130 protein-coding genes, 1 tRNA gene and 5 pseudogenes (2 of these 136 only partly in view) are annotated in these 107,837 nt (G+C 63.0%); 62 read left to right on the top strand and 74 right to left on the bottom strand.

Features of this window, described 5'->3' with window-relative positions; genetic code table 11:
* From MY494_RS02995 to MY494_RS02930, 16 genes are all read left to right on the top strand, one after another.
* On the top strand, positions 1-784 hold the end of the coding sequence (locus MY494_RS02995; protein ID WP_247911270.1) for a DUF5801 repeats-in-toxin domain-containing protein. Its footprint begins 9,257 nt before the window's first position; 784 of the gene's 10,041 nt are visible here — the last part of the coding sequence; its start codon lies beyond the left edge, outside the window; the stop codon is at positions 782-784.
* On the top strand, positions 753-1,793 hold the full coding sequence (locus MY494_RS02990) for a DUF5801 repeats-in-toxin domain-containing protein (RefSeq protein WP_247911269.1): 1,041 nt from the start codon (positions 753-755) through the stop codon (positions 1,791-1,793). The genes MY494_RS02995 and MY494_RS02990 overlap by 32 nt, the downstream gene beginning before the upstream one ends.
* Complete coding sequence (locus MY494_RS02985) at positions 1,790-1,990, top strand: hypothetical protein (RefSeq protein ID WP_247911268.1); 201 nt, start codon at positions 1,790-1,792, stop codon at positions 1,988-1,990. Before MY494_RS02990 ends, MY494_RS02985 begins: the two co-directional genes overlap by 4 nt.
* 225 nt (positions 1,991-2,215) lie before the next feature.
* Complete coding sequence (locus MY494_RS02980) at positions 2,216-2,443, top strand: hypothetical protein (protein WP_247911267.1); 228 nt, start codon at positions 2,216-2,218, stop codon at positions 2,441-2,443.
* A 194-nt stretch (positions 2,444-2,637) separates the two neighbouring features.
* Positions 2,638-2,952 (top strand): hypothetical protein, encoded by a 315-nt coding sequence (locus tag MY494_RS02975; protein ID WP_247911266.1) that lies wholly within the window; start codon positions 2,638-2,640, stop codon positions 2,950-2,952.
* Entirely contained in the window at positions 2,936-3,304 is a 369-nt protein-coding gene (locus tag MY494_RS02970) for a DUF5801 repeats-in-toxin domain-containing protein (RefSeq protein WP_247911265.1), read from the top strand. The genes MY494_RS02975 and MY494_RS02970 overlap by 17 nt, the downstream gene beginning before the upstream one ends.
* 67 nt (positions 3,305-3,371) lie before the next feature.
* The gene (locus tag MY494_RS02965) at positions 3,372-3,578 is read left to right on the top strand and encodes a hypothetical protein (protein WP_247911264.1); all 207 of its coding nucleotides are present in this window, start codon (positions 3,372-3,374) and stop codon (positions 3,576-3,578) included.
* Positions 3,553-3,774 (top strand): DUF5801 repeats-in-toxin domain-containing protein, encoded by a 222-nt coding sequence (locus MY494_RS02960; RefSeq protein WP_247911263.1) that lies wholly within the window; start codon positions 3,553-3,555, stop codon positions 3,772-3,774. Before MY494_RS02965 ends, MY494_RS02960 begins: the two co-directional genes overlap by 26 nt.
* A gap of 196 nt (positions 3,775-3,970) precedes the next feature.
* Entirely contained in the window at positions 3,971-4,345 is a 375-nt protein-coding gene (locus MY494_RS02955) for a DUF5801 repeats-in-toxin domain-containing protein (protein ID WP_247911262.1), read from the top strand.
* 218 nt (positions 4,346-4,563) lie between these two features.
* On the top strand, positions 4,564-4,791 hold the full coding sequence (locus MY494_RS02950; RefSeq protein WP_247911261.1) for a hypothetical protein: 228 nt from the start codon (positions 4,564-4,566) through the stop codon (positions 4,789-4,791).
* 85 nt (positions 4,792-4,876) lie between these two features.
* On the top strand, positions 4,877-5,131 hold the full coding sequence (locus MY494_RS02945) for a hypothetical protein (protein ID WP_247911260.1): 255 nt from the start codon (positions 4,877-4,879) through the stop codon (positions 5,129-5,131).
* Positions 5,077-5,367, top strand: coding sequence for a DUF5801 repeats-in-toxin domain-containing protein (locus tag MY494_RS02940; protein WP_247911259.1), 291 nt, complete (start codon positions 5,077-5,079; stop codon positions 5,365-5,367). The genes MY494_RS02945 and MY494_RS02940 overlap by 55 nt, the downstream gene beginning before the upstream one ends.
* Positions 5,368-5,482: 115 nt before the next feature.
* The gene (locus tag MY494_RS13185) at positions 5,483-5,617 is read left to right on the top strand and encodes a hypothetical protein (RefSeq protein ID WP_256463423.1); all 135 of its coding nucleotides are present in this window, start codon (positions 5,483-5,485) and stop codon (positions 5,615-5,617) included.
* Positions 5,618-5,753: 136 nt separating this feature from the next.
* Entirely contained in the window at positions 5,754-6,050 is a 297-nt protein-coding gene (locus MY494_RS13180; RefSeq protein ID WP_256463422.1) for a DUF5801 repeats-in-toxin domain-containing protein, read from the top strand.
* Complete coding sequence (locus tag MY494_RS13175) at positions 6,043-6,147, top strand: hypothetical protein (protein WP_256463421.1); 105 nt, start codon at positions 6,043-6,045, stop codon at positions 6,145-6,147. Before MY494_RS13180 ends, MY494_RS13175 begins: the two co-directional genes overlap by 8 nt.
* Before the next feature lie 55 nt (positions 6,148-6,202).
* Positions 6,203-8,821, top strand: coding sequence for a DUF5801 repeats-in-toxin domain-containing protein (locus MY494_RS02930; protein WP_247911258.1), 2,619 nt, complete (start codon positions 6,203-6,205; stop codon positions 8,819-8,821).
* A 7-nt stretch (positions 8,822-8,828) separates the two neighbouring features.
* Here the strand turns inward: MY494_RS02930 and MY494_RS02925 are convergent, their stop codons facing one another.
* A complete protein-coding gene (locus tag MY494_RS02925) occupies positions 8,829-9,101 on the bottom strand; it encodes a Nif11-like leader peptide family natural product precursor (protein WP_247911257.1) in 273 nt (90 codons plus the stop codon).
* Between the two features lie 88 nt (positions 9,102-9,189).
* Positions 9,190-12,330, bottom strand: coding sequence for a magnesium chelatase subunit H (locus MY494_RS02920; RefSeq protein WP_247911256.1), 3,141 nt, complete (start codon positions 12,328-12,330; stop codon positions 9,190-9,192).
* Here MY494_RS02920 and MY494_RS02915 point away from each other — a divergent pair.
* The 5 genes and pseudogenes from MY494_RS02915 to MY494_RS02895 form a co-directional block, all read left to right on the top strand.
* Positions 12,272-12,505 (top strand): annotated as a pseudogene (locus tag MY494_RS02915) (dihydrodipicolinate reductase C-terminal domain-containing protein); the annotation flags it as partial. The gene MY494_RS02920 and the pseudogene MY494_RS02915 sit on opposite strands and share 59 nt — an antisense overlap.
* Positions 12,506-12,531: 26 nt before the next feature.
* Positions 12,532-13,179: a hypothetical protein gene (locus MY494_RS02910; protein ID WP_247911255.1), complete on the top strand. Its 648-nt coding sequence runs from the start codon at positions 12,532-12,534 to the stop codon at positions 13,177-13,179.
* Positions 13,180-13,253: 74 nt separating this feature from the next.
* Complete coding sequence (locus MY494_RS02905; RefSeq protein ID WP_247911253.1) at positions 13,254-13,508, top strand: high light inducible protein; 255 nt, start codon at positions 13,254-13,256, stop codon at positions 13,506-13,508.
* A gap of 70 nt (positions 13,509-13,578) precedes the next feature.
* The gene (locus tag MY494_RS02900) at positions 13,579-14,739 is read left to right on the top strand and encodes an FAD-dependent monooxygenase (protein WP_247911251.1); all 1,161 of its coding nucleotides are present in this window, start codon (positions 13,579-13,581) and stop codon (positions 14,737-14,739) included.
* Between the two features lie 13 nt (positions 14,740-14,752).
* Entirely contained in the window at positions 14,753-14,965 is a 213-nt protein-coding gene (locus MY494_RS02895; protein ID WP_247911250.1) for a DUF2949 domain-containing protein, read from the top strand.
* Between the two features lie 10 nt (positions 14,966-14,975).
* Here the strand turns inward: MY494_RS02895 and MY494_RS02890 are convergent.
* A pseudogene (locus MY494_RS02890) lies at positions 14,976-15,499 on the bottom strand (adenine phosphoribosyltransferase).
* Between the two features lie 39 nt (positions 15,500-15,538).
* Here MY494_RS02890 and MY494_RS02885 point away from each other — a divergent pair.
* From MY494_RS02885 to MY494_RS02875, 3 genes are read left to right on the top strand one after another with little or no spacing between them, the layout of a single operon-like run.
* Complete coding sequence (locus MY494_RS02885; protein WP_247911249.1) at positions 15,539-16,060, top strand: DUF3038 domain-containing protein; 522 nt, start codon at positions 15,539-15,541, stop codon at positions 16,058-16,060.
* Complete coding sequence (locus MY494_RS02880; RefSeq protein ID WP_247911248.1) at positions 16,026-16,352, top strand: DUF3038 domain-containing protein; 327 nt, start codon at positions 16,026-16,028, stop codon at positions 16,350-16,352. The genes MY494_RS02885 and MY494_RS02880 overlap by 35 nt, the downstream gene beginning before the upstream one ends.
* Before the next feature lies 1 nt (position 16,353).
* Positions 16,354-16,524 carry a DUF2949 domain-containing protein gene (locus MY494_RS02875; protein WP_247911247.1) on the top strand — a complete coding sequence of 57 codons (171 nt, stop codon included), beginning with the start codon at positions 16,354-16,356 and terminating at the stop codon, positions 16,522-16,524.
* A 10-nt stretch (positions 16,525-16,534) separates the two neighbouring features.
* Here MY494_RS02875 and MY494_RS02870 read toward each other — a convergent pair.
* Positions 16,535-17,058 (bottom strand): annotated as a pseudogene (locus MY494_RS02870) (adenine phosphoribosyltransferase).
* Between the two features lie 39 nt (positions 17,059-17,097).
* Between MY494_RS02870 and MY494_RS02865 the strand changes: the two are divergent.
* From MY494_RS02865 to MY494_RS02840, 6 genes and pseudogenes are all read left to right on the top strand, one after another.
* Positions 17,098-17,358 (top strand): annotated as a pseudogene (locus MY494_RS02865) (DUF3038 domain-containing protein); the annotation flags it as partial.
* Between the two features lie 160 nt (positions 17,359-17,518).
* Positions 17,519-17,767, top strand: a complete 249-nt coding sequence (locus MY494_RS13270) for a DUF3038 domain-containing protein (protein ID WP_371820661.1) — start codon at positions 17,519-17,521, stop codon at positions 17,765-17,767.
* Between the two features lie 8 nt (positions 17,768-17,775).
* The gene (locus MY494_RS02855; protein ID WP_247911246.1) at positions 17,776-18,372 is read left to right on the top strand and encodes a DUF4335 domain-containing protein; all 597 of its coding nucleotides are present in this window, start codon (positions 17,776-17,778) and stop codon (positions 18,370-18,372) included.
* Positions 18,373-18,408: 36 nt separating this feature from the next.
* Positions 18,409-18,657, top strand: coding sequence for a hypothetical protein (locus MY494_RS02850; protein WP_247911244.1), 249 nt, complete (start codon positions 18,409-18,411; stop codon positions 18,655-18,657).
* Complete coding sequence (locus MY494_RS02845; protein ID WP_247911242.1) at positions 18,654-19,049, top strand: hypothetical protein; 396 nt, start codon at positions 18,654-18,656, stop codon at positions 19,047-19,049. Before MY494_RS02850 ends, MY494_RS02845 begins: the two co-directional genes overlap by 4 nt.
* A gap of 47 nt (positions 19,050-19,096) precedes the next feature.
* A complete protein-coding gene (locus MY494_RS02840) occupies positions 19,097-19,672 on the top strand; it encodes a linear amide C-N hydrolase (protein WP_247911240.1) in 576 nt (191 codons plus the stop codon).
* Positions 19,673-19,811: 139 nt separating this feature from the next.
* Here MY494_RS02840 and MY494_RS02835 read toward each other — a convergent pair whose 3' ends face one another.
* From MY494_RS02835 to MY494_RS02825, 3 genes are all read right to left on the bottom strand, one after another.
* A complete protein-coding gene (locus tag MY494_RS02835) occupies positions 19,812-20,159 on the bottom strand; it encodes a hypothetical protein (protein ID WP_247911239.1) in 348 nt (115 codons plus the stop codon).
* Positions 20,160-20,201: 42 nt separating this feature from the next.
* Positions 20,202-20,393: a hypothetical protein gene (locus MY494_RS02830; RefSeq protein ID WP_247911237.1), complete on the bottom strand. Its 192-nt coding sequence runs from the start codon at positions 20,391-20,393 to the stop codon at positions 20,202-20,204.
* A gap of 235 nt (positions 20,394-20,628) precedes the next feature.
* A tRNA-Ser gene (locus MY494_RS02825) sits at positions 20,629-20,713 on the bottom strand.
* 127 nt (positions 20,714-20,840) lie between these two features.
* Between MY494_RS02825 and MY494_RS02820 the strand changes: the two genes are divergently transcribed.
* Entirely contained in the window at positions 20,841-21,011 is a 171-nt protein-coding gene (locus MY494_RS02820; RefSeq protein ID WP_247911236.1) for a hypothetical protein, read from the top strand.
* Positions 21,012-21,014: 3 nt separating this feature from the next.
* Here the strand turns inward: MY494_RS02820 and MY494_RS02815 are convergent, their stop codons facing one another.
* Entirely contained in the window at positions 21,015-21,212 is a 198-nt protein-coding gene (locus MY494_RS02815) for a hypothetical protein (RefSeq protein ID WP_247911235.1), read from the bottom strand.
* A 98-nt stretch (positions 21,213-21,310) separates the two neighbouring features.
* Between MY494_RS02815 and MY494_RS02810 the strand changes: the two genes are divergently transcribed.
* The gene (locus tag MY494_RS02810) at positions 21,311-21,586 is read left to right on the top strand and encodes a hypothetical protein (protein ID WP_247911234.1); all 276 of its coding nucleotides are present in this window, start codon (positions 21,311-21,313) and stop codon (positions 21,584-21,586) included.
* Positions 21,587-21,619: 33 nt separating this feature from the next.
* On the opposite strand, the gene MY494_RS02805 is transcribed toward MY494_RS02810, so the two are convergent.
* From MY494_RS02805 to nrdJ, 3 genes are all read right to left on the bottom strand, one after another.
* Positions 21,620-21,823, bottom strand: a complete 204-nt coding sequence (locus tag MY494_RS02805; protein WP_247911233.1) for a hypothetical protein — start codon at positions 21,821-21,823, stop codon at positions 21,620-21,622.
* Positions 21,824-21,881: 58 nt separating this feature from the next.
* On the bottom strand, positions 21,882-22,148 hold the full coding sequence (locus MY494_RS02800) for a hypothetical protein (protein WP_247911232.1): 267 nt from the start codon (positions 22,146-22,148) through the stop codon (positions 21,882-21,884).
* A gap of 139 nt (positions 22,149-22,287) precedes the next feature.
* Complete coding sequence (nrdJ, locus tag MY494_RS02795; protein WP_247911231.1) at positions 22,288-24,636, bottom strand: ribonucleoside-triphosphate reductase, adenosylcobalamin-dependent; 2,349 nt, start codon at positions 24,634-24,636, stop codon at positions 22,288-22,290.
* A gap of 171 nt (positions 24,637-24,807) precedes the next feature.
* Here nrdJ and MY494_RS02790 point away from each other — a divergent pair, with 171 nt between their 5' ends.
* The 5 genes from MY494_RS02790 (at position 24,808) to MY494_RS02770 (ending at position 30,342) form a co-directional block, all read left to right on the top strand.
* Complete coding sequence (locus MY494_RS02790) at positions 24,808-26,997, top strand: mechanosensitive ion channel family protein (protein WP_247911230.1); 2,190 nt, start codon at positions 24,808-24,810, stop codon at positions 26,995-26,997.
* The gene (locus tag MY494_RS02785; protein WP_247911228.1) at positions 26,981-27,643 is read left to right on the top strand and encodes a class I SAM-dependent methyltransferase; all 663 of its coding nucleotides are present in this window, start codon (positions 26,981-26,983) and stop codon (positions 27,641-27,643) included. The genes MY494_RS02790 and MY494_RS02785 overlap by 17 nt, the downstream gene beginning before the upstream one ends.
* 22 nt (positions 27,644-27,665) lie before the next feature.
* Entirely contained in the window at positions 27,666-29,309 is a 1,644-nt protein-coding gene (locus MY494_RS02780; protein WP_247911227.1) for a peptide chain release factor 3, read from the top strand.
* Positions 29,310-29,387: 78 nt separating this feature from the next.
* Positions 29,388-29,612, top strand: a complete 225-nt coding sequence (locus tag MY494_RS02775; RefSeq protein WP_247911225.1) for a hypothetical protein — start codon at positions 29,388-29,390, stop codon at positions 29,610-29,612.
* 37 nt (positions 29,613-29,649) lie between these two features.
* Positions 29,650-30,342, top strand: a complete 693-nt coding sequence (locus MY494_RS02770) for a CPP1-like family protein (protein ID WP_247911224.1) — start codon at positions 29,650-29,652, stop codon at positions 30,340-30,342.
* Here MY494_RS02770 and MY494_RS02765 read toward each other — a convergent pair.
* From MY494_RS02765 to MY494_RS02755, 3 genes are all read right to left on the bottom strand, one after another.
* On the bottom strand, positions 30,339-30,497 hold the full coding sequence (locus MY494_RS02765) for a hypothetical protein (protein ID WP_247911223.1): 159 nt from the start codon (positions 30,495-30,497) through the stop codon (positions 30,339-30,341). The genes MY494_RS02770 and MY494_RS02765 overlap by 4 nt on opposite strands.
* 80 nt (positions 30,498-30,577) lie before the next feature.
* Complete coding sequence (gene hslO, locus MY494_RS02760) at positions 30,578-31,495, bottom strand: Hsp33 family molecular chaperone HslO (protein WP_247911932.1); 918 nt, start codon at positions 31,493-31,495, stop codon at positions 30,578-30,580.
* A 37-nt stretch (positions 31,496-31,532) separates the two neighbouring features.
* The gene (locus MY494_RS02755) at positions 31,533-32,177 is read right to left on the bottom strand and encodes an ABC transporter ATP-binding protein (RefSeq protein ID WP_247911221.1); all 645 of its coding nucleotides are present in this window, start codon (positions 32,175-32,177) and stop codon (positions 31,533-31,535) included.
* Positions 32,178-32,246: 69 nt separating this feature from the next.
* Between MY494_RS02755 and MY494_RS02750 the strand changes: the two genes are divergently transcribed.
* On the top strand, positions 32,247-32,705 hold the full coding sequence (locus tag MY494_RS02750; RefSeq protein WP_247911220.1) for a DUF3531 family protein: 459 nt from the start codon (positions 32,247-32,249) through the stop codon (positions 32,703-32,705).
* Positions 32,706-32,709: 4 nt separating this feature from the next.
* Positions 32,710-33,456 (top strand): 16S rRNA (uracil(1498)-N(3))-methyltransferase, encoded by a 747-nt coding sequence (locus MY494_RS02745; RefSeq protein WP_247911219.1) that lies wholly within the window; start codon positions 32,710-32,712, stop codon positions 33,454-33,456.
* Positions 33,457-33,462: 6 nt separating this feature from the next.
* Here MY494_RS02745 and MY494_RS02740 read toward each other — a convergent pair whose 3' ends face one another.
* Positions 33,463-33,858, bottom strand: a complete 396-nt coding sequence (locus tag MY494_RS02740; RefSeq protein ID WP_247911218.1) for a hypothetical protein — start codon at positions 33,856-33,858, stop codon at positions 33,463-33,465.
* A 126-nt stretch (positions 33,859-33,984) separates the two neighbouring features.
* On the opposite strand from MY494_RS02740, the gene MY494_RS02735 reads away from it, so the two are divergent.
* Positions 33,985-34,749 (top strand): DUF92 domain-containing protein, encoded by a 765-nt coding sequence (locus MY494_RS02735; protein WP_247911931.1) that lies wholly within the window; start codon positions 33,985-33,987, stop codon positions 34,747-34,749.
* On the opposite strand, the gene MY494_RS02730 is transcribed toward MY494_RS02735, so the two are convergent.
* The 7 genes from MY494_RS02730 to MY494_RS02700 all read right to left on the bottom strand — a co-directional run bounded on the left by MY494_RS02730 (position 34,746) and on the right by MY494_RS02700 (position 41,094).
* Positions 34,746-35,507, bottom strand: a complete 762-nt coding sequence (locus MY494_RS02730) for a sigma-70 family RNA polymerase sigma factor (RefSeq protein ID WP_247911217.1) — start codon at positions 35,505-35,507, stop codon at positions 34,746-34,748. The two genes, MY494_RS02735 and MY494_RS02730, sit on opposite strands and share 4 nt — an antisense overlap.
* 78 nt (positions 35,508-35,585) lie before the next feature.
* Entirely contained in the window at positions 35,586-36,263 is a 678-nt protein-coding gene (locus MY494_RS02725; RefSeq protein WP_247911216.1) for a GDSL-type esterase/lipase family protein, read from the bottom strand.
* Positions 36,264-36,272: 9 nt separating this feature from the next.
* Entirely contained in the window at positions 36,273-37,808 is a 1,536-nt protein-coding gene (locus MY494_RS02720) for a phosphonate ABC transporter (RefSeq protein ID WP_247911215.1), read from the bottom strand.
* Complete coding sequence (locus tag MY494_RS02715) at positions 37,805-38,554, bottom strand: phosphonate ABC transporter ATP-binding protein (protein ID WP_247911214.1); 750 nt, start codon at positions 38,552-38,554, stop codon at positions 37,805-37,807. Before MY494_RS02715 ends, MY494_RS02720 begins: the two co-directional genes overlap by 4 nt.
* Positions 38,555-38,645: 91 nt before the next feature.
* Positions 38,646-38,882 (bottom strand): hypothetical protein, encoded by a 237-nt coding sequence (locus MY494_RS02710; protein ID WP_247911213.1) that lies wholly within the window; start codon positions 38,880-38,882, stop codon positions 38,646-38,648.
* 39 nt (positions 38,883-38,921) lie between these two features.
* Positions 38,922-39,881, bottom strand: a complete 960-nt coding sequence (locus tag MY494_RS02705; RefSeq protein ID WP_247911211.1) for a putative selenate ABC transporter substrate-binding protein — start codon at positions 39,879-39,881, stop codon at positions 38,922-38,924.
* Between the two features lie 34 nt (positions 39,882-39,915).
* Positions 39,916-41,094: a pyridoxal phosphate-dependent aminotransferase gene (locus MY494_RS02700; RefSeq protein ID WP_247911207.1), complete on the bottom strand. Its 1,179-nt coding sequence runs from the start codon at positions 41,092-41,094 to the stop codon at positions 39,916-39,918.
* An 82-nt stretch (positions 41,095-41,176) separates the two neighbouring features.
* On the opposite strand from MY494_RS02700, the gene MY494_RS02695 reads away from it, so the two are divergent.
* From MY494_RS02695 to MY494_RS02680, 4 genes are all read left to right on the top strand, one after another.
* The gene (locus tag MY494_RS02695; RefSeq protein WP_247911206.1) at positions 41,177-41,566 is read left to right on the top strand and encodes a VOC family protein; all 390 of its coding nucleotides are present in this window, start codon (positions 41,177-41,179) and stop codon (positions 41,564-41,566) included.
* 10 nt (positions 41,567-41,576) lie between these two features.
* Positions 41,577-42,176: a uracil-DNA glycosylase family protein gene (locus MY494_RS02690; protein WP_247911205.1), complete on the top strand. Its 600-nt coding sequence runs from the start codon at positions 41,577-41,579 to the stop codon at positions 42,174-42,176.
* A 37-nt stretch (positions 42,177-42,213) separates the two neighbouring features.
* On the top strand, positions 42,214-43,437 hold the full coding sequence (gene ispG, locus MY494_RS02685) for a (E)-4-hydroxy-3-methylbut-2-enyl-diphosphate synthase (RefSeq protein ID WP_247911204.1): 1,224 nt from the start codon (positions 42,214-42,216) through the stop codon (positions 43,435-43,437).
* 100 nt (positions 43,438-43,537) lie between these two features.
* Positions 43,538-44,890, top strand: a complete 1,353-nt coding sequence (locus MY494_RS02680; protein WP_247911200.1) for a S41 family peptidase — start codon at positions 43,538-43,540, stop codon at positions 44,888-44,890.
* A gap of 78 nt (positions 44,891-44,968) precedes the next feature.
* On the opposite strand, the gene MY494_RS02675 is transcribed toward MY494_RS02680, so the two are convergent.
* Together MY494_RS02675 and mfd are read right to left on the bottom strand one after the other, a co-directional pair.
* On the bottom strand, positions 44,969-45,157 hold the full coding sequence (locus MY494_RS02675; protein ID WP_247911199.1) for a hypothetical protein: 189 nt from the start codon (positions 45,155-45,157) through the stop codon (positions 44,969-44,971).
* A 75-nt stretch (positions 45,158-45,232) separates the two neighbouring features.
* Positions 45,233-48,784, bottom strand: coding sequence for a transcription-repair coupling factor (mfd, locus tag MY494_RS02670; protein ID WP_247911198.1), 3,552 nt, complete (start codon positions 48,782-48,784; stop codon positions 45,233-45,235).
* A 92-nt stretch (positions 48,785-48,876) separates the two neighbouring features.
* Between mfd and MY494_RS02665 the strand changes: the two genes are divergently transcribed.
* A complete protein-coding gene (locus MY494_RS02665) occupies positions 48,877-49,602 on the top strand; it encodes a hypothetical protein (protein ID WP_247911197.1) in 726 nt (241 codons plus the stop codon).
* Here MY494_RS02665 and MY494_RS02660 read toward each other — a convergent pair.
* Positions 49,556-50,368: a hypothetical protein gene (locus tag MY494_RS02660; protein ID WP_247911196.1), complete on the bottom strand. Its 813-nt coding sequence runs from the start codon at positions 50,366-50,368 to the stop codon at positions 49,556-49,558. The genes MY494_RS02665 and MY494_RS02660 overlap by 47 nt on opposite strands.
* A gap of 62 nt (positions 50,369-50,430) precedes the next feature.
* Here MY494_RS02660 and MY494_RS02655 point away from each other — a divergent pair, with 62 nt between their 5' ends.
* From MY494_RS02655 to MY494_RS02635, 5 genes are all read left to right on the top strand, one after another.
* Entirely contained in the window at positions 50,431-51,174 is a 744-nt protein-coding gene (locus tag MY494_RS02655; RefSeq protein ID WP_247911195.1) for a DUF475 domain-containing protein, read from the top strand.
* A gap of 5 nt (positions 51,175-51,179) precedes the next feature.
* Complete coding sequence (locus MY494_RS02650) at positions 51,180-51,527, top strand: DUF6464 family protein (protein ID WP_247911194.1); 348 nt, start codon at positions 51,180-51,182, stop codon at positions 51,525-51,527.
* Positions 51,527-52,174, top strand: a complete 648-nt coding sequence (locus MY494_RS02645) for a hypothetical protein (RefSeq protein ID WP_247911193.1) — start codon at positions 51,527-51,529, stop codon at positions 52,172-52,174. The genes MY494_RS02650 and MY494_RS02645 overlap by 1 nt, the downstream gene beginning before the upstream one ends.
* Positions 52,175-52,382: 208 nt before the next feature.
* Complete coding sequence (locus tag MY494_RS02640; RefSeq protein WP_247911930.1) at positions 52,383-53,627, top strand: DEAD/DEAH box helicase; 1,245 nt, start codon at positions 52,383-52,385, stop codon at positions 53,625-53,627.
* A gap of 6 nt (positions 53,628-53,633) precedes the next feature.
* On the top strand, positions 53,634-54,419 hold the full coding sequence (locus tag MY494_RS02635) for a DnaJ domain-containing protein (RefSeq protein ID WP_247911192.1): 786 nt from the start codon (positions 53,634-53,636) through the stop codon (positions 54,417-54,419).
* Here MY494_RS02635 and fmt read toward each other — a convergent pair.
* The 11 genes from fmt to MY494_RS02580 all read right to left on the bottom strand — a co-directional run bounded on the left by fmt (position 54,416) and on the right by MY494_RS02580 (position 64,699).
* Entirely contained in the window at positions 54,416-55,447 is a 1,032-nt protein-coding gene (gene fmt / locus MY494_RS02630) for a methionyl-tRNA formyltransferase (RefSeq protein WP_247911188.1), read from the bottom strand. The genes MY494_RS02635 and fmt overlap by 4 nt on opposite strands.
* 9 nt (positions 55,448-55,456) lie before the next feature.
* On the bottom strand, positions 55,457-56,830 hold the full coding sequence (locus MY494_RS02625; RefSeq protein WP_247911177.1) for a TldD/PmbA family protein: 1,374 nt from the start codon (positions 56,828-56,830) through the stop codon (positions 55,457-55,459).
* 1 nt (position 56,831) lies between these two features.
* A complete protein-coding gene (locus MY494_RS02620; RefSeq protein ID WP_247911929.1) occupies positions 56,832-58,184 on the bottom strand; it encodes a TldD/PmbA family protein in 1,353 nt (450 codons plus the stop codon).
* 205 nt (positions 58,185-58,389) lie between these two features.
* Entirely contained in the window at positions 58,390-59,487 is a 1,098-nt protein-coding gene (acsF, locus tag MY494_RS02615) for a magnesium-protoporphyrin IX monomethyl ester (oxidative) cyclase (RefSeq protein WP_247911175.1), read from the bottom strand.
* Between the two features lie 78 nt (positions 59,488-59,565).
* Entirely contained in the window at positions 59,566-59,994 is a 429-nt protein-coding gene (locus tag MY494_RS02610) for a DUF2996 domain-containing protein (RefSeq protein WP_247911174.1), read from the bottom strand.
* A 44-nt stretch (positions 59,995-60,038) separates the two neighbouring features.
* The gene (locus MY494_RS02605; protein ID WP_247911173.1) at positions 60,039-60,542 is read right to left on the bottom strand and encodes a hypothetical protein; all 504 of its coding nucleotides are present in this window, start codon (positions 60,540-60,542) and stop codon (positions 60,039-60,041) included.
* A 20-nt stretch (positions 60,543-60,562) separates the two neighbouring features.
* Entirely contained in the window at positions 60,563-61,201 is a 639-nt protein-coding gene (locus MY494_RS02600) for a flavin prenyltransferase UbiX (RefSeq protein WP_247911172.1), read from the bottom strand.
* Positions 61,202-61,205: 4 nt separating this feature from the next.
* Entirely contained in the window at positions 61,206-63,503 is a 2,298-nt protein-coding gene (locus tag MY494_RS02595) for an RNB domain-containing ribonuclease (RefSeq protein WP_247911171.1), read from the bottom strand.
* Positions 63,504-63,645: 142 nt separating this feature from the next.
* Positions 63,646-63,960: a TMEM165/GDT1 family protein gene (locus MY494_RS02590; protein ID WP_247911170.1), complete on the bottom strand. Its 315-nt coding sequence runs from the start codon at positions 63,958-63,960 to the stop codon at positions 63,646-63,648.
* 5 nt (positions 63,961-63,965) lie between these two features.
* A complete protein-coding gene (locus MY494_RS02585) occupies positions 63,966-64,319 on the bottom strand; it encodes a TMEM165/GDT1 family protein (RefSeq protein ID WP_247911169.1) in 354 nt (117 codons plus the stop codon).
* The gene (locus tag MY494_RS02580) at positions 64,319-64,699 is read right to left on the bottom strand and encodes a YkgJ family cysteine cluster protein (protein ID WP_247911168.1); all 381 of its coding nucleotides are present in this window, start codon (positions 64,697-64,699) and stop codon (positions 64,319-64,321) included. The genes MY494_RS02585 and MY494_RS02580 overlap by 1 nt, the downstream gene beginning before the upstream one ends.
* A 116-nt stretch (positions 64,700-64,815) precedes the next feature.
* Between MY494_RS02580 and psb30 the strand changes: the two genes are divergently transcribed.
* Positions 64,816-64,923 carry a photosystem II reaction center protein Ycf12/Psb30 gene (gene psb30, locus MY494_RS02575; RefSeq protein WP_010317475.1) on the top strand — a complete coding sequence of 36 codons (108 nt, stop codon included), beginning with the start codon at positions 64,816-64,818 and terminating at the stop codon, positions 64,921-64,923.
* 74 nt (positions 64,924-64,997) lie between these two features.
* Here the strand turns inward: psb30 and recJ are convergent, their stop codons facing one another.
* Positions 64,998-66,938, bottom strand: a complete 1,941-nt coding sequence (gene recJ / locus MY494_RS02570; protein WP_247911167.1) for a single-stranded-DNA-specific exonuclease RecJ — start codon at positions 66,936-66,938, stop codon at positions 64,998-65,000.
* 101 nt (positions 66,939-67,039) lie between these two features.
* Here recJ and MY494_RS02565 point away from each other — a divergent pair, with 101 nt between their 5' ends.
* The gene (locus MY494_RS02565) at positions 67,040-67,801 is read left to right on the top strand and encodes an HAD-IA family hydrolase (RefSeq protein ID WP_247911166.1); all 762 of its coding nucleotides are present in this window, start codon (positions 67,040-67,042) and stop codon (positions 67,799-67,801) included.
* Positions 67,798-68,142, top strand: a complete 345-nt coding sequence (locus MY494_RS02560) for a DUF565 domain-containing protein (RefSeq protein WP_247911165.1) — start codon at positions 67,798-67,800, stop codon at positions 68,140-68,142. The genes MY494_RS02565 and MY494_RS02560 overlap by 4 nt, the downstream gene beginning before the upstream one ends.
* 72 nt (positions 68,143-68,214) lie before the next feature.
* Here MY494_RS02560 and rpmF read toward each other — a convergent pair whose 3' ends face one another.
* Positions 68,215-68,391: a 50S ribosomal protein L32 gene (rpmF, locus tag MY494_RS02555; protein WP_185187802.1), complete on the bottom strand. Its 177-nt coding sequence runs from the start codon at positions 68,389-68,391 to the stop codon at positions 68,215-68,217.
* 127 nt (positions 68,392-68,518) lie between these two features.
* On the opposite strand from rpmF, the gene ftsH reads away from it, so the two are divergent.
* Positions 68,519-70,333, top strand: coding sequence for an ATP-dependent zinc metalloprotease FtsH (ftsH, locus tag MY494_RS02550; protein ID WP_371820660.1), 1,815 nt, complete (start codon positions 68,519-68,521; stop codon positions 70,331-70,333).
* Here the strand turns inward: ftsH and MY494_RS02545 are convergent.
* The 3 genes from MY494_RS02545 to thrC all read right to left on the bottom strand — a co-directional run bounded on the left by MY494_RS02545 (position 70,330) and on the right by thrC (position 73,011).
* Positions 70,330-71,313 (bottom strand): cupin, encoded by a 984-nt coding sequence (locus tag MY494_RS02545; RefSeq protein WP_247911164.1) that lies wholly within the window; start codon positions 71,311-71,313, stop codon positions 70,330-70,332. The two genes, ftsH and MY494_RS02545, sit on opposite strands and share 4 nt — an antisense overlap.
* 106 nt (positions 71,314-71,419) lie before the next feature.
* Positions 71,420-71,695 carry a MoaD/ThiS family protein gene (locus tag MY494_RS02540; RefSeq protein ID WP_247911163.1) on the bottom strand — a complete coding sequence of 92 codons (276 nt, stop codon included), beginning with the start codon at positions 71,693-71,695 and terminating at the stop codon, positions 71,420-71,422.
* A gap of 35 nt (positions 71,696-71,730) precedes the next feature.
* Positions 71,731-73,011 (bottom strand): threonine synthase, encoded by a 1,281-nt coding sequence (gene thrC / locus MY494_RS02535; RefSeq protein WP_247911162.1) that lies wholly within the window; start codon positions 73,009-73,011, stop codon positions 71,731-71,733.
* 164 nt (positions 73,012-73,175) lie between these two features.
* On the opposite strand from thrC, the gene MY494_RS02530 reads away from it, so the two are divergent.
* Positions 73,176-76,028, top strand: a complete 2,853-nt coding sequence (locus MY494_RS02530) for a UPF0182 family protein (RefSeq protein ID WP_247911161.1) — start codon at positions 73,176-73,178, stop codon at positions 76,026-76,028.
* 82 nt (positions 76,029-76,110) lie between these two features.
* Here MY494_RS02530 and fba read toward each other — a convergent pair whose 3' ends face one another.
* The 15 genes from fba to MY494_RS02455 form a co-directional block, all read right to left on the bottom strand.
* Positions 76,111-77,184 carry a class II fructose-bisphosphate aldolase gene (gene fba, locus MY494_RS02525; protein ID WP_247911160.1) on the bottom strand — a complete coding sequence of 358 codons (1,074 nt, stop codon included), beginning with the start codon at positions 77,182-77,184 and terminating at the stop codon, positions 76,111-76,113.
* A gap of 49 nt (positions 77,185-77,233) precedes the next feature.
* Positions 77,234-78,343 (bottom strand): Gfo/Idh/MocA family protein, encoded by a 1,110-nt coding sequence (locus MY494_RS02520; protein ID WP_247911159.1) that lies wholly within the window; start codon positions 78,341-78,343, stop codon positions 77,234-77,236.
* A gap of 18 nt (positions 78,344-78,361) precedes the next feature.
* Positions 78,362-78,790, bottom strand: a complete 429-nt coding sequence (locus MY494_RS02515) for a hypothetical protein (protein WP_247911158.1) — start codon at positions 78,788-78,790, stop codon at positions 78,362-78,364.
* Positions 78,787-79,662 carry an acetyl-CoA carboxylase, carboxyltransferase subunit beta gene (gene accD / locus MY494_RS02510; protein ID WP_247911157.1) on the bottom strand — a complete coding sequence of 292 codons (876 nt, stop codon included), beginning with the start codon at positions 79,660-79,662 and terminating at the stop codon, positions 78,787-78,789. Before accD ends, MY494_RS02515 begins: the two co-directional genes overlap by 4 nt.
* 33 nt (positions 79,663-79,695) lie before the next feature.
* A complete protein-coding gene (locus MY494_RS02505; RefSeq protein WP_247911156.1) occupies positions 79,696-80,538 on the bottom strand; it encodes an A24 family peptidase in 843 nt (280 codons plus the stop codon).
* Positions 80,538-80,804 (bottom strand): hypothetical protein, encoded by a 267-nt coding sequence (locus MY494_RS02500; RefSeq protein WP_247911155.1) that lies wholly within the window; start codon positions 80,802-80,804, stop codon positions 80,538-80,540. The genes MY494_RS02505 and MY494_RS02500 overlap by 1 nt, the downstream gene beginning before the upstream one ends.
* Before the next feature lie 112 nt (positions 80,805-80,916).
* The gene (locus tag MY494_RS02495) at positions 80,917-81,819 is read right to left on the bottom strand and encodes a phosphoribulokinase (RefSeq protein WP_247911154.1); all 903 of its coding nucleotides are present in this window, start codon (positions 81,817-81,819) and stop codon (positions 80,917-80,919) included.
* 80 nt (positions 81,820-81,899) lie between these two features.
* Positions 81,900-82,982 carry a 3-isopropylmalate dehydrogenase gene (leuB, locus tag MY494_RS02490; RefSeq protein WP_247911153.1) on the bottom strand — a complete coding sequence of 361 codons (1,083 nt, stop codon included), beginning with the start codon at positions 82,980-82,982 and terminating at the stop codon, positions 81,900-81,902.
* A 34-nt stretch (positions 82,983-83,016) separates the two neighbouring features.
* On the bottom strand, positions 83,017-84,084 hold the full coding sequence (lpxD, locus tag MY494_RS02485; RefSeq protein ID WP_247911152.1) for a UDP-3-O-(3-hydroxymyristoyl)glucosamine N-acyltransferase: 1,068 nt from the start codon (positions 84,082-84,084) through the stop codon (positions 83,017-83,019).
* 47 nt (positions 84,085-84,131) lie between these two features.
* Entirely contained in the window at positions 84,132-85,205 is a 1,074-nt protein-coding gene (proB, locus tag MY494_RS02480) for a glutamate 5-kinase (RefSeq protein WP_247911151.1), read from the bottom strand.
* 2 nt (positions 85,206-85,207) lie between these two features.
* Positions 85,208-85,744 (bottom strand): YqeG family HAD IIIA-type phosphatase, encoded by a 537-nt coding sequence (locus MY494_RS02475; RefSeq protein WP_256463420.1) that lies wholly within the window; start codon positions 85,742-85,744, stop codon positions 85,208-85,210.
* Positions 85,734-86,303: a DUF3727 domain-containing protein gene (locus tag MY494_RS02470; protein ID WP_247911150.1), complete on the bottom strand. Its 570-nt coding sequence runs from the start codon at positions 86,301-86,303 to the stop codon at positions 85,734-85,736. The genes MY494_RS02475 and MY494_RS02470 overlap by 11 nt, the downstream gene beginning before the upstream one ends.
* Positions 86,304-86,323: 20 nt before the next feature.
* Positions 86,324-86,803: a Holliday junction resolvase RuvX gene (gene ruvX / locus MY494_RS02465; RefSeq protein WP_247911149.1), complete on the bottom strand. Its 480-nt coding sequence runs from the start codon at positions 86,801-86,803 to the stop codon at positions 86,324-86,326.
* Positions 86,803-87,834, bottom strand: coding sequence for a hypothetical protein (locus MY494_RS02460; RefSeq protein WP_247911148.1), 1,032 nt, complete (start codon positions 87,832-87,834; stop codon positions 86,803-86,805). The genes ruvX and MY494_RS02460 overlap by 1 nt, the downstream gene beginning before the upstream one ends.
* A 41-nt stretch (positions 87,835-87,875) precedes the next feature.
* On the bottom strand, positions 87,876-89,057 hold the full coding sequence (locus tag MY494_RS02455) for a F420-0:Gamma-glutamyl ligase (RefSeq protein ID WP_247911147.1): 1,182 nt from the start codon (positions 89,055-89,057) through the stop codon (positions 87,876-87,878).
* Positions 89,058-89,142: 85 nt separating this feature from the next.
* On the opposite strand from MY494_RS02455, the gene MY494_RS02450 reads away from it, so the two are divergent.
* A complete protein-coding gene (locus MY494_RS02450) occupies positions 89,143-90,555 on the top strand; it encodes a PhoH family protein (RefSeq protein WP_247911146.1) in 1,413 nt (470 codons plus the stop codon).
* Between the two features lie 4 nt (positions 90,556-90,559).
* On the opposite strand, the gene fumC is transcribed toward MY494_RS02450, so the two are convergent.
* The 7 genes and pseudogenes from fumC to MY494_RS02415 form a co-directional block, all read right to left on the bottom strand.
* Entirely contained in the window at positions 90,560-91,936 is a 1,377-nt protein-coding gene (gene fumC, locus MY494_RS02445) for a class II fumarate hydratase (protein ID WP_247911145.1), read from the bottom strand.
* Entirely contained in the window at positions 91,933-92,499 is a 567-nt protein-coding gene (locus MY494_RS02440) for a thylakoid membrane photosystem I accumulation factor (RefSeq protein WP_247911144.1), read from the bottom strand. The genes fumC and MY494_RS02440 overlap by 4 nt, the downstream gene beginning before the upstream one ends.
* 32 nt (positions 92,500-92,531) lie before the next feature.
* Positions 92,532-94,142, bottom strand: coding sequence for a DUF3685 domain-containing protein (locus MY494_RS02435; protein ID WP_247911143.1), 1,611 nt, complete (start codon positions 94,140-94,142; stop codon positions 92,532-92,534).
* A gap of 80 nt (positions 94,143-94,222) precedes the next feature.
* On the bottom strand, positions 94,223-94,582 hold the full coding sequence (locus tag MY494_RS02430; RefSeq protein WP_247911926.1) for a transcriptional repressor: 360 nt from the start codon (positions 94,580-94,582) through the stop codon (positions 94,223-94,225).
* A 103-nt stretch (positions 94,583-94,685) separates the two neighbouring features.
* Positions 94,686-95,459: a 1-(5-phosphoribosyl)-5-[(5-phosphoribosylamino)methylideneamino]imidazole-4-carboxamide isomerase gene (hisA, locus tag MY494_RS02425; protein WP_247911925.1), complete on the bottom strand. Its 774-nt coding sequence runs from the start codon at positions 95,457-95,459 to the stop codon at positions 94,686-94,688.
* Between the two features lie 33 nt (positions 95,460-95,492).
* Positions 95,493-95,681 (bottom strand): annotated as a pseudogene (locus MY494_RS02420) (TIGR02450 family Trp-rich protein); the annotation flags it as partial.
* Entirely contained in the window at positions 95,678-96,373 is a 696-nt protein-coding gene (locus MY494_RS02415; RefSeq protein WP_247911142.1) for a Coq4 family protein, read from the bottom strand. The gene MY494_RS02415 and the pseudogene MY494_RS02420, both read right to left, overlap by 4 nt.
* 87 nt (positions 96,374-96,460) lie before the next feature.
* On the opposite strand from MY494_RS02415, the gene MY494_RS02410 reads away from it, so the two are divergent.
* Complete coding sequence (locus tag MY494_RS02410) at positions 96,461-97,381, top strand: NAD-dependent epimerase/dehydratase family protein (protein WP_247911141.1); 921 nt, start codon at positions 96,461-96,463, stop codon at positions 97,379-97,381.
* Here the strand turns inward: MY494_RS02410 and MY494_RS02405 are convergent.
* Positions 97,350-97,886: a CDP-alcohol phosphatidyltransferase family protein gene (locus MY494_RS02405; RefSeq protein WP_247911140.1), complete on the bottom strand. Its 537-nt coding sequence runs from the start codon at positions 97,884-97,886 to the stop codon at positions 97,350-97,352. The genes MY494_RS02410 and MY494_RS02405 overlap by 32 nt on opposite strands.
* 76 nt (positions 97,887-97,962) lie before the next feature.
* On the opposite strand from MY494_RS02405, the gene MY494_RS02400 reads away from it, so the two are divergent.
* Complete coding sequence (locus tag MY494_RS02400) at positions 97,963-98,427, top strand: CBS domain-containing protein (protein ID WP_247911139.1); 465 nt, start codon at positions 97,963-97,965, stop codon at positions 98,425-98,427.
* Positions 98,428-98,431: 4 nt separating this feature from the next.
* Here the strand turns inward: MY494_RS02400 and MY494_RS02395 are convergent, their stop codons facing one another.
* The 6 genes from MY494_RS02395 to MY494_RS13170 form a co-directional block, all read right to left on the bottom strand.
* The gene (locus tag MY494_RS02395) at positions 98,432-99,766 is read right to left on the bottom strand and encodes a hypothetical protein (RefSeq protein WP_371820657.1); all 1,335 of its coding nucleotides are present in this window, start codon (positions 99,764-99,766) and stop codon (positions 98,432-98,434) included.
* A gap of 144 nt (positions 99,767-99,910) precedes the next feature.
* Entirely contained in the window at positions 99,911-100,555 is a 645-nt protein-coding gene (pdeM, locus tag MY494_RS02390; RefSeq protein WP_247911138.1) for a ligase-associated DNA damage response endonuclease PdeM, read from the bottom strand.
* Positions 100,552-101,130 carry a glutathione S-transferase family protein gene (locus MY494_RS02385; protein ID WP_247911137.1) on the bottom strand — a complete coding sequence of 193 codons (579 nt, stop codon included), beginning with the start codon at positions 101,128-101,130 and terminating at the stop codon, positions 100,552-100,554. The genes pdeM and MY494_RS02385 overlap by 4 nt, the downstream gene beginning before the upstream one ends.
* Before the next feature lie 38 nt (positions 101,131-101,168).
* Positions 101,169-101,615, bottom strand: a complete 447-nt coding sequence (locus tag MY494_RS02380; protein ID WP_247911136.1) for a gamma-glutamylcyclotransferase — start codon at positions 101,613-101,615, stop codon at positions 101,169-101,171.
* 90 nt (positions 101,616-101,705) lie between these two features.
* Positions 101,706-101,876 carry a hypothetical protein gene (locus MY494_RS02375; RefSeq protein WP_247911135.1) on the bottom strand — a complete coding sequence of 57 codons (171 nt, stop codon included), beginning with the start codon at positions 101,874-101,876 and terminating at the stop codon, positions 101,706-101,708.
* 67 nt (positions 101,877-101,943) lie between these two features.
* A complete protein-coding gene (locus MY494_RS13170) occupies positions 101,944-102,072 on the bottom strand; it encodes a hypothetical protein (protein ID WP_256463419.1) in 129 nt (42 codons plus the stop codon).
* Between the two features lie 89 nt (positions 102,073-102,161).
* On the opposite strand from MY494_RS13170, the gene MY494_RS02370 reads away from it, so the two are divergent.
* A complete protein-coding gene (locus MY494_RS02370; protein WP_247911134.1) occupies positions 102,162-102,392 on the top strand; it encodes a hypothetical protein in 231 nt (76 codons plus the stop codon).
* Here MY494_RS02370 and MY494_RS02365 read toward each other — a convergent pair.
* Together MY494_RS02365 and MY494_RS02360 are read right to left on the bottom strand one after the other, a co-directional pair.
* Positions 102,378-102,860: a nucleoside 2-deoxyribosyltransferase gene (locus MY494_RS02365; protein WP_247911133.1), complete on the bottom strand. Its 483-nt coding sequence runs from the start codon at positions 102,858-102,860 to the stop codon at positions 102,378-102,380. The two genes, MY494_RS02370 and MY494_RS02365, sit on opposite strands and share 15 nt — an antisense overlap.
* Positions 102,853-103,245 (bottom strand): phosphoribosyltransferase, encoded by a 393-nt coding sequence (locus tag MY494_RS02360; protein ID WP_247911132.1) that lies wholly within the window; start codon positions 103,243-103,245, stop codon positions 102,853-102,855. The genes MY494_RS02365 and MY494_RS02360 overlap by 8 nt, the downstream gene beginning before the upstream one ends.
* Before the next feature lie 206 nt (positions 103,246-103,451).
* Between MY494_RS02360 and MY494_RS02355 the strand changes: the two genes are divergently transcribed.
* The 3 genes from MY494_RS02355 to MY494_RS02345 all read left to right on the top strand — a co-directional run bounded on the left by MY494_RS02355 (position 103,452) and on the right by MY494_RS02345 (position 104,974).
* Positions 103,452-104,009 carry a hypothetical protein gene (locus MY494_RS02355; protein ID WP_247911131.1) on the top strand — a complete coding sequence of 186 codons (558 nt, stop codon included), beginning with the start codon at positions 103,452-103,454 and terminating at the stop codon, positions 104,007-104,009.
* A gap of 98 nt (positions 104,010-104,107) precedes the next feature.
* Positions 104,108-104,413 carry a DUF1651 domain-containing protein gene (locus MY494_RS02350; protein ID WP_247911130.1) on the top strand — a complete coding sequence of 102 codons (306 nt, stop codon included), beginning with the start codon at positions 104,108-104,110 and terminating at the stop codon, positions 104,411-104,413.
* A gap of 363 nt (positions 104,414-104,776) precedes the next feature.
* The gene (locus MY494_RS02345) at positions 104,777-104,974 is read left to right on the top strand and encodes a hypothetical protein (RefSeq protein ID WP_247911129.1); all 198 of its coding nucleotides are present in this window, start codon (positions 104,777-104,779) and stop codon (positions 104,972-104,974) included.
* Positions 104,975-104,982: 8 nt separating this feature from the next.
* Here MY494_RS02345 and MY494_RS02340 read toward each other — a convergent pair whose 3' ends face one another.
* Both MY494_RS02340 and MY494_RS02335 read right to left on the bottom strand, forming a co-directional pair.
* Positions 104,983-107,472, bottom strand: a complete 2,490-nt coding sequence (locus MY494_RS02340; RefSeq protein ID WP_247911128.1) for a ligase-associated DNA damage response DEXH box helicase — start codon at positions 107,470-107,472, stop codon at positions 104,983-104,985.
* Positions 107,469-107,837, bottom strand: the final stretch of a protein-coding gene (locus MY494_RS02335; protein WP_247911127.1) for an ATP-dependent DNA ligase. The gene runs 1,266 nt beyond the window's last position; only the last 369 of its 1,635 coding nucleotides appear in the window; its start codon lies off the right edge, out of view — the gene reads right to left on this strand; its stop codon occupies positions 107,469-107,471. The genes MY494_RS02340 and MY494_RS02335 overlap by 4 nt, the downstream gene beginning before the upstream one ends.

The raw sequence follows: 107,837 nt of genomic DNA, 5'->3' as shown, positions 1-107,837 counted from the left end.
GCAGTCGAAGGCGATCGACCATTTGCAGACGGATACGTATGACGGAGCGTATATAGAGGACTTGGCGTTATTAGGGAATGATCTGATTGAACTGAGGGCGACAGCGTCAGGGACGTTTGATTCAGAAGGAGATGTGTCGACGGAAGCGAGTGCGAGTTTGGATTTAGGAGGGAATATCCGATTTGGTGATGATGGCCCAGGTAACCCGACGTTGACGTTGAGTGGAACGGAGCCGATTGCGCTGACGTTTGATGGAGGTTTAAGCGGCGGAAACTTTGTTGGAGTGGAGGGAGCAGGGGATACGAATGGGAGCCCAGTGGTTGCGAGTGTGGATTTTTCAGGAGCGTTTGCGAGCGGAAATCTGAGTGACTACGGAGCGGACGGAGCGGGAACAGGTAGCGTTGTGACGTATGAGTTAATTCTGGATAGTGCGTACACGGAAGGAACGCCATCTGGATTGACGAGTGGAGGAGTGTCGATCCGTCTGTATGAGTCAGGCGGAGTGATCACGGGATCGACGTCATTGACGGAGGTCGGAGTGAATGCTGGGAACACGGCATTCACGATTGTTGTGAATAGCAGCAGCGGAGTGTTGACGCTGACGCAGTCGAAGGCGATCGACCATTTGCAGACGGATACGTATGACGGAGCGTATATAGAGGACTTGGCGTTATTAGGGAATGATCTGATTGAACTGAGGGCGACAGCGTCAGGGACGTTTGATTCAGAAGGAGATGTGTCGACGGAAGCGAGTGCGAGTTTGGATTTATATCCGATTTGGTGATGATGGCCCAGGTAACCCGACGTTGACGTTGAGTGGAACGGAGCCGATTGCGCTGACGTTTGATGGAGGTTTAAGCGGCGGAAACTTTGTTGGAGTGGAGGGAGCAGGGGATACGAATGGGAGCCCAGTGGTTGCGAGTGTGGATTTTTCAGGAGCGTTTGCGAGCGGAAATCTGAGTGACTACGGAGCGGACGGAGCGGGAACAGGTAGCGTTGTGACGTATGAGTTAATTCTGGATAGTGCGTACACGGAAGGAACGCCATCTGGATTGACGAGTGGAGGAGTGTCGATCCGTCTGTATGAGTCAGGCGGAGTGATCACGGGATCGACGTCATTGACGGAGGTCGGAGTGAATGCTGGGAACACGGCATTCACGATTGTTGTGAATAGCAGCAGCGGAGTGTTGACGCTGACGCAGTCGAAGGCGATCGACCATTTGCAGACGGATACGTATGACGGAGCGTATATAGAGGACTTGGCGTTATTAGGGAATGATCTGATTGAACTGAGGGCGACAGCGTCAGGGACGTTTGATTCAGAAGGAGATGTGTCGACGGAAGCGAGTGCGAGTTTGGATTTAGGAGGGAATATCCGATTTGGTGATGATGGCCCAGGTAACCCGACGTTGACGTTGAGTGGAACGGAGCCGATTGCGCTGACGTTTGATGGAGGTTTAAGCGGCGGAAACTTTGTTGGAGTGGAGGGAGCAGGGGATACGAATGGGAGCCCAGTGGTTGCGAGTGTGGATTTTTCAGGAGCGTTTGCGAGCGGAAATCTGAGTGACTACGGAGCGGACGGAGCGGGAACAGGTAGCGTTGTGACGTATGAGTTAATTCTGGATAGTGCGTACACGGAAGGAACGCCATCTGGATTGACGAGTGGAGGAGTGTCGATCCGTCTGTATGAGTCAGGCGGAGTGATCACGGGATCGACGTCATTGACGGAGGTCGGAGTGAATGCTGGGAACACGGCATTCACGATTGTTGTGAATAGCAGCAGCGAGTGTTGACGCTGACGCAGTCGAAGGCGATCGACCATTTGCAGACGGATACGTATGACGGAGCGTATATAGAGGACTTGGCGTTATTAGGGAATGATCTGATTGAACTGAGGGCGACAGCGTCAGGGACGTTTGATTCAGAAGGAGATGTGTCGACGGAAGCGAGTGCGAGTTTGATTTTAGGAGGGAATAGTCCGATTTGGTGATGATGGCCCAGGTAACCCCGACGTGACGTTGAGTGGAACGGAGCCGATTGCGCTGACTTTTGATGGAGGTTTAAGCGGCGGAAACTTGTTGGAGTGGGAGGGAGCAGGGATACGAATGGGAGCCCAGTGGTTCGCGAGTGTGGATTTTTTCAGGAGCGTTTGCGAGCGGAATCCAGTGGTTGCGAGTGTGGATTTTTCAGGAGCGTTTGCGAGCGGAAAAATTGAGTGACTACGGAGCGGACGGAGCGGGAACAGGTAGGCGTTGTGACGTATGAGTTAATTCTGGATAGTGCGTACACGGAAGGAACGCATGGATTGACGAGTGGAGGAGTGTCGATCCGTCTGTATGAGTCAGGCGGAGTGATCACGGGATCGACGTCATTGACGGAGGTCGGAGTGAATGCTGGGAACACGGCATTCACGATTGTTGTGAATAGCAGCAGGGAGTGTTGACGCTGACGCAGTCGAAGGCGATCGACCTTGCAGACGGATACGTATGACGGAGCGTATATAGAGGACTTGGCGTTATTAGGAATGATCTGATTGAACTGAGGGCGACAGCGTCAGGGACGTTTGATTCAGAAGGAGATGTGTCGACGGAAGCGAGTGCGAGTTTGATTAGGAGTGGAATATCCGATTTGGTGATGATGGCCCAGGTAAACCCGACGTTGACGTTGAGTGGAACGGAGCCGATTGCGCTGACGTTTGATGGAGGTTTTAAGCGGGGAAACTTTGTTGGAGTGGAGGGAGCAGGGGATACGAATGGGAGCCCAGTGGTTGCGAGTGTGGATTTTTTAGAGGCGTTTGCGAGCGGAAATCTGAGTGACTACGGAGCGGACGGAGCGGGAACAGGTAGCGTTGTGGAGTATGAGTTAATTTGGATAGAGTGCGTACAGGAAGGAACGCCATCTGGATTGACGAGTGGAGGAGTGTCGATCCGTCTGTATGAGTCAGGCGAGTGATACGGGGGTCGACGTCATTGACGGGAGGTCGGACGGAGTGATCACGGGATCGACGTCATTGACGGAGGTCGGAGTGAATGCTGGGAACACGGCATTCACGATTGTTGTGAATAGCAGCAGCGGAGTGTTGACGCTGACGCAGTCGAAGGCGATCGACCATTTGCAGACGGATACGTATGACGGAGCGTATATAGAGGACTTGGCGTTATTAGGGAATGATCTGATTGAACTGAGGGCGACAGCGTCAGGGACGTTTGATTCAGAAGGAGATGTGTCGACGGAAGCGAGTGCGAGTTTGGATTTAGGAGGGAATATCCGATTTGTGATGATGGCCCAGGTAACCCGACGTTGACGTTGAGTGGAACGGAGCCGATTGCGCTGACGTTTGATGGAGGTTAAGCGGCGGAAACTTTGTTGGAGTGGAGGGAGCAGGGGATACGAATGGGAGCCCAGTGGTTGCGAGTGTGGATTTTTCAGGAGCGTTTGCGAGCGGAAATCTGAGTGACTACGGAGCGGACGGAGCGGGAACAGGTAGCGTTGTGACGTATGAGTTAATTCTGGATAGTGCGTACACGGAAGGAACGCCATCTGGATTGACGAGTGGAGGAGTCGATCCGTCTGTATGAGTCAGGCGGAGTGATCACGGGATCGACGTCATTGACGGAGGTCGGAGTGAATGCTGGGAACACGGCATTCACGATTGTTGTGAATAGCAGCAGCGGAGTGTTGACGCTGACGCAGTCGAAGGCGATCGACCATTTGCAGACGGATACGTATGACGGAGCGTATATAGAGGACTTGGCGTTATTAGGAATGATCTGATTGAACTGAGGGCGACAGCGTCAGGGACGTTTGATTCAGAAGGAGATGTGTCGACGGAAGCGAGTGCGAGTTTGGATTTAGGAGGGAATATCCGATTTGGTGATGATGGCCCAGGTAACCCGACGTTGACGTTGAGTGAACGGAGCCGATTGCGCTGACGTTTGATGGAGGTTTAAGCGGCGGAAACTTTGTTGGAGTGGAGGGAGCAGGGGATACGAATGGGAGCCCAGTGGTTGCGAGTGTGGATTTTTTCAGGAGCGTTTGCGAGCGAAATCTGAGTGACTACGGAGCGGACGGAGCGGGAACAGGTAGCGTTGTGACGTATGAGTTAATTCTGGATAGTGCGTACACGGAAGGAACGCCATCTGGATTGACGAGTGGAGGAGTGTCGATCCGTCTGTATGAGTCAGGCGGAGTGATCACGGGATCGACGTCATTGACGGAGGTCGGAGTGAATGCTGGGAACACGGCATTCACGATTGTTGTGAATAGCAGCAGCGGAGTGTTGACGCTGACGCAGTCGAAGGCGATCGACCATTTGCAGACGGATACGTATGACGAGCGTATATAGAGGACTTGGCGTTATTAGGGAATGATCTGATTGAACTGAGGGCGACAGCGTCAGGGACGTTTGATTCAGAAGGAGATGTGTCGACGGAAGCGAGTGCGAGTTTGGATTTAGAGGGAATATCCGATTTGGTGATGATGGCCCAGGTAACCCGACGTTGACGTTGAGTGGAACGGAGCCGATTGCGCTGACGTTTGATGGAGGTTTAAGCGGCGGAAACTTTGTTGGAGTGGAGGGAGCAGGGATACGAATGGAGCCCAGTGGTTGCGAGTGTGGATTTTTCAGGAGCGTTTGCGAGCGGAAATCTGAGTGACTACGGAGCGGACGGAGCGGGAACAGGTAGCGTTGTGACGTATGAGTTAATTCTGGATAGTGCGTACACGGAAGGAACGCCATCTGGATTGACGAGTGGAGAGTGTCGATCCGTCTGTATGAGTCAGGCGGAGTGATCACGGGGATCGACGTCATTGACGAGGTCGGAGTGAATGCTGGGAACACGGCATTCACGATTGTTGTGATAGCAGCAGCGGAGTGTTGACGCTGACGCAGTCGAAGGCGATCGACCATTTGCAGACGGATACGTATGACGGAGCGTATATAGAGGACTTGGCGGCGAGCGGAAATCTGAGTGACTACGGAGCGGACGGAGCGGGAACAGGTAGCGTTGTGACGTATGAGTTAATTCTGGATAGTGCGTACACGGAAGGAACGCCATCTGGATTGACGATGGAGGAGTGTCGATCCGTCTGTATGAGTCAGGCGGAGTGTTCACGGGATCGACGTCATTGACGGAGGTCGGAGTGAATGCTGGGAACACGGCATTCACGATTGTTGTGAATAGCAGCAGCGGAGTGTTGACGCTGACGCAGTCGAAGGCGATCGACCATTTGCAGACGGATACGTATGACGGAGCGTATATAGAGGACTTGGCGTTATTAGGGAATGATCTGATTGAACTGAGGGCGACAGCGTCAGGGACGTTTGATTCAGAAGGAGATGTTCGACGGAAGCGAGTGCGAGTTTGATTTAGGAGGAATATCCGATTGTGATGAGGCCCAGGTAACCCGACGTTGACGTTGAGGGAACGGAGCCGATTGCGCTGACGTTTGATGGAGGTTTAAGCGCGGAAACTTTGTTGGAGTGGAGGGAGCAGGGGATACGAATGGGAGCCCAGTGGTTGCGAGTGTGGATTTTTCAGGAGCGTTTGCGAGCGGAAATCTGAGTGACTACGGAGCGGACGGAGCGGGAACAGGTAGCGTTGTGACTATGAGTTAATTCTGGATAGTGCGTACACGGAAGGAACGCCATCTGGATTGACGAGTGGAGGAGTGTCGATCCGTCTGTATGAGTCAGGCGGAGTGATCACGGGATCGACTTTGATGGAGGTTTAAGCGGCGGAAACTTTGTTGGAGTGGAGGGAGCAGGGGATACGAATGGGAGCCCAGTGGTTGCGAGTGTGGATTTTTCAGGAGCGTTTGCGAGCGGAAATCTGAGTGACTACGGAGCGGACGGAGCGGGAACAGGTAGCGTTGTGACGTATGAGTTAATTCTGGATAGTGCGTACACGGAAGGAACGCCATCTGGATTGACGAGTGGAGGAGTGTCGATCCGTCTGTATGAGTCAGGCGGAGTGATCACGGGATCGACGTCATTGACGGAGGTCGGAGTGAATGCTGGGAAACACGGCATTCACGATTGTTGTGAATAGCAGCAGCGGAGTGTTGACGCTGACGCAGTCGAAGGCGATCGACCATTTGCAGACGGATACGTATGACGGAGCGTATATAGAGGACTTGGCGTTATAAGGGAATGATCTGATTTGAACTGAGAGCGTCAGGGACGTTTGATTCAGAAGGAGATGTGTCGACGGAAGCGAGTGCGAGTTTGGATTTAGGAGGGAATATCCGATTTGGTGATGATGGCCCAGGTAACCCGACGTTGACGTTGAGTGGAACGGAGCCGATTGCGCTGACGTTTGATGGAGGTTTAAGCGGCGGAAACTTTGTTGGAGTGGAGGGAGCAGGGGATACGAATGGGAGCCCAGTGGTTGCGAGTGTGGATTTTTCAGGAGCGTTTGCGAGCGGAAATCTGAGTGACTACGGAGCGGACGGAGCGGGAACAGGTAGCGTTGTGACGTATGAGTTAATTCTGGATAGTGCGTACACGGAAGGAACGCCATCTGGATTGACGAGTGGAGGAGTGTCGATCCGTCTGTATGAGTCAGGCGGAGTGATCACGGGATCGACGTCATTGACGGAGGTCGGAGTGAATGCTGGGAACACGGCATTCACGATTGTTGTGAATAGCAGCAGCGGAGTGTTGACGCTGACGCAGTCGAAGGCGATCGACCATTTGCAGACGGATACGTATGACGGAGCGTATATAGAGGACTTGGCGTTATTAGGGAATGATCTGATTGAACTGAGGGCGACAGCGTCAGGGACGTTTGATTCAGAAGGAGATGTGTCGACGGAAGCGAGTGCGAGTTTGGATTTAGGAGGGAATATCCGATTTGGTGATGATGGCCCTTTGCTGAGTCCTCTTAGTGCTGTTACCTTAACCGCACCATACAACAGCTCTGCGACACCTGTTTTATGGGATGGGTATCAATTCTTCGACTGGAGTTATGGCGCTGATTTGGTCTCTTCCCTTTTGTCTGCTGCTTCAATTGATGTTTCTTTGACTAGTAGCACATCAACCGCTTTTTCTATCTCCAACATCGTCTATGGAGGCGACTACGATTTCTCCTTTGATGTCTACTATGACAATGGAATAGCTTCCTCGCTGGTTTCTTCTGTTTATTTGGATGCTGACAGCACCGATTCAATCCAGGTCTATTCGTTGCCTACTGAGAAGGTCTTGGTTGATGTTGACTCTCTGACGCCTGCTGCTGGTGGTCCCCAGCCTGCTTATGAATATCTTGACATCAACTCCGCCGGTTTGGACTTGGTCGTTACTGGTAGTGGCGATGTCAATAACAGTTCAAATGGTTGGGCTGTTGGAGGCAATCAAAACATTAATCCTGGTGAGTATATAGTCTTCAGCTATTATTCGGACTATGGGCTTGTTGATCCCGCAACCCCGGAATACGTCACTGACTTCGAGTTTCAAACCTCTAAATATACGGGAGGCATTTTCACTGCCACCCTCGCAGTAGAGGTATTCTATTCCGATGGATCTGTAGGGTTCTGGATCGTTTCTGGTGTCCTTGAGGGTGCCACGATCACCATTGACGATAGCGGTCTTGTTGCAGTCAACCCGAATCCGGGTGACCCATCTCCCACGGTTACGACAGGCGCAGGTCATACAGTCACTGATTACACCCTCCTGTACCGAGAAGTTGATATCCAATACATCGGTGACAAAGGGGGACTTAATCTGACTGATGCTGCATTCAATACTTATGAGCAGAATGCCGATGGTCTCACCTTTGCAGTCAACATTGCTCCTATCGATTCTGATAGTGACACTGCTGTAGAGACATTAACGGTTGTCCTCGAAGGTACCGCCGGTACATCCCACGTGCTGGATGTGTCTGTTGGCCCTGTTGTTCTTGATCTTGATCGTGATTCGTCGGTTGAGTATCTGCATCTTGAATACAATGCTCAACCTTTCTCCTTAAGCATCCTCCCGTTAGCTGCCTGGGTTTCCCCAGAAGACGGCCTTCTTGTCTACGACTACAACGCCGATGGCCTAATCGCAGAAGCCAAGGAATTCGTCTTCACGATGTGGGGTGATGACCCTGATGTCCTGACCGATATGCAGGCTCTTGCCGCTTACTTTGACAGCAATGGTGACGGCCTCTTGGATGCCAGTGATCACGCCTGGGAGTCCTTCGGGGTTTGGCAGGACCTGAATATTGACGGAATTCAGCAAGAGGGCGAGTTCTACCGCCTTGATCACTGGGCTATTGAATCCATTGCCCTGGAGTACGACGCCGATAGCGCTCCGTATACAGCCGCCGATGGTGATGTTCAGGTTTATGGCCAGATGACCGTGACCTATGACGATGGCAGCACAGGCCTGGCGGAAGACGTGGCCTTTGCTGTTGCTTCTGTTGATCAACCCGAAGCTTCGTTGGAGCCCATCGTCGTCGACTCGTCTGCTGTGAGCTCCGTTGAGGATCTGGTGAGCAGCTATCTCGAGAGCATGCATACCACCGGTGACCTCGACGGCAATGGCGATCTCTCGCAAGCGGAATTGGCCAGTGGCCTGGACCTGGCGGTCAGTGACTACCTCGATGCCAATGCCCTTTCCGCTGATCAGTACGGCGTGATCGAGCAAGAGGTCTTCAATGTGCTCGCCGAGCAGATCAACGATCGCGATCCCGATTCGCCTGTCGACATCCAGATTGATGATCAGGGCAATGCCGATGGTGCTGATCTGATCGCCGCCCTCGATCAGACCTTTGACGACCTCATGCTTCTTGATTCTCCCGAGGCCCTCGATCTTGTTCCAGTCGGCAGCGAGTACGGCTGATGTCCGTTTATCTCGCAGCCAAGTCGAGTTGTTTGACTTCCAGGCTGATCAAGAAGCGCTCGTGATACGGGGTTTCAAACCACCGTTCCAGTTCTTCATCGGTCAGGCACAGGGTGGTCTGGGCCTCGATGCGCAGTAAGTCAGCCTGCGTCAGTTTGATCCCCAGCTTTCTTGCCATCTCACAGATCGCTGCAGGGTTCTCGCACCGCTTTACCTCTTTTTGCAGCAGCGGATCATCCTTGAGGATGAATTTCAAACTCATGACGCCTGCAGAGCTCAAGTCCGTTGCCGCATTCTTTCAATCCAACGTATTCACAAAAAAGGCTGGTGGAGGCCACCAGCCATTGAGGGATCCCTTGGACGTTTGACTACTGGGTAACGCCTTCGATCCGATCTTCGATCTCCTGGTAGATCTCCTGGAGTTGCTCGATGTTCTCGTCGGAGGTCTCCCAGTAACCCCGGCCGTTCACCTCCAGCAGGGTGCCGACGATGCGGCGGAAGCTGTGGGGGTTGAGATCCATCAACCGCTTGCGCATCTCCGGATCGTTGATGAAGGTCTCGTTGGCTTCTTCGTAGACGAAGTTGTCAACGGAACCGCTGGTCGCGCTCCAGCCCAGGGTGAAGTTCAGGCGCTTGGCCACTTCACGCACACCCTCGTAGCCGGAGTCCAACATGCCCTCGTACCACTTGGGATTGAGCAGCTTGGTGCGCGAATCCAGGCGGATCGTCTCACTCAAGGAGCGGACCTGGGCATTGGCGGTCGTGGTGTCGGCGATGTAGCTCGAGGGAGCCTTGCCATCGTCCCGCAGCCCTTGGATCAGCTTGGTGGGGTCACTATCGAAGTAGTGGCTCACATCGGTCAGGGAGATCTCCGCTGAATCCAGATTCTGGAAGGTGACATCAGCGGTCTTCATGACCGACTCGAACACCTCACGCTTCTGGTTCATCTCGCCGGGGTTATCGGCGTTGAAGGCGAAGGTCTTACGGGAGAGGTACATCTCCTGCAGTTCGTTCTCCTCTTCCCAGGTGCTGTTCTCCACCGCAAGGTTGACGTTGGAGCTGTAGCTGCCGCTGGCATTCGAGAACACACGAGTGGCCGCATCCCGCAGGGAGATGCCTTCTTTTTCAGCTTGCTCCTGGGCGTGCTTGCGCACGAAGTTCATCTCCAGGGGCTCATCGGCCTCGGCGGCCATCTTCACGCCCTGGTCGATCAGGGCCATCTGGTTGATGAACAGGTCGCGGAAGACACCGCTGCAGTTCACCACCACATCCACCCGGGGACGACCCAGTTCTTCCAGGGGAATCAACTCGAGTTTGTTCACCCGGCCCAGGGAGTCGGGTACTGGACGGGCTCCGATGAACCAGAGGATCTGGGCCAGGGATTCGCCGTAGGTCTTGATGTTGTCGGTGCCCCAGAGCACGCAGGCGATGGTTTCGGGCCAGGTGCCTTGCTCCTCGCGCTGCCGCTCGATCAGGCGGTCCACTACAACCTTCGCAGCGGCAACGGCTGCTCGGGTCGGGATGGCCTGGGGATCCAGGGCATGGAGGTTCTTGCCGCTGGGCAGCACGTTGGGGTTGCGGATCGGGTCCCCACCAGGTCCGGGCAGCACGTACTCGCCATCGAGGGCCTTCAGCAGGCTCTCCATTTCCAGATCGGCGCAAACCTGCTCGAGGCAGAACTGCAGGTAACCGAACAGAGTTTCAAGCTCGGCTTGATCCACGTCGGGGAAGCCAGCTGCGTTGCAGGCACTCAGCCAGGGGCTTGGCAGCTTGAAACCGAAGCGCTCCAGCAGCTCAAAGAACCAACCGAAGTTGCGTCGCAGGGTCACCCGGCCATCGCTTCCGGTGACGGCCTTGACCATCGCACCAATGGCGACGCGGGAGGTCTCGGTGATGACGCGGTTGAGCTCGACATCGGCGAGGACTCCGTCGTCGTTGCCCTGGTAGACGTCGGCGATCGTGCGTCCTTTGCTCTCCGCCAGCAGAGCAGGCAGGGAGCGGATGCCCTCTTCCTCGCGCTCGAGGGCAGCAATGTTCACCAACGTGGCAATCGCCTCTTCAGCCGTGGGGGGCTTACCGATGGTGTGAAGACCGCAGGGCAGCAGACGGCTCTCGATCTCCATCAGTTGGCGATAGACCGCACCAACCACCCCATCGCGGCCATCGAGGTCCAGCTCGGAGGCATCGACCTCGGGCAGTTCGACGTCCTTGTCGAGGTTGCACTGGCGGGCTGTCTCGACGACGGCATTGACGATCTGGACGCCGCGGGAGCTTTCACGCAACTGCTGGTATGAACCCACCATCTCGCCCAGTTCCTTCAAGCCCTTGTAGAGACCAGCGTTCTCAGCGGGAGGGGTGAGGTAGCTAATGGTCTCGGCGTAGCCCCGCCGCTTGGCGATGGTCGCTTCTGAGGGGTTGTTGGCTGCGTAGTAGTAGAGGTTTGGCAGTGCGCCGATCAGGGAGTCGGGGTAGCAGGTCTCGCTCATCCCCATCTGCTTGCCAGGCATGAACTCCAGCGAGCCGTGGGTGCCGAAGTGCAGCACCGCATCGGCGCCCCAGACCTTCTCGAGGTAGGTGTAGTAGGCGGCAAAGCCGTGGTGGGGGCTGGCGCTGCGGGAGTACAGCAGCCGCATCGGGTCACCCTCGTAGCCAAAGGGGGGTTGAACGCCAACAAAGACGTTGCCGAAGTGGCGGCCGAAGATCAGCAGGTTGGTGCCGTCGCTGTTCAGGTTGCCCGGGGGCTTGCCCCAGTTCTCCTCCAGGCGCTCGGAGTACGGGGTCAGGCGCTCGTACTCCTCAACGCTCATGCGGTGTGCAATGGCCAGCTCTGGAGCACCCTCAAGGGCCTCGGGGTCCTGCAGCACCGCCTCCATCAGCTCCTTGGAGGTGCGGGGCAGGCCGCTGACGTCGTAACCCTTGGCGCGCATCTCCTCCATCACCCGATGGATGGAGCCAAAGACGTCGAGGTAAGCCGCTGTACCGACGTTGCCCTTATCGGGAGGGAAGCTGAAGACGGTGATCGCGAGCTTCTTCTCGGTGCGGGGCTTGATCCGCAGGGAGGCCCAACGGATCGCCCGCTCAGCAATGGCATCCACCCGGTCCTGCAGGGTGTGCGCCTTGCCGGTGGCGTCGTCGCGCCCGGAGAGCACGATCGGCTCGATGGCTCCATCGAGTTCGGGGATGGCGATCTGGAGGGCCACCTGAACAGGGTGCAAACCGAGATCGCTCTCCTCCCACTCCTGGGTGGTTTGGAAGACCAGGGGCAGGGCCACCATGTAAGGGCGGTTGAGTTTCTTCAGCACCTCAATCGCTTTGGGGTGGTCCTGGCGGGCCGGGCCGCCCACCAGGGCAAAACCGGTCAGGGAGACCACGCCATCGACCAGCGGTTGGTAGGGATTGATGGGGTCGTAGAAGAAGGCGTTGACCGGCTTGGTGAAGTCCAGTCCACCGGAAACCCTCGCCGGATGCCGGGGCGGCCAGCGGGAGAGTGGCCTCCGTCTGCATTCCATCCGCTTGCCCGGGCTGGTGGCCCATCAAGAGGTGATGTTCGGGGCTGCTGGCGAGACCTACACCCTGCGCCACGACACGATCGATCGTTCCGCCTACATGCCCGGTGTGTTGCTCACCGCCCGCAAGGTGCGCCAGATCGATGGCCTGGTCTATGGGCTTGAGCGCTTGCTCTAATCCTCACCGCAGCAGACACTGTCGCCATGCTCATCCCGCTTCGCCCAGGAGAGCTGCCGCGTCTGATCCCCGCGGTGGCCACTGGCCCTCAGTTCAATTTCTGCAGTGGCAGTCCCCAGAAGCTGCTGCAGCGGTCCTTTATCTCGATCATCGGCGGGGTGATCAGCCTGCTGATCAGCCAGGGGGTTGCGATCAACAGCCAGGCCTCCCCGATCCTGCTGATGGTCGGTGTGATCTTCCTTCTCTATCTGCTCTGGGGGCCGATCGTGGAGGCCAGTCGCAAGAACGCGACGCTGCGCCGCTACCCAGCCGCCGCCATCTTCGAAGGCGAAGTGGCTGACCTCTACACCAAGGAATTGGTGGAGGGCCGTCAGGAGACCACGGATAAGCAAGGTCGCCTGGAGACCGTCGAAAACCGGCGCACCTGGCTCTGCCTGGAGTTGGAGGACGAGGATGGGTACCTCGGCAGCATCCGCTTCCCGTACAACAAAAAGCACCAGCAAATTCGGCGTGGTGCAGTGATTCGCTGCTTTGTGCTGAGCGAGCGCAAGGACTTCTCTCGCGTTGGCGCCCTCAGTGATGCCTGGCTGCCCCAGATGAAGCTCTGGGTGGGCGAGTATCCGTTCCTCCTGCGTCCGGCCTTCGAGGAGCTCTGCCTGAAGCGGCTTCGCTGAACTCGGATCAAGGAGGCCTTGTTACATCGCGCAATATTGCGTTACAGTTCTGTTACGTACCGAAGAGACGCGTGATGACCCAAGCCAATCCCTCCGCCCCCGCAGTGATTCGCGGCGCCACCGTGACCGAAGAAGACGGCGGCCGTCTCAACGCTTTTGCCACCGAGCCCCGCATGGAAGTGGTGGACGTTGAGAGCGGCTGGGGCTTCCACGAGCGCGCTGAAAAGCTGAACGGCCGCATGGCCATGCTCGGCTTCATCGCCCTTCTCGCCACCGAGCTTGCTCTGGGTGGTGAGTCCTTCACCCACGGTCTGCTGGGTCTGGGCTGATTCCCTTCAACCCCGTTCACCAAGGCCGCAGCACAGAATCGTGCTGCGGTTTTTTTGTGCCGTTTCCCCTGTGCCCCTCACAAAGCGTTCAACCCTGCGCGCTCGGGTGAATGGCGCCGGGCCCACTGGGGCTCTAACGGCCCTGGCTTTGGCGGATGCGGGCTGGCAGGTGGACCTCTGCGATCCGCTCGAAGCCGCCGCGCTTCAAGGTCGGAATCGGGCCTATGCCCTGACCCATTCCAGCCGGGATCTGCTGCAACGGCTGGGGCTTTGGGATGAGCTGCTTCCAGCCCTGGCCCCGTTTCGGCGGCTGGAGCTCTGTGACCGGGCCACCCACCTTCAGGTCCCGTTTACGGCGAGTGATCTGTCCTGGCTGGGGGAGGGTGATCAGCCCGTGGGATGGATCCTGCAGCACCGCGCCTTGATGCAGGTCCTGCTGGCGGCGGTTCAACGCCAAGACTCCATTACCGATCGCCTGGGGATGCTCCCCGCGCCAGTCACCGCCGGTTTGGATCTGGTGGTGGCAGCGGATGGTCACCGCTCGGCCACCCGTCAGGCCGCGCGGATTGGGCACTGGGCCTGGCCCTATCGCCAGGGATGTCTGACGGTGCAGGTGCGACTGCGCGGCTCAGCCCCTGATCAGGCCTGGGAGCTGTTTCGTCCGGAAGGTCCCTTTGCGGTGCTCCCCCTGGGGGCGGACGCGTTCCAGTTGGTGTGGAGTGCACCGCTGCAGCGCTTGCGCCAGCTGGAGCAGCTCGATGCTGTGGCATTTCTCGATGCCCTCAGCGGCGCCTTGCCCGAGGAGCTGCAAGCGGAGGTCCTGCTGGATCAACCCAAGGCTTTCCCCGTGGCTCTGGAGTGGGCCTGGCCTTTGGCCCGCCGCTCGACCGTGGTCGTGGGTGAGGTGGCCCATCGCTGTCACCCCGTCGGCGGCCAGGGCCTGAACCTCTGCTGGCGTGATGTCGATGAGCTGCATTGCTTGGCCCGGCGCTGCGCGTCGGGGCGGCTGCGGCCTCGGGCACTGCCTGGCGCCTACGGCCGCTCGCGCGTTCTCGATATCGCCCTGGTGCTGCTGGCCACCGATGCCCTGGTGCGCCTGTTTTCCAACCGTTTTGCGCCGCTCCTGGTGCTGCGGCGCTTTGCCCTGCAGGCCCTGGGCCGTTGGGGATGGATGCGTCAGCTCAGCCTGCGGGCGATGAGCGAGGGGCCTTGCCGCCTCTGGCGGGGCTGAGCAGGATGGCGGCATGGTCATCTGCACCTCGCCGCAACCCGCTCCCCACCCTGAATTGCTGCGCTTTTTGCGCAGCAGCCTCGGGCTCAGCGAGAACGCCCTGGGATTGGGGCTCAAGCAGTCGCAGCTGGAGCAGGCCCCGCTGCCGGTGGTGCTCTGGCGTTTTGGTTTGATCAGCTTGGAGCAGCTTGATCAAGTCCTGCAGTGGCAGGACCTGCACCTTTAAAGCGCCGATCTCAGTAGACGATCAGGGAGTCCACGGGGACCCCGGCCGGAAGTTTGCCTTGGCCGCCGAGATCAGCCAGTTCCACCACAAACGAGAAGCCCACCAGTTGCCCGCCGACTTGTTGCACCAACTCGGCGCAAGCCGCGGCGGTGCCGCCCGTGGCCAGGAGGTCATCCACAATCAGCACCCGCGGGCTGTTCTCAAAGCCATCGGGCACGATTTCGAGCCGGTCGGTGCCGTATTCGAGGCTGTAGTCGACGCCGATCACCTGGCCGGGCAGTTTGCCGGGTTTGCGAACTGGGCTGAAACCAATGGTTTTTGCAGTGGCCAGGGCTGTGCCAACGATGAAGCCGCGGGATTCGATGCCGACGATCAGATCGGGCTGCAGCCGGTCACAGACCTCCCAAGCTGGCGCATCACCTCCTGCCAGGCGTCGGGCTGGCGCATCAGGGGGATGATGTCGCGAAAGAGGATCCCGGGCTGAGGGAAGTCGGGGATTTCCCGGACCAGGTGACGCAGATTGATAGAGCCCATGGTCGACGAATCAGCGCCAGTGCTGGCAGTATCGCAGCCATGGCCGAAGCCCCTGCGAGCGTGCAAACCCCCTTGTCCCGCCGCGGGATCGAGCGCCTGGATCTGATGCTTCTCTGCGCAGAAGCGTTGGATCTCAACGGTGGGGAGGCCATGGTCTGGCTGAGCGAAGAGATGGGTTTCACCGACCTCTTCCCCAACCGGGTTGAGCTCTGGAAGCGCCGTTGCAGCAACCCGCTCCGCCGCAACACCCGCCGGGCATCGCTCAAGCCGGAGGAGACGGATGCCTTAATCCGCATCCTGACGGCCCTCTCTGAGCGTCTCTATCCGATGCTGCGGACCCTGCTTTCTTCGGCGGAGCCCCCTGATCTCAATGAGCAGCGTTGGGATCTCTTCCGGTCGCGTCTGAGGGAGTTGGTGCTTGAGCGCCTGAACCCCAGGGCGGGCGGAGTCCAGCGTTTGCTCGATCCTTTGGAGGGACCTGCTCTGAGCCAACGGTGGGGAGGCCATGGTCTGGCTGAGCGAAGAGATGGGTTTCACCGACCTCTTCCCCAACCGGGTTGAGCTCTGGAAGCGCCGTTGCAGCAACCCGCTCCGCCGCAACACCCGCCGGGCATCGCTCAAGCCGGAGGAGACGGATGCCTTAATCCGCATCCTGACGGCCCTCTCTGAGCGTCTCTATCCGATGCTGCGGACCCTGCTTTCTTCGGCGGAGCCCCCTGATCTCAATGAGCAGCGTTGGGATCTCTTCCGGTCGCGTCTGAGGGAGTTGGTGCTTGAGCGCCTGAACCCCAGGCGGGGCGGAGTCCAGCGTTTGCTCGATCCTTTGGAGGGACCTGCCCGCTCCCCACCCTGAATTGCTGCGCTTTTTGCGCAGCAGCCTCGGGCTCAGCGAGAACGCCCTGGGATTGGGGCTCAAGCAGTCGCAGCTGGAGCAGGCCCCGCTGCCGGTGGTGCTCTGGCGTTTTGGTTTGATCAGCTTGGAGCAGCTTGATCAAGTCCTGCAGTGGCAGGACCTGCACCTTTAAAGCGCCGATCTCAGTAGACGATCAGGGAGTCCACGGGGACCCCGGCCGGAAGTTTGCCTTGGCCGCCGAGATCAGCCAGTTCCACCACAAACGAGAAGCCCACCAGTTGCCCGCCGACTTGTTGCACCAACTCGGCGCAAGCCGCGGCGGTGCCGCCCGTGGCCAGGAGGTCATCCACAATCAGCACCCGCGGGCTGTTCTCAAAGCCATCGGGCACGATTTCGAGCCGGTCGGTGCCGTATTCGAGGCTGTAGTCGACGCCGATCACCTGGCCGGGCAGTTTGCCGGGTTTGCGAACTGGGCTGAAACCAATGGTTTTTGCAGTGGCCAGGGCTGTGCCAACGATGAAGCCGCGGGATTCGATGCCGACGATCAGATCGGGCTGCAGCCGGTCACAGACCTCCCCAAGCTGGCGCATCACCTCCTGCCAGGCGTCGGGCTGGCGCATCAGGGGGATGATGTCGCGAAAGAGGATCCGGGCTGAGGGAAGTCGGGGATTTCCCGGACCAGGTGACGCAGATTGATAGAGCCCATGGTCGACGAATCAGCGCCAGTGCTGGCAGTATCGCAGCCATGGCCGAAGCCCCTGCGAGCGTGCAAACCCCCTTGTCCCGCCGCGGGATCGAGCGCCTGGATCTGATGCTTCTCTGCGCAGAAGCGTTGGATCTCAACGGTGGGGAGGCCATGGTCTGGCTGAGCGAAGAGATGGGTTTCACCGACCTCTTCCCCAACCGGGTTGAGCTCTGGAAGCGCCGTTGCAGCAACCCGCTCCGCCGCAACACCCGCCGGGCATCGCTCAAGCCGGAGGAGACGGATGCCTTAATCCGCATCCTGACGGCCCTCTCTGAGCGTCCTCTTCCCCAACCGGGTTGAGCTCTGGAAGCGCCGTTGCAGCAACCCGCTCCGCCGCAACACCCGCCGGGCATCGCTCAAGCCGGAGGAGACGGATGCCTTAATCCGCATCCTGACGGCCCTCTCTGAGCGTCTCTATCCGATGCTGCGGACCCTGCTTTCTTCGGCGGAGCCCCCTGATCTCAATGAGCAGCGTTGGGATCTCTTCCGGTCGCGTCTGAGGGAGTTGGTGCTTGAGCGCCTGAACCCCAGGCGGGGCGGAGTCCAGCGTTTGCTCGATCCTTTGGAGGGACCTGCTCTGAGCCGTGAACTGGTGCAGTCCATGGCGCTCTGCGCTGGTGAGGGCGGCTTTGAGCGCCTGCGCGCCAGCCTTCTTGATGCAGCTGTTTGATCACCGAGATGAAACTCACGACTCGCTACGAACAAACCAGCTGCCGTCTCATCGTCGAGGGCCTGCCGGATCTCTCCGCCGGACAGTCCTCGAGCACCATCGGCATCCTGACCGGCTTCACGATGGGCCTGGCGGGCCACACCGAACTGGAGGGCCAGCGGGAACACCTGCAGGCTTTGCTCTTCGCCGTGATCCCCTATGCCCGGCATCTTCTCAGCGGCGTTCCCAAGGCTTTCGGAGCCGCCGATGCACCGGTGGCCATTGCCCCAGGAGATGGCTGCCATCAGTTGGAGTTGCGCAGCAGCCAGCCGAATACGCCGCCCTTGACCCTGCGTCTTGATGACGCCGAACTCTCGGACTTGGTGCGCTGCCTCGATCAGCTCCGTTTGGATTCCCGGCTGGCCCTTCCCTTTGAGGCGCCACCGCTTCTGCCCCTGGCGCGCAAGGAACTGCGCCATCGCCAACCGTTGCTGCGACGGATCGCCGCTCCGCTGACCGGGGTCGTGGCAGTTGCGGTCAGTGCTGCCTTGATCGCGATGCTGCCGACGCCGAAGCCGGCGTCTGAGACTGTCCCCGAGCTGGCTCCCCCGGCCAAGGGCGGTTGACGTCCTTTTGAATCACCCCACACTTGCAGTACTGCGATGAGCGCATTGAGCTGGTCGGAATTGCGTCGTCGCGTCGCCCGTCTTGGTGCCAGCCTTGATGTGGTCGTGCGCAGCGATCCGGAAGTCTGTGGTCTAAGTGGTCCTGACTTTCACATCTCCTTGCACCACGGCGGCCAGGGGGATTGCACGGTTGGTGATCTGAGCCTGGTGGACTGCCCCAACGACTTGGTCCTGGTCGAATTTGAACGCTGGATGCGCGGAGCCGGACACCAGCTGGAGTCATGACACGGCAACGGCGTTTGCGGGTGGTGAGTAGCGGAGCGGGCGCGGCTGAGCGGCAGCGCCCCGTGTTTCGCAAGCGCAAACCCAAGAGGCGTTCAAGGCTGATCCTTGAGGCGGTCCTGATGATGGCCGGCGGCGTCGGTTTGCTGGTGTTGTTGCTCCAGCTCCCGCAGCTGATTGACCTCGACAGCCTGCTCTTGGTGAGCACCGCCTTGGCCCACCTGATCGGAGGCCTTTCTCAGCTGTTGATGGGTGTCCTGCAGCTGCTTGGCGTGCTGCTCTTGGGTGGCCTGGCCCTGTTGGCGCTGCTCTGTTTGCTGGGTGGCTTGGTGCGTTTTGTGCGAGCCGTGGTGGCCCCAGCCCCCAAAACGGCCCAGGCAAAACGTCGCCGCTGAGCAGCGTTCTGAGCATCCTGTGGAGAGCGCTTCGATCGCTCTTCCCCATGACGACACGCCGGCTTTGGCCCTTGGCTCTGGTTTTACTTGGAGTCCTCAGCCCTGCTGCTGTCCATGCCTGTAGCCGTGTGCTCTCCAACAGCAACGGTCAGTCGGTCGTGGTGGGACGCACGATGGACCTCTACCTCGATGACCAGGCTGCCCTGGTGCTGCGGCCCCGCGGCCTCGAGGCTGGCGGCTTGGTCAGCACCAGTGTTCCGAACGCCAAACGCTGGCGCGTGAAGCACGGCAGCGTTGGCGTGATGAGTGTGGGGACGGTGCTCGCCGATGGCCTCAATGAACGGGGCCTGAATGTCAACCTGCTCTATCTCTCTGGCAGTGATTACGGCTCAGCCAGCAGCGCTAAGCCCGTGATCTCAAACCTGCGGATGGCCGAGTTTGTGCTCGACAACTTCGCCAACGTCGATCAGGGCAGCTATGCCTTTCAGCTGGCCCGCAATCCCTATCCGATCTGGGTGGAGCTGAGCCGTTTGAATTTCAGGGCTGGTGGAGCCATGCGCCGGCTCAATGTTCAGTCCCCTGCGCTGACAGGCGATGTCTCGGAGCTGTTGGATCGCTCCTGAGTTAGCCGCCGTGGAGCTGCTGGAACCAGAAGCCTGCGAGCTGCCAGGAGCTCCACAGGAAGATCCCGAGGAACACCCAGTTCAACCAGGGCGGACGCTTGTCGTTCTCAAACACGGTTGCTCTTGGTGCGCAGGGGCATCATCGCCCCCGGAACCACTGCAGGACCAAGCCCTGTGCTTGAGGTCCTGGAACGGTAATGACGGCGAGGGTTTCGACTCCCCGCTGGTAGTCGTAGCGGCAAAAGCCCTGGCCTGTGCCTGAGCACGCACTCAAGCTTGGGAGTCGATTGCCAGCCAGCTGCCGGTCCATGGGCTCTGGCGCCAGTCCCTTGACGGGCTGCCAACCATCCCGCTGCAAACTGGCATCGGCCTGTTCGATGGGCTGCTGCGGGATCAAGGTCACCTCTTGGGCCGCGCTGACTCCGCTGATCCCACTCAGAAGGGTCAGCAGGATCAGCAGTCGGCTGGACGAGGAAACGGCTGCCATGGCAGCGGCCGAGGCGAAGGTCTACTTCGATTAGAGCAACGCTCAGGCAGGAACGGAACTGCGCTGTTCTCTCACTTGATCGTGCAGGGCCTCGAGCTGGGCGTGGACGGAGCGCAATTGCTCACGAACGGCCTCGGTGTTGTCCAGTTTGCTCAAGGTCAAGAGCATGGTTTCGATCTGGTCCTTGCTGTTGATCAAAACGCGGCATTCGCTGGTGCCAGGTTCGTAGCGCACGGAAGAGTGTTCGCTGGAACACCATCGAAGCGAGCCTGAGCGATCAAGAGTGTGGCGAATATTGCCGTTTTGGCAGTTGGACGGAGCGGCGACTGTGACGGACCGCGCAACTGAAATCTTGAGATTCTCTTGTCTCACTTGCAACCGGTAAGGGGCTCGGCAAGATGCTTAATGCGCTTGAGCCCTGAGCTAGCGGCTGTCAGCCCTGGACGCTCTGCTGGCCGGGTTGAAAAAGCGGAGGGGGTGGGATTCGAACCCACGGAAGCTTTCACTTCGCCGGTTTTCAAGACCGGAGCCATCAACCACTCGACCACCCCTCCAGGGACGACCTTGGGTCGGATTCATTGTTCCATGGGGCGGGACGCTTGCGCTGTCTCAGGGGAGAGACCAGTGAGACCAATTTGCAAGGTTGGTTTAGAGCGCAGCGATCGAGAGGTCGCGAGATCGATGGCCGTTCTTTCCACCAACCTGTTGGCCGTGCGCACCAGGGAGTTGGCCGACATGATTGAGACCCTGCCGGTCAGCCTCAGCCCTGATCATCAGTACGAGCGCTGTTGCGAGCTGCTCGAGCAGGTCGCCGTTGCCTTGGACCTGCTTTCCGCTACCGCTCCGGGTTGACGGCTAGGCGTCGAAACCAAAGCTTTGGCGCTTGCGAGAACCAATCAGCTGCTTGGTGACGTGCTTCTGGGCGTGCATCATCTCGGCCATCTGCTTGGCGAGGTGCTTGAGCAGCTCCAGATCATCCATGGCATCGATGGAGCGCTTGATGCGCTCGAGTTCAAAGTTGGATTCCAGTGAGAGGGAGCTGGGCTGGGCCACCGTGCGCACGCTTCTGTTAAGTAACGTTAAGCCTGCTGGGCTCGTCGGTGTGGCTGCTTGGGTCAGCAGACAGCGTCGTTTCGCCACTGAGGTCTTCGATGTCCCCGTCAGTTGAGAGTCAGCGAGGTGTTCGGGAGATGCTGAATGCCCATTTGTTCCCTGTCCTCGCCGGGGTGGGGGCGGTCTGTGCGGTCTCAGGCGCCCTGTCCTTGGCATCGCTCGGGCGACAGGCTGATCGTTGGAGCCGTTGTTATGACATCAGCCTCAGCTACCTCATCGAAAGCAGGCCGCAGCTCAGGCAGCACGCCGATGCCATTGCAGCCAATTTCTGCAATGGGGGTAGGCCGATTGGTCAAAAGTCAGGAGCTTCGTAAGCGGTTCGCTGGGGCGCGCTCCTGACTGGTTCGTTATCGATTTCCGTCTGGACCCTCGTAGGTGAACTCCAGCAACATTGCTGAGAAGAGGTTTTTGAGCTTGACGAGTTGCTCCTGCTCCCTCGGGTCAGGAGCACCGGCCCACTTCTCCAAATGGAAGCTCACGGACTTGTGCAGAAGCCTTGCGGCATTGATGTCAATCGATAGATCAATCGTTGGATTGTTCTCGTCTTGCATCTGAAGAAGAAGGGTTTGCCCCTGACGGTCCAGGCGAATGGATTGAGATGCTCTGATCTCAGCGGCCCGATGGCTTGCTCTCAAGGGCCTTGAGGAAGGCTGCGGGTCCGCTATTCACAGGCGGAAGCTCCAGCGTGGCTTCCCTCCCTTCGAGTGCGGCCTTGAGGGACGCAATCATCACGCTATTGCCGGAGTTCTCAACCGCTTTGAGCGCTTTGAGGAGTCGCGCTTCACGGGAGGCGCTGAGCGCTACGGATTCAGGCTGGGCGCTCTGAGCTCGAACACTCTCGAGTTGCTGAGCGAGGTTCTCCCAGAGCAAGCCCACGTCTGAATCCGCAAGGTCTGAGGACTTTCTCACAAAAAAAAGAGGTTGCAGCGTGATGGCAACCTCCCGTTGATTCCTTTGGTCACCACCGTCTTCACCCGAGTTGATCAAGACGGTGATGGAAGGATTTTTTCTGAGATCAGTTCTCAGGCTTGGCCAAGGGCAGCAGGCACTTGTCGGAGTCGCATCCAGCCGGACCGGCTTCCATGAGTTCACCACCGTCGTAGCGCTGCAGCGCTTCGAAGAAATCGTTGGTGCTGCGGCGGCCGACCACGGCGGCCTGGAGCTCTTCGTAGGTGGCCTGGTTGATCGGCTCAAACGGCAGGCGAGGGAAGGTGGCGTTGGCGTCAAAGCGAGCCAGCAGAGCCGCTGAGATGTAGCCCTGGCCGTTGTCGATCGCAGCGTGGATTGCGTCGGTGAGCGGTTCGATCTCGTGCTCGCGGAACTCCACCGTTGCCGAGGTGTTGTGGGCCGTGTAGTGCTGCTGCACCTGCATGTAGAAGTCGAACTGGGCCATCGCCGAGAAGTTGTTGATCTCAACGGCGTCCGCGCCGGGGAGGTTCGCCCAGCTCACCTCGGTCGGAATTTCCACCAGCCACTCGGTGCAGCGGGGATCAAAGGCGTCATCCAGCAGACGACCCTCTTCGTCCTTGTCGGACTGGGACGGCACGATTGAGTAGCCGTAGTCCATGCAGGCCAGGGCGACCGGATCGTTCTTGCGGAAGGTGATCCGGCGGATGAAGCGCTGGGCCTTGGGGGGGTGCCAGCCGGGGGAGGCACCGGTCAGCAGGCTCTTGGTGCCGGCAGGCTGAACGGTGGTGCAGCGGTTGGGCCGGCGCAGACCTTGGCGATCGCAGTAGTCCCAGACGGCCTTGTTGACGATCTCCTTCCAACGGCTGAGATAGTCCGCCTCCCTGGCTTTGAAGGCACGACCTTCTTCGCTGTCGGGACGACCGGCTTCCCACCAGGTCAGCCAGGGGGTGCCAAAGGCATGGACGAAGAAGTCGAATAGGCCGGTGAAGCTCACGCCAACGATGGGATCCCAGGCGCGGCTTTGGCGGTAGCGCTCGACTTCGAAGCGGTGGTTGAGCAGGCAGGCCACAGCCAGGCCGCCGGCTGTGAAGGCTTCCTCCTGGGCGACCAGATCGTCGGGGTCGATTCGGTTGAGGTGAATCTCGGCGAGGTTGCAGTGGAAGTCCGCGCCCAGGATCTCGCCGCAGGGGTTGAGGCCATAGCGGCCGAGGCGATGCTCCAGCTCCTCGGGGCTGATCTCGGGATGGTTGGTGGAGAGCCACTGACCGGCTTCTTCCCGCCCCTGGTCGCAGTAGACATCCATGAACTCCGTGCGCAGCTCAGGGGTGGAGAGCAGGTCTGCGTTGGAGCGGGCAATGGCTTCAGGGGCGAACTGAATCGCACCTTCACCGGAGTGGAACTGCTTGGTTACCGCTTCTAGAACGGTCTGGCGGTCAGGACGGCTGTGGAAGACCCGCGTGTGATTAGCCATGCGCAGGGCATCGCGCTCGGGATCGATGCGCCAGTTGCCGTCGCTGTCCTGCTGCCAGAGGTTGTCCTTGGCGGTGGAGGCCGCGGTGTCGTCAGCGGCGAACTGACGCATGCCGGCGCTGCGGCGAATGTTGCCCGCCACGATCGTGACGGCGGCCTCGTCGATCAGCAGGCAGCACTCCACGGAGGTGAGCCTGCGGCCTTGGGCCTTGTTCAGGATTTGCGCGACACGGCCATAAAGGTCCTTGAGCTTGACCGGGTTGGCCATGCCACCGAAGCCCTTCAGGGTTTCGCCGACGGGACGGACATCCGAGAGGTCAATGTTGACTTCGATCGGGGTGTTGGCGTCGAAGCGCTCGTCGCTGCAGAGCTCCAGCAGCAGCTGGTAACTATCCACCCAGCCGCGGCGGGTGTCGCCCACCTTCACCTGAACGGTTTGACCGTTGATCTGATGGGTGGTGGTCTCCTGACGCTGACCAGCAGGGGTCACACCGATGTCACTGACGCCCGTGACCTTGAGGGTGTTGCGGACGGCGGGGAGGCGATCGATCAGGTGCGGCTCAATGATGGCGCCGGTGCCGCAGCCCATCATCGCCAGGTCCATCATCAGACCGAAGGCTTCCCAATCCACCAGGTTGGTGGAGGTGCAGTTGTAGGAACCGGAGAAGTTCGCGTCCTGTTCGATCCAGGGGGTGCCGCCGATCCAGAGCCAGCGTCCCGAGGGAAGGGCCTTTTGCTCTTGCTGCATCCGGCGCAGCAAGGCCACTTCCTGGTCGTTGAGATTGCCGAGTTTGCGCAGGCCCGAGAGGTTGCGCTCAGCAACCTCGTTCCAGCTCTCGCGACCGTTCGGGGTTTTGCGGCTGTAGGTCCGATAAAAGACAGGATTGGCCGCAGGTGCAGTCGCTGGAAAGTCGGGTCTGGGGCTGTTCAGGGCGCTGGTGCTGCTTGCAGCACTGGCTCCAGGAACTGACACGGTCACGGGCATCGATCTCTAAGCGTGCCGGCACCCTAACGCCACTGGTGGGGTCTGCAAGTTGCCGTTGCCACTAGTGGCGGTGCGCGGCGCTCGATGCCGTTCTGTGGCCTTTCTGGGACAGGGGATATGGAAAATCTGGAATTTTCGTCAGATTGCAGGTTCACCGTCCTGATCTGGCCGATGCGTGGTCGTCGTCGCCTTCGCCGTTCGCCTTCGTGGTTGTCCCTGTTGGTGGGCCTGCTGGTGGGGCTGCAGGCGCTGCTTCCTGCATCAGCCGCCAGTGACCGTTCGCCGGCCCTGGTGTTTGAGCCCAACGCGCGCCTGATCCCGATTGAGCAGCAACCCTTCTATGGGCAGCTGGTGCGGGATGCCGGTGCCTGGTCGGATGTGGTGCTCGGCCAGGTCGTCGGCGACAGCCCCCGCGCCACGTTGCTCAACTTCTATGCGGTCATGGCCGAGGTGGGGGACCGCGCCGATCGCCTGGGCCGCTACGACTCCCTGCTGGCAGCCCGCACGCAAGGGCTCGACCGACAGGAGCAGATCGATGACACCGACCTGCTGTTTCGCCTGGGGGTGAAGGCGCTGGATGCCTCTGTTTTTCCGCAAAGTGTCCGGGTGGACATGGCCGAAGAGGCGGCCATTCAGCTGAAGCACGTTTTGGATTACGTCTTCACCCACAGCGTTAACCCGATCTCGATTCCCGATGCAGCGGGCATGAAAGCGCTGAATGATGAGCGCACAAAGCCCGTCGATGCCTGGCGAATCCCGGGGACGGCGATCACCTTGACCTCGGATTTGGTCGGCGATCCCGAGAACGATCAGTACGTCTTTTCAGCCGATACGGTTCAGCAAATCCACGTCATGTATGAGGAGATTCGGGAGTTCCCGGTCATCCCTCAGCCCTTCGCAACGCCGCTCTTCTATCACGACTTCATCCTCACCCCCGGCTACTTGGTGCCGCCGGATTGGTATCTCCGTTTCCCGAAAACTTGGCGGTCTGTCTTTGAGATTCCACTCTTCGATCAGACCCTTTTTCAGGTGGCCTGTGCGGTTCTGGTGATCAGCATCTATGCGGTTCTGGCCGCTTGGTTGATTCGACGTCTTCTGGGGAGTTATCGCGATCAGATGTCGAAAGAGTCGGCTTCGCATCCCTGGCTCCAGGACGGGATCGCGTGGCGCCGCTTCTTCACCATTCTTCCCCTGCTGCCGCTGACACGCCTCACTGAATATCTGATTGACGATGAGGTCAATTTCACCGGATTACCGCTGGTGATCGTGACCTATTCGACTTATGTGATTTGGTATGTCACCGCTGGCTTGGTGGTGTTTCTCTTTTTTGAAGCCATCGGTCGCAGCGGATCTGGCTTGTTGACGCGGTTGAGGGGTTCCGGCTCCGAGTGGCGTCGGCAGCGGGTCTCGAGTTTCTTGATGCCGCTGTGCCGCGCGCTCGGGGCATTGATCGCCGTCGTGATTTTTTATCGCCTTCTCATTCTGTTGGGCTTACCCGCGAGCACGGTGCTGGCCTTCTCGGCGGTCCCTGGTTTGGCGATTGGTCTGGGTGCCTCCAAGTTGCTTGGCAATTTGTTTGCAGGGCTCTCCATTCAGACCGATCGGCCCCTGCGGGTTGGTGAGTTCTGCCGGGTCGGCGACAACCTCGGCTACATCACCAAGATTGGTCTGCGCTCCCTGGAGTTGCAGACCCTGGAGAGCCGGGTCACGATCCCGAATTCCGTTGCCGATGAGGCCACGATCATCAATTACTCCAGGCGGAGTAATCGGCCCGATCAACAACCGATGCAGGGCCTCGATCTGAAGGTGCAGCTGGATGAGAGTTATTCACCCTTTCAATTGGAAGAACTGCTGCACCAAACCCGTCGATACTTCGAGGGGCGTCATGATCTGCATCAGCCCCTAGTGACCTTGGAGCGGCAGCCGGAGGGTTCCGCGGAAGCGCTCGTGGTGTTTGCGATGGTCGAACTGCACGGCTGGCAGTCGTACCTGAGCCTGCGGGAGCGCCTGCTACTGCACTTGGAGGAACTTGTCGAGCGTGCTGAGTTCTCGGAGATTGCCCTGGGCATTGCCTACGGCACCCCCGCAGAGCAGCTGAAACGGATCCCGGCCTTGATGAAGGCGGCGGTTGACCTGGATCCCGAGCTGCGTTTCCTGGCCTGCCGCATGGAGCGCATTGCGGCCTTCAGTTACGACCACGTCCTGGAGTTCAGCTCCAGCCATGGCAATCACGATGCCTTTGAAGACAGCGTCCATGCGTTGAACCGCCGCATTATTGAGACCCTGGCGGCCGAAGGGATCGAGATTCCCTTCCCCACGCAAACCTTGATGCTCAATCCCCCTGATGCAGCGAACCCCTGAACCGGAATTGATGGATGCCCCAGAGCAGGCATCCGCCTATGCCGCTGCCGATTTCAGCGCAGGCGATCAGGCCTTGGTGGACCGTATGGGCTTGCTGTTCCCCTCCGGATTGGGGCCTCGGGTGCTGGATCTGGGCTGCGGTCCCGGCAACATCAGCTTTCGTCTGGCCCAGGCCTATCCAGACGCTGAGGTGATCGGACTGGATGGTGCCGCGTCGATGCTGCAGCTCGCCGAGCGGCGCCTGGAGCAAGAACAAGACCTGGCTGAGCGTCTGTCCTTTGTTGGTGTCTGCCTGCCGTCGGCGGATCTGCCCAAGGGTTGCAGCGGCCTGGTCAGCAACAGCCTGCTGCACCATCTGCACGATCCGCTGGTGCTCTGGCTGGCGATCGCCCAAGCCGCTGCTCCTGGAGCGCGGGTCTATGTCAAGGATCTGCGTCGGCCCCCCAGTCCTGAAGCTGCCGAGCAGTTGCGGGAGCGCTACCTGGCCGATGCTCCGGCGGTGCTTCAGCACGATTACGTGGCCTCACTGCACGCCGCCTTCACCGCTGCTGAGGTGGAGCAGCAGTTGCAGGTTTCTGGCTTGGAGATGCTGCAGGTGGCTGAGGTGGACGACCGCTACCTGGAAATCTGGGGGCAACTGCCGTGAGCTCACCTGTCAGGCTGTCGCCATGACCAGCAGCAGCGTGAGCACGACCCCTGAGCTCGAGGCCTTGGCGGAGGCCGTCTCCCGCCGCCGCAACTTCGCGATCATTTCCCACCCCGACGCGGGTAAGACCACCCTTACAGAGAAGTTGCTCCTGTATGGGGGTGCGATCCAACAGGCCGGAGCCGTGAAGGCCAAGGGCGAGCAGCGCAAGGTCACGTCCGACTGGATGGAGCTGGAGAAACAGCGGGGCATTTCCATTACCTCCACGGTCCTGCAGTTCGACTACAGCGGCAGCACGATCAACCTGCTGGATACCCCGGGTCACCAGGATTTTTCCGAAGACACCTACCGGACCTTGGCGGCTGCGGACAACGCGGTGATGCTTGAGGACGCTGCGAAGGGCCTCGAGCCTCAGACCCGCAAGTTGTTTGAGGTCTGCCGGATGCGCCAGATCCCGATCTTCACCTTCATCAACAAGATGGATCGGCCTGGGCGTGAGCCGCTCGAGCTGCTGGATGAGATTGAACAGGATCTGGGGCTTGCTTGTTGGCCGGTGAACTGGCCAATCGGCAGCGGTGATCGCTTTCGGGGCGTGATCGATCGCCGCAGTCAGGAGGTGATCCTGTTTCAACGGGCCGAGCGGGGCCGGGCTTCTGAAGAGAAGGTGCTCAGCGTTGATGAAGCCCGGGGCACTGGAGCGGTTGAAGAGGAGTTGCTGGATGCGGCCCTCGAAGAATTGGAACTGTTGGAGGCCGCTGGCAACGAGCTCGACCTGGAGCTGGTCCATGCCGGAGAGCTGAGCCCGGTGTTCTTTGGTTCAGCCATGACCAACTTCGGGGTGCGGCCGTTCCTCGATGCCTTCTTGGAGTTGGCCCAGAAACCCACCCCCCGCTCCAGCAGTGCCGGCGAGATTGAACCGGTGCGGCCGGGCTTCAGCGGGTTCGTCTTCAAGCTGCAGGCCAACATGGATCCCCGCCACCGCGACCGGGTGGCCTTTGTGCGGGTTTGCAGCGGCAAGTTTGAGAAGGACATGACGGTGCAGCACGCCCGCACCGGCAAGACCATTCGTCTTTCCCGCCCGCAGAAACTCTTCGGTCAGGACCGGGCGGTGGTGGAGGACGCCTACCCCGGTGATGTCATCGGTCTGAACAACCCTGGGATGTTCGCCATTGGCGACACCCTCTACCTCGGCTCCAAGGTCGAATACGAAGGGATCCCTTGCTTCAGCCCGGAGATCTTCGCCTGGCTACGGAACCCGAACCCCTCGGCCTTCAAGAGCTTCCGTAAGGGCGTCAATGAGCTTCGGGAAGAGGGTGCGGTTCAGATCCTCTACGACACCGATCAGAGCAAGCGCGATCCGATCTTGGCGGCCGTGGGCCAACTGCAACTTGAGGTGGTCCAGTACCGCCTTGAGAGCGAGTACGGCGTGCAGACCCGCCTTGAACCGCTGGGGTTCTCTGTAGCCCGTTGGGTCGTGGGTGGCTGGAGTGAACTGGAGAAGGTCGGGCGGATCTTCAACTGCAAAACCGTTCGTGATGCCTGGGATCGTCCGGTTCTGCTGTTCAAGAACGACTGGAATCTCAACCAGTTGGCTGAGGATCATCCCGACCTCGAGCTCAGTGCTGTGGCCCCGGTGGTCAGTGGTGTGGAGCCCATTGCCCTTTAACGCTTCTGCTGGGCTCGCAGTTGCTTCCGTGATGGCGCCAGAATCAGCTGCAACGAAATATCACAGGCTGATTGGCTGATGCCTGGTTCTCTCTGGTTGGTTCGCCCCAGGACAGATGGGGGCAATGATTACGTCAATTTCGTCCGTGGGGGCACGGGCATTGAGATGCGGGAAGGCAGCCATTTGCCTCCCCAGATGCCCCTGCTGAAGCACCGCTGCTGGCTGCAGCTCGACGAGGAAGAGCGTCAGCGCATCCTGCTGTTGCGGCAGCAGGGCTTTCAGTCCAGTGAGCCCCTGTTCTGACTACGCTCAGTTATGAATTTCTCCGGCGCGCGGTGGCATGAACCAGGAGCCTGAATCCTCCTCGACCGGTTCCCAGCCCAGTCCCTACGAGCGCCTGGGCATTGAGACCACAGCGGGCTTTGAAGCGGTGCAGGCTGCCAAGCAGGCTCGCCTCGATGAGGTGGGTGAGAACCCCCAGGCTCGGGCCCAGATCGAGGCGGCCTACGACTCCGTTTTGATGGACCGGCTGAAGGAACGTCAGCAGGGAAAGGTCAGCACCGCCGCCCTGAATGCTTCGGCACGGGAGGCCAAGGCTCCAACCTCCGCTTCCCCCGCGCGCCCATCGCTTCCGTCTTTACCCAAGCTCCCGGCCCTGCCCAGGCCCTCGCTTCCCTCCAGTTCCTGGTCTCTTCCCAGGTTGGAGTTGGCCGAGGGACAGCAGCGTTGGCTGCCGGTTGGCGGTTTTGCCCTGTTGACGGTGCTGCTGCTGTTCACGCCGGCGTCCTCGGCTGAGCTGGTGCTGGCCCTCTCCACCCTGTTCAGCGTGGTGCTCTTGCAGCGCCGCAATCGGCGCTTCCTGCAGGCGGTTGGCTTCAGTGTTTTGTTGCTCAGCCTGGGCCTGGCCCTTGGGGCCCTGCTGCTTCAGGTCCTCGACCCGAGCCTGCCCCTGGGGCTTCCCCTTGATGCCCACCAGGTGCAGAGCCTTCCGGCCCTGCTCCTCTTGCTGCTGGGTGCTCTGCTGATTGCTTAATTCGGCTTCACTCCAGGCCGGATCCAGCTGTGGCAACGCAGGGTCCGAGCCGACCCTGCGGGGATGGTGATCGCCCAAAGCCGGCAACAGCCGCTTTGGTGGGAGTCATTGAGCCAGAAGTGCCTGCAGTTCAGGCAGTGGGGAAACCAGGTCATCGCCAGGGTCCTGCAGGGCCCCCCTGTTACAGCTCCGCTCTGCTCCCTCTAGTGATGGTTTGAGGACACTTTTTCAGGCGCTAGGCCGCGGGGGAGAGCTCGTCGATCAGCTCCTGCAGCTCTGCGGCCTGGATGTCATAGACCTCATTGCAGAAATGGCAGGTGAGTTCTGCCTTGCCGTCCTCGTTGAGCATCTCTGAGAGCTCATCGCGGCCCAGCAGCTTGAGGGCATTGACGCTGCGCTTGCGGCTGCAGGGGCAGTGGAAGGTGATGTCTTGGCTGGCCTCGGCGTCCTCCAGCAGTTGGGGATCGAGGTCGGGAAAGATGTCCTGGAGCAGCGCCTCGAGGTTGCCCTCGCAGGCGGCCAGCCGGTCGCTGAAGTGCTCAATCTCTCGGCAGCGCTCCTCCAACAGCGCGACCAGGGCTGGCTCACGGGCGGCCTTGGGGAGCACCTGGACCAGAACGCCACCGGCGTGCCTCAGGCCGCTGCTGTCGATGCGCTCGCCGACAAAAACCGCCGAGGGCGTTTGTTCGGAGTGCAAGAGGTAGGAGGCCACGTCATCGCCGATGCCGCCACTGACCAGCTCCACCGTCGAGCTGAAGGGTTCCCCCTCACCCAGGTCCCGAACCACATGGAGGTAGCCGGTGCCGGTGGCCTGCTTGAAGTCGAACTGATGGGCCCCATCGACCGTGTCCACCAGATCGAGTTCCAGCTCGGGCGCGCCGACGTAGCCGCGCACTGTCCCGTCCCTGCCGGCATCGACCATGAGTCCCTTCAGGGGGCCATCGGAGGAGATCCGTAGGTTCACCCGGCCATGGGCGACCTTCATGGAGCTGGCGAGTAGCAAGCCCGCCGTCATGGCCCGGCCCAGCAGGGCGGTGGTTAGAAACGAGAGGTTGTGGCGACGGCGGGCATAGCGGACCGTGGTGCTGGTGCTGACAGCAACCAGGCGGATCCCACCCCCTGCAGCTGTTGCTCGCACCAACCGATCTGACATGCCCAGGCCATTGCTCGAGGCACTGTATTCAGGCGCTTCAGCAGGGGATGAGCGCAGGCTGGAGTTGCCCATCGATCAGGGTCCAGCGCTGTCCTGGCTCGGTCAGCGGCTCGAACAGCTCCGGTTCGTGCGTGACGATCAGCACGATGCGATCACGGCTGAGCTGATCGATGAGGTCGATGATCTCCGCGCGCACGGACCAGTCCAGGCCAGCGGTGGGTTCATCCATCAAGAGCACCTTGGGGTCACGCAGCAGTTGGACTGCCATCGCCAGACGGCGCTGTTGACCGCCACTGAGCTCCTCGGGGGCCTGTTGGAAGGACAGACCACTGAGGCCGACCTGGTTCAAGACCGCCTCGGCCTTTTCGCTGGGCAAGCGCCGCTGGCCGAGACGCAGTTCCTGGCCGACGGTCAGTCCAAGGAAATGGCGCTCAGGGAATTGAAAGACCAAGCCACAGAGCCAACGGCGTTGGCGGGCATTGACCGCTTTGCCATGCCATCGGATTTCCCCTTTGCTGGGATCCGCCAGTCCGCAGATCAGCTCCAGCAGCGTGGACTTCCCGGAGCCACTGCGTCCGGCCACCAGTGCCAGACGTCCAGGCTCCAGCTGCAGGCTGGCGCCCCGCAACACCGGATCAGGAGCCGTTGCAGCGTGATAACAGAGCGCGTCGAGCTCAAGCATCGGTGGCCGATGGCCGTCAGGTGCCACCAGCATGTTTGATGGGAGCAAGCCCTGCTGCGCTGCGCTGCAATGGAGATTCGCTTTCGAGAATTTGACCCCTTCAATTGCTGGCTCTGGTTGCGTTTCAGTAATCCCCCGGGCCAAGGAGAGCGGGGATATATCGAAACCACCTTTGACAGCTGGTTTTTCCTGGGCAAGTTGGGCGGTTTTAACGCCGAGAACCTCCAGGTCCATGACGAGGGCGCCGAGGTCAGTTGGATGAGCTACGACGGCGAGGCCGCTGAGCGGGCCATGCCAGCCCTGATGCACAACATGGGTGAAATCGAGTATCAGGGCTCCTGGGCTCGCTGCTGGATGGATCTGGGCACCAGCGATGGTTTTGCCCTTGACGTCCTGATCAACACCCTGCGGCAGATCGACTCCGACGTGGTTCAGATCGAGGAGCTCCTGATCGGTGGTGCCAATGACGATTGGCCTGTGGAGGACCACCCCGAAAGCCTCTTCCCCGTAGGCGCCCCAGACGCTTAGCGCCATGGTCCGGGAGCTGCGTCGGCTGCTGATTGCTCCAGAGCGCTTGGCTCCGCTGGTCGCGTTGACCGGTGAGGAGGAGCGCTACTTGACCCGGGTGCTGCGCTTCTGCGTCGGGGACCGCTTTGCCGTGATCGATGGTCGGGGTTCCCTCTGGACTGCCGTGCTTGGGGAGTCCGCTTCAGCCCAGTTGGAGCAGAGCCTGGAGGCTCCCTTGGAGCGGCATATGCCGCCGACTCCGCACTTGGTCTTGGCCTCCGCTGTGGTGAAGCGCGACTTTGAAGTCGTCCTGCGCATGGCGGTGGAGCTGGGGGTCGATCGCTTGATTCCGCTTCTCTGCGATCGAACTGCTGTTCAAGGCAGCCTGCGCTTGGATCGATGGCGCAGCATCGCCGCGGAGGCGGCGGAGCAGTGCGAACGTCTCTGGTCTCCCCAGATTCAGGAGCCGATGACGGTTCATCAGCTTTTGGCTCTGAAGGATCAGCAGGATGCCGGGCTCTGGATGACCACCCGTCGAGATGGCCTGCCGCTGTTGGGTTCAGTCCTCGCGGATCTGCCCCTGGAGAACCTCCCCGGCCTCTGGCTGGCCTGCGGTCCTGAGGGGGGCTGGTCCCCGGACGAAGAACAGGCCGCTGAGGCGGCGGGATGGGAACCCGTGGATCTGGGCCCTCGCATCCTGCGCAGCTCAACGGCCTGCGTGAGTGGGTTGAGCAGCCTGAGCAGCACCCGCTTTGAGCGCTGCGGGGTTTAGCTCAGATCACTTCTTGCCAAACATGCCGCTGGCCATGCCGCGGAAGCCGGCGATGTTGGCACCAGCGCGGCGGCGGCGCATGGGCAGCGCGCCACCGGCAGTTACGCAGTCCGGAGCAAAGGTGGCGTCAGTTTTGGCCGGACGAGCGGCCTGTTCCTCGGCCAGCTCAGCGGCGATTGCTTCTGCGGTGGTTTGCGATGCGCCACTGGGGGCAGCGGCGGCTTCGCTCTGGACGGCTGCCGCAGGTGCGGCGGCGGCGGCCTTCACCTCAACCTTGGCTTCCGTTTTGGCGGCCTTCTCTTCCTTGGCGGGCTTCTCGGCGACGGGAGCCACAGTCACCGACTTCTCAGCGGCCTTTTCATCGAGCTCGAGGAAGAAGCTGCCCTTGCGGTTGAACACCATGGCGCCGGTTATTGACCGTTTGCAGGATTATCCGCTGCTGCCGGTGCATCTGAACAGCGGCCTTAGGGCTGTGCAACAGAAGTTTCAGCTGTTGTGTTCTTCTGGAGCCAGTCGCTGATTCCAGGGATGCTCGATCTGCTGATCTTGCTGAGCCCAGAGCGCTTGCAGCACTGGCTTGCAGCCCTGGCGATCAATGCTGTTCTGATTGCTGCAGCCCAGCGGCTTCCGCTGCTGACGCGTGCGGGCTGGGTGCATGCCGGCATCCTTGGCACCGTGTTGCTCGGCAGCCTGGATTGGCCGGGCTGGTGGGCAGTGGCGCTGTATCTGGCCTTGGGATCGCTGGTGACCCGTCTGGGGTACCGGCGCAAGCAGGAGCAGGGCCTGGCGGAGGGGCGAGGGGGCCGGCGCGGTCCCGAGAACGTCTGGGGATCGGCGGCAACGGGTGCTGCCCTGGCGCTGTTGAGTGTTTGGCCCATGGCGCCGGTGATCCTGCTCAAGATCGGCTTTGCCGCCAGCTTTGCCGCCAAGTTGGGCGATACCTGCGGCAGTGAGATCGGCAAGCGTTGGGGCCGCCACACCGTCTCGATCACAACCTTCAAGCCCGTTGCCCCTGGTACTGAAGGGGCCATCAGCCTGGAAGGAACCGCGGCCAGCGCCGGCGGTAGTGCCTTGATGGCCTTCTTGATGCTCCAGTTGGGCCTGATCCAGGGCGGTCAGACCTGGTTGTTGGTGGCGCTGGTGGGCTTGGCAGCGACCTTGATCGAAAGCCTGATTGGCGCCACGGTCCAGGACCGCTTCCCTTGGCTCAGCAATGAGCTGGTCAATGCCCTGCAGACCCTGATCGCAGCCCTGCTGGCCATGGGGCTGGCCGTGCGCTTGGCCTTCGCCTAGCTCGCCGTCACCAGCTGTTGACGCACCAGCGCGCAGGCCTGTTGGTAGCGCCGTTGGGCGGCCCTGGCGCTGACCCCCACCATCGCGCCCAGTTCCTGCCAGGTTCGCTGCTGCAGCACCCGGGCCAGCACGAGTCTCCGTTGACTGGCATTCAAGGTTTTCAGTCCCCTCCACAGCTGCCGGCGCAGCTCACAGCGCTCGAGCCAGCTGTACTGACCTGCCGCCTGGTGATCGCTGAGTTGCTCCACCAGAGGTGTTTCAGGATCTGAACCGCTCCCGGGTTGGTCCAGGCTGGCGATCCGCAAACAGGCCTGCAGGGCCTGGGCCTCTTGCCAGCGCTGCGGCGAGCAGCCCAAGGCCTGGGCAAGCGAGCTGTCGTCCAACGCGCTGGAACCTTGGAGCTGGCGGCGGCGTTGCAGGGCCGCTCCCCTCTGCAGCAACTCGATCACGCTGCGGGCTCCACTGAAGACGCGGCACCGGTCCCTGAGGTAGTGGCGCATCGCCCCTCGAATCCAGGGCACAGCCGCTGTGCTCAAGGTGTTTCCCCGGCTTGGTTCAAAGCGCTCGACTGCCTTGATCAGGCCACTGACGCCCTCTTGAACCAAATCTTCAAAGCTGTGGCCACTGCGTTCGCTTTCACGCCGGGCCACCTTCCAGACCAGGGGCAGGTTGGCGGCCACGACGGCGTTGCGGTGTTCGTTGTTCCGGCACTTGAGATAACGGGCCAAGAGCCATTGCTGCTGTTCATGCGTTGCCATAGCGGATGGGGTGCTCTGCTCTCACCCTCAACGCCTTCCCCCAATGTCTGAGTCACCCCCGGGGGGGTGTGATTTCCCTCAGTTGAGGGGGGTGCTGGCGCTGAGTGGTTGCAAGTCCGCCCAGCTCAGCAGCGGGCTCCATTGCCGCACCCGCTCATAGACCTGGCGATGCCCATCGCTGTTGAGGTGGATCCCGTCTGGAGAGAGCCATTGCAGCCAAGCAGGATCCGCCAGCAGTGATTCCAGTAGCGGTAGGAACGGAACATCGGCCTCCATGCAGGCCTCCTCGAGGAGGCCCTCGTACTGGCGGATCTGCTCATTGCTGTACCAGAGCAGATCGGCATAGGGCATGACGTGCTCATCCACCGGGGTCAGCCCCAGCACCAGCAGCGGTGCCGTTGCTTGCAGCTGTTTCAGCAGTTGCTGCAGACCGAACAAAAATGCTTCGGCATCGAGTTGGAGGCGACCGTCACGGCGACCCACCCGAGCGGTGTCGTTCAGTCCGACGGAGAGCAGGATGCCCTGGGGCTTTTGTCGCCTGAGTTCCCCCCGGCAACTGAACTCGCCTGCCCAGCGGGCCGCCACCCGCTCCAGTCCATCTCCGCGCACCCCGAGGGGATAGAGCACCGGTCCTCCGGGGAGTCCCATCCAGTGGCGCCGCAGGCGCTCGCACCAGCCCCCCTCTTCAGGATCCCCCCAGCCATAGACGCCGCTGTCCCCAATCACGATCAACTTGCGGGGAACGGCCAACACCATGGATCAGGGCTAGAGCAGGCGCCGTCTGGCGCGATCGCTCAGATCTTCACCCACCAGGGTGAGTGCCGCATAGACCACAAGCAACAGGGAGATTTGATCCCAGGCAAAGGAACTCAGGCTCTCCTGCAACTGCGTTCCCAAGCCGGTTCCAGCCATCATCCCCACCACCACGGTCTCCCGAAGGATCACATCGCTGCGATAGGCCCCATAGGCCAGATAGGAGCGGGCTAATGCGCTCAGACGCCCGTAGAGGAGGGCGATTCGAGGGCCCACACCTTGGCTATGCAGTGCATCCTCTGGGGCGCCGCTGCAGGTCTCCGTTCCCTCCAGCAACAACCGCCCCAGAATTCCGAGGTTGTGAAAGCCCAAGGCCAGGGCTGCTGTCCAGAGTCCCGGTTGAAAGACAAACAGGAGCAACAAAGCCGTCAGCGGCGGCGGCCAGAGCCGCCCTAGGGCCCAGAGCAGCCTGAGCAACTGCTGACCAAGGGGCCAGGGGGCCACCAGCACCAGCAGCAGGGGCGCGCCGCCGACCGCCAGGCAGGCCGAGAGGAGTGTCAGCCAAAGGGTGTTGCTGATCAACCGTCCCCAGGGGAGTGCCAAGGCGTCCTGCCAGTTGCTGCCATCCATCGGCGGTAGCGGTTGCCAGTGGAGAAGGGCCGCTGGATCGATCCCCAGGTTCTGGGCGATGGCGAGCAGCAGGGGAACGAGCAGCGCGAAGAGGATCAGAATTTCCTGGCCCCGACGGCCCACACCGGCCTGCCGCCGGCCAAAGCGGTTGGCCAATCCCCAGCGCTTGCGCAGGGTGCGGATCAGGCTCTCCAGGCTGAGCATCACCGCTAGCAGGAGCCACAGGCCACTCCAGAGTTCGTGAAATTCCAAGGACTGGAGGGTGAGCAGGAGTTCGTTGCCTAGGCCCCCCAGGCCAAAGACCCCCAGCAGGGTGGCGCTGCGTAGGGCGCACTCCAGCCGGTAACCCCCGTAGCTGATGACTCCGGGCAGCAGGGGCGGACCAATCGCCGTGATCAGGGCGGCCGGGCCGCCGCTGCCGCTGCTCAAGAGGGCCTTGAGCGGTTGATCGGGCAGGGCATCGAGCTGGTCGCTGATCACCCGGGCCACCAAGGCGCTGTAGGGGATCACGATCGCCAGCACCGCCACCGCCGGCTGCAGCCCCAGCACCTGCAGCAGGAGTAGGCCCCAGATCAGTTCATGGATCGATCGGGGCAGGGCCAGGAGTCGCCGCAGCAGCTCGGCTGGCAGCGCTCCTCCAATCAAGGTGGTCCAGACCAGCCGGGAGCTGGCGAGCCCAAGCACCAGTCCCAACAGCAGGCTCAGGGACCAGCTCAAGAGGGCCACCCCAACGGTCACCCCCAGTCCCTTGAGCAGGGACGCGAGCACGATCGGATCGAAGGAGGGCTGTAGAGCGGCGGCGGCAAAGGCTCCGATCAAGTCCCAGCCCCCGCCATGGCAGAGCCCTGGCAGCACCACGGCCAGAGGCAGGATCACCACTGCGGGGATCAGGACCTGTAGCGGCGCGGCGACTTTCAAGGTGCACTGCGACCGGCATAGAGGCGCTGCAACGCGTCCTCCTCGAGTTGCGTTGGCGAGCAATCGAACAGGATGCGCCCGTCCCGCAGACCCAGCACGCGGCTGAAGCCCGTCAGGAGATCGGGCCTGTGCAGGCTCATCACCAGTGCCCTCGGCGCTTCGGTTTGCTCCAGTAGCAGCGCCAGCAATTCGCTCGCTAGACGCGGATCGAGGCTGGCGAGGGGTTCATCTGCAAGCCAGAGCAAGGGGTCCTGCCGCAGCAGGCGCGCAATGGCGACCCTTTGGCGCTGGCCGCCGGAGAGCTCCGCCACCGACTGCTTCAGCAGGATGGGGTCCAGATCCAGTTGCCGTAGCGCAGCGCTGCAGGCTTCGGTCTCTAAAGGCAGCAGCAGGTTCAAGATCGCCCGAGGCCAGCCCCATTGGCCGAGCCGGCCGCAGTTGAGGTTTTGCTGAACGCTGAGCTCATCAATCAGGCGCAGGTCCTGCCACAGCGTGCCAATCCGCCGCTGTTGACGGCGTTTCAGCCAGGAGCGCCGAGCCATCGCTTCACCGGACCAGAACACCTCCCCCTGGTCGGCTTGGAGCAGGCCATTGGCGACGGCGAGCAGCGTGCTTTTGCCCGCACCACTGGGACCCAGTAGGGCCAGGCGCTCACCGGCCTGGACGCTGAGCTCAATCTGATCGAGCCTGGGTTGCTGGCGTCCCTTGACGCTGACCCCCCTCAACTCCAAGACGGGTGCGCTCATGGTGGGCCTTAGGTCTGGGTGAAGCGGAACACCATCAGGGCCAGGATCAGCCCCAGCAGGGTGAGTTCGAAGATGTCGGGGCCACGCGGGTTCATCCGCGACCCTCCCGTTTCTCCAATTTGGCCACCGACGGCAGGCCGAAGACCAGAACGAGCAGGGGGATTTCCAACCAGAGAACCCCATTGCTGAACAGGATCACCGCCAGATCAATGGCGGCGATGGAACGCAAAAACAGCACCCAGACCTCGTCCCCATCGCTGCAGCTGCGCTGCCAGAGCATCAGCCCAGCCACCAGCAGGAGCAGGTCAACCAGCAGGTTCGTGGGCAATGCGGGGACGAGTCCGGTCCCCGCATTCTGCTCCTGGAATCAGCGGATCTTGCCGATTTGACGGCCGACCTGCTCGATCTGGGCGTAATCGCTGGCCTTGGCCCCCGTGAACTGCTCGGCACCAAAGAGTTCGATGATCGCCTTCTGTTCAGGGTTGCTGGTGCGCCAGCTCAGGATGGCCTTGCGCAGCTTGTTGGTGAAGCCACCGCCGAAGCGTTGGTCCAGACCGGGTTGGGCGATCCAGTGGTAATCGGGATATCCCGGGGTGGTCCAAATCGCATAGACCTTGGCCTTGTTGGCTTTACCGCTGGCCAGGTTGGCTTCCCAGACCTGTTTGTTCAGTGCGCCCGCGTCATAGGCGCCGCTCTGTACGAGGGCCACGGTGGCGTCATGGCTGCCGCTGAAGCCAGGGGCCCCACCGGCGAACTGGCTGGGCTTCACCCCGGCCTGAGCCAGGAAGTACTGGGGCATCAGACGGCCCGAGGTGGAGCTCTGGGAGCCGAAGGTAAAGCGCTTGCCTTTGAGCTCCTTCAATCCATCGATCTTGGAGATGGGCTTGAGCTGGCTGCGGCGGTTGGCGATGAAGACCGATTGAAACTTGGCGTCGATGTCGCGCTGGGCGATCACTTGGGCGCCGGGTTTCTGCAGACGGGCCTGGACGCCGGTCAGGCCGCCAAACCAGACCAGATCCAAATTGCCGGTGCGGAAGGCACTGACCGCGGCGGCGTAGTTGGTGACGGGGACATAGTTGACCTCGACACCCAGCTGCTTGCTGAGTTCATTGGCCACCAATCCGTAGAGCCGGTTCAGCTTCTCGGGCTTCTGATCGGGGATGGCGCCGATGCGCAGCACAGGCTTGTTCGTCTGCGCCACCGCGGCGGGGGTAAGAGCACTGCTGAGCTGCGGCAGGGCCAAAGGAGTGGCCACCGGCAGCCATGCAAGCGAGACGCCTACGGCCGCGGCGGCCCAACGTTCTCGGCCGCTGAAACGGATGGTCATTGAAGGGAGTGCAGTGCAATCCCTGATTTTCCCCCTAGAGGGTCTCGATAAAACGCTGCAGCCTGGCCAGGCCGTCCTGGATGGTGGCGTCGGAGGCGGCGCAGGAGAGGCGAATGCAGTCGTTGTCGCCAAAGGCGCCACCAGGCACTACGGCCAAACCCTGCTCATCAAGCAGGCGCTCGCAGAAGGTCATCGAGTCCAGGCCTGTGCTGCTGATGTTCGGGAAGGCATAGAAGGCCCCCTGGGGCGGAAGCAGTTGGACGCCTTCGATGGCCTGGAGACCATCGCTGAGCAACTCCCGTCGATGGCTGAACTGGGCCGCCATGGTCTGGATGCACTCGCGGGAGCCCGTCACAGCAGCCAGAGCGCCGTATTGGGCAAAGGTGCAGACATTGCTCGTGCTCTGGCTTTGCAGAGCGCTAGCGGCCTTCAGGGCGGCGCTGTTGCCGGCGAGCCAACCAATCCTCCAACCCGTCATCGCCCAGCCCTTGGCAAAGCCATTGACCGTGAAGACCCGATCTGCCAGGTCCGGAGCGACGGCCGCGAAGCTGTGATGGCTGTGGCCGGGGGCCAAGAGAAATTCGTAGATCTCGTCGCAGACCACCGCGACTTGTGGATGGCGGCGCAGCACCTCGGCGATCGCCTCGAGGTCGCTGCGGCTGAGCACCATCCCCGTGGGATTGCCCGGGCTGTTGAGGACCAGCAACTTGCTGGCTGGTGTGATGGCCGCCTCCAGTCGCTCTGGGTCGAGTCGGAAACCTTCCGCTGCGGAGCTGGTGATGAATCGGACCGAGGCCCCAGCCAATCGGGCCATCTCTGGGTAGCTGAGCCAGTAGGGAGCCGGCAGGAGCAGCTCGTCTCCGGGCTCCAGCAGCACCTGAAAGAGGTTGTAGAGCGCCTGCTTACCGCCGTTGGTCACCAGCACGTCACCGGCGCTGGTGGGGACGTGGTTCTCCTTGGTCAACTTTTGGGCGATGGCCTCTCGCAGGGCCGGCTCGCCGGCGGCGGGACCGTAGCGGGTTAAACCACTCTCAAGGGCCTGGGCCGCGGCCTCCCGAATGAAAGCTGGGGTGTCAAAGTCCGGTTCGCCAGCGCTCAGGCTGCAGATATCGCGTCCTTCGGCCTTCAATGCCTTGGCGCGGGCGGCGATGGCCAGCGTCAACGAAGGCTGCAGCGCTTCGGCCCGGGCGGAGAGTTTCAACGGGCGCGGCATTCGAGCAGCGACGTCAGGGGGTAACGCCTTGCGGCTTACCGGTGATGCTGTGCATCCTGCCGCATGCTGGGCCCCTCATCCGATGTCTTCACAGCCACCCCCGTCCGTTGGCCTGGTGTTGGCGGCCGATGAGCCTGCATCCCTGGCCCGCTTCTACGGCGCCGTCAGCGGCGCTGGAGTGCAGCGGGGGTTGAGCCAGACCCATTGGAGGGTGCCGCTGCCTGGCTCAGGGTGGCTTGAGATCTATGCCCCGAGTCGCTCCAGGCCCCTGCCGCGGCAGCGCGGACGTCTGGCCTTGGCCATCCATCTTCTGGGCGGTGAGCTGGCACTGAGCACAGCGGTCGCCCGGGCTCAAGAGCATGGGGCCCAGTTGGTGGAGCCCACGCGCCAGGAGCCCTTTGGCTGGGAGGCCTGGTTGAACGATCCCGAAGGCAATGCCCTGCTGCTGATTGCTAGAGAGGCAGGCGAGTGATTGCATCGCCATGACTGCCACCTCCCTCGAGCAGGACTTGGCGGCCTTGGCGGAGACCTGTGACGGTTGCCGCCTGTGCAAGTTGGGCACAAGCCGTACCCAGGTGGTGGTGAGTCGCGGGAACCCCCAGGCGCGCCTGATGGTGATTGGTGAGGGTCCGGGTGCCCAGGAGGACGAGCAGGGTCAGCCGTTTGTCGGTCGCTCGGGCCAACTGCTGGATCGAATGCTCGAGAGCGTGGGCATCGACAGCAATCGCGATGCCTATGTCTGCAACATCGTGAAGTGCCGTCCACCGGAGAACCGCAAGCCCACGGCCCTCGAGATGGCGTCGTGTAAGCCCTGGTTAGACCGTCAGATCGCCCTTGTGGATCCGGCGGTGATCCTCTTGGCCGGGGCGACAGCCGTGGAGGGCCTCCTGGGAATTAAGGGCGGGATGACCAAGATCCGCGGTCAGTGGCGCCAGTGGGAAGGCCGCTGGTTGATGCCGGTCTTCCATCCCTCCTATTTGTTGCGGAATCCCTCAAAGGAGCGGGGGGCCCCCAAGTGGCTCACCTGGCAGGACCTGCAGGATGTGCAGCGCCGCTTGGCCCAATTGGACGCTCCGTTGTGACAGGCTTGGCCCACTCGGCCTGCCCAACGCTGCTGCCATGACTGCCTCCTCAATCGCAACGCCCGAGGCGGGGCAGCTGTCCTCCCGTTACGACACGGTCATCCGCCGCCGCAAGACCCGCAGCGTTCGCGTTGGTGACCTCTGGATCGGAAGCGAGCACCCCGTCGTGGTGCAGTCGATGATCAACGAGGACACGCTCGATATCGAGGGTGCAACCGCGGGCATTCGCCGCCTGCACGAAGCGGGCTGTGAAATCGTCCGCGTCACCGTGCCCTCCTTGGCCCATGCCAAGGCGATGGGCGAGATCCGCAAACGCCTGGAGGACAGCTATCAGCCGGTCCCCCTGGTGGCGGACGTCCACCACAACGGCATGAAGATCGCCCTGGAAGTGGCGAACCATGTCGACAAGGTTCGAATCAACCCGGGTTTGTTCGTTTTCGACAAGCCTGATCCGAATCGGACCGAATTCACACCTGACGAAATCGCTCAGATCGGTGATCGAATCACTGAGACCTTTGAGCCCCTGGTCAGCCTGCTGAAGGCACAGGACAAGGCGCTGCGCATCGGCGTGAACCATGGCTCCCTGGCGGAGCGGATGTTGTTCACCTACGGCGACACACCCCTTGGGATGGTGGAGAGCGCCCTGGAGTTCATCCGAATTTGTGATCGCCTCGACTACCACAACATCGTGGTGTCGATGAAGGCCTCACGGGCACCGGTGATGTTGGCCGCCTACCGGATGATGGCCGATCGGATGGATGCCGAAGGTTTCAACTACCCCTTGCACCTGGGCGTGACCGAGGCCGGAGATGGGGACTACGGCCGCATCAAGAGCACCGCCGGCATTGCCACCCTGCTGGCCGATGGCCTGGGGGACACGATTCGGGTGTCGCTGACCGAGGCCCCGGAGAAAGAGATTCCTGTCTGCTACTCGATTCTTCAGTCCCTGGGTCTGCGTAAGACCATGGTTGAGTACGTCAGCTGCCCCAGCTGCGGACGCACCCTGTTCAACCTGGAGGATGTGCTCAACAAGGTGCGGAACGCGACGGCACACCTCACGGGTCTGGACATTGCCGTGATGGGTTGCATCGTCAACGGTCCTGGTGAGATGGCTGATGCCGATTACGGCTATGTCGGCAAAACCCCAGGGGTGATTGCCCTGTATCGCGGCCGCGATGAGATTCGCCGCGTTTCGGAGGCTGAGGGCGTGGATGCCTTGATTGCCTTGATCAAGGAAGACGGCCGTTGGGTCGATCCTTAAGGGACCTCGGCTAACCCTCAGATTTCTCCGGTTTTCACGCCAACTGAGGTTGGGAAACTGGAGCTAATTTGAAGAAATCTCCCCTGTCAGGAGCGCATTGATGACCCAGCCACGCGGCCTCCGCACCCGTCATCGTGCCCTGCTTGTTCTGGCCGGTGCCGGTGCCGTTGGTGCCATCTCTTTGCCGCCGTTGTTGCTGCCCAGTGCGGCATCGCTGGTGAGCGATAGCCCGAAGGAAGTCATTGACCAGACCTGGCAGATCGTCTTTCGGGACTATCTCGATACCAACGGCAAATACACCTCGGATCGATGGAAAGACCTGCGTCGTCAGGTGCTCTCCAAGAGTTATGGCAGCACCAAGGAGAGCTACGAGGCGATCCGAGGGATGTTGGCCACCCTCGACGACCCCTACACGCGCTTCCTTGATCCGCGTGAGTTCAAGGAGATGCAGATCGATACCTCGGGGGAGCTCTCCGGGGTTGGGATCCAGCTGAGCCTTGACAAGGACACCAAAGAGCTGACGGTCGTCAGTCCGATTGAAGGGTCTCCGGCCTCCCGCGCCGGTGTGATGCCCAAGGACGTCATCACCGCCATCGATGGCAAGAGCACAAAGGGGATGACGACCGAGGATGCGGTCAAGCTGATTCGTGGCAAGGCGGGCAGCACCGTGACCTTGCAGCTGCGCCGCAACGGGAAGCTGCTGGACACCCCCCTTGTGCGGGCACGGATCGAGCTCCATGCGGTCGATACCCAGGTCAATACCAGTGCCGATGGCACCAAGATTGGTTACATCCGCCTGAAGCAGTTCAACGCCAATGCCGCCAAGGACATGGCGAAGGCGTTGAAGGATCTGGAGAAGCAGCAGGTCCAGGGGTATGTGCTGGATCTACGCAGCAACCCCGGCGGTCTGCTGGTGGCCAGCATCACGATCGCCCGTCAGTTGCTCAATGAAGGTGTGATCGTCTCCACCAAGACCCGAGACGGCATCCAAGACACCAAGCGGGCTGTTGGTCGTGCCTTGACCGAGCGTCCTCTGGTGGTGCTGGTCAATGAAGGCTCAGCCAGTGCCAGTGAAATCCTCTCCGGTGCCCTACAGGACAACCATCGAGCGGTCTTGGTGGGTGAGACAACCTTCGGTAAGGGCCTGGTGCAGTCGGTTCGCGGCCTGATTGATGGTTCGGGGATGACCGTCACCATCGCGAAGTACCTCACCCCAAGCGGCCGAGATATCCACAAGCATGGGATTGATCCTGATGTGCGCGCCAAGCTGAGCGCCCGCGAGATCCAATCCCTGCGGCTGGAGGATCTGGGAACGCAGAAGGACAGTCAGTACCGCGTGGCTGAGTCCACTCTCCTTAAGCAGGTGAAGGCCGCTAACACCCTGACCAAGTCGCGGACCTACAACCCCGCCAGTGCCAATGTGCCTGCGGCGCTGGCGGCGCCGGTTCACTAGGCGAGATCACTACAGGCGATCGCAAAAAAGCCCACGGCATGGGCCGCGGGCTGAAGAGAAGGCTCTAGGGCGTTGAGTTCAGGCGCCGCTTCCGACCGGTTGCATAAGTCCGCCACCAGGGGTGGAGTCGTCGTCGTCATTGCCGGTGTCCGACTGGAGCACGGCATAGACACCCAAGGCCACCATGCTGATGAGTCCGGAGATCAAGCTCAGGCCACCGCCGAAGCCGGTGCTGAGGTCGATGACTTCGCCGAGGCCGGGACCCATGAGTGTCCGTTACATTGCTTCACCGAATTGTAACGGACTTTTGCGCTGGGCGCTCATCTTTGGGGCCCAGTTGGCTTAGACCGCCAGCACCGCCTCGTTTTTGGCTTTGAGCTGCTCGGCTCGCTGGGCTTCCGTGAGGCCATCGGCACCAGGGATCTGCTCGACCATCTGCTTGAGCCAGTTCATGAGCTCCTCCACCTGCTTCTCCATGGGCAGGACCCCAAGGCCCCGGGCCAAGACCTTGGCTGTACTGCCCGAACCGGCCTGGTAGACCAGTCGGCCATGGAGGTGCTGGGGCAATCCCTGGCGCAGCAGGCGGAAGGCCGGCTCCTCCATGGGCGTTTCCAGCGCAATGTTGGGTTTCTCGGGCTTGATCCGCGAGAAGCCACAGCGCTTGGCCAGCAGCTTGAGCTCCATCAGCTGCAGCAGGGAGATGACCGGCGCGGGGATCGCGCCATAGCGATCCACCCAGTCGGCTGCGAGTTGCAGCAGCCCATCGGGGCTGCTGCAGTCGGCCGCGGCGCGATAGGCGGCCATCTTCTCGTCGTTGTCGCTGATCCAGTCGCCGGGGATGAAGGCGGTGAGCTGCAGGTCGATCTGCGTGTCATCCACCGCGGGGATGTCCTGGCCCTGGATTTCCGCCAGGGATTCCTGGAGCATCTCCATATAGAGGTCAAAACCGATGGTCTCCATCTGGCCGCTCTGCTCGACCCCCAGCAGGTTGCCCACCCCGCGGATCTCCATGTCGCGCATGGCCAGTTGGTAGCCGCTGCCCAGCTGCGCAAATTCCTGAATGGCGCGCAGGCGCTGCCGTGCCGCATCGCTGAGGGAGGCGTCCCCTGGATAGAAGAGCCAGGCGTGGGCCTGGATGCCGCTGCGGCCCACGCGACCCCGCAGCTGGTAGAGCTGGGCGAGGCCGAACTTGTGGGCGTCCTCAATCAGGATCGTGTTGACCCGAGGAATGTCCAGGCCGCTCTCCACGATCGTGGTGCAGAGCATCAGGTCCGCCTCGCCGGCGTTGAAGGCCACCATGGCGCTCTCCAGTTCGCCTTCCGCCATTTGACCGTGGGCGACCAGGAGCCGTAGGCCGGGGATCATCTGCCGCAGCCCTTCGGCCACCTCTTCGATGCCCTCCACCCGAGGGACCACATAGAAGATTTGACCGCCACGATCGAGTTCCTGGCGGATGGCACTGCGTACCGCTTCTTCATCCAGGGCCGCCAGGTGCGTCTTGATCGGACGGCGCAGCGGCGGGGGGGTGGTGATCAGGCTCATCTCGCGCACCCCCGAGAGGCTCATGTAGAGGGTTCGCGGGATCGGGGTTGCCGAGAGGGTCAGGACGTCGACGTCCTTGCGCAGGGCCTTGATCTTTTCCTTCTGGTTGACGCCAAAGCGCTGCTCTTCATCCACCACGAGCAGTCCCAGTTCCTTGAATTGGGTGCCCTTGCCCAGGAGTTGGTGGGTGCCGACGACCACGTCGACGGTGCCCTCGCCGAGCCCCTCTTGGATCACCTTGCGCTCACTGGTGGTGCGGAAGCGATTCAGCAAGCTGACCTTGATCGGATAGGGGGCAAAGCGCTCGGAGAGCGAACGCCAGTGCTGCTGCGCCAGAACGGTTGTCGGGGCGAGCATCGCCACCTGCTTACCGGCGGTCACGGCCTTGAAGATCGCCCGGATCGCCACCTCGGTTTTGCCGAAGCCCACATCGCCGCAGACCAGTCGGTCCATGGGCTGGGGTTGCTCCATGTCCCGTTTGACATCGGAAATGGCCTTGACCTGATCCGGTGTGGGCTCGTACGGGAAGGAATCCTCGAGTTCGTTCTGCCAGGGGCCATCGACCGGGAAGGCGAAGCCCGGAGCCTTGTGCCGTTCGGCGTAGAGCTTGACCAGATCGAGGGCCACCTTGCGCACGGCCTTGCGCGCACGCTCTTTGGCCTTGTTCCAGGCGGTCCCCCCCATCCGGTTGAGATCTGGGGGGTTGTCGCTGGTGGCCCGGTATCGACCGAGGCTGCCCAGCTGGTCCGCGGCGACCCGCAGTAGGCCATCGGCGTATTGAACGACGAGGTAATCGCGGGCCTCGTTGCCAATCGCCAGCTTCTCGAGCTTGAGGAATTTGCCGATGCCGTGGTTGCGGTGCACCACGAAATCCCCCGGACGCATCTTGTTGGGATCCACCGTCCGGCTGGCTGCCTTGCGCCGGCGGCGGACGTAGCCACTCGCCGCCAGGGAGTGTTGCCCGAAGAATTCCCGGTCGGTGATCAACGCCAACTTCCAGGCCGGCAATTGCAGACCCTCGAGTTCGGCGGTGCCCTTGGTCTTGAGGGCGACGGGGGTGTTCTGCTCGATCAGCCGATCGATCGCTGGGTGATCGGCCGGGTTCGGGACGAAGCGACTGATGCAGTCGTGTTCCTCGAGTAGGGCTACGGCGCGGCTGGGCTGGGCGGAGAGCAGCCAGACCCGGGCCTTGTCCTTCTGGAAGCCTTTGATCAGCTCGGCGAGCTTGCCGAATTGGTTGGGGTAGGCCGGAACGGGCCGGCTGGAGAGGTCGAAGTTGTTGGGGTGGTTGTCGCTTTCCTGGAGTTCCGCCAGGTCAAACCCTTGGAAGCCCTCAGCGGCGGCCAGGGCCTCCTCGGGGCTGCGGTGGAGCACGGCCGGCAGCTCGACGCCAAGCTCCGCGCTGACTTCAGCGTGATGCTCGATGGCATGGTCGAACCACTGCTGGCCGTGGGAGAGGCAATGGCGCCGCTCATCGATGGCGATCAGGGTTCCTTCGGGTAGGTAATCCAGCAGGGAAGCAGGCTCGCTCCAGGCCAGGCCCATCAGCCGTCGCATCCCCTCCGGTGTTCCCCCCTCCAGCAGTTGCTCGGTGGCCTCGGGGCTGAGCAGCTGATCGAGGCCCTCCGGCATTCCCTCGCGCAGGGCGTCGGCAATGAGGGGGCCGTAGCCGCTGGGGGTGAGCCGCACCACCTCGATGGGATCGAGGGAGCGTTGGCTGGCGGGGTCGAATTCCCGCAGTTTCTCCAGCTCTTCGCCAAAAAACTCGAGTCGAACGGGGAGTTCTGAGCTGACCGGAAAGACGTCGACGATGTCGCCGCGGCGGCTCCAGCTGCCCTCCTGCTCGATGCTCGTGACCCGCTCGTAGCCGAGCCGGGTCAGGGTTTCACCGAGGGCCTCGAGATCAAATTCATCCCCTTTGCGCAGGCTGAGGCACTGGGCTTGCAGGGCCGCCGGCGGCGGTAGGTGAGGCTGCAGGGATCGTTCCGTGGCGACGATGGCGCAGCGGCTACCGGCATCCAGGAGTTCGCTGAGGACCTGCAGTTGTCCCCAGGTGATCTCGCTGGTGGGATCAAAGGGTTCGTAGGGGCTGCCCTCGCTGGTGGGATACAGCTGGGCGCTACCCCAGCCCATCAGCTCCAGGAGGGCCGCCCAGCGTCCGGCTTCCTCCAGGGTGGGAACCACCACCAGCAGCGGAGCCTCAGCGCAGCTGGCCAGGACACTGCTGATCAAGGCACGGGCTCCTCGTCCTGCGCCGGATAGCCGTAGCCGCTCGTCCCGGCCACACCGCTGCAGGACCTCTCCACTGAGGGGCACCTGCTGCAGTTGGCGCACCAGGGCGGAGAGGGGCATGGGGCTCAAAGCACAGCTGACCATCTTGGCAAGACAATGGAGAGGTCCCGAGGCCGGCTGCAGCAATGCGAGGGAGCCCTCTGTGGCTGTCGTTGGCGGTTCTTCTCCTGGCCGGCGCTGGCTTGAGTTGGCTGCAGCGTGACGCCAAGCCGCTCCAGGAGGACGTGGCCCAGGCCAGCAGCACCGATGCTGAGGCGCCCTTGGCCTTGCCCCTCAATTGGCAACTGACAGCCTCCAGTCAGCGGCCGTTATTTGATTGGCTGGATCGGGCAGATCTGCTTTGGCGGCCGAGGGTGGAGCGCCTCCCAAGCGGGGGCCAGCGGATTACCTACAGGCGCCGGCTTGGGGAGAAGCCGTTGTCCACGGTGCAGTTGCGGCAGCTGATGGCCCATCCGCCCAGCTACCGGACCGAGCGCGAGGCGATTGCATTGCTCTTAGAGCAGCTGGAGCGCAGCGGCGTGGTGCTGGTGGTGCGGCAACCCAAGCAAAAGGGAGCAGCCGGTGAGTGGAATCCGCGTCGCGGTGAGTTGCGCTTGCGTCCGGATGTCGCCTCCAAGGGGACGGTCAATTTCGCGCGGGTCCTAAACCACGAAGCGATCCATGTGGCCCAGAGCTGCAAAGGCGGATCGCTCTACGCCAGGCCGCGGTTGCTGGGCCTGAGCCGCAGCCTGAGCGCGTCAGGTCGCCGCCACTTGCAGCAACCCCTCTATGCCAAGGCCTCACGGGAGCAGCGGTTGCTGGAGGAGGAGGCCTACGCCAACCAGGAGCAGCTCAACCTGGGGTGGGAGCTGCTGGCTCGCCACTGCCGGAGCCAATGAGGGTGGTTTCCAGCTGCATGTTGAACTCCAACAGCTGCTCGTCACTCAATTGCTGACGGCTGCTGAGTTTGAACTGCTGCTCAAGGGCCTGCCGGCCGCGGTTGGCATCCCACTGCAAGGCAGCGAGCAAGTCATCGCTTTGGCTAAGTAGATCGCGCCGCCGCAGGGGAATCGAGGCTGCGGCTGGGTCAGTGCTGGGCTTGAGGTCCCTCAGGCTGCGGACATAGGCCGCCAGGTCGGTGTAGTTGGTGATTCGGTTGCGGCTGGGGTGGCCGAAGGCCCGCTGCAGATAGGTCCCCTCTTGGTTCCTGTCCCACCCCAGTCGTTTGAGCTGGATGTCGATTTCAGCGAGTTCGTCGCTCCAGTCCTCAGGGTCCGCGGCGGGTTCCTGCGGTTCAGCGGTAACAGCAGGCGCTTCGGGTTGGGATTGTGCCTGGGGCAGGCTCGGCTGAATCGTCTCAGCAGTTGGAGCTTGCGCCTGGATCGGTTCGGCTGAGTCCTCAGCAGGGGGGCGCCGCACGACGGGGTGCCGCACGGGGGCCTCGGGCTGCGGTGGCGGATTCGGAGGCTGGTGCTGCTGGGCAGGGGGTTGATTCAGGCGAGCTTGCAGCCTCTCAAGGGCTCTCTCCTCCGCGAGCTCGGCACTCTCCGCTTCCCCCAGGGCACTGCCCAGGCAGCTGGAACCCTGCCAGGCGCTGAGCTGAACCACGCGCTTGCCGGCCTCGGCGTGCACCAGACGCGCCCGAAAGGACAGGCTGCTCTCCATGCTCTGGATCTCGGTTCCGCGTTTCTACACTGGCTGGCCTTGGAATCCTCTGCAGCAACTGAATGGAAGCGGAGTCAATTCCATCCCTCTCACCCCTGATCCAAGCGGCCGATCAGTGGGGGGAGTTGCTGCTGCTCTTGCCGCTGCTGGTGGCCCTCGAGGCGGTCCTCTCGGCTGACAACGCGATTGCCCTGGCGGCGATCTCTCGCCGGCTGCATGACCCGAAACTGCAAGCCCAGGCCCTGAACCTTGGCCTGGGGCTTGCTCTGGTGTTCCGCTTGGTGTTGATCGCGGCGGCCCGGTGGGTCCTGGACTTCTGGCCGCTGCAGATGCTGGCGGCGGGCTATCTCCTGTGGCTTTGTGTCACCAACTTGAGGCCGGGTGACTCTCAGGTGGAGGAGGAGCAGGGCCAAGGTGATGACCCCAGCGCAGAGGTGGCCCAGAAGGGGCTCTCGGGGGTGGTGGTCACCCTGGCGTTGACGGACTTGGCCTTCTCGCTCGACAGCGTTGCTGCCGCGGTGGCCGTCAGCGACAACCTGTTGTTGGTTATGACCGGTGGGGTCTTGGGGGTGGTGGCCCTGCGGCTGACCTCCGGGCTCTTTATCCGTTGGCTCGAGGTCTACCGCCATCTCGAATCAGCGGGCTATCTGGCGGTCGGTCTGGTGGGCATCCGCTTGCTCCTTCGCCTTTCTGCGCCCCAATTCGTTCCTCCTGAATGGGGGCTGCTTGGGATCGTGGCCCTGCTGTTCGCTTGGGGGTTCTCCAAGCGCAACAGCGAGCCCTTGGCTGAGGAAGCGGAGGGTTAAGGCCGATGCGCGTTGAACTGCGTCAGGCCGGCAGTAACCAACTGATCGATCGACTCGAACTGGAGGATGTGCCCCATCCCGGGCGCTGGCTGGAGCTGCCTGAACGGAGTTATCTGGTGCTGCAGCGCCATCACCGCTATCAGCTGCGGGACGGCCGCTATGAGCTCAGCTCGATCGCCCTTCAGGTCAAGGCTCAACGTCGCCCGGTGGATGCCCGGTGGTGGCAGGGGCGCTGGGTGATTGGGGACCCCAGTTGTCACTTCAATGCCCGCTCTCCGCTGCTTCGTTGCGCGGTTTTGCCTGCAGGTCCCTGTGAGCGCTGCGCTCACCACAGTTTGCGCAGCGAGAGTTGATGGACTGGACCTGGCACCGGGGAATCGTGGCCGCTGGCCATGGGGTGGCTTCGGGATCGTCGAGCGACAGCCCCTATCCCGCCGGCACCATTGCCCTGCAGTCTCCTTTCTTTCTGCAGGGGGGATTGGACCTCTCCGGTTGCGTCCAGGGGACGATCAATCTTGATTTCCCTGGCTGTCGCTGGGCGTTGCGTCAGCCCGACTGGTGTTTTGAGCAGTTGGAGTGGACGCCACTGCATCCGCCAGAGACCTTTTCCTTCTGGCGTGTTCTCCTCCGCCAGGGCTCAGGCGAGCAGCTCGAGGGTTGGATTTATTACCCCCATCCCGAGACCAAGGTCCGCCATTTCCAACGGGACGGCCGCCTGGAGCTGTTGGCACCGTGGCTGCCAGAGCTGACGGCTGGCTCAGCCCTGGAGTTGGCTGTGGATCCTGCCCGTTGCCAGTTGATTGCGGTCGCCCGCTTGCGGGCTCGCCTGCTGGAGTTCTTGAAATTTCGGGTCCTGGCAGCCCAGGAGAGCTTTTTCCTGCAGGAACTTCCGCCGCTCCGCCAATGGCTGGATCAGCACTGGCCGGAAGCCTCGGTTCTCAGTGATGCGGAGGTGCAGCTCAGCCTCGAGCAGGCCAGGCAGCTGTACACCGAGTCCTGAGCCGTAGGGTGAAGCTTCGTGAGGTTTGCTTATCTCCTCCCCCGATCGTTCTCCCCGGCGTCGGAGCCGGCCGGCTCCGGTGAAGCGGTTGCCTACGGCAGGCGCTGCCGCGGTGGAGGCTGCCGTGGCCCTGCCGCCTGTGGATGAGGAGCAGCTAGCGGCGTCCCCCTTTACGGCGCTCGGGCTGGGTCGGCCGATCGTTGAGGCCGTGCTGCAAAAGGGCTACAGCCAGCCCTCATCGATTCAGCAGCAGTGCATCCCGGCTGTGTTGGCGGGTCGGGATGTGATGGCGGCTGCCCAAACCGGCACGGGCAAAACCGCTGGGTTCACCCTGCCGATGCTGGAGCGGCTGCGCCATGGTCCCCATGCCCGGGGACGGATTGTCCGGGCTTTGGTCCTGACCCCAACTCGCGAGCTGGCGGCTCAGGTGGCCGACAACGTCAAGGCCTACTCGAGAAACCTGGACCTGCGTTCCGATGTGGTCTTTGGCGGGGTGAAGATCAATCCCCAGATCACGCGCCTGCAGGCCGGAGCCGATGTGCTGGTGGCGACGCCTGGCCGCTTGATGGATTTGGTGCAGCAGGGGGCGATCAGCCTCGATCGCGTCGAAATCCTGGTGCTCGATGAAGCCGATCGGATGCTCGACATGGGCTTCATCCGCGACATTCAAAAAATTCTGCGCTTGCTCCCCCCCAAGCGCCAAAACCTGCTGTTCTCCGCCACCTTCGAATCCTCGATTCGCAGGCTGGCAACGGGCCTGCTGCATGAGCCCGTCCAACTTCAGGTCACCCCTGAGAACCGAACGGCGACCACGGTCGAGCACATCCTTCACCCCTGCGATATGGGGCGTAAGGCTGATCTGCTCTGCCACCTGATTGCCAGCAATGACTGGCAGCAGGTGCTGGTCTTCTCCCGCACGAAGCATGGAGCCAATCGCGTTGCCGAACGCTTGAGTGCTGAGGGCATGGCGGCTGCCGCGATCCATGGCAACAAGAGCCAAGGGGCCCGCACCCGTGCCCTGGCTGGCTTTAAGAGCGGCGAGTTGCGGGTTTTGGTGGCCACCGACATCGCCGCCCGCGGCATCGATATTCACCAGCTCCCCCATGTGGTGAACCTCGATCTGCCGAACCAGGCAGAGGATTACGTCCACCGCATCGGCCGCACAGGCCGGGCTGGCCACAGTGGCCATGCCGTTTCCTTGGTGGCCGCTGAGGAGCACGAGCTGTTGCGGGCGATTGAACGGCTCACGGGTAAGAAATTGCCGAAGCAGGAGATCCCGGGCTTTGAGCCCACGGTGCTCTCGGCACCTCCCTTGGATCTCAGTGGTGGGCGCGGCCGCTCCAATCGCGGTGGGTCCAGTCGTGGCCCTTCCTCAGGACGTCCTGGAGGGGGGCGGAGTGGTGCAAGCCGCGGAGGGCGCCCAGCGGCACGCTCGTCCTCGCGCCGCGGCTGATCTTGAGTGGGATTTGATCCCAGGCGCTGGTCCGCAGAGCCTCGGCCCCAGCAGCGGGTCACCAGCAACGTCGATGCGCTGCTCCAAGAGAACGAGGCCCTGAGGCGGGAGGTGCGTCAGCTGCGCAGGCAGTTGGAGTCGCTCCGCCAAAGGCCTGAACCGAGCCGGCAGCGCTGGCGATGGCAGGAACCCGCAGAGCCCGACCCGCTTGTGTGTGCTGCCCAGGTGGAGCGTTGGGGAGTGGCCCTGGCGGAGCAGAAGGGCTGGGCTGTTTTGCGCCTGGCGGGATTGGAGCAGCTCATTGAGCAGCTGAACCGCAGCAGTTTTCTGCCGCAGCTGACGCTGCAGCAGCGCCTGGATCACCTGGTGCCCGGACTTGGCCGGGACCTGTTCGCGGCGATCCCAAGCCCTGTCAACAAGAGGCGCTGTGCCGTATTGGCGGCTTTTGCCCTCTATGGCGTCAGCGCGATCGAGTGGCTCGATGACGATCCCCAGCGTGTCGTCCTGGAGCTGCGTCAGCGGCAGGGTCAGAGCAGGGGTGGAGATCGCAGGACCCGCAGTGATCAGCGCCACACGGATCGCCAGAGCAAGACGGGGAGCTCAGCCGATCCTCGTGGCCGTGATGCCCGAACGGTGGCGGCTCTTCAGGTCTTGGGGTTGGAGTGGGGGGCGTCCAGGCAGGCGATTAAGCAGGCCCATCGCCGGTTGGTGAAACAGCACCATCCAGATGTGGGCGGAACGGCTGAAGCGTTTCGGCGGGTCAACGATGCCTATCAGTTCCTTGTTGCCTAGTCGCCGAGGCGATCGCCGGGGACCGCCCCGAGTTGCTGGAGCAGCTGGGTTCCCTGACTGGCACTTTTCCCTTCCAGCTGGGCTTCTCGAATCAGGAGGGGACAGCCCGAGCTGGCCACCACCAGGCCAGTGGCCTCGACGCACTCCAGCACGGTTCCGGGTGTGTGGGTCGAGGTCTCTCCTGGGTTGAGCCCCCAGCGCTCGGCCAATGCTGAGGCTTCCGGGCTCAGTTCCCCAGATCGACGCTTGATCAGGGGTTCACTGGAGAGCACCTTGAGGCGTTTGCCCTTCCAGCTGCTGGCTGCACCGGGATAGAGCCCCATCACCTTGCGGTGGATCTCCAGGGACGAAGCCGTCCAATCCAGCTGGAAGTCCTCTTTCACAAGCATCCGGGCGTAGGTCATTCCCTCGTCCGGTTGGCTGCGAACCCCTAAGCGCTCCAATCGGACCTGTTCAGGTCCCGCGCCAGCTGCCTCGATCAGGGGTAGAGCTTCCACCAAAAGCTCTCCGGTGAGCCGTGCCAGCCGTTCGGCCAGTTGGTGGGCGTTCTCCAGTAGACCGATCGGGATGGCGCGTTCAAGCAGCACCGGTCCGGTATCGAGTCCCTCCTCCATCGCCATGATCCCGACCCCCGTTTGTGCGTCGCCTTCGATCAGAGACCACTGAATTGGACCGGCGCCGCGCCAGCGGGGGAGCAGGGATCCATGGCCGTTCCAGCAGCCCAGGGGCGGTTGCTGCAGCACCTCCGGCGGAAGGATCTGGCCGAAGGCGACCACGATGTAGACATCAGCCCCCAGCTCGGCCAGCTGCCGTTGGCATTCGGGATCCCTTCGAATTCGCTCCGGGGTGAAGACGGGAATCTTGAGTTCAGTGGCCCGGGCCTTCACAGGTGAGGGCACGAGCGCCTTGCCGCGCCCCCGCCGACGGTCCGGCTGGGTGACGACCCCGACGAGTTGATGTCCGGCTGCCACCAGCGCATCGAGACTGGTGGCGGCATAGGCCGGAGTACCCCAGAAGAGGATCCGCATCGCTTGCGTTTAGGCCTCGCCGGTGATCGAGAGCCCCTCCACCCAGACCATCGGGCAAAGCCCGTCGGGTGTCACCTTGGCTTCGCCTTCGAAGCCGACGATGGCGTTGAGCACCTGACGGATATCGCCAGCCACGGTGGCCGCTTCGATCGAACGGGCTTCCCCGCCTTGGATCAACCAACCATCGAAGGGGAGGGAGAAGGACCCTTGACTGGCCTTGACGCCCGCATGCAGGGCGGAGAGGGAGTCGATCCAAATGATCGGCTGATCGGCCTTGAAGCGATCTAAGCCGCTCTGCCCTCCGTTGCTGCCAGGGGTGGGGCCAATCTCAAACCAATCGGGACCGACGGAGACCTTGGCGCCCAAGCCGGCATGGCCGGTGGGTTCAACGCCAAAGGCGCGCGCTGTGGCTTCGGAGTGCAGGAAGTTCTTCAGCACTCCGCCCTCCAGCAGGGCCAGCTTGCGGGTGGGGGTTCCCTCGCCGTCGAAGTTTGAGGCGCCGATGTTGCCCGGGTGCAGCCCGTTGTCGTGGATCGAGAGGAAGGGCACCGCCAGGCTTTGGCCGATGGAGTCCCTCTGGCTCAGGCTCACTCCATCCAGCACCGAGCGGGCGTTGAAGAGGTTGCTGAAGGCGCCGACCAGATCAAGGAAGGCTTCTGGACTGAGAACACAGGTGTAGCGACCGGTTTCCACCGGTGCGTAATCCAGGTGGCTGATGGTTCGCTCGGCGGCCTCGTCAATGCAGCCGGCGATGTCGAGGTCTGAGGCGCCGTAGGCCAGACGGACGGCACCGGAGCTGCGCGGTTTGCGGCCGCTCTCCTCGGCTCGGGCATAGAGGTAGATGCTGGCGGTGGTCATCTGCTGCTGGCGGCAGGCCCCCTCGCTGTTGAGGTAGATCCGCTCGCTGCTGCGCTCGGCCAGGCCGTTGTAAGGAACGGTGCTGATGGCCTGATGACGTCCCAGAAGATCCCGTTCAGCGACCTTCAGCTGCTCAAGCAGCTTGAGGATGCCCTGGGGCTGATGCAGGGGTTGATCCAGGCTTGTCAGGGGAGCCGTTGCCAGGGGTGAGAACGATGGGGTCTCACTGGCATTGCCGAACGAAGCGGCGTCTCGGGCTCCTGAGAGGGCGCGTTCCAATCCGCTGGGGGAGAGATCGGAGGTGCTGGTGGTGCCCACCAGGCCATCGCCGTTCCAGACGCGGATCGTGATCGAGCTGCGCTGCGCTCCCTTGAGCTGCTTGGGTTCCCCGCGGTCGACTTGGACGGAGGTGTCCGTGCTGCAGGCCGCTCCGAGGTCCCACTGACGGATGCCGTGTTCCTTGGCGATTCCCTCCAGTTGGCTCCGGAGTTGTTCGGCGTTCAGGGTTTGGTTGGTGTTGCTCATTTCAGCGGCCCCCCACGGTGATGGAGTCGACCTTGATGTGCGGTTGCCCCACGGTCACGAAGATGCTGCCGCTCACGGAGCCGCAGAAGCCTGCGGCCAGTTCCAGGTCATTGGCGCACATGGAGATGCGGGGCATCACTTCCTTGGCTTCGCCGATCAAGGTGGCGCCCTTCACCGGTTTGGTGAGCTTGCCGTCCTCAATCAGGTAGCCCTCTTCCACCGCGAAGTTGAACTGACCGGTGGGGCCGACGCTTCCGCCGCCCATGGACTTGCAGTAGAGGCCGCGATCCACCGAGGCAATGAGGTCCTCCGGTTGATGGGGACCTGCTGCGATGTAGGTGTTCCGCATGCGGCTGGCGGCCGCAAAGGTGTGGCTCTGGCGACGGCCGCTGCCGGTCCGTGCATGGCCCGTGCGCAGTTCGCCAGCCCTGTCGCTCAAGAAACGCTGAAGGACGCCGTTCTCGATCAGCACCGTGCGCTGCGCCTCCAGCCCCTCGTCATCCATGGACAGGGAGCCAAAGGCGCCACCGGTCAGCCCCTCGTCGATAGCCGTCACGGCCTCGTGGGCGATGGGTTCACCCACTTTCTCGGCGAAGGGTGTGGTGCCGCGCTCCACCTGGGTGGTTTCCAGCAGGTGCCCGCAGGCCTCGTGGAAGATCACGCCGCCGAAGCGATTGGCGAGCACCGCCGGCATCTGGCCGGCTTCGACGTAGTCCGCATAGAGCATGTTTCCGGCGCTCGTGCAGACCTCATCGGCGGCCTGGGCCACATCCCACTGGCGAAGATTGTCCGGGCGATCAGAGGTGCCGTACCGACGCCCCACCCCGGCGCGGTGATCACCATCGGCGGCCAGGACATTGAGGCCCACGGATTGATGGAGGCGGATGTCCCGTCCAAAGGTGCCGTCACTGGCGGCCACCATCACTTCCTGCCAGTCCCGGGCGTAGCTGCCCCGGCGTGCCTGCAGATGCTTGCCTTTTTGCTGCAGCTGGGCCGTTCCTTCGAGCAGTTTCTGGGTGGTCTCGGTTAGCTCGGGACAGCTGCTGAGCCAGAGACCTTTGTCCAGGGCAAAGTCCCTGAGGGCCGGTAAACCCTCAAACCCGCTCAGTCCTGCCCCTTGGACATCCAGCCCCAACATTCCCAGGGCCTGGGTGAGCGCTGTGGATAGTCCGGCTTCGCTGAGGTCATTGGTACTGACGAAGCCGTCGCGCTGGTCCCGGAAGACGCGGATGCCTGCGCCCATGCCGAAGGCGGGAGTGACGCTGGTGATCGTGTCCTGTTCAGCGAGAACCCCGATGTGGTCGGTCCGTTCAAGAAAGATCTCAACGAGATCAGCTCCGGCGGCTTTGCCCATCGCCAACAGGGACTCGAGGCGGGGACTCCAGCGCTGATCAAAGGGGCCGAGCAGCAGCTCTGCGTGGGACGGGATGGAGGCAATCACGCGGGTTGTCGACAGATGGGCATGGACGGCTGCAGGCCATCACGGTCCTAGCAAGAAGGCCCTGGCCGAAGCGACCAGGGCCTCTCCCCCGAGGGGGAACTCCGGATGAACGGAGGGATCAGCGCACGGCGGCTTGGTAGTTCTCGCTGCGAATGGGATTCATAAAGAACAGCTTGGCCATTTCGCCGGCGTTTGCAGCCCAGTAGGGCAGCTTGCGGAGGGCCTTGAGCGGAGCCGGAGCATTGCCCTGATCGGCGGCACTGAGTTTGTCGTTGTTGCGCACCAGGCGCTCAAGACGCGTGTAGAACTTCGGATGGTCGACGTTCAGCACCACGGGGAAGACCCGGGCGGTGGTCTCGTTGGTCTTGGCGATCACGTACTTGTCGTACTCGCGAGCGTCGAGGCCGAGGGCTTCGTAGAACTCCTTACGGGCCACGTCACGCACGTACATCGTGGCGAACACAGCCAGTAGGAAGAAGCGGCACCAGAGGCGGGCGCGCAGGCCCGTGACGCTCTTGGGCTGGGCCTTCATCAGGGCGTCAAAGAAGTCACCATGACGGTTCTCGTCTTGGCACCAGTTCTCAAAGAAGTTGAAGATCGGGAAGATCTTGCTGTCGGGGTTCTTCTCGAGGTGGCGGAAGATCGCGATATAGCGCCAGTAGCCAATCTTCTCGCTCAGATAGGTGGCGTAGAAGATGTATTCGGGCTTGAAGTAGGTGTAGGCCTTGCTCGCGGTGAGGAAACCGAGGTCCAGCTGCAGACCGAAGTCGCTCATGGACTTGTTCAGGAAGCCAGCGTGGCGGGCCTCATCGCGGGCCATGTGCGCGAAGCACTCGGCCAGCAGGGGATTGCGCTCTTTGATCCGGCGGCTCAGCTCTTTGTAGAGCAGAAAACCAGAGAACTCGGAGGTGCAGCTCTGCTCGAGGAATTCGACGAAGACCTTGCGGGTCTCGGGATCGAGCTTGTCGGCGGCGCCTTCGAACTCTTCGTTGCGGACGAAGTGATGACGGTTGTAGTCCTTCCGGAACTCCTCGCAGATGGCTTCCAGCTCATCGGCGTTAGGGCTGAGGTCCATGGCAGCCATGGCCTCGAAATCCGTGGTGTAGAACCGCGGAGTCAGGATTGTGTCCTTGACCGGATCTTTGGTGGCCGGTGCATTGGGCGTGCCGATGGCTGTTGCGGCGTCAGATGAGGCAACGGCGGTGGGAGGCACCATCGGGCAGCTTGAGCGGAGCAGATCCCATCGTAAGCGGCTTCGGTGTCAGCCCGTTGACCGCCTTCATCACTCGCAGGCTTAGTTCGCCCCCAGCCATTTCTGACCGTTGAGCCGTTGCACCAAGCGGGAGACCAGCAGCGCCTGAGTCATTTTTTTCTCATCAATCAAGAATGACTCCAGCAGGCTGGGTTCACTTCCGGCCTCTGCCAGGGCAATGGTCTTGGCAGAGCTGATGGACTCACTGGTGAAACAGAGCCAGAAGCGACGGCCGCTGGGCAGGGTGCCTTTGACCTGCCAGCAGGCGCTGCCGACGACAGGCATGGGGCCCTGCTCGAAGCTCAGGCTGCAGTTGGGACCGCCGTAGGCCTCGATTTCCTTGGCCAGCGCCGGAATCAGCAGATTCGGGACGAAGTCAGCGAAGGGTTTGTCTTCTGGGGCTGGGGGCTTCGCGGGCTTGGCTGGCTTGGTGTCTGCCGCCTGTGGTGCGGGTTTGGCGGAATCGGTCACCGGCGAAGGCCTCAATCCAGACGTTGGTGAACTTTAGGGAGTGCTCACCAGTCCTCAGGGCTGCTGTTGCCCCAATCGTCTGGATCAGCGGTGCTCACCGGAGCTGCCGCAGCGCTGACGGGCTCCTTGCTTGGACTTTGTTGACTTCGCCGAATCACGCGAAAGGGAACGGAGACGGTGGGCGCAGGTTCCGCTGCCGCGCGGCTGGGTCCTGCCCAAGCGCTGGGGGGACGCTCGGGTTCTGCTTCAAAGGCCCAGTCTTCGCTCTCGAAAGGGGGGCGGCCCTCTCTGGCCTCAGGGTCAGGGCGGCGGCGTACCGAGCGTCTGGGCAGGATTTGAGGGCCTGATCCTTGAAGGGCCAAGGCAGCGCCGGCAGCGCTGAGGCCGGCCCCCAGGCTGGAGGCTCCCGCCAACCAGAGGCCCAGGGGCAGAGCTGGGGAGGTCCAGGTCAGGACGCGCACCGTGACTGCGGGTTTGGTGTTCAGGCCCCCTACGACCAGGGTCGCCAGGAGCGGCGAGAGCAGCGGCAGCAGCAGGATGCGTTTCAACACAGGGGCGATGCAGTGCCTCAGGGCTGGATCGGCCCGGTCCAGCGCTGCAGCTGACCAAGCTCATATCCGAGGCAATCGAACACGCGAATCACCAAAAAGTCCACCATCTCGTCGAGGGATTGCGGCTGGTGATACCAGGCTGGGGCTGGGGGTGCGATCCGTGCTCCCGCCTCCGCCAGGGCGGTGAGGTTGCGTAGGTGGATCAGGTTCCAGGGGGTTTCTCGCGGGCAGATCACCAGCGGCCTTCCTTCCTTGAGATGGACATCGGCGCACCGCTCCATCAGGTCGGTGGCGACCCCCGAGGCGATGCGGCCGACGGTCCCCATGGAACAGGGCAGGATCACCATCCCGCGGGTGCGATGGCTACCACTGGCAATGGACACGGATTGGTCGTTCCAGCGGTGGCAACGCAGTTCACCGGTGCTGCAGCCGCTGCGCTCCCGCCAGAAGGCCTCCTGGGCCGATGGCTCGTTTGGCACCCGCACCCCCAGCTCCGCTTGCCAGACGCCGATGGCACCGCGGCTGACGATCAGATCCACAGACTCCCCGGCCTGCAGCAAGAGCTGCAGAGCCCGCTCCGCAAGGGGTTGGGCACTGGCACCCGATACCGCCAGAACAATGGGCAGCGGCGCTGCCTTGGCGCTGCTGTCACTCAAGGGTTCAGTCCTCGCTTCCTGCTTCGGCGTCGCTGGGCTCTTGGGTGTCTGAATCCTCGGGGGAGAACTCTTCGTAGCCCTCAGGCAGGACGACGGCCAGATCGATCTGGTGCCGCAGTACATCCACCTTCTGGATGGTGACCTCCACCTGGTCGCCCAGCATGTAGGTGCGGCGGTTCTTGCGACCCACCAGCTTGTTCTGACGGGAGCGGTATTCGTACCAATCGTCCTTCAGGGAGCTGACATGAACCAGGCCCTCGACGTGGGAGGGCGGCACCTCAACAAAGAAGCCATAGCTCTGGACGCCACTGATGACCCCGGTCAGGGTTTGGCCCACAAGTGGTTCGGCCTGGCGCGCCTGGGCCATGGCCAGGGCATCGCCCTGCAGCTCGCTGACAAAGCGGCCGCGCTCATTCAGGCGATGCAGCAGTGCTCCGGTGAGTCCCTCCTCGACTGGGCTGAGCTGGCTGCCGATCAGTAGGGGCCAATCGATGACCCCGTGGCTTTGATCGGAGGCGATGTCGACCCGGGTCTTGTGGCGAACGGAGGGGCGATCCTTGCCCTCGCTCAAGAGCAACACCAACAGGTGCTGGTTCCAGAGGTCGGCGTAGTGGAGGGCTGCGCAGCACCACGGGGCATAGGCCTGGTCTTCAGCCGCCAGGGTGTTGATGCCGGGCTCTGCGCAGAGGCTCACCGGTTTGAGTGGTTCCCGCAGTTGCTGCAGCAGCACCCGCGCTCGATCGCTCGCGGCAAACGCCACGGCTAGTTCCTGGGCACTGGCGTTGCCATCGGCGGAGAGTTCCAGGGGAATCTCCAGGGCCAGAGCAGCCTTGGCCACGTCGTTGAGGGCTTCGGCCTCAGGGGCTGCATTGACGGCATAGATGGCCGGCAGCTCCAGAGCGGCCATGTGCCGTCCAAAGGCCCGATGGGCCTGCAGGACCATTTCCCGTAGCAAGCCAGCGGGGGAGAGGGCGGGATCAAGCTGAATCATCCAGCCCTGGCGGCGTTCATCCGGTTCGGGGATGGACAGCTCACCCAGTCCCTCGAGGCTGGGGATGCTCAGATCTAGATCGATCGAGCCTTGGCTCAGGCGGTTCTGGCTCAGGGTCTGGGCTAGGGCAATCAGCTGCTCCAGGAGTGGCAGCTGATCCTTGAGCGATTTCAGGGCAGCGGGTGTCGTGCGTGCCTTGGGCTTGCGATCGGCTAGGGCCTGCAGGGCTTTTGCATCGACCAGGCCATCGGCGGAGATGGTGCTGCGGCAGAAGCGGAAGTGCTGCAGCTCACCCTCGGCGTTCAGATCAAGGGCGACCGAGAGCGCTGCAGCGGGGGTTCCGGTTTTGAAGGCCGCTGCTTTGGTGGTGGCGCTGGGGAGCAGCGGTAGCCAGCTGTCACCCACGCACAGGGCTTCGCTGCGCTCCCGCAGGAACAGATCGAGGGCGCTACCAAAGCCCACACGCTCGGCGATGGCGGGGGCGTGAACCCAGAGGCGCTGACCGTCCTCCAACGACTCCAAGGAAACCGCGGGCAGGAGCGGGGAATCAGCACTGCCCCAAAGCTGGAGCAGCAGGGTTGGCAGGGCGGTCAGGTCATCCCGCGTTTTGAGGTCGGGGGCTTTGGCGCTGCTCTTCGGTGCCACCGGCAGCTCGCGAAGACCGTGCTTCGTCAGCAGCAAATCCAGATCGGCTTCCGGACCGGCATTGACCGCGAGACTGCGGGCTACATGACCCTCGGGGGGAAGTTGCCCCACGGGGTAGCGGTCCAGCTTGACTTCCACCACGGCTTCCGTGGCGGGTTTGAGGTGCTCACTGTCACCGGCCGGCAGGTTGATCGCCGTCAACAGACGATCGTCCAGGGGCACGGCCACAAGCGTGTCGTTCTGCTGCTCCACCTGGGCGAGCAGGCTCGTGGTGTTGCGCTGGAGGATGCACTGCACGCCACCTTCCGGTGAGCGCCGCCGCCCACCTTCGCGCGTGACCCGCACTAGCACCCTGTCGCCGTTCCAGGCGTGGTTGAGCTGGTTGTCGCGGATGTAGATGTCTTCGCCACCGTCCTCGCGCAGTGCGAAGCAGAAGCCTTTGCTGCTGCAGCGGAGCCTGGCTTCGATGAGGGACTCATCCTCGACGCGGCTGATGCCCTCTTCGGCTTCTTCGAGCACCCCAACCCGGGCAAGGGCGCTCAGGGCAATGCTCAGTTGTTCCTTGTCGGCCTTGGTGCTCAGGCCGAGACCCTTTTCGAGCTTGCTCAGGCTGAGGGGCTCCTGCTTCGGGAGCTGCTCAATGAGGTCCGCGACCGTGAACTTCATGGCTTTTCGGGAGGGCTTCTGCGGAGCGGACAAGCCCCAGGGAGGTGGAGGTTCTGCGTGCCGTAGGCATCACACGAAGACGGCCAACGCCTTCAAGCAGTGCTGCACCTCTTCATCTTACTCAGCGCCTCAGGTCTGTCCGCTAGGCGTCATCCGTTGCTTCGGTCGCAGCGCCTTCGTCCTCTTGGCCGGCCTTCAAGAGCAGCCGGCCTCCAATCACCAAAAATCCCACCGAAGCCGCCAGCTGCAGCGCGTCTGTTGGGATCACCGCGGAGAGGGAACCGCCAGCGCCAGCACCGAGCAGGCTCGCCAGGACAAGGGCACTGGCACTTCCCGCGAAGACGGCACCGCTGCGGTTCGAGGTGCCGCTGATGGTGACGATTGCCAGTTGGGTCTTGTCCCCTAGCTCTGCGAGGAAGACGGTCAGGAAGGTCGAGGCCAGTAGAGGGAGTTGCATGGCAATCAGGCCAGGGGGAACATGCTGAAGGCGGCCTGCCGGCCAAGCCAGAGCCCCAAGCCGATCATCAAGATGCCGGCCAAGCGCTCGAGCTGGCCGGGGGGCAGCACCCGCGAAAGCCAGCGGCCGAGAACAACGCCCACCAGGCTGGAGCTGATCAGGGCGAGGGACGCTCCGATGAACACCAGGACTGGGCGTCCGGATTCCGCCGAGAGGAGCAACGCGGCTAATTGCGTCTTGTCCCCGAGTTCCGCCAGAAACACGGTGGTGAAGGTCGTGAGGAAGACCGCACCAAAGCTGGCGGCTTGATCCTCTTTCTTGGGATTGGGCGTGTCGCTGCTCGGGGCGGACTCAGGCATCAGGGCTGGCGATCGTTGTCTTCAGCGGGCTGGCGGATCGCCTGCTCGAAACGCTTCATCACCATGCCACGACCGCCGTGTTCGCAGCGGATTTGCTGCCGGCAACAGGCGATGGCGAAGTCGTTGGCCTCCTCGTCAGGCACCTCAAACAAACGGGCAAGGTTCTCCACGCGGCAGAAGACGGGCCGCTCGTCGTAGATGCGGCAGCTGCTGGAGCCGGTGTCGAAGTGGATGCACCAGCCGTCAGGCCCCACCATCGAGAGATAGAGCTGCTGTTGTTCTTCGTTCAGGGCTTCCAGGGCCTCGTTCCGCTCCCCTGGATCAAGCCGGCAGCAGGAGCCGCAACCACTGATGCAGCGCCATTGGAGCGCCTCAGTCATGGTTCAACTCCGTGGTGCTGTGACAACCCGTCACAGGAGCGATCCACCCATCAGCCGGACGGGACCGTCTGCTTTTAGGCTTCACCCAACATGTGCAGCTTCCGAGCCGTTCTCCCATGGGAATCGACTTCCACCTGATCGCCAACTTCGCTGCTCTGTTCCTGATCACCCTCGTTGGCCCAGCAGTGATCTTCATCCTCTTCTACCGCCGCGGCGCCCTCTGATCTGAGGGTCTTTCCTGCGCACGGCCTAGAGACAAGCCCCCTTTGAGGTCCGTCCTCGGGGGGCTTTGTTGTGTCTAGGCAGCCAGTCCCATGGCCCGCGCCGCGTCCTGCACCAGGGCTCTGACATAGGGGTGGTTCGCTTTGGGGTGATCGATCTGGAGTGCTTCAAGACGACCCGGCTGGGCTTCACCGCGTAACTCCTCACCGTCGGCATTGCGGATCACCACGGCGTTGCCATCGCGCCGGACCCAGTAACTGCGCTCCTGACGTTGCAGCACCAGGGCGTCTCCGCTGCTTGGCCGGATTCCGATCAGTTCGAGCTGAAGGGTCTCCTGGCCATTCCAGCGGTTCAGCCTGAGGTGATACGCCACATCCACCTGTTTGGGGAGTAGGTGTCCAATGGGTCCCCAGCGCCAGGCCATGGCCCGCACCCGTGCTTCGCCTTGGCGCAGGGTGAGCTGGAGGTGACCGCCCCGCAGTTCCCGTTGTTGGCTGATCGTGCAGCCGCAGCTCCAAAACAGCGGGGTGGGGTTTCCAATGCCGAAGGGTTCTAGCTGTTGCAGTTCACGCCAGAGCGGCCGGTTGATGTCCTCAAGCTGCAGCAGGGCCTCGGGCATGACCAGCTGCAGTCCCTCCCGTTCTCGCCAGGCCTGCGCCAGCTCATTCAGCCGTTCATGCAGGGGTGTGACGCGATCGGCTCTGACGGTGAAGCCTCCAGCTGCGGGGTGGCCCCCAAAGCGCTCCAAGAGGTCTCCGCAGGCCTGAAGGGCGGCATCGACGGCGAAGCCCTTGGGCGCCCGCACCGAGGCCCGCATCCGGCCATTCCCCTCAGCGGCGAGGAGGGCGACGGGAGCGCCGTAATGCTCCACAAGTCGAGCCGCAACAATGCCAATCACCCCGTGGTGCCAGTGGCTTTGCGCGAGCAGCAGGAACGGACTGCGCTGGTCCCCATCGGCTTCGGCCAGGGCACGTGCCTCCGCTTCGATCGCATCACAGAGTTCCCGGCGCTGACGGTTCAGGCTTTCGCATTCCCGCGCCAACTCCAGAGCCTGTTCCGCGTCGTCTGTGGTCAGTAGATCCACCACCAAGCGGGGATCGCCAAGCCGTCCGACCGCGTTGATGCGGGGGGCCAGCTGGAAACCAACGGCACCGGCATCGATTGGCGCATCGTCCATGCCGGCCACCTGCTGCAGGGCCTGCAGTCCCGGTAGGGGACTGTCTTTGAGTCGGGGTAATCCATCCATCAACCAGCGGCGATTGACCCCCTGAAGCGGAGCCATGTCGGCGATGGTGCCAATGCAGAACAAATCCATGGCCATGGCCAGGGCCTTCGCCGATCGGCTGGCTTTCGCCAGGGCACCGGCGAGGACGTAAGCGATGCCGACCCCAGCCAGGCCTCGGTAGGGGGAGCCCTCTGGGGTGCACTGGGGATGCAGGAGGGCGCTGAGGGGCGGACGCTCCTCGGGGATGGTGTGGTGATCCGTGACGATGACCTCCACGCCCAGGCCATGGGCCCGCTCGAGGGCCTCCCGCGCGGAAACCCCGTTGTCAACGGTCACCAGTAGCCGGATCCCTTCTGCGGCCAGCTCCTCCACCATGGAGACGTTGAGGCCATACCCATCGGCCTGCCGGCTGGGTATGGCCGCTTGCGGTTGGGCTCCTAACTGCTGAAGAACACCGATCAAGAGCGCCGTGCTGGTCATGCCATCGGCGTCGTAGTCGCCGCAGATGGCGAGGCGTTCGTTGGTTTTGCAGGCCTGCTTCAGGCGCTTGACCGCCAGGCCCAAGTCGGGGAAGTGCTCCTTGGGATCAGGGGCTTCCGCGGGGTTCAGCAGGGCCGTGATGGCCGCAGCGTTCGTAAACCCTCGCCTGGTGAGGAGGGCGAGGACGGGCTCCGAGAGCCCCAGGGCCCGCGTTTCGCTGCTCAGACCCTCAAGATCAACCGCTGCAGGGAGCTGCCAGTTCTGGTGCAGGCGCTGGTCCAACAAGCGTTGCTCTGGAGACTCGAGGAGCACGCCTGCGTTTCATCAGCTTTCATTCTGGGCCGTGAGTAGGCCCTGTCCAGGCTCCACCGTCCAGCTCCCTTAACCTCACCACAGCATTCGGCAGCCCCTTGTTGCGATTGGCCCCCGAGGCTCTTCTCTGGGATGTGGATGGCACGCTGGCTGAGACAGAGCTGGACGGCCATCGCTTGGCCTTTAACCGCGCCATGGCCGAGGCGGGGTTGCCCTGGCAGTGGGACCCCCCCACCTATCTCCAGTTGCTTCGGGTCACCGGGGGCCGTGAGCGGATGGCCGTGTTTCTCGAGCAGCGGGAAGGCCTGCGCCCGATCGATGCTCGCCTGGATGCCCTCCAGCGGTCCAAGCAGGCCCACTACAGCCAGCTGGTGTCGGCCGGTGAGATTCAGTTGCGTCCTGGCGTCCTGCGCTTAATGAAGGCTGCTGCGGCCGCTGGCCTGCGGCAGGCGATTGTGACCACCAGTGGGCGATCGGCGGTCCAGGCCCTGCTGACCCGTCAGCTTCCGCAGCATCGCGATTGGCTGGAGTTCTGGGTCTGCGGTGAGGACGTGAGCATCAAGAAGCCTGACCCCGAGGGCTATCGAGTTGCCCTGGAGCAACTGGGGTGTTCAGCGGACTGCGTCCTTGCCCTGGAGGATTCAGGTCATGGGGTGACGGCGGCCCATGGCGCGGGTCTGACCGTCCTGGCCACCCGCAGTGCCTCTAGTTCCCATGAACCTGACGCACACTTTGCGGTCGCTGCTGCGGTGGTGGACGGCCTTGGAGAATCCGACGCCCCCTGTCAGGTGTTGCGGGGGCCGGCTTGCCCTGAGGGCCAGATCACGCTGTCCTACCTCAAGCAGCTCTTCCCAGGCGGATGACCCGGATGCCCATTCAGGCCACCCGCTTTGACCGTCTTCAGCGTCAGGGAGCCCAGTTCCTCTGGGGATCGTTCCAGGGCAGTTGGCGCCGCCGCAGCGCCGGTGTCCTGTCCCTGCTGTTTGGCTTCTATGCAGGCCAGAACGTCACCAGCTGGTGGCTGCAGACCATTGGTCAGCGTCCACTGGTGGTTCTCTCGGTGGTCCTGCTCCTGGAGCTGGTCGTGCGCCTTCGCACCCGAATCGTTCGGGGACGTCCGCCCCTTGGGTGGCTCGTGCTCGACAACCTCAGGTTCGGCTTGGTCTACGCCGTTGTCCTGGAGGCCTTCAAGCTGGGTTCCTGAGCTCTTGTACTCAAGTCTTTGCCGCCTCCTTTCAGTGCAGGGAAGCGGCAAAGCAAGCGTTGGGGCCTCAGGTCAGGCCTCGTCGCCGTCCTCTTCAGCCACGGGATAGACGAAGCCTTGGGCGCGGCCGCTCAGCACGGCCTTGCCGATGGAGAGAGCCTTCTGCGCTGCCACGGCAGCTTTGCCCTTCCAGGTGGCGTGGCGCTGGTTCCGCTTGCCCTTGGACGTTTTCTTCTTGGGAACAGCCATCCCGCTTACCTAGTCAGCCAAACCAAGATCTTCCCTTGCCGTCTTTCCTTTCGTCAAATGGCTAAGCTCCAGCCAACGACAGATTGATGTGAGCAGCGGCGCGTCTCCGGGTCAGCAAGCGCAGCAGGTGCCCTCATCACAAGCTTCGCCCGCCCCTGGGTCCAGGCGTGCCGAGCTCTGGCGAGATCTGGGCATCAACCGTCCGGCTCCGCCCAGTTACAGCCAGCTGCTCACGCAGCTCAAGAGCGGACAAGTCAAAGAGCTGCTGCTGTCCCCGGCCCGTCGCGAGGTCCAGGTGACCTATGCCGACGGCAGCCGCACCCAGGTGCCGGTCTTCAGCAACGACCAGGTCCTCTTGCGCACGGCCCAAGAAGCGCAGGTGCCCCTCACGGTGCGTGACGACCGCCAGGACCGTGCAACCGCCAGCTTGGTGTCCAACGGCCTGCTCCTGTTGCTGTTGTTTGGTGGCTTGGCCCTGTTGATTCGGCGCTCAAGTCAGGTGGCGAATCGGGCGATGGGTTTTGGCCGAAGCAAGGCGCGCATGGCTGAGCCCGAATCCGCGGTGGCCGTGCGTTTTGAGGATGTGGCCGGCATCAATGAAGCCAAGGAAGAGCTGCAGGAGGTGGTGGCTTTCCTGAAGGAGCCGGAACGCTTCACGGCCGTTGGGGCACGCATTCCCAAAGGAGTGTTGCTGGTGGGCCCTCCGGGTACGGGCAAGACCCTTCTGGCTAAGGCCATCGCCGGCGAAGCCGGTGTGCCTTTCTTCTCGATGGCTGCCTCGGAATTTGTCGAGCTGTTTGTGGGTGTCGGTGCCAGCCGCGTCCGTGACCTGTTCCGGCAGGCCAAAGAAAAAGCCCCCTGCATCATCTTTATCGATGAGATCGATGCTGTCGGCCGCCAGCGTGGTGCCGGAATTGGTGGGGGCAACGATGAGCGCGAGCAGACCCTCAACCAACTCCTGACGGAGATGGATGGTTTCGCCGAGAACTCTGGGGTGATCCTGCTGGCGGCGACCAACCGGCCGGATGTGCTTGATGCGGCCCTGATGCGTCCCGGGCGTTTTGATCGGCGAATCCATGTCGATCTGCCCGACCGGCGGGGCCGCGAGGCAATTCTGGCGGTGCATGCCCGCTCCCGTCCGCTTGAACCGGAGGTTTCCCTGGCGGATTGGGCCAGCCGAACCCCTGGCTTTTCAGGGGCCGACCTCTCGAACCTGCTGAACGAAGCGGCCATCCTGACGGCCCGGCGCGAGCGGCAAAGCATCAACGATGCGGCCATCAGCGATGCCCTTGAGCGGATCACGATGGGGCTGACGGCGGCGCCGCTCCAGGACAACGCCAAGAAGCGTCTGATCGCCTACCACGAGATTGGCCATGCTCTGCTGGCCACCCTGTTGCCCAAGTCGGACGAACTCGACAAGGTCACCTTGCTCCCCCGGGCCGGTGGAGTCGGTGGATTTGCCCGCACGATGCCCGATGAAGAGGTCTTGGATTCGGGTTTGATCAGCAAGGCCTATCTCGAGGCTCGGATGGTGATGGCCATGGGTGGCCGGGCCGCCGAGTTGGTTGTCTTTGGCCCCAGTGAAATCACCCAAGGTGCTTCCAGTGACCTGGAGATGGTGAGCCGGATTGCCCGGGAGATGGTGACTCGCTACGGCTTCTCAGCCTTGGGACCGCTCTCGCTAGAGGGGGAGGGGGCCGAAGTCTTCCTGGGCCGAGATTGGTTGCGTTCAGAGCCGCATCATTCCCAGAGAACCAGCAACCGCATCGATGCGGAGGTGCAGCAGCTGGCTCGCCATTCCCTCAACCAGGCGGTTTCCCTGTTGGAGTCACGCCGGGACTTGATGGACGAACTGGTCAATTTGCTCATTGAGCGAGAGACCATCGAGGGGCCCGATTTTCGGGCTGTGGTCGAACGCCATCAGGCCGCCTTGGCGACCTAGGCAAAGCGGATGTCGAGGCTGCGCAGGTAGGTCTGGAGTCCTGCGTCCTGAATCGGAAGCAGATAGGCCGGATGGCCACTTTCGTTCACGTGGGAGTGCCAATACCCGGGGGGGGTGATGAAGGCACCACCGGCCTGCCAGTTGATCCGTTTCGGATTGCGGATGGTCCCATCGGCATTCAGTTCAGTGCCAACCAGGGTGTAGACCCCTGGTTGGCAATCGATGATCAAGTCCAGGGCCACCGATTGATGGCGATGGGGGGGCTGGGTCGCCGCGGATGGAACGATGCCGTACATCGCCCAAAGCACATGGGTCACCGTGCGGGTGCTTGGGAGATCCCGGTTGGCGAGGAGGAGGCTGATGCGGTTGCTGTTCGCGCTGCCAGGTTTCTGGGCCAGTTTGCGCAGCTCAGAGCGGAGCCACTCGCCCCGGTAGTGGGTGGCTTCGAAGCGGGGCTGGCTGGGAACCACGCCCAGGTAGTTCAGCAAGGGGGCGTCGTGCACCCAGTAGAGAACGCTGGTGGAGCTCGCCTCTAACAGCGGGGTACCGCCGGAGGGCAGTACGAAGAGGTCGCCTTCGCTCCAGTGGATGTTGGTGTCCTGGTCGGTCTCACGGCAATGGCAGATACCGCGACCGGAGAGGACAAAGAACAGCGAACTGGTGGCGCTCGCTGCGGCACGCACACCCTCTCCAGCTTCGATGCGGATGAAGTGGGCAGCGAGGCCGGGGCTTGTCGCGGGACCGCTGGCTCCTAACTCAGCACTGAGGTCCAGAGGGATGATTCCACTGGGTCCGCTGGCGTGGAGCTCGGGTCCCCAGCTGCAATAGGGAATCGGTTCCGTCAGACCGCTGCGGATGGGGTTTGCCGCCTCGCGGTAATCAAACAGTTCGGCCTTGTCTGCCGCAGCCGACTGCTGAAGGTCCTCGCCCTGGACGCTGGGCCGACAATCCATCGATGGACGATCCGGGGTTTGAGTCATCGGGTGACACCAGGTCCAGAGAGAGGTGACTCGAGCTTGAGCCTGCTTCCGTTTGATTCAGTCAGCTTTTGGGGCGTGGTGCTGCAGGAATCGCTACAGCTGGGGCTCAGCCTCCAGCAACGGCGGGAACGATGCTGACTTCGTCCCCATCCTTGAGGGCGGTGGTTTGGTTCTCGAGGAAGCGAATATCCTCGCTGTTCACGTAGACGTTCAGGAAGCGGCGGAGTTTGCCGGCCTCATCGCAGAGACGACCTTTGAGACCGGGGTAGCGGCCGTCGAGCGCATCAATCAGGCTATCCACGCTGGAGGCGTCCAGAGAGACGCTGGCCTCATCGTTGGTGAACTTCTGCAGGGGGGTGGGGATCAGGACCTGAACGGGCATGGCAGGGAGGTGATGGGTTGAGGTGACAGTCGAGATCAGGCCTGCGCTTGATCGGCCTGGGCTTGCTTCCAGGCGTTGTTGAAGCTGTCGAGTTGTGCCTCGATCGTGTAGGGCTTGCCGATGGCATCCACCACGGCCTCAGTGGTCTTCAGGCCGTTGCCGGTGATGTAGGCCACGGTGCGCTCCTCAGGGTTGATCTTTCCCTGCTCCACCAGCTTCTTGAGGACAGCAATGGTGGTGCCGCCGGCGGTTTCGGTGAAGACGCCCTCGGTCTCAGCCAGGAGCTTGATGCCTTCAACGATCTCCGTGTCGTTGACATCGGTGATGTTGCCGCCGGTGCGGTTGGCGATGTCGATGGCGTAGGGGCCATCAGCCGGATTACCGATGGCGATCGACTTGGCGATGGTGTTGGGCTTCACCGGGGTGATGAAGTCCCGACCTTCGGCAAAAGCCTGGGCGATGGGGTTGCAGCCCTCGGCTTGGGCGCCGCTGAAGCGCACGGCCTTCTCATCCACCAGTCCGCACTTGATGAATTCGTCGAAGCCCTTGCGGATTTTGGTGAACAGGGAGCCGGAGGCCAGGGGGGCGACGATGTGGTCAGGGAGTTCCCAACCCAGCTGCTCGATGACCTCGTAGCCAAGGGTCTTGGAGCCTTCGGAGTAGTAGGGGCGCAGGTTGATGTTGACGAAGCCCCAGCCGTAGGTGTTCGCCACCTCTGAGCAGAGGCGGTTGACCTGGTCGTAGTTGCCCTTCACCGCCATCAGGGTGGGGTTGTAGATCAAGGTGCCCAGCACCTTGCCCAGCTCCAGATCGCTGGGGATAAAGACACAGCAATCCAGGCCGGCGTGGGCGGCGATGGCGGCAGTGGAGTTGGCGAGGTTGCCGGTGGAGGCGCAGCTCACCGTCTTGAAGCCCAGCTCGCGGGCCCGGGTCAGCGCCACCGAAACCACCCGGTCCTTAAAGGACAGGGTCGGCATGTTGACGCCGTCATTCTTGATGTAGAGGCTCTTGAGGCCCAGGCGCTTGGCCAGGTTGTCGGCCTTCAGCAGGGGGGTGAAGCCGGTGCCGACATCGATCGGATCCCCTTCGATCGGCAGGAAATCGCGATAGCGCCAGATGGAGGCTGGACCGGCTTCGATGGTGGCGCGGCTGACGCGGTTGCGGATCGCCTCGTAGTCGTAGACCACCTCGAGGGGACCGAAGCAGACGTCCTCACAGACGTGGCGGGCACCAGAGTCGTAGGCCTGGCCGCATTCCTTGCAGCGCAGTCCGGTGAAGGTCGGTCCAACGCTGGAGCGGGAAAGGGTTGCGGTCAAGTTCAGACCCTGAACGTTGGAAAGAAATTAGCAGCGCCAATTCAGCGACTTGTTTAAACCCGATCTCTTGAGTCGGGTATTTGCCGAGATGCCAGCTGATCCCTAGGTCGCGCCTTGACCGCTCGGTTCTGCTGCCTAGTCTCGGCCAGGGATCGGCTCGGCTTGTGCAGGTATCGGTTCAAGGCCTCAAGCGTCTGTTGCGCTGGCTGGCCAGCGGCGCCCTGGTGCTGGGGTTGGTGGTTCTGATCCCACGCCTGGTGATCGAGGCGCTCTGGTTTGCCCAGTTCGATGCCTTGACGGTGGTGTTGCGCCGTTGGCTGTTCCAGTGCCTGGCCTTTCTCCTGGTCTTGGGCTTGGGTTTGCCGCTCCAGCTTCAGCAGTTGCGGCGTTGCTGGCGCCTCAGGCAGGACGCTCCGCGCAAGCAACTGCGGGAGCGGCCTCTTGCGCCCCTCTCCAGTGGTCCGCTGGTGGCGGTGCTGATCGGCCTGCTCCTGCTGCTGGTGGTGGGCCTGAGCTATCTCTTCCTGCAGGCCCGGGGGCTGATCCTCGATCCCTTTGGTGGAGAGGTCATCACTGGTCTCTCGGTGTTGGCCGACCTGCCGCCAGCGCTGGTCCTGGGCCTGGTCGTGGTCTTGCTCCCTTGTCTGCTGCGCTGGCCCTACACGACCTTGCGGATCAGTCTGGCGGCGGCCCTGGCGGGCTCGGCCACCGCCTGTGCCCGTGGTTGGAGCCTCTGGCTGCCTGGTCTGTTGGCCGTCCCCTTTGGCGAGGCCGATCCGCTGACGGGCTTTGACCTGAGTTTCACGGTGCTTCGCCTTCCGGCATTGCATCTGCTGGTCAGCCTGGTGATCGCCCAGGTCTTGATTGGCTTCGTGGGCTGCCTCTGGCTCACCTTCAGTGAGGGCACTTCACTGACGGACTTGCGCTTCCCGGGGTTGAGCCGGGAGCAGCAGCGGTTGCTGCAACCGCAGTTGGCGCTCTTGGCCCTGATGGCGGCCCTGAGTTATGGCCTGAGTCCATTTGACTTGATGGTGGAAGGCAGCGGGGTGGCCTCGGGGGCTGGCTTTGTCGACCTCCACATCCGCCTTCCCCTGCGCCTGCTTTTGGCCCTGCTCCTGTTGATGAGCGGCTTGGGCCTGCTGGTGCCAGTCCCCCGCTCTTGGTTCCGTCGCGTCGCGATGTTGCCCCTGCTCGCAGCTGCTTGTTTGCTGCCGGTCGTGGAGTGGGGCTTGGCACCGCTGGTGCAGCGGGTCTGGGTGCAGCCCCGGGAGCTTCAGCTGGAGACGCCCTATCTCAAGCGCGCCATTGCCGCGACACGCCGGGCCTTTGGCCTGGAGGCTGTGCGGGAGTTGATCCTCGAGCCCAAGCAGCAGCTGAGTGCCGTGGATCTCAAGAGCGCCGAGGGCACCTTGGCCAACGTGCGGCTCTGGGACAGTGTCCCGCTCCTGGAGGCCAATCGTCAGCTGCAGCAGCTGCGGCTCTACTACAACTTCCCCTCCGCCGCCGTTGACCGCTATCCACTAAATGCCGATGCCAGTGCATTGGGGTCCCAGCAGGTCTTGATCGCAGCCCGCGAGTTGGATTCCTCCTCCTTGGCCAAGGGGTCGCGCACCTGGCTGAACCGTCACCTGGTCTTCACCCACGGCTATGGCTTCACGGTCTCCCCGGTGAATGTCTCGGGCAGCGATGGGCTCCCGCTCTACTTCGTCAAAGACCTGGGGCGCAGCGGCCGGGTTCAGGCCCTGCCCCAGCTGGGCCAGAGCCAGAAGCGCGTTGAGCAGTACCTGCCTGTGGGTCGCCCCCGGCTTTATTTCGCCTCGGCTCCGGCGCCCTACGCCATTGCCCCCTCCCAGGTGCGTGAGTTCGATTACCCCGAGGGTGATCTCAACGTCTATTCCCACTACGACGGGGAGGCGGGGGTGCCGATCCATGGACCCCTCGATCGCCTGATGGCCGCGATCTACCTCAATGAGGCGCGTCTGCTGTTCACCGGGTCCTTGACCCCTTCCTCGCGCTTGCTTGTTCGCCGGCAGGTCAACGACCGGCTCCAGGCCCTGGCCCCCTTCCTGCGCTTTGAGAGCAAGCCTTATTTGGTCACGGCCCGCGTGGACGATGACCCCGACTACCGGCCTGAGCACCATCAGTACTGGATGCTCGACGGCTTCACCGAGAGCCGCAGCTACCCCTATTCCGATGCCAATCCCGATGGGGTTCGCTACTTCCGCAACCCCGTCAAGGCGGTGGTCAATGCCTACAACGGCGCTGTCTGGCTCTATGTGAACGATCCGAGCGATCCGGTCCTGCGGACCTGGCAGAAGGTCTTCCCGGATCTCTTCCGTCCACTCTCAGCGATGCCCAAGGCCCTGCTGGCCCACATCCAGGTCCCCAAGAGTCAATTCAACGTCCAGGCTGAGCGCCTGTTGCGCTACCACGTCACTGACGTGCGCACCTTCTACAACGGTGATGACGTCTGGGCGTTGCCGCTGGAGATCTACGGCGATGCCTCGGCTCCGGTGCCCGTGCGTCCTTATCACGTGACGATGCAGCTGCCCGGTCAGCAGCGGCCTGAGTTTGTCTTGCTGCTTCCCTTTACCCCGCTCAAGCGGCCCAACATGGTGGGCTGGTTGGCCGCCCGCAACGACACCCCGAACTACGGCGAGTTGTTCCTGGTGCGCTTCCCGCAGCAACGTCTGCTCCTCGGACCGCAGCAGATTTCGGCCCTGATTGAGCAGGATCCGGCGATTAGCTATCAATTCGGTCTCTGGAACCGCGTTGGCTCCCGCTTGCTGCGGGGCAATCTGCTGGCGATGCCCGTGGGCCAGGGCCTGCTCTACGTGGAGCCGATCTATCTGCAGAGCAACAACAACGCCCTGCCGACTCTGGTTCGGGTGGTGGTCACCGATGGTCGCCGCTTTGTGATGGAGCCAACCTTTGATGAAGCCCTCGCCAAACTCGTCGCAGCCCAGCCCAGCTCAGGGATGCGCGCCTTGCCCCTTCCCCAGCTGGCCCTGCCTTAAGGGACAGACCGATCGATGGGAATGGGGTCCGCATGAAAAGGGGCCCTTGCGGGCCCCTGGAGACATCCGTTGGAAGCCTGAATCAGGCAGCCACGGCGGACTTGGCGTCCAGTTCGCCCTTGGCGTAGAGGCCGGCGTAGTAGTTGATGTCGCGCTGCTTGATCTTGCTGGCGTTGCCGGCACACCAGAACTGCTGGTAGCGATCGAGGCAGACCTGCTTCATGTAGGCCCGGGCGGGCTTGTTGAAGTGGCGGGGGTCGAAGTTGGCGGGATCCTTCATCGCGGCTTCACGCACAGCGGCGGTGAAGGCCAGGCGGTTGTCGGTGTCGATGTTGACCTTGCGGACACCGTTGCGGATGCCTTCCTGGATTTCCTCGACCGGAACGCCATAGGTCTCGGGGATGGCACCACCGAACTTGTTGATCATCTCCAGCCATTCCTGGGGCACGGAGGACGAACCGTGCATCACCAGGTGGGTGTTGGGGATGGCCTTGTGGATTTCAGCAATGCGGCTGATGGCCAGCACTTCACCGGTGGGCTTACGGGTGAATTTGTAAGCGCCGTGGCTGGTGCCAATGGCAATGGCCAGAGCGTCGACCTTGGTCTTGGCGACGAAGTCAGCAGCCTCGGCGGGATCGGTCAGAAGCTGGCTGTGGTCGAGCTTGCCCTCGAAACCGTGGCCGTCCTCGGCTTCGCCCATGCCGGTTTCCAGGGAGCCCAGGCAACCCAGCTCACCCTCAACGCTCACGCCGATGGCGTGGGCCACATCCACCACTTCCTTGGTGACAGCCACGTTGTACTCGTAGCTGGCAGGGGTCTTGGCGTCGGCCTCCAGGGAGCCGTCCATCATCACGGAGGTGAAGCCGTTGGCGGCAGCACCGAAGCAGGTGGAAGGGCTGTTGCCGTGGTCCTGGTGCATCACGACGGGGATGTCGGGATAGGTCTCAACGGCAGCCAGGATCAGGTGACGCAGGAAGTTCTCACCGGCGTACTGACGGGCGCCGCGGGAGGCCTGCAGGATGACGGGGCTATCGGTCTCGTAGGCAGCCTCCATGATCGACTGCACCTGCTCAAGGTTGTTGACGTTGAAAGCAGGGATGCCGTAGCCGTTTTCAGCGGCGTGGTCGAGCAGCAGCCGAAGCGGAACGAGCGCCATGGGGACACCATCAAGGGAATGGCGGGGATCCTAACCGGCGCCTTTTCCGTTAAAGCCTGGCTCTGAGCCCGCTGTCGGCCGATTCCAGTGCCAGATCGCAAACCCGCTGGCTCCAGACGGCTTCTGAGAGCCCGGGAACGATCGGTCGGCCCTCTTGGGCGGCCTCGGCCCACCACTGGGTGATGCGGCGGACGGCGGCCAGTCGACCGTCGGGCCAGGTCTGGGGGAAGGCCAGGCTGGGATCAGGGCTGATTTCCTCGAGGGCACCTGAGCTGCTGGAGCGCCAGAGCTTGAAGCCGTGGACGTAGTCGCTTTGGTTGCTCGACCCCAGTACCAGGCTGCCCTCGCTGCCGTAGACCTCGATCCAGTAGCCCCGTCCGGGTTTGGTCACCGAGGCCAGGGCGACCTGGGCGGGGATGGAGCGGCCCTGACGGTCCTCTAACTCCAGTTGCAGTAGGGCAATGTCTTCGGCATCCACGGCGGCCATCCGTCCACTGCCATCCGCCAGGGGACGCTGGGGGATGGCCATGCTGCGCTGGGCGCTCAGGCTGCGGGTCGGCCCCACCAGCCAATGCAGGGTGTCAAAGGCATGGGTTCCCAGCGATCCGAGCACCCCACCGCCAGCGGCCCGCTGGGAATACCAGTTCCAGGGACGACTGGCATCGGCCCGGCTTCCCATTAACCAGTCCAGTTTCACCAGCCAGGGCGTGCCGACAGCACCGCTCTCCAGCAGTGCCGCGAATTGTTGAAACTCCGGGACGCCGCGGTACTCAAAGTCCACGGCCACGCTCACGCCCGCCTGGAGGGCCTGGCGTTGCAGGCTCTCCACCTGGGCGGCCTCAAGGGCGACGGGTTTTTCCAACAGCAGGTGTTTGCCGGCGGCGATGGCGGCCTGCGCCAGGGCGAAGCGGGGTTCAGGAGGGGTGGCGATGACCAGGGCATCCACCCGGGGATCGGCCAGAAGGGCATCGAAATCGCTGAAGCCGGGTAGTCCGTGGCTACTGCAGGCTTGATCGAGCCGCTCGCTGCGGTGATGCCAGAGGGCCACCGGTTCGGTGAGCGGGCAGTCCCGCAGGGCGGGCAGGTGCACCTTTTCCCCGAACCCCAAACCAACAAGGGCGACACCCAGGGGACGCTGGGTGGTGGTGGATCCGGTCACGGCGGCTCTGCAGTGGTTTTAGAAGCCTGCCAGGAGGTCTTCACCAGCGGTGCAGACGGCTTCGATGGTGGATTCGATCAGGCCGTCATTGCCGGAGGCCTGCCACTGGCTGCCCCATTGGGGGATCCCGTTGATGGAGGTGTCCCGGTAGAGCCGTTGGCCGCAATCCAGCTCCATCACGTAGAGACTGCTGGCGGGCGGACGAGGTTCTTTGCCGTCTGCGCTGGACTCGGCATCCTCAGGAATGGGGGGCTGGAAACGACTGAGCACGGTCAGATTCCCGCTTTTGTTGACCCGCAGGCTGCCGCCATCCCACCACTGCCGCCCCTCGCTGGTGGCGGGAACCTCTTGCCAGTCCACCGGTCCCCCCAAGACTGCTTGAGGAAGGCCGCTGAGCAACAGCAGCACGAGTAGGACCGCGCAGAACGCGCGAAGGGCCCGCTTCATGCGGCGACCGCTTTGCTGTAGCCGTGCATGGTCAGCAGGCTGGCCAGGGTGCTGCGGAGCTTGGTGCGCGGCACGATGTGATCCACGAAGCCGTGGTCCTGCAGGTATTCAGCTGTTTGGAAATCGTCGGGCAGTTTCTCCCGCAGGGTCTGCTCGATCACGCGCCGACCAGCAAAGCCAATCAAGGCCTTGGGCTCCGCCAGGATCAGGTCGCCGAGCATGGCGAAGCTGGCGGTCACCCCCCCCGTGGTCGGGTGGGTCAGCAGCGGCAGGTAGAGCAACTCCGCTTTGCGATGGCGCTCCAGGGCACCGGAGATCTTGGCCATCTGCATCAGGGAGAGCATCCCTTCCTGCATTCGTGCCCCACCCGAGGCGCAGACGATCAGAACGGGTGCCCGTTTAGCGGTGGCCGTTTCAATCAGGCGGGCCAGCTTTTCGCCGACGACCGAGCCCATGGAACCGCCCATGAAGCGGAAATCCATCACCCCTAGGGCCATGGGGATGCCCTCGACGGTGCATAGCCCGGTGATGACGCTGTCCTTCAGTCCGGTGGAGCGCTGGGTGTCACGAATGCGATCGGCATAGCTGCGACGATCCTTAAAGGCGAGGGGATCGGTGGGGCAGAGCTCGGTATCGAGCGCTTCAAAGCTGCCCTCATCGGCGATCAGACGAATCCGCTCCTCGCTGAAGATCCGATGGTGGTATCCACAGCCGCTGCAGACGCTGGCGTTGGCTGCCAGATCCTTGCGATAGACCACCAGCCCGCATTCAGGGCATTTGCTCCAGAGGCCATCGTCCTCGTTGACCTCCTGGGCATTGCGCACCGCAGGAGCGGTCTTGCGGCGATCGGCAAACCAGTCGAATAGCGACATGGTGAAAGCGGTCTCCGGGGTCTGATCAGACCATTAAAGGGCGCTCCAGCCCAAGTGCCTGCTGAGCTGTTGCAGCCAGAAGCTGTTTCCAGCCATCCAGACCGCCAGTCCAGCGGCGGCCAGGAAGGGGCCAAAAGGGAAGGGTTGGCCGCGCTTCAAGCGGCCGCTGAGCAGACCGATCAGGCCAAAGATCGCGCCGGAGAGCACGGCGAGGGCCACGCTGAGCCCGAGGCCTGTGAGCCCAAGCCAGGCGCCCAGTAGGGCGGCCAACTTCGCATCGCCTAAACCCAGGGCAGGCTTGCCGAGCAGGGTCTGGCCTGCGGCGCTGGTGGCTTCAAACCCCAGTAGGCCAGCACTGGCGGCGAGCAGATGCCAGAGCAAAAGCTGCGGCTCGGGCCCTCCGCTTTGGCTGAAGACGGCCAGCAGGGTGAAGACAAGGCCCACCAGCACCCCGGTGCGGCAGAGGGGCTCAGGCAGCCAGAGCTGGTCCAGATCAATCAGCACCAGGGGGAGCAGCAGGGACACCAGGCACCAGCCAGCTACAAGGATCAGGCCCCCTGGGGCTTGGCCAAGGGCTTCGGGGTAGCCCAGGGCTGCAGCCAGGAAGAGCCCTCCGCAGAGCAGCTCTACCGCCGGGTAGCGCAGGCTGATCGGGCTCTGGCAGTGGCGGCAACGCCCGCGCAGCAGAACCCAGCTGAGGACTGGGATGTTCTCGCTCCAGCCCAGGCGCGTCCCGCAGTCCGGGCAGTGGCTGCGGGGCTGAACCACCGATTCTTGGCGGGGATAGCGCCAGGCGACGACATTTAAGAAGCTGCCAATGCAGAGCCCCAGGGCCGTGATCAGCAGCAGAACCGTGGAGGGGAGAGTGCCGAGCATTAGAGGCCGCGGTAGGGCGAGCGGGAGGTGCGGGTGCGGGACGGGCGGGCACGGACCCAGTCGAGCGGGATGAATTGCTCATCGGGCAAGAGCACCGGTAGCTCGAAGACCACCCGTCCCTGGCCTGGACTCAGCACGATCCCCTGGGGCTCGAGGGCGGATGAGGAGCGCTCAAGAAACTGGAAGTAGATCCGCCGGGCCTGGGCAATCACGTCTGCGCTGTTGATCCGGTCCCAGCGGGGCTGCGTCGATACAGAAGAACCCACCGCCCCTCGAATCTCAAACGAGAGAGGAGCCGGTGGGTTAGAGCGCTGAGGAGCAACCGAAATGGGAGGACCTTGTCCGCCAGTTGCGCCCCAGCCTAGGGGCGAAGCAGGCTCAGGCCAGCTTCTTCTTCTCTTCGATCATGCGGTGAATGATCGGGGTCAGGATCAGCTCCATCGCAAAGCCCATCTTGCCGCCGTTCACCACGATCGAGGTGGGGCTGGACATGAACGAATCGTGGATCATGTCGAGCAGGTAGGTGAAGTCGATACCCCACTTCTCGCGAGCACCCTTGCGGAAGTGAATGATCACGAAGGATTCATCCGGGGTGGGGATGTTCCGGATCATGAAGGGGTTCGAGGTGTCCACGGTGGGGACACGCTGGAAATTGATGTCGGTCTGGCTGAACTGCGGGCAGATGTGGTTGATGTAATCCGGCATCCGGCGCAGGATCGTGTCAACGGTGGCCTCGGCGGAGTAACCGCGCTCGGCGTTGTCGCGGGAGATCTTTTGGATCCACTCCAGGTTGACGATGGGAACCACGCCCACGAGTAGATCGGCCAGGCCTGCCACGTCGTAGCCCTCGCCTTTCACACCGCCGTGCAGGCCTTCATAGAAGAGCAGGTCGGTGCCGGAGGGGATGTTTTCCCAGGGGGTGAACTGACCGGGTTCGAGGTTGGTTCCGAGGCGGGCGTTGTGGTCGGCAGCCTCTTCAACGGAGTGCAGGTAATAGCGCTTCTGGCCACCGCCGCTCTCGCTGTAGCTGCGGAACAGCTCCTCGAGCTTGTCGAACAGGTTGGCTTCGGGGCCGAAGTGGGAGAAGTTCTCGCCCTTGGCCAGAGCAGCGCCCATGGCCTCCTTCATGGCGGCGCGCTCGTAGCGGTGGTAGCTGTCGCCTTCCACAACTGCAGGGGTGATTCCCTCGCGCTTGAAGATGTGCTCAAAGGCACGCTTCACGGTGCTGGTGCCTGCGCCGGAGGAACCGGTGACAGCCACAACCGGGTGACGCTTCGACATGCGCAGGGATCAGTGGGACTGCCCGCGAGTTTGGCAGGTCGCGTGACCAAAAACTCCGATCCGTTGATCCCTGTTGCGGATCAGGCTTCCAGGGCTGCCAGCAGTTGATCGCCCATGGCCTTGCAGCCCAGTTGGGTGCAGCCCTGAGCCATCAGGTCACCGGTGCGATAGCCCTGGGCCAGGACCCGGTCGACGGCCTGCTCAAGGGCGCCCGCAGCGGCGTCTTGCTTGAGGCCCACCCGCAGCATCATCGCAGCGCTGAGAACCATTGCCATCGGATTGGCCTTGTCCTGGCGGGCGATGTCTGGTGCGGAGCCGTGGATCGGCTCAAACAGGCCAGGGCCGCTCTCGCCAAGGGAGGCGGAAGGCAACATGCCAATGGAGCCGCTGAGCATGGCGGCTTCATCGCTGAGGATGTCGCCGAAGAGATTGCTGGTGAGCAACACGTCGAACTGACGGGGGTTGCGGACCAGTTGCATCGCAGCGTTGTCCACGTACATGTGGCTGAGCTCCACGCCTGAGTAGCTGCTGGCATGCAGCGCTTCGACGCGGTCGCGCCAGAGTTGGCTGACGTCCAGGACGTTGGCTTTGTCGACGCTGCAGAGGCGGCCGCTGCGCTGCTGGGCGATGTCAAAGCCCACCTTGGCGATGCGATCAATTTCATCGTCGAAGTAGGCCATGGTGTTGAAACCACGCACCCGTCCATCGGCTTCGACGCGGCCTTTCGGGGTTCCGAAGTAGACGCCACCGGTGAGTTCGCGGACCACCATCAGGTCCACCCCTTCAATCACCTCCCGCTTGAGCGTGGAGGCATCAATCAAGGCCGGGATGATCTTGACCGGGCGCAGATTGGCGAAGAGACCCATGCCGGAACGCAAACCCAGCAGTCCGGACTCGGGACGCTTCTCGCGGGGCAGGGTGTCGTATTGGGGGGAGCCGATCGCGGCCAGAAGGACGGCGTCGGCTGCTTTGCAGGCCGCCAGGGTGCTGGCGGGGAGCGGTTCGCCGGTGGCGTCGATCGCACAGCCACCCATGGGCTGCTCGTCGTAGATCAGCTCGAAGCCGTGGCTGCGGCTCACCGCATCCAGCATCTGGCGGGCCACCGCCGTGATCTCAGGACCGATCCCGTCACCGGGGAGCAAGGTGATCCGGAAGCTGGTCATCGAAGTCCGCTCGGGCTCTGGGCAGGCGGCGAGGCTACGGCTTGGCTTGTTTCTCGAGCTGGCGGAGCGCCTTGGTCAGCTCGGGCAGTTTGTTGAAGACCGCGGAGCATCGCAGCCAGAGGCGATTGGGGATGGCTGGGTAGCCGCTCACGACCTCGCCAGCGGCAACTTCTCCATGGACCCCGGATTTGGACGAGGCGATCGAGCGATCCCCCATGACGGCCTTGTTGGCCAGTCCCACCTGTCCGGCCAGGATGACTCCGTTGCCGAGCCGGGCTCCGCCGGCAATGCCGACCTGGGCGGCCAGGGCGCAGCCTTTGCCGGTGGTCACGCCGTGGCCGATATGGACAAGGTTGTCGATCTTGCTGCCGGCTCCGATGCGTGTCTCCCCCACGGACGGGCGATCGATCGTGCTGCCACAGCCCACCTCAACACCGTCCTCGAGAACGACCAGGCCGGTCTGCGGCATCTTGCGCCAGCCGCTGGCGGTGGGAACAAAGCCAAAGCCCTCGCTGCCGACCACCGCATTCGAATGAACGACGCAGCCTCGGCCGAGGCGGGAGCCCGGGTGGAGCACGGCTCCCGCATGCAGTTCACAGCCATCGCTGATCTGCACGTCGTCGTAGATCACGACGTTCGGGTGGATCGTGCAGGAGGCACCGATCTGCACATCGCTACCGATGACGACATTGGCCCCGACATGGCTGCCCATGCCCACCACCGCCTCGGGGGCAATGACGGCGCTGGGGTGAACCCCCGGGGCTTTCGGGGCGCGGGGGTAAAGGGCCTCGAGGGTTTCAGCAAAGCCCAGACGCGGGTCGGCGAGGGCAACCCAGGCCATGCCCTTGGCGCTGGCTTCCGTTTGGGCGGCTTCGCATTCGTTGCCTTTGGCCGGCAGCAGCACGGCACTGGCGCCACTGGCATTGAGAGCGGCCGCCAGGGCATTGCCGGCCTCCAGGAAACTCACCTGACCACTGAGGGCCTGATCGAGGGCTGCCGCGGTTCCAAGTTCGGGATCGTCCCCGAGGTGGTGCTGAAGGGATTCGATCCCACCTGCGGCCTTCACCTCGCTCAGTTGGCTGAGCAGTTGGCTGAAGCGCATCGGCGGCAGGGGGATGTGGTGCGGATCGTAGGCCGATTCCGCAGGTCTCAGTTGCTGGCGATCACCACCAGGTGATCCCGGTGAATCACCACGCCGCGTTGTCCTTGGATCGCCAGCAATTCGTCACTGGCAACTGCGCAGAGGCCCCGGGCCACCTCCCGGCCGTCCTGGCTGATGACGCGTACCGCTTCGCGCCGGCCAAAGGTGCCCTCCACGTTGCGGACCCCAGCCGCCAGGAGAGAGGCTCCCTGTTCCAGGAGCGCCTGTTCGGCCCCGGCATCGACGGTGATGCTGCCCTTGGGCAGCAGCGCATGGGCGAGCCAACCCTTGCGGCTGCTCAGGGGTGTCTCACTGGGGCGGAAGAGGGTTCCAACCGGTTCCCCAGCCAAGAGCGCTTCCAGCACAGCGGGGTCGCGGCCATCGGCCAGGCGCACCTGAATCCCGCTGGCTGTGGCGATTCGCGCGGCTGAAAGCTTGGTCGTCATCCCGCCGGTGCCCCAGCGGCCTCCCCCCTTGGCCACACCGGCCAAGGCTTCGATCTCGGCGAGGGAATTGACCTCAGGGATCGGCCTGGCGTCGGCATCATTGCGGGGATCGCCGGAATAGAGGCTGTCGATATCGGTTAGCAGCACCAGCTCGTCGGCCTGGATGGCCACTGCCGCCAGCGCTGAGAGGGTGTCGTTATCCCCAAAGCGAAGCTCATCGGTCGCCAGGGTGTCGTTCTCGTTGATCACCGGGGTGACCCCCCAGCACAGCAGCTGCTCGAGGGTGCGGCAGGCGTTTTGGTAGCGACGCCTGGAGGCCAGATCGGCCCGGGTCAGCAGCACCTGGGCGACGCAGCGACCGTGGGCGGCAAAGGCCTGGTCATACAGGGTCATCAGCCGGCCCTGTCCGACGGCCGCTGACGCTTGTAGTGCCTCCAGTTCCATGGGTCGATCACCCAGTTGCAGGGCCTGGCACCCCAGGCCCACGGCACCACTGGTGACAAGCACCACCGGTTCCTCGCGCCGCCAGAGGCCGCAGAGGCTCGAGGCCAGATCGGCGATGACCTGGTCGGTCCCGCGGGCACCGGAGCCCCGCAGAACGCTGGTGCCGACTTTGATGACCCGGCGTTTTGCCATCGTTAGGAGAGGTCTGCTCCAGCGAGTTGGGCCAACTTCACCTCAAAGCGCTGCCAATGGTCATGGCGGCAGGCCTGACCACTGGGATCGATGGGCTTCACCAGCACGGTGTAGAGGCCCAGCCGATTCCCCACCAGAACATCGGTGAAGACGCGGTCCCCCACCATCGCCACCTGGGCGGGGGGGATGTCGAGTTGCTCAAGGACCCGCCGTAGGGGGGAGCGCCGCGGTTTTCCAGCACTGGTGGTGAAGTCCACGCCCAAGCGTTCGGCTACCCCGCCAATGCGGGCGCGGGAGGGGTTGTTGCTGAACAGGTGAAGGGGCATGGTCGCCTGGGCCTGCTTCAGCCAGGCCTCCATCGGTTCAGGCAGGGTTGAGCCCCGGTGGGGCAGCAGGGTCCGATCCACATCCAGGACCAGGGCCCTGATCCCCTGGGTCAGCAGGCCATGCAGGGGAAGGTCCACCAGGGTGCCGGCCGCCACCAGATCGGGCTGGAGCAGCTCAGAAATGGAGCGACGGGTCACCGAGTCAGTCGTCACCGAGTTCGCGGTCCTCGAGTTCCGCTTCGATCAAAGGCTGGACCCGCTCAAACTCCTCGCCTTCCACCAGCACGCCTTCGCCGTTTTCCATGCGGGCGACCACAAAGAAGGGATCCAGAGGGATGAACAGGCCGTATTCCTTGTCCTCGGCCTTGAACTGGATCAGCATTTCGTAGAGGTCGGTTTCGTCCTCTTCATCACCTTCGAGCTCGTCGTCCTCGTACTCCTCGGGGTCGGGCTCTTCCAGGTCACCACTGACGGTGAGGGTGACGGCGGAGCGCACGAGGGTCAGGTCGTGCTCCTGCAGCACCACATCCGCGATCGAGAGGATCGGCTCGGCGTTGCTCAGCTCTTCGATGACCTCGTCTTCGCCATTTTCGTTCTCGGCGATTTGAACCAAGCAGACCGGGGTGTCGACGGGGGTCAGTAGGGCGTAGTCCTTGCCCTCGAGAGGGATCAGTTGCTCAAGGAAGCAGAGCAGTTGACGCCCGCTCTGGTCCCGCACCAGCACGGTGGGGACATCACCGGTGCCGTTGATGCTGGGGCCGTCAGTGCTCATGGCGCATGGGGGAGATGCTCTCAGGATGCCTGGGCATCGGACCCCAGGCCAATCGCTGGGGTCGCCTTGCTGACCGCTGCCGGTTCGGGTCCTTCCTGCAGCCACTGCTCCAAGAGCAATGCGGCGGCGGCACTGTCGAGGGCTCCTGTGCGGTCACCGTGCAGGCCAAAGCGCTCGGCCGCATCCCAGCTGCTGGCGTACTCATTGACGAAGGCCAGGGGCAGCTCCAGATCCCTGGCTAGACGCTCGCCATAGCGTCGGCAGTGCTCCGCCTGGGCGGTGGGCTGCTGCTGGGCATCGAGGGGGAGTCCCACCACCAGTGCCACGATCCGGCGTTCCCGTACCAGGCTCTGGAGGTGCTTGAGGTCTGCGGGATAGCGGCCGCGATGGAGAGCTGGAAGCGCTTTGACGGTGAGGCCAAGTGGATCACAACCGGCCAGGCCGATCCGTTTGCGCCCCACATCCAGGGACAGCACCGATCGGGCGGCCGGCGCCGCCACTAGCGCTCCACCGGCGTCGGAATGGGCTTTTGCCCCGGCTGAAGCTGGCCGAGGACCGCTTCGAGCTTGCGGCTGACCACTGGGGTTGTTTGCGGAGCATGGCGGCGCCAGACACTGCGGGCCATCACTACTTCCTCCCCCTCGGGAGCCATCCCAAGGCTTTGCAGCCATTGGTTGTGCTCGTGCTTAAAGACATCACTGCGGATCAGTACTTCCCCCAGGCCGCTGGAGCTCTGCTCCAAGAGCAATTGCAGGGGTTCACCCAAGAGGTGTTGCCAGCCCGGGTGGAGGCTGAGTTCGAGTTCCGGTATGTCACGGCTTCCAGGCCGCAGTCGCCGGGCACCCGCAACGGCCTGTTGCCGGTTGGTGTCGAGCAGCATCAAGCTAGGTCGCTCGCTCTGATCAAGCAGATCGTCAACACGACGGTCCAGGAGCTGACGCAACTGCGCCGGCAGGGCGGCCTGCTCCAGCTGCCACATCGCCAGGGCCGTTCGGCGATTGAGAGGCAGCAGTTGCAAATCGGAGGGCAGGGCTCGATCCAGGGGCTGCTTGGGGGGTTCCCAGCGCCACAGCGTCTCATGGCGAAGTTGCTGGAAACCCTGTTGCCGCAGAAGGCCCAGGCGATTGCTGTCGGTGCTGGGGCTGGTGGCAATCCAGCTGGCTGCGTTCGGGCTCCCTTGGATTGCTGCGCGCACCAGAGCGGCTTCGATCGCCATCCGGCCCGCCTCACCCGCTTCCAGGCTGGCTTCACTGCTACGCAGGTGTTGGATCTGCCAGCAGCTGCCGCTGCGGTTGAGCCGTTGGCTCACCACCAAGCCCAGAGGGATCTGGGGGTCCCGGAAGGCAACGAAGATCTCCGAGGCCAGCGCCGGGCGGGGGGCCAGGCGGTGCAGCAGGCGCTCAGCTCCCTGCAGCAGCAAGGAGCGCTGCAGCATGGGCAACAGGTCGGTGAAGCAGGTGTCCTGCAAAAAAGGCAGCTGCCATCCCCGCAGCGGCTTCACCTGAAGGCTTGGTTGAGCGGCTGAGGACACGGCGGCGCCGAAGGGGCCACTCCCAATGTTATGGGCGATCGCTAGTTCGGGCGAACGAGCACCAGTGGGGTGCGCTCGTTGGCGTTGCCGGCGGGGTTGGGCTTGAGGGCGCGCTCCAGGAGGGCTTCGTCGCAGCCGGGGCTGGAGGCCAGCACCTTGACCCGGCCGAGATCATTGACATCGACGACCGCGACGGAGACTCCCAACTCAGTTGCCAACTGGCGGCAGACCTCGCTGCTTTGCACTGGGCCCAAAACAATCGTCTGGTCGTAGGGCGGGGTGGTGCCCGTCACGTCGTCGATCAGGCGGGCCTGTTCTCCGGCCAGCCGGTAGAACCAGCCCTTGGAGCCCACGAGCTTGAGGGCGGTGCCGGCGAGCCAGGCGCAAAGCACCCGGGCGGGGCCGACGTTGTCGATCAGGGTCTGCAGGCCGCAGGCGGTCGCCAGGGAGCTGGTGGGGTGGAACACGCGGCAGAGCAGCCGGGCCAGGCTGGAGGGCTGCAGGTTGGCCGGGTGGTTGTAGCGGCCCTGCATTACCGCCAGGGGTGTCTCACCAATGGTTAGGACGTCACCGGGTTGCAGTACGGCACCGGCGTAGTGGCGAAGCACCTCGGCTGGATCGTCGAGGGTTCCGAGGAGATGGGTGCGAATCGGCAACACGCTGCAGCGATCGCCTTGGCGCCAGTTGGCGGTGGAGACCTGAGCTGGAGCCGGCCTGCGCAGAGGAATCAGCACCCCATCGCGTTGCTGCAGACGACCGAAGGGGCCGTAGTTGATCCAGAGGATCTCCAGCCAGAGGGTGTCCAGCAGATGGCGCAGGTCGCTCCCGTCGGCGGCTTCGAGCGTGATCAGCGCTTCGGCTTGGGTGGTCTTGCGCCCTTTGACGATGTAGGCAAACCAATAGCCATCGGCGCGCGCGTCCTCATCGGGGTGCTGCGGGGTGAGGCTGCAGCGCACGTTGACGCCTGAGAGGTCCGAGCGGCCCAGCAGAGTGGGTTTCAGATCAATCTCAGGAACGAAGACCTCCATCCGTCGATGGGGGTTGCGGATGCTGATCGTTCCTTTGACGTGCCACTGGTTGCCGCTCGTGCGCTGCACCTTCCAGCCGCTGCTGCTCAACCGCAGGGGAGAGGCCGGCCGGAGGCGATGGCGCAGCTCCAGCCAGAGCAGCGCCAGGCCAAAGACCAGGGAGGCGATTAAGACAACGGCAAACAGGGCGGCCAACGGCAGAGCTTTGCGTTCTGCGGGAGCGTAGGTGGTGCAGCCGAAAAACCCGCTTAGCGTTTCGGCAACGCGGTGGTGAACTCCGATGCGCAAGACCTTCGTTCTCGATACGAATGTGTTGCTGCATGACCCTGAGGCCCTCACCTGCTTTGAAGACAACGCGGTGGTGATCCCGATCGAGGTGGTCGAGGAGATCGATCGCTTCAAGAAGGACCCCTCCGAGAAGGGCCGCAATGCGCGTCAGATCTCGCGCCTGCTCGATGCCCTGCGCGAGAAGGGCAACCTTGCTGACGGGGTGCCGATCGATGACAGCAGTGGCGGCACCCTGCAGGTGGTGTTCTGCCGCAGCGAGACCCTGGCGCAGTTGCCGCCAGAGCTGAAGGGCGGCAGCGGTGACAACAACATCCTGGCGGTGGCGCTCGAGCAGCTTCGCTCCGGCTTGATTGCCGATCAACCGCCGGTGGTGCTGGTCACCAAGGACACCAACCTGCGGATCAAGGCCGATGCTGTTGGTCTGATTGCCCAGGACTACACCACTGACAAGGTCGACATTGCGGACCTCTATCCCGGGGTCTGTGAGTTGTCCGCCAGTGCCACGGCGATGGACACCCTCAAGACCGAGGGGGGGCTGGCGCTGAGCGAGCTGCACTCGGCGGAGGGAGCAGCGCTCCAAGCCAATGAGGGGGTGACCCTGGTGGATCAGGCCCAGCCCAACCACACGCTCTTGGCGCGGTTTGATGCCAAGCGCCAACTGTTGGTGCCGCTGCAGCGCAGCACGCGCGCCCGACTGGGGAAGATCTCAGCCCGCAACCGTGAGCAGACCTTTGCCCTGGATCTGCTGCTGGACCCGTCTGTTCAATTGCTGACCCTGGTGGGTAAGGCCGGCACGGGTAAGACCCTGCTGGCCCTGGCGGCCGGCTTGCATCAGGTGGCTGATGAGCAGCTCTATGAGCGGCTGCTGGTGACAAGGCCGGTGATCTCGTTGGGCAAAGAGATCGGCTTTTTGCCGGGAAGCCTCGAGGAAAAGATGGGCCCCTGGATGCAGCCGATCATCGACAACCTTGATTTCCTGCTCGGCAATAGCCCTGAGGAAGAGGGGCGCTCGGGCGCGAAAGGCTCGTCGGGGCCTGCGAACCGTGCCGGGACCAACCGCGCCCCCCGCAGCAACTGGACCGACCTCAAGGGGATGGGTCTGCTGGAGGTCGAGGCGATCAGCTACATCCGCGGTCGCTCAATCCCGCGGCAATTCATGGTGGTGGATGAGGCCCAGAACCTCACCCCCCACGAGGTCAAGACGATCGTGACCCGGGTGGGCGAGGGCACCAAGATCGTTTTCACGGGCGACCCCTATCAGATCGATAACCCCTACGTGGATGCCGAAAGCAACGGTCTGACCTGGCTCGTGGAGCGCTTCAAGGGCCAGCCACTGGCGGGCCACATCACCTTGATCCGGGGTGAGCGCAGCGAACTGGCGGAGCTGGCGGCGAACCTGCTCTAGCCGCCTAGACCATCGCCTCCGGGCGCACCCATTGGTCGAAGTCCTCAGCGCTGATTTCACCGAGCACCAGGGCGGCTTCCTTCAGGCTCAAGCCATGCGTGTGGGCATGTTTGGCGATGCCGCTGGCGCGGTCGTAGCCGATGGCTGGGGTCAGGGCGGTGACCAGCATCAGGCTCTGGTTCAGCAGCCGCTCGATCCGCTTCTCGTTGGCCCTGAGGCCCTCGATGCAGTGCTCACGGAAGCTGCTGCAGCCGCCGGCCAGCAGCTCGATGCTCTCGAGCACGTTGTGGGCGATGAGCGGCTTGAAGACGTTCAGCTCGAAGTTGCCCTGGCTCGCGCCGATCTGAACGGCGGTGTTGTTGCCCATCACCTGGGCCGCGACCATCGTCAGGCTCTCGCACTGGGTGGGGTTCACCTTGCCCGGCATGATCGAAGAGCCCGGCTCGTTCTCCGGCAGGACCAACTCCCCAAGGCCGCAGCGGGGGCCGCTGCCGAGCCAACGGATGTCATTGGCGATCTTCATCAGCGAACCCGCCAGCACCGTCAGGGCGCCATGGGCTGTGGCCAGCGCTTCATGGCCCGCCAGGGCCTGGAACTTGTTTGGGGCGCTGCTGAAGCCGGTGCCCAGCCGCTCACTCAGTCGCGTGGCGACGGCTTCTCCAAAGCCCTTCGGGGCATTCAGGCCCGTGCCGACGGCGGTGCCGCCAATGGCCAGTTCCCGCACCCGCGGCAGGCTCTGGCGGATGGCCTCGATCGCCAGTTGAAGCTGGGCCACATAGCCGCTGAACTCCTGGCCCAAGCTCAGGGGAACGGCATCCTGCAGGTGGGTGCGGCCGATCTTCACCAGATCGGCATAGGCCGTGGCCTTGGCCTGCAGCGCGGCGGCCAGGCTTTCGACGGCCGGGAGCAGCCGTTGTTCCAGCTCAATCACCACGGCGATGTGCATCGCCGCCGGGAAGGTGTCGTTGCTGGATTGACTGAGGTTGACGTGGTCGTTGGGGTGCACCGGGCTCTTGCTGCCCAGCTCACCGCCGAGGGCCTCGATCGCCTTGTTGGCGATCACCTCGTTGGCGTTCATGTTGCTCTGGGTGCCCGATCCGGTCTGCCAGACCTTCAGCGGGAACTCCTGATCCAGCTCACCCGCAGCGACCTGCTCGGCAGCAGTCACGATCGCGACGCAGAGGCCCGCATCGAGTTTGCCGAGATCCCGGTTGGCTTCCGCGCAGGCGGCCTTCAGTTGGCCGAAGGCATGCACGATCGCCAGGGGCATCCGCTGGCCAAAGGGGAAGTTGCCAATCGAGCGCTGGGTCTGGGCCCCCCAGTAATGCTCGGCGGGTACCGCAATGGCCCCCAGGCTGTCGGTCTCTTGGCGCTGACTCATGGGGCGGCGACGATTTCGCTGTTGAGTTCGTTCACCTCGCGGTTGAGGCTGAGCTTCACATCACCCTGCGGGCGCAGGCCGGTGACTTGGCTTAGGGCCTCGTTAATGGCATCGATGCTCGCCGGGCCGCTCTCATCCAGGACAACCTTGCCGTCGTTGTTGATCACCACCACTTGGGGGATCACACCGCTCCAATAGCTGGCGGGATCGCTCGGGCCGTGGGTCTCGCGGTTTTGCAGCGGGTCGGTTTGCAGCAGGATCAGCTCGGCACTGCGCCCCCAAAGGCGCTGTAGTTCGTTGAAGACCACGGCGTATTGCTTGCTCGCGGCGCTGTCATCGAGGAAGAAGCCCAGCACGATCGCCCGGTGCTCATCGAGGGCCTGCGAGAGCGTTGTCCGCGGCGGCACGAGGGAGCCGTTGCCGGCATAGAGCGCATAGATGTTGCCGTCGTAGCTGTTGGTGTCCCGGGCGGCCTGGGTTGGTGCAGCAAGTCCAAGCACCAGAATCAAGCCGAGGGCCAGCGCTGCGAGGGGCTTCAGCAGCCGGGCCAAGGTGCGGGGCATCAATGCAGGGAAAGCTCAGGCCATTGTGGCCTTCAGCCGCGGCCGACGCTGCGTCCCATGCCCTGCAGGATGCCGCGACCGACCAGACCAATGGCCCGGCCAATCACCTGGGTGAGCACGACCACCAGCAGGTCCCCGAGACGTTTGAACAGCGATTGCACCTGCGGGGCAAGGGCATCTCGGCCTTCCAGCACCAGGGTGATCAGTTGCTGGCCCCAGCTGAGCTGTTGCAGCTCGCGGTCGCGGGGTTCCATCTGCTCGATGGGAACGATCGCCCCCTGTTGGAGGCCATAGAGCAGGCGGCGGCTTTCGTAGAGCTGCACGGGCCGCTCAAAGAGGGCATCCCAGCGCTGTTGTGAATTGAGCTGGTTGCGCAGTCGTTCCAGGTTGCGGGTGGGGAGCAGATCACTGCGTAGGAGGTAGCGGCGTAGGTCGGGCCAGGCACTGCAGCTGGCCAGGATTTCTGCGCTGATCAGTTCAGCGCTGCGGATCAGCCAGTTGCTGATCAGGGCCTCGAGATGGAGCAGGGCCTGCGGCTCATCCGGGGCTAGCAGGCGACCATCCACCAGGATCGGCTGGGCGGTGATCAGGGCTGCGAGCATTGGCAGGGCGCTGGGGAGCTCTGGATCCACGGCGGACAGGTCACTGGCTTCGCTCAGGCTCTTGGCAACGGGCAGCAGCCCACCCTCCAGGGGGAGCTGAACGTATTCACCCGCCATGGAGCGAAGGGACAGACGTCGCAGCTCCGGTTGCTGACCGAGCCAACGGCTTTCAAGGGCCTCACCGCGCAGCTGCTCATGGCGGAAGCGGGTGATCAGCAGATCGAACTGGGCCAGCAGGGCCAGCAATAGGTCACGGCGGTGGTCAGGGTTCAGCCCCTCCAGGGCCATGAGCTGCCCGCTCTGATTGCTGAGACCCGCTGAGGCGGCCGCGATCAGCCGCTCCTGGATCGCGTCCCAGACACCGATCGCTGTGCGCTCCCTCAGGGTGATCCCCACAACGGCCTGGGGCTCAGGGCGCTGGAGTGGGGCTTCGGCGGGGAAGGCCATGCTGACGGGCCCCCAGAGCCAAAGCAGTAACCGCTTGGCAAGGCTCAGTTCCCGTAGTCGCCCAGCGAGCAGTAGGGCGTTCAAGCCAACGGGCTGGAGGTCAAGCCAGCGCTGACAGCGGAGCGTTTCCGCCTCGATCTGGGCCAGTCCACTCCGTAGAAGCCACTGTCCAAGTCCAAGGACTTCGCGGTTCTCGTGGGGGATCTGAACGCCATGGAGTGGTCGGAGTTCCACCACCCGACCGCCTGCGAGCAGGGTCTCGATGGCGGAGCGGATCTCCTGGGGGGCCGCTTGTTGCAGCAGACCTTCGGCCTCCAGCTGCAACAGCCAGCTGCTCGGAAGATTGGTCTCCGCAGGCAGGAGCAGGAGCAGCGGTGCCGGTTGCCAGCGTTCCCGCAGCTGCATCAATTCCCGCTCCAACGTGGCAGCGGGCATTCCAGCGCTGACGCTCCAGACCACCAGCGCGACGCGCCCGGTCTCCGGCGAGGCAGCCGTCTTCAGCTGGAAGGAATCCTCCAGCAACCGCTCCAGCCCAGCCTGTATCAGGGGCTCAGCAAGGATCAGGATTGGTGGGGCGTCCTTCGCCTCAGGCACGGATCAGCGTTGAGCCTTATTGCGGTTCAAGTTAACGGGGATTGAAGGAGTTTCCAGTCCTGCTCAAGGCTTTGGCTGGATTAACGCCGGCGACCGCTGAGATTGAGGGTGTAGCTCTCGATGCGATATCCGGTTTGCTCTTCAATGCGATCCAGCAGATCGGCTGGTAGTTCCACATCCAGGTCCTGAATCGAGCCTGAGTCCAGACAAGTGATGTGGCTGTGGGGATCGCTGCGGTAGCCGCAGAGGCGACCGTTGGCGCGATCAAGGCATTCGATCACCCCTGCGCTCTGCAGCGCCTCGAGGTTTTGGTAGACCGAGGTGTGGCCGATGTTGCGGCCCTTGGCATTCAAGCGCTCGAAGATGTCGCGGGCGCTGAGGTGATCCCGCTCATCCCAGAGCAGTTCAAGGACCATCCGCCGCTGGCGCGAAAGCCGCATCCCCAGGTCTTTGCAGCGCAAATAGGCGTGATCCACCCCGTGGGTCCCGCTTGTTTGTGCGTTGTTGGGTGCTGGAGAAGCAGCCACGACCCAGATAGGTCTCTTACACCGTTATAGAACCCGTAGGCGGATTGAGTGCGTCCTGGAGGCGCTCAGGTCCTATGGCCTGGAGTGCTTCCGCTAGATCGACCGCGCCGTCATAGAGGGCTCGCCCGACGATCACACCGCTGACCCCAAGCGGTGCAATGGAGAGCAACGAGAGGATGTCCTCGAGGGTGCCAATGCCGCCGGAGGCGATCACCGGAATACTGCTGGCCTCCGCCATGGCGCGCAGGGCTTCGATGTTGGGACCGGCCAGGGTGCCATCGGTGGCGATGTCAGTGCTGATGATCGCGGCAACGCCGCTGCCCTCAAAGCTTTTGGCCAGTTCCGTGGCTTGAACGGTGCTGGTTTCGACCCATCCGCGGGTGGCCACCAGACCATCCTTAGCGTCGATTCCGACCACGACCTTTCCCGGGTGGCGGCCGGCGAGCTCCTTCACGAGCTCGGGCTTCTCGATGGCGACGGTGCCGAGGATCACGCGATCGAGACCGCATTGCAGCAGTTCCTCAGCCCGTTCGGCGCTGCGGACCCCACCGCCCAGTTGCACCGGGATGGAAAGGGCCGAGGTGATTGCTTTGACTGCCTGGTCATTCACCGGTTGACCGGTCTTGGCGCCATCGAGATCCACCAGGTGCAGGCGCTCTGCCCCCTGCCGTTGCCAGTCGAGTGCTTGGGCCACCGGGTCATCGTTGAAGCGTGTGACCTGGCCGTAATCACCCTGATGCAGCCGAACGCAATGGCCATCCAGCAGGTCGATGGCGGGGATGATCTGCATGGAGGCCGGTCGGCTCAAAGACTGCCAGCCAGGCTGCCAGAGGCTGCGATCCCGCAATTGCTGCAGTGGAACGACCAGGCGGACGCTCCGCTCCAGCACAGCCTCAAGCTCCAGCCGTCGGTCTTTCCCTTTGCCTCTCTCACCCAGGACGCGGAAGTGGCGATAGCCCCGGCTGAGACCCAGGACGGGCGACTGGGCGGTCCACTGCTGGGGCCACTTCATGGCTCAGAGAGCTGCTGGGCTAGTCCGTAGGGCTCGCCATCAGCCGGATCCACGATCCCCAGCTCCTGGCGCCATTGGCTGATTGGCTTCTCCCAGCCCTCTTCCCAGCGGGCGATGGCCAGGCAGTGGGCCTGGCGCGCGATGGCATAGCCGTGGGCGGTGGCGCGGCTGATGCTCTCGAACTCCTCGAGTTTCAGGCGGAAGTTCGCCAGTTGGCTGGCGCTGGTGAGCAGGACGTAGGCAGGAAAGCCGATCTGCGCGGCGGTGATGGCCAAGACGCCGGTCTCACCGGCCCGTTCGGTGCCGAAGCCGCTGATGACGTGATGGACGTCGTGGGTGGTGGCAATGCGCTGGGTCAGCCACTGCCCGTCGCTTTCGATCGGCCGGGGACGGAAGAACTCCGGGTCATAGCCCAGCTTGAGGATCAGGCGGGCGTACTCACGCCCGAGGGTTCCGGAAGGGAGCTTTTCCAGTCGATCGATGGGCGGTTGCAGGGGCGGGAAGCGTCCATCCATCAGCGCGGCCCCACCGGGGAGTTCGCGGAAGCGGCGGATGCAGTCGTCCATCTGGGGGCTTCCGAGGAAGTTGTCCACCAGATCGGCGATGTTGCTCAGTTCACCGCCGCTGCGGCCTACGGCCGCCAGCAGTTTGAGGTTGTTGAGGGAACGCAGGACCTCGCTGAATCGCCCCATGGCACCTGCCCGTGAGAACCCTCAGTCTGCTGCTGCCTTCAGTCGAGTGCCCAGCGTTTTGAATGGGTGGAACGTCAGACGGCTGCGATGAAGATCCTGGTGATGGGCGGGACCCGCTTCGTTGGGCGTCCCCTGGTGCAACAGCTGCAGGACGCCGGTCATGCCTTGACCCTGTTCACCCGCGGCAAGAACCCCGTCCCCGCTGGTGTCGAGCACCTCCGCGGGGACCGCAGCACAGCTGAGGGGCTCTCGGCTCTGGCCGGTCGTCAATTCGATGTGATCGTCGACAGCTCCGGGCGCACCGTTGCCGATAGTCGCTCCGTGGTGGAGGTGACGGGAGCCCCGACCCATCGCTTTGTCTACGTCAGCTCCGCCGGCGTCTACGCCGACAGCGAGTTGTGGCCGCTGACGGAGACCTCCCCGACCGATCCCGAGAGCCGCCACAGCGGCAAGCTCGACACCGAGGCCTGGCTGACGGCAGAGAAGATCCCCTTCACCAGCTTCCGGCCCACTTACATCGTTGGCGCCGGCAACTACAACCCCGTCGAGAGCTGGTTCTTCGATCGGATTGTTCATGGACGGCCCGTCCCCCTACCCGGTGATGGCAGCACCATCACCCAGCTGGGTCATGTCAATGACCTGGCGACGGCGATGGCCCTGAGCATCGGGGTCGATGCGGCGACGAATCGGATCTACAACTGCTCCAGCGCCCAGGGCATCAGTTTCCGTGGACTGGTGGCCGCCGCCGCTCGGGCCTGCGGCAAGGACCCGGCCTCGGTCGAGATCCGCAGCTTTGATCCCGGCAGTCTCGACAAAAAGGCCCGCAAGGCCTTCCCCCTGCGCATGGCTCACTTCCTGACTGACATCCACCGGGTGCAGCGCGAGCTGGCTTGGACGCCGCAATACGACGTCGAGCGCTCCCTCGCCGATAGCTACAGCAATGACTACGCCAAGCGCATGCCGACCAGCCCGGACTTCAGCTCAGACGATCAGCTGCTGGCGCTTTGACGTAGCCCCAGGCTGAGCTCAGGGCGAGCACGAGCGAGGGCCAGAACAGCCAGAACCCGAGGCTGTTCAGCAGCTCGTCTCCGCCGCCGGGCCAGAGCAAGAGCAGCAGAGCAGCGAACTGCAGGATTGTCTTGGCCTTGCCTCCCCAGGAGGCCGGGCCACCGCTGCCTTGTCCCGCACGCCAGCCGGAGATCAATAGTTCACGGGCCAGCAGCAGCCAGATGGCCCAGAGCGGCAGGGCGCCGGCGGCACCGAGCCAGAGCAGCGGGGCCAATATCAGGATCTTGTCGGTTAAGGGGTCAAGCCGTGCCCCCCAAACTGACCCGCCCCCTGCCCTTCGGGCTAGCCAGCCGTCGGCAGCATCGCTGAGGCCCCCTAAAAGCAGTAGCCACCAGGCCAACCAGCCGTTGCCCTGGCTCAGGGCCAGGATCAAGGGCAGGCCGATGGCGGCGCGACCGATGGTCAGACCATCAGCGAGCCGGCGGCTGAGGGGTGGGTGCGGCATGGCTTTCCGACCAAGCGTTGCGGTTCATTCTTTCGCCTGACGGAGCGGCCACAATGGCGGCATCCGCAGCGCAGTCATGGTCGTTGAACGCCGGGTCTCCGAAGTGATGACCACGCCCGTCAGCAGCGTCACCAGCGAGACACCACTTCAGAAGGCGGTGCAACTGATGAGCGACCACCACATCAGTGGCTTGCCCGTCGTGGATGGCAACGGCGCCCTGCTCGGCGAACTGACGGAGCAGGACCTGATGGTGCGCGAGAGCGGCTTTGATGCGGGCCCCTACGTGATGCTGCTGGATGCGGTGATCTATCTGCGCAACCCACTGCAGTGGGATAAGCAGGTGCATCAGGTGTTGGGCAATAGCGTTGGCGAGGTGATGAGCCAGAACCCCCACACCTGCAGCGCGGACACCCTGCTCCCTGAGGCGGCACGCCTGCTGCATGAGAAAGGCACCCAACGGCTGTTTGTCCTCGACGAGCAGAAGCGTCCGCTGGGGGTGCTGACCCGCGGCGATGTGGTGCGGGCGCTGGCTTCGGCCTGACCCCCTAAAGCGGCGGGGGCGGAACCAAAGGCAGCTTGCTGGCTCCATTGATCGGTGGCAGCGGCCGTGGCGGGAGGAGCGGCGGCGGGGGCGGTGCACCAATCGGCATCTCCCCCGGTGGCATCGCTTCGGCTGGGGAGAGAGCATCAAAATCTCCGTCCACAAACTCCGGTTCCTGCGGCAGGGACTGGCCCTCCAGCAACACCAAGGGCGGTGGAAGGTCGGGGGCCGCGGGGGTGAGCTCGTTGCCCAGTTGGCTGTTGGCGGCGTTCTCCTGCAGTTCGCGCAGGGCCAAGGGGTCTGCCGTGATCGGAGGTTCCCGCAGGGGTGCTCGCTTGCTATCCCCGAGGGGTTGCGCCAGAGGCGCGGGCGACCAGATCAGGCGCGCCACTGGTTCGACGCCTTGTTCCATCAGGCGGTTCAACCCGGCCAGGGCCCGATCGGCGAGCTGCGCTCCAAAGCTCTGGCTGCACTGCAGTGGGTTGCTGCAATCCCGTTGCCCAAGCCGGGGCGTCAGGCTGGCGAGCAGATTTCCCCGTAGGGGTATGGCTCGGGGGCTCAGGCGCAGCAGGTAGGGGACGTGGACAAAGCTGGTGGCTCCTCCACTGATCCAGTTCGCATCCGCCTCGCTGAATCCCTTGACCCCGGGAATAATCAGGCGGCTCTTTGAGGCGTGATCGGGGAGGTAGGCAGCCTTAAAACCGCGCTGGCGCGCCAGGCTTTTGGTTTGCTCCAGGGTGAGGCCATCTCGGCTCATCAGCACCTCCAGCCGACCATCGCCCCGCAGGCCGATCACCATCCGGATGCGGGGGAGGTAGTAGCGGATCTGCTGCCCCATGGAGACGCTGTAGGCCCCGCGGTAGTCCGGTGGGGGATCCAGGAGATCGTTGTAAAGGCTGTGCAGTCCGCCGATGAAGGTGTCGTAACGAGCCGCCCGCTCTGGCGTGAGTTCGCCGAAGCCAAAATCGGCCCCACCGTCATGCCGTATTCCGACAAACGCCCGTTGGCGTGCCGCGGTCCGGTTTCTGCCTCGCCAGATCTGATCTCCCAACTTCAGGTCCCCGAGGGGAACGGTGATCTCCCGGCCAAGGCTGTTGACGTGACGCTCGTACATCGGCCCTGAGAAATAGGCCAGTGCAGAGGGGTCGCTGAAGGCCTCCTGCTCCCGGTCCCAGCCTTCGAGCAGGCCAATGCGGACTTTGCGCGGGTCGAAATCGAGGGCGTAGACGTCCTCGTCAGGCAGATAGCGAAAGGGTTCGCTCTGGCTGCCGGCCGGGATCAAGCGCGAGGATACCGTCTTGGTTGGCTCGCCTTCTGGCAAAGGGGGGGCGATGGCCACCAGAAACGCAAAGAGCCCGGCTGGAAGCCAGATGGGGATCCAGCGCTTGCGTCGCCAGTGGGGGCGCTTCGGTTTGGACGGAGGCGCTGCGGCGGAGTCCAGATGAAGGGAGCCAGAGAGGAGAAATCTAGGGAAAGCTTGGGACTAGGCCGGCAGCTTCAGCACCTGGTCCTCGGCGATCACCCAACGCTCCAGTCCGGCTGGGGCGGGATGTCCTCCGGTGAGATCCCCGAAGGCCGGCAGCAGCAGCCGATGATTGATCTGGTCGAGGCCAAAACAGGGCAGTCGCATGCGATCGGAGCCCTGCCCCAGGAGCGCCACGGGATGGAGATGGCCGCAGATGTTCAGCAGTCCCTCTGCTGGCGGTCGTTCCGGTTCATGGCTGAGCCACCAGGACCCAAGTTGAAGTGAGGGTTGCGCCCGAAGGGAGGGGAAGACGGCTCCGCGATCATGGTTTCCGCCGACCAGGAGCAGTTCGCAGCCCATCAGTTCGGGGAGAGCTGAGAGCTTTTGCTGGAGTTCGCTGGTCAGGCCAAGACGACTATGGATCAGGTCACCAAGGACGAGCACCTGCAGGGCTCCCAGCGTTGAACTGAGCTCCAGCAGCCGATTGAGGTTCCCCTGGTCCCCATCACTGGGTAAGGGGATGCCCTGAACCTGGAAACTCTCGGCCTTCCCAAGGTGCAGATCAGCGATCAGCAGGGCCCGTCGTTCGGGATCCCAGGCCGCACGCTGGGGCAGCAACTCCAATCGGCTGTCGCCCCAGATCAGGGTTTCGTGCTGGCTCAACGCTGACCCATGCCCCGTTGGTAGGCGGGCCGTTGTTGAGTCGCTGCGATGGTCGCCTGAACGTGGGGGTAGGGGCTCAGGTCAATTTGCGGAAAGAAGATTGGTAGGTAGGCCAGGTAGGCGTTCACCGCGCAGTCGGCGACTCCCCAGTCGTCGCCCATCAGCGGACCCTCTGCCAGCTTGCGATCCAGCACGTCCATCAGGCGGGGGAATTCCCGCTCGCGGTTGGAGGGGACAAAGAGGGCGGTAGCCAGCGTCGCATTGGCAAACAGCACCCACTGCTGCGCCAAGCCACGCTCTGCTGCGGTTTGGCACTCCCCACCGAAGCGCTCTGCCAGATAGAGCAGGATCGCGCCGCTTTCAAACAGTTGCAGACGGCCCGAGGGGAGAGCTGGATCCTCATCCACCAACGCCGGCACCTTGGCGAAGGGGTTAATGGCCGTGAACGGTTCTTGGCGGTGCTCCCCGGCTTCCATATCCAGCAGTTGCCAGGTGTAGGGGATCCCCTTCTCCTCGAGGTACCAGCGAGGCATGGAGGCACGGCTGCGGGCGCCGCCGAACAGGGTGAGGGCCATGGGTCAGCAGGAAACCGGCCTGAGCGTAGAAGCCGCGGTCACCTTGAACCGTTGTTTCCAGGTCCATGGCCATGCCCCCGCCGGGATGCTTGTTGGTGGCGGTCTGACTCGCTCCAGCTCCCGCTGGGAATGGCTTGCACAAACCTCACTTGCTGGGGACTCCCGAGATACACCCAGGCTCTCCGACCATCCAGTAACGAGCGCAGCTCGCGCTGATAGAGCCGAGGCGCCCCCTCGAAGCGATCCAGTGCCTGGAGTTGCTGCGTGGTGACTCTGTAGATCTCCCCGCGCACTGGGGTCTGGGCTTGGGCATTGCTGATTGCCATTGGAAAGGGCCCAAGGTTGTAGAGCTCTAGTCCCCTCAGCTCTGCACTCCCTTCAAAGATGGCCCCGCCTAGTTCTTCGTGATAGCGCTCGCCTCGCTTGAGGGTGCCGTAGACGAACACCAGGCCGACATAATCAGTGCCACTGCTGGCTCCACCCATGACGATTGCGTTGCTACTGGCCCTGGCTGGCTCCCTGGGTGCGATGGCCTGGATCGTGCGCCGTCTAGAGAAGTCCTGAGCGGACTCCGTTTAAATCGCCCAGACGTCCGGATCGGAGTCCCCGCGTCTGGGCACCAACTGGAGGTCGTGATCCGGAAAGAGATCGCGGCTGAGATGCCAGGCCTGCTCTTGGCTCTCCGCTTGAAGAGGAACGGTCAGAATTCTGTGGGGCAGATTGACGTTCAGCTCGTAGAAGAACATCTGAGGCCACCAGCTCTATCCGGTTGCTAGCGACGAATGGCAGTTCTGGTCTGAATCCACCAGGGATTCACCCGAATGCATTGTGAAAGACCGCTTGAAAGTTGGCGTGACCGTGGATCAGCAGGGCCGCCGAGAGGGGCACCACGGCAATCACCAGGGCCAAAAAGAGAGCCGAGAGGGGGCGCTGGTTGTTCATGGGCTGCATTCTCGCGCTCTGTTTGGGTGAGCTGACGCGTGCCGAAAAAGCAGTTCTTCCCTTTGCTTTTCCGTTTATGAGGACCTCTCTTGTATTGGACGGTGCCGATGGATGGGCTGGATCGGGAGCGACTGGGACGGATTGACCCTGAAGTCCTCGCCGACCTCTTAAAGCTCAGCCCCGAGCAGCGTCGTCAAATGGTCCTGCAACTCAGCAGTCGCGAAGCCAAGGGCACCTCAGACGGAACCGTTCCTGTGGAAGTCGCGATGCGTGCCGCCCAACGCGCCAAAGCCTCAGGCGAGTCCCTAGATCTCGCTTGACCTCCAGACATTGAGCCATTGCACCAAGGCTTTTCCGGGGGCCTGGAGTTCTTCGATCGATCCGTAGAGCCAGTTTTGCCAGCCCTGTTGGGGCAAGCCGCTAAAGACCATCAGATTCAGGGGATAGTCCTCTGAATCGCTGCAGCGGCGGAAGTCATCGCGATAAAGGAAGACGGGTTTTCCGAGGGCAATCGCTGCGCCCAGTTCAAGCATCACCCCCTCGTCTGGAGGCGTTCCATTGACGATGGCGAGGAGGGCGTCGGCGTCGCGTACGTCCTGGAGATCGGCCTGGGCAACCCGCCAGGCCCAGCCAGGTTGGGCCAGGTCCACTTGCCCGTTGCGGGAGAACGGCTCCCAGACCTCGAGTCCAAGGTGCTCCAGGGCCTCGACAAAATCGGGCAGCAGTCTGGACCTCCAGTGGCTGGAGAAGCCGTAGGGGGAGGCCAAATAGAGCGTTGGTTTAGCCATTGGTGCGGGAGGCGCGGTATTGCAGTTCATCCGCATTGGCCGCCGCGGCGTTCTCCCAGGGGAAGAGCACCCATTCATGGCCTGGCTGGATCTCGAGGGCTTGCCACCACAGCGGAGGGACCTTGCTGATCCAGACGACTGTGGTGATGTCCGAGCGCTCGCGAAACGGCTCAACGGTCTGCCCGGTCTCATAGATGTCGTCGACCACAAGACAACCCGCCTGAGGCTGTTCGAGCAGCGGAATACCAAGGCGATGGCTCAGGCAGACCGCGAGAACCAGTCCACCGCGGGGGACCCCATAGACCCCAGAAAACCTGGACGACTTAAACCGCGTCAGGGCTCTCTCTAGAGCACGGTCAAAGTCAGCCCAGTTGAGGGTGCGCATGCGCCTGCATCCGATTCCCTGAGCATGAGCCATAGCCCACTGAGATGGGCTGCGGCGCGGCCAATCGAGAGAACGGCCAGGCCGATGCAGAGGGGACAGTGCATGGGGCTCATCACCTCAGCATGGAGGGTTTGCGACCGTCCGTTCTGATTCCCGCTCAATCTTCATGAGAGCGGCTACAAGAGAAAGGCGATGGATGGGGCCCCATGCGCCTGCTGCTGGTGTTGGCGCTGCTGTTGGCGGGCTGCCAGAGCAGTGAGGACAGTCAGGATGTGTCCGTGAGGACCAGCTCCGGTCAACGCCTCCTGGTGGAGGAGGGGGCGGTGCAGCTGGAGGACCGCCGCATCGCGCAGCGGGTCAACCTGGAGTCGCTCAAGGCCGAGATCGCCTGGGCCAAGAAGAACGTCGACTTCAACGAACGCGACGGCATCCCGGTTGATTTCTGGCAGAAGGATCTCGAGGGGGACCAGGCCCGACTGGCTGCTGCCGAGGCCTTACTGGACAGTGAGCGGGAGCACGGCGTTCTCTATCGCGTTGCCCGTTTCGCTCCCATCGTCGAGGGGCCGAAGGGTGAACGCCAACAGCTCCCTTCGGTCACGGCCTACTGCGTTCGCGATTCGCTTCCTGGAGTCGCGGAGAACCTCGCACGGTTCAAGATCAACCAAGGGGAGCTGGACTCCCAGGACCCCAGGGAGGTGCTGGTGGCGAAGTTGTGTCGGCGCTATGGCGCTTTCCCGGCTCCCAGAGCCCAGACGTCCCTATAAAAAAAGCCCCCAGAGCAGGGGGCTTGGGTCTTGTCTCTGCGTGAGCGCATCCAAGCGTCCCGCCTTGGCCTGCACCATCGGTGTAACCACCTAGAGGATTGATCTCGCTTGAATGGCCAGAGGAGTGTGTCGTGGTGGTGGCAGCTCAGGAGAAACGCGATCAAAAGCGTCAGGGCCGGCCCGGTTCAGGTTGGTTGCGCTCGGCCTGCGGCAGCAAGGTCGTTCGCATCACCACGATTGATCCCACGGCCCACGCCCAGTGGTGCGAAGTGGTCAACGCCGACCTGGCCAGTGACGGCCAGATCCAGGCGTTCCACAACAGCCGAATGCTCCGCTACAACGCTGTTCGCCTCTGGCAGAACCTCTTGCGACAGGGCTGGAGTGAGGTCCCTCCTCAATGGTGATCAGGCCGGCACGAACCGCTCTTTCAGCCCCTTCCACCAACGCACCAGCTGTGACCACCAGCGCCGCACCCCGTGCTGGACAGTTTGAGGGCGGGCCATGGCCGCGTCGCACGGTCTGGGGCTCAGTGGTTGAAAGCCATCGACAAAAGACAGGGCCTCTGCTTTGACCTGCTGCTCGAGTCTGTGGCGGGCGGCTGATCGATTGCGTGACACCGACATGCGCGACCTCGCGTACCAGCCTTGTTATTGCTCCGGCCCCGGTCTTGGGCAATGAGTTCTGATGCTCAATTCCGCGTGAGCCCTCTGCAGCCGGTTTTTTCAACTCTTGCTAGAGCCGGAGGGTGGGTCCGAAGGGACTCGGCGTTGCTGTTTGGTTGGAAGGGGATGGTGCGCAAACGGGTGATTGGCGATGGCCAGCTCCGCGATTTGGAGCAGACCTACATCCAGGCGATCTACCGCTACCAGGAGGCCCTGGAACAAGGCCCCAGCCTGGCGTGCAAGGCGCGGCGTGAGATGTACCGCCTGGAAGTGGAAGTGCGGCGTCTGCGCTACGGCTACTGAGCTCGCCTTCAGCGTTCGGCTTTGGTGGCTTCGGCAATCAATCGCTGCACGCGATCGAGAACGGACTCATTGCTCAGTCGGTTGTTGAGCCTCTCTACGAGTAACGGGAAGGCCAGAGGACCGGGACGTTGGGTGCGCTCCATCAGCCATTCACTGGAGGCCATGCGCCCCAGGGCCGCGCGCAGACGTTGGGTTTCCAGTTGTTCCTCGAGCACTTCCTGTCGTGCCTGCTCGAGCAGTAGGTGACTGGGTTCGTGCTTTTGGAACACGTCAAAGAGCAGGGCAGCACTGATCTGCAGTTGGCCGCCGGTTTTGTTCTGCCCGGGCATGGCCTGGGTGACCAAGCCGCTGACCTGGGCGATCGAGCGAAAGCGACGGCGGCAGAGTTCTGAAAAGTTCAGGGCCTGCTCGAGGTCGTCATCGAGGTTCTCCACGTCGAAGAGCTCATCGCCATGGAGCTCAATCAATTCATCAAAGGGGTAGCGCTTGGGGGCCAGGAGTTCAAAGCCGTAGTCGTTGATCGAGACCGTGATCGTGCTGGGCCGGTAGCGCGCCAAGCGCCAGGCCCAGAGGAACCCGATGCCTTCATGGACAAACCGCCCTTCAAAGGGAAAGACGAACAGGTGATTTCCTTCGCGGCTGGAGCAGACCTCCAGCAGGATCTGCTCACGCCTGGGGATACGGGAGAGGTCGGCTTGGCGCTGTAGCAACGGTTGGAGTGCCCGCAATTCCGGTGTGTCCAGCTCCCCCTCATCGCTGAGGCCTTGGGCGCAGCGATCGACCTCGTCGCGTAGGTGTTGGCTGAGCAGATCGGAGAGAGCCATCTGTCCCCCGGCCCAGGCCGGAACAGTCGAGCTCTTGCGGCTGGTGGCTTTGACCTGGGCTGTCATCTCCCGCAGCCGCACGAACTCCAACTGACGGCCGGCAAAGAAAAAGACATCCCCTGGCTTCAGCCGTCCGATGAAGGCCTCCTCCACATGGCCGATAACGGCCCCGCGCACAAAGCGCACCGTGACGGAACGATCCGCGGTGATCGTGCCGATGTTGAAGCGGTGGTGGCGGGCAATGGTCTTGTCCAGCACCCGGTAGCGATAGGGCTGAGCGTCTTCGGCTGGCTCGTCACTGCCGGGCTGACAGCGCACCAACTTGCGATAGCGGGGGTAGGCCCCAAGGCATTGGCCCCCGTGCTCAAGAAAGTCCAGGCACCACTGCCACTGGCTCTCGCTGAGGCGGCGAAAGCTCCAGCTCGTGCGGACCGTCTCCAGCTCCTGGGACGGTGCAAACCCCGGGCCGCAGGCCAGGGTGACCAGGTGCTGAAGCAGGACATCGAGGGGGAGCTCCGGTGGTTTGCGGTGCTCCACCAAGCCATCGGCCAGTCCCCGCCGCATGGCCGAGACCTCGAGTAACTCCAGGGCATTGGTGGGCATGAACAGCACCTGAGAGGTGCCCCCTGGGCAGTGGGCGCTGCGGCCAGCTCGCTGCAGTAAGCGGGCAAGATTCTTGGCACTGCCGATTTGCACGACCCGTTCCACCGGCTGGAAGTCCACGCCGAGGTCCAGGGAGCTGGTGCAGACCACCCAACGCAGATCACCGGCCTTGACCGCCGCCTCGATCGCCTCGCGCTCCGTTCGATCGATGGCGCTGTGGTGGAGTGCCAGGGCGTCCTCCATCTCCGGGCAGGCAAAGCGCAGACATTGATGCCAGCGCTCCGCCTGGTTGCGGGTGTTGGTGAACAGCAGGGTGCTGATGGCCGGATCCAGCCCGGCAATCAATTCCTCGTACATCCGCAGTCCGAGGTGCCCTCCCCAAGGGAACCCATCGATCTGCTCAGGCAACAGGCTGCGGATGGCCGTCTCCCGTTGGAGCGGTGCCGTCACGATCAGGGGCTTGGCCGCTTCTGCGCCAAGGGCCGCCCGTGCCGCCTCCTCCAGGTTGCCGATCGTTGCGCTGATCGCCCAGGTGCGCAGGCTGGGCCGGTGGCGCCTGAGCCAGCTCAGGCAGAGCTCGCACTGGCTCCCCCGTTTGCTGCCCATGAGCTCGTGCCACTCGTCAACCACCACCGCCTGCAGCCCCTCAAAGAGAAGTGGTGCCTTCGGGTTGGCCAGCAGGACGCTTAGGGATTCCGGCGTCGTAATCAGGATTTCAGGGGGGGTGCGCAGCTGCTTACTGCGTTCGTAGGTGCTGGTGTCGCCATTGCGAATCCCCACCCGCAGCGGCCAGCCCATCGCCTCGATCGGTTGCTCGATCGCCAGGGCCAAGTCCCGTGACAGCGCGCGCAGGGGCGTGATCACGAGCAACCGCAGCCCCTTCCCTCCTCGCTCGAGCATCTCGGCAATGGGACCCATCACGGCTGCGTAGGTCTTGCCTGAGCCAGTGGGCACCTGCAGCAGTCCGCTTTGCCCCTCCAGGTAGGCCCGCCAGACCTCCTCTTGAAAGGCCATCGGCGTCCAGCCTTGGCCGCGAAACCAGTCCTGAATCGGCTGCAGCGTTGCGCTCATCGCCCCTCCATCAGGGCCAGGGCCGTGGCGACGCTGTCGGCTTCTGCGGCGGGTTTGTCCTGCCGCCAGCGGCTGATCCGCGGGAAGCGAACCGCCAGGCCGCACTTGTGTCGTTTGGAAGGCTGGAGGCCTTCAAAGGCCACTTCGAACACCAGCGTCGGCTCCACGGCGCGCACTGGACCAAACCGGTCAGTGGTGTGGGCCCTGATCCAGCGGTCCAACTGGCGAATTTCCCCATCGTCGAGTCCGGAGTAGGCCTTGGCGAAGGTCACCAACTCGCCGTCGTCGTTCCAGAGCCCAAAGCTGTAGTCGGTGTAGAGGTTGGCCCGGCGACCGCTACCGGACTGGGCGTAGAGCAGGACCGC

The sequence above is a fragment of the Synechococcus sp. A10-1-5-1 genome, assembly GCF_023115425.1.
Taxonomy (GTDB): Bacteria; Cyanobacteriota; Cyanobacteriia; order PCC-6307; family Cyanobiaceae; genus Vulcanococcus.
This window is presented reverse-complemented; position numbering and strand designations above follow the sequence as displayed.

Excerpts from the sequence above, each read along its gene's own strand:
- lpxD (WP_247911152.1), bottom strand. The coding sequence starts at position 84,084 with ATGCGCTTCAGCCAACTGCTCAGCCAACTGAGCGAGGTGAAGGCCGCA.
- MY494_RS02920 (WP_247911256.1), bottom strand. The coding sequence starts at position 12,330 with ATGGAATGCAGACGGAGGCCACTCTCCCGCTGGCCGCCCCGGCATCCG.
- MY494_RS02905 (WP_247911253.1), top strand. The coding sequence starts at position 13,254 with ATGACCCAAGCCAATCCCTCCGCCCCCGCAGTGATTCGCGGCGCCACC.
- MY494_RS02560 (WP_247911165.1), top strand. The coding sequence starts at position 67,798 with ATGACCCGGATGCCCATTCAGGCCACCCGCTTTGACCGTCTTCAGCGT.
- MY494_RS02380 (WP_247911136.1), bottom strand. The coding sequence starts at position 101,615 with ATGGGTGGAGCCAGCAGTGGCACTGATTATGTCGGCCTGGTGTTCGTC.
- MY494_RS02450 (WP_247911146.1), top strand. The coding sequence starts at position 89,143 with ATGCGCAAGACCTTCGTTCTCGATACGAATGTGTTGCTGCATGACCCT.
- MY494_RS02880 (WP_247911248.1), top strand. The coding sequence starts at position 16,026 with ATGGGTTTCACCGACCTCTTCCCCAACCGGGTTGAGCTCTGGAAGCGC.
- MY494_RS02655 (WP_247911195.1), top strand. The coding sequence starts at position 50,431 with ATGGAAGCGGAGTCAATTCCATCCCTCTCACCCCTGATCCAAGCGGCC.
- MY494_RS02735 (WP_247911931.1), top strand. The coding sequence starts at position 33,985 with ATGCTCGATCTGCTGATCTTGCTGAGCCCAGAGCGCTTGCAGCACTGG.
- MY494_RS02730 (WP_247911217.1), bottom strand. The coding sequence starts at position 35,507 with ATGGCAACGCATGAACAGCAGCAATGGCTCTTGGCCCGTTATCTCAAG.
- MY494_RS02355 (WP_247911131.1), top strand. The coding sequence starts at position 103,452 with ATGCGCCTGCTGCTGGTGTTGGCGCTGCTGTTGGCGGGCTGCCAGAGC.
- MY494_RS02585 (WP_247911169.1), bottom strand. The coding sequence starts at position 64,319 with ATGCCTGAGTCCGCCCCGAGCAGCGACACGCCCAATCCCAAGAAAGAG.
- MY494_RS02405 (WP_247911140.1), bottom strand. The coding sequence starts at position 97,886 with ATGCCGCACCCACCCCTCAGCCGCCGGCTCGCTGATGGTCTGACCATC.
- MY494_RS02410 (WP_247911141.1), top strand. The coding sequence starts at position 96,461 with ATGAAGATCCTGGTGATGGGCGGGACCCGCTTCGTTGGGCGTCCCCTG.
- MY494_RS02340 (WP_247911128.1), bottom strand. The coding sequence starts at position 107,472 with ATGAGCGCAACGCTGCAGCCGATTCAGGACTGGTTTCGCGGCCAAGGC.
- MY494_RS02715 (WP_247911214.1), bottom strand. The coding sequence starts at position 38,554 with ATGAGCGCACCCGTCTTGGAGTTGAGGGGGGTCAGCGTCAAGGGACGC.
- MY494_RS02700 (WP_247911207.1), bottom strand. The coding sequence starts at position 41,094 with ATGCCGCGCCCGTTGAAACTCTCCGCCCGGGCCGAAGCGCTGCAGCCT.
- hslO (WP_247911932.1), bottom strand. The coding sequence starts at position 31,495 with ATGTCAGATCGGTTGGTGCGAGCAACAGCTGCAGGGGGTGGGATCCGC.
- MY494_RS02360 (WP_247911132.1), bottom strand. The coding sequence starts at position 103,245 with ATGCGCACCCTCAACTGGGCTGACTTTGACCGTGCTCTAGAGAGAGCC.
- MY494_RS02725 (WP_247911216.1), bottom strand. The coding sequence starts at position 36,263 with ATGGTGTTGGCCGTTCCCCGCAAGTTGATCGTGATTGGGGACAGCGGC.
- MY494_RS02375 (WP_247911135.1), bottom strand. The coding sequence starts at position 101,876 with ATGTTCTTCTACGAGCTGAACGTCAATCTGCCCCACAGAATTCTGACC.
- MY494_RS02470 (WP_247911150.1), bottom strand. The coding sequence starts at position 86,303 with ATGAGCACTGACGGCCCCAGCATCAACGGCACCGGTGATGTCCCCACC.
- fba (WP_247911160.1), bottom strand. The coding sequence starts at position 77,184 with ATGGCGCTCGTTCCGCTTCGGCTGCTGCTCGACCACGCCGCTGAAAAC.
- MY494_RS02840 (WP_247911240.1), top strand. The coding sequence starts at position 19,097 with ATGACGACACGCCGGCTTTGGCCCTTGGCTCTGGTTTTACTTGGAGTC.
- MY494_RS02805 (WP_247911233.1), bottom strand. The coding sequence starts at position 21,823 with ATGCAAGACGAGAACAATCCAACGATTGATCTATCGATTGACATCAAT.
- MY494_RS02650 (WP_247911194.1), top strand. The coding sequence starts at position 51,180 with ATGCGCGTTGAACTGCGTCAGGCCGGCAGTAACCAACTGATCGATCGA.
- MY494_RS02755 (WP_247911221.1), bottom strand. The coding sequence starts at position 32,177 with ATGCTTGAGCTCGACGCGCTCTGTTATCACGCTGCAACGGCTCCTGAT.
- MY494_RS02545 (WP_247911164.1), bottom strand. The coding sequence starts at position 71,313 with ATGACTCAAACCCCGGATCGTCCATCGATGGATTGTCGGCCCAGCGTC.
- MY494_RS02845 (WP_247911242.1), top strand. The coding sequence starts at position 18,654 with ATGACACGGCAACGGCGTTTGCGGGTGGTGAGTAGCGGAGCGGGCGCG.
- MY494_RS02675 (WP_247911199.1), bottom strand. The coding sequence starts at position 45,157 with ATGGGTCCCGGCCTCGGCGAAGTCATCGACCTCAGCACCGGCTTCGGC.
- ispG (WP_247911204.1), top strand. The coding sequence starts at position 42,214 with ATGACTGCCTCCTCAATCGCAACGCCCGAGGCGGGGCAGCTGTCCTCC.
- MY494_RS02810 (WP_247911234.1), top strand. The coding sequence starts at position 21,311 with ATGTCCCCGTCAGTTGAGAGTCAGCGAGGTGTTCGGGAGATGCTGAAT.
- nrdJ (WP_247911231.1), bottom strand. The coding sequence starts at position 24,636 with ATGCCCGTGACCGTGTCAGTTCCTGGAGCCAGTGCTGCAAGCAGCACC.
- MY494_RS02775 (WP_247911225.1), top strand. The coding sequence starts at position 29,388 with ATGCCTGGTTCTCTCTGGTTGGTTCGCCCCAGGACAGATGGGGGCAAT.
- rpmF (WP_185187802.1), bottom strand. The coding sequence starts at position 68,391 with ATGGCTGTTCCCAAGAAGAAAACGTCCAAGGGCAAGCGGAACCAGCGC.
- MY494_RS13270 (WP_371820661.1), top strand. The coding sequence starts at position 17,519 with ATGCTGCGGACCCTGCTTTCTTCGGCGGAGCCCCCTGATCTCAATGAG.
- MY494_RS02790 (WP_247911230.1), top strand. The coding sequence starts at position 24,808 with ATGCGTGGTCGTCGTCGCCTTCGCCGTTCGCCTTCGTGGTTGTCCCTG.
- fumC (WP_247911145.1), bottom strand. The coding sequence starts at position 91,936 with ATGAGTCAGCGCCAAGAGACCGACAGCCTGGGGGCCATTGCGGTACCC.
- MY494_RS02855 (WP_247911246.1), top strand. The coding sequence starts at position 17,776 with ATGAAACTCACGACTCGCTACGAACAAACCAGCTGCCGTCTCATCGTC.
- MY494_RS02440 (WP_247911144.1), bottom strand. The coding sequence starts at position 92,499 with ATGCCCCGCACCTTGGCCCGGCTGCTGAAGCCCCTCGCAGCGCTGGCC.
- MY494_RS02430 (WP_247911926.1), bottom strand. The coding sequence starts at position 94,582 with ATGCGGCTTTCGCGCCAGCGGCGGATGGTCCTTGAACTGCTCTGGGAT.
- MY494_RS02590 (WP_247911170.1), bottom strand. The coding sequence starts at position 63,960 with ATGCAACTCCCTCTACTGGCCTCGACCTTCCTGACCGTCTTCCTCGCA.
- proB (WP_247911151.1), bottom strand. The coding sequence starts at position 85,205 with ATGGCAAAACGCCGGGTCATCAAAGTCGGCACCAGCGTTCTGCGGGGC.
- MY494_RS02645 (WP_247911193.1), top strand. The coding sequence starts at position 51,527 with ATGGACTGGACCTGGCACCGGGGAATCGTGGCCGCTGGCCATGGGGTG.
- accD (WP_247911157.1), bottom strand. The coding sequence starts at position 79,662 with ATGTCGCTATTCGACTGGTTTGCCGATCGCCGCAAGACCGCTCCTGCG.
- MY494_RS02415 (WP_247911142.1), bottom strand. The coding sequence starts at position 96,373 with ATGGGGCGATTCAGCGAGGTCCTGCGTTCCCTCAACAACCTCAAACTG.
- MY494_RS02835 (WP_247911239.1), bottom strand. The coding sequence starts at position 20,159 with ATGGCAGCCGTTTCCTCGTCCAGCCGACTGCTGATCCTGCTGACCCTT.
- mfd (WP_247911198.1), bottom strand. The coding sequence starts at position 48,784 with ATGCCCCTCTCCGCCCTGGTGCGCCAACTGCAGCAGGTGCCCCTCAGT.
- MY494_RS02365 (WP_247911133.1), bottom strand. The coding sequence starts at position 102,860 with ATGGCTAAACCAACGCTCTATTTGGCCTCCCCCTACGGCTTCTCCAGC.
- MY494_RS02765 (WP_247911223.1), bottom strand. The coding sequence starts at position 30,497 with ATGACCTGGTTTCCCCACTGCCTGAACTGCAGGCACTTCTGGCTCAAT.
- MY494_RS02740 (WP_247911218.1), bottom strand. The coding sequence starts at position 33,858 with ATGGTGTTCAACCGCAAGGGCAGCTTCTTCCTCGAGCTCGATGAAAAG.
- fmt (WP_247911188.1), bottom strand. The coding sequence starts at position 55,447 with ATGCGGATCCTCTTCTGGGGTACTCCGGCCTATGCCGCCACCAGTCTC.
- MY494_RS02515 (WP_247911158.1), bottom strand. The coding sequence starts at position 78,790 with ATGAAGCGGGCCCTTCGCGCGTTCTGCGCGGTCCTACTCGTGCTGCTG.
- MY494_RS02750 (WP_247911220.1), top strand. The coding sequence starts at position 32,247 with ATGGAGATTCGCTTTCGAGAATTTGACCCCTTCAATTGCTGGCTCTGG.
- MY494_RS02780 (WP_247911227.1), top strand. The coding sequence starts at position 27,666 with ATGACCAGCAGCAGCGTGAGCACGACCCCTGAGCTCGAGGCCTTGGCG.
- leuB (WP_247911153.1), bottom strand. The coding sequence starts at position 82,982 with ATGACCAGCTTCCGGATCACCTTGCTCCCCGGTGACGGGATCGGTCCT.
- MY494_RS02970 (WP_247911265.1), top strand. The coding sequence starts at position 2,936 with ATGAGTCAGGCGAGTGATACGGGGGTCGACGTCATTGACGGGAGGTCG.
- MY494_RS02745 (WP_247911219.1), top strand. The coding sequence starts at position 32,710 with ATGGTCCGGGAGCTGCGTCGGCTGCTGATTGCTCCAGAGCGCTTGGCT.
- MY494_RS02910 (WP_247911255.1), top strand. The coding sequence starts at position 12,532 with ATGCTCATCCCGCTTCGCCCAGGAGAGCTGCCGCGTCTGATCCCCGCG.
- MY494_RS02400 (WP_247911139.1), top strand. The coding sequence starts at position 97,963 with ATGGTCGTTGAACGCCGGGTCTCCGAAGTGATGACCACGCCCGTCAGC.
- MY494_RS02690 (WP_247911205.1), top strand. The coding sequence starts at position 41,577 with ATGACTGCCACCTCCCTCGAGCAGGACTTGGCGGCCTTGGCGGAGACC.
- MY494_RS02785 (WP_247911228.1), top strand. The coding sequence starts at position 26,981 with ATGCAGCGAACCCCTGAACCGGAATTGATGGATGCCCCAGAGCAGGCA.
- MY494_RS02885 (WP_247911249.1), top strand. The coding sequence starts at position 15,539 with ATGGCCGAAGCCCCTGCGAGCGTGCAAACCCCCTTGTCCCGCCGCGGG.
- MY494_RS02505 (WP_247911156.1), bottom strand. The coding sequence starts at position 80,538 with ATGCTCGGCACTCTCCCCTCCACGGTTCTGCTGCTGATCACGGCCCTG.
- MY494_RS02975 (WP_247911266.1), top strand. The coding sequence starts at position 2,638 with ATGGCCCAGGTAAACCCGACGTTGACGTTGAGTGGAACGGAGCCGATT.
- hisA (WP_247911925.1), bottom strand. The coding sequence starts at position 95,459 with ATGCAGATCATCCCCGCCATCGACCTGCTGGATGGCCATTGCGTTCGG.
- MY494_RS02625 (WP_247911177.1), bottom strand. The coding sequence starts at position 56,830 with ATGAGCAACACCAACCAAACCCTGAACGCCGAACAACTCCGGAGCCAA.
- MY494_RS13170 (WP_256463419.1), bottom strand. The coding sequence starts at position 102,072 with ATGAACAACCAGCGCCCCCTCTCGGCTCTCTTTTTGGCCCTGGTGATT.
- MY494_RS02595 (WP_247911171.1), bottom strand. The coding sequence starts at position 63,503 with ATGAAGTTCACGGTCGCGGACCTCATTGAGCAGCTCCCGAAGCAGGAG.
- MY494_RS02695 (WP_247911206.1), top strand. The coding sequence starts at position 41,177 with ATGTCTTCACAGCCACCCCCGTCCGTTGGCCTGGTGTTGGCGGCCGAT.
- MY494_RS02680 (WP_247911200.1), top strand. The coding sequence starts at position 43,538 with ATGACCCAGCCACGCGGCCTCCGCACCCGTCATCGTGCCCTGCTTGTT.
- MY494_RS02620 (WP_247911929.1), bottom strand. The coding sequence starts at position 58,184 with ATGGGCAAAGCCGCCGGAGCTGATCTCGTTGAGATCTTTCTTGAACGG.
- MY494_RS02580 (WP_247911168.1), bottom strand. The coding sequence starts at position 64,699 with ATGACTGAGGCGCTCCAATGGCGCTGCATCAGTGGTTGCGGCTCCTGC.
- MY494_RS02495 (WP_247911154.1), bottom strand. The coding sequence starts at position 81,819 with ATGTCGAAGCGTCACCCGGTTGTGGCTGTCACCGGTTCCTCCGGCGCA.
- MY494_RS02820 (WP_247911236.1), top strand. The coding sequence starts at position 20,841 with ATGGCCGTTCTTTCCACCAACCTGTTGGCCGTGCGCACCAGGGAGTTG.
- MY494_RS02385 (WP_247911137.1), bottom strand. The coding sequence starts at position 101,130 with ATGGCCCTCACCCTGTTCGGCGGCGCCCGCAGCCGTGCCTCCATGCCT.
- MY494_RS02895 (WP_247911250.1), top strand. The coding sequence starts at position 14,753 with ATGGTCATCTGCACCTCGCCGCAACCCGCTCCCCACCCTGAATTGCTG.
- psb30 (WP_010317475.1), top strand. The coding sequence starts at position 64,816 with ATGGGAATCGACTTCCACCTGATCGCCAACTTCGCTGCTCTGTTCCTG.
- MY494_RS02705 (WP_247911211.1), bottom strand. The coding sequence starts at position 39,881 with ATGACCATCCGTTTCAGCGGCCGAGAACGTTGGGCCGCCGCGGCCGTA.
- MY494_RS02540 (WP_247911163.1), bottom strand. The coding sequence starts at position 71,695 with ATGCCCGTTCAGGTCCTGATCCCCACCCCCCTGCAGAAGTTCACCAAC.
- MY494_RS02850 (WP_247911244.1), top strand. The coding sequence starts at position 18,409 with ATGAGCGCATTGAGCTGGTCGGAATTGCGTCGTCGCGTCGCCCGTCTT.
- acsF (WP_247911175.1), bottom strand. The coding sequence starts at position 59,487 with ATGGTGCCTCCCACCGCCGTTGCCTCATCTGACGCCGCAACAGCCATC.
- MY494_RS02770 (WP_247911224.1), top strand. The coding sequence starts at position 29,650 with ATGAACCAGGAGCCTGAATCCTCCTCGACCGGTTCCCAGCCCAGTCCC.
- MY494_RS02660 (WP_247911196.1), bottom strand. The coding sequence starts at position 50,368 with ATGGAGAGCAGCCTGTCCTTTCGGGCGCGTCTGGTGCACGCCGAGGCC.